Origin of the sequence: Haloarcula sp. CGMCC 1.2071 (genome assembly GCF_037078445.1) — an archaeon.
Taxonomy (GTDB): domain Archaea; phylum Halobacteriota; class Halobacteria; order Halobacteriales; family Haloarculaceae; genus Haloarcula; species Haloarcula amylolytica.
Map to the genome: position 1 here is coordinate 1 of NZ_JAYMGY010000010.1, position 109964 is coordinate 109964.

Annotated in this window: 109 protein-coding genes and 17 tRNA genes; 82 read left to right on the forward strand and 44 right to left on the reverse strand. The window is 63.0% G+C overall.

Going from position 1 to position 109964, the window contains the following annotated elements:
- Positions 1-263 precede the first annotated feature (263 nt).
- Positions 264-1538: an RNA-guided endonuclease InsQ/TnpB family protein gene (locus VI234_RS16060; protein ID WP_336330584.1), complete on the forward strand. Its 1275-nt coding sequence runs from the start codon at positions 264-266 to the stop codon at positions 1536-1538.
- 220 nt (positions 1539-1758) lie between these two features.
- Here the strand turns inward: VI234_RS16060 and VI234_RS16065 are convergent, their stop codons facing one another.
- Complete coding sequence (locus VI234_RS16065; protein WP_336330585.1) at positions 1759-2370, reverse strand: hypothetical protein; 612 nt, start codon at positions 2368-2370, stop codon at positions 1759-1761.
- Between the two features lie 2 nt (positions 2371-2372).
- On the reverse strand, positions 2373-2681 hold the full coding sequence (locus VI234_RS16070; protein WP_179921138.1) for a hypothetical protein: 309 nt from the start codon (positions 2679-2681) through the stop codon (positions 2373-2375).
- Between the two features lie 654 nt (positions 2682-3335).
- Between VI234_RS16070 and VI234_RS16075 the strand changes: the two genes are divergently transcribed.
- From VI234_RS16075 to VI234_RS16170, 20 genes are all read left to right on the forward strand, one after another.
- Positions 3336-3411, forward strand: a tRNA-Gln gene (locus VI234_RS16075).
- Between the two features lie 3 nt (positions 3412-3414).
- A tRNA-Asp gene (locus VI234_RS16080) sits at positions 3415-3488 on the forward strand.
- 248 nt (positions 3489-3736) lie between these two features.
- Positions 3737-3809: transfer RNA gene (locus VI234_RS16085), tRNA-Pro, on the forward strand.
- Between the two features lie 4 nt (positions 3810-3813).
- Positions 3814-3900: transfer RNA gene (locus tag VI234_RS16090), tRNA-Ser, on the forward strand.
- A 2-nt stretch (positions 3901-3902) separates the two neighbouring features.
- Complete coding sequence (locus VI234_RS16095; protein ID WP_336330586.1) at positions 3903-4043, forward strand: hypothetical protein; 141 nt, start codon at positions 3903-3905, stop codon at positions 4041-4043.
- A 226-nt stretch (positions 4044-4269) separates the two neighbouring features.
- A tRNA-Ser gene (locus VI234_RS16100) sits at positions 4270-4355 on the forward strand.
- 47 nt (positions 4356-4402) lie between these two features.
- Positions 4403-4484: transfer RNA gene (locus tag VI234_RS16105), tRNA-Leu, on the forward strand.
- 42 nt (positions 4485-4526) lie between these two features.
- Positions 4527-4609: transfer RNA gene (locus tag VI234_RS16110), tRNA-Leu, on the forward strand.
- A 3-nt stretch (positions 4610-4612) separates the two neighbouring features.
- Positions 4613-4684, forward strand: a tRNA-Tyr gene (locus VI234_RS16115).
- Positions 4685-4688: 4 nt separating this feature from the next.
- A tRNA-Thr gene (locus VI234_RS16120) sits at positions 4689-4813 on the forward strand.
- A 34-nt stretch (positions 4814-4847) separates the two neighbouring features.
- Positions 4848-4920: transfer RNA gene (locus tag VI234_RS16125), tRNA-Glu, on the forward strand.
- 104 nt (positions 4921-5024) lie between these two features.
- Positions 5025-5095, forward strand: a tRNA-Met gene (locus tag VI234_RS16130).
- 12 nt (positions 5096-5107) lie between these two features.
- Complete coding sequence (locus VI234_RS16135) at positions 5108-5512, forward strand: hypothetical protein (RefSeq protein WP_336330587.1); 405 nt, start codon at positions 5108-5110, stop codon at positions 5510-5512.
- Between the two features lie 48 nt (positions 5513-5560).
- A tRNA-Glu gene (locus VI234_RS16140) sits at positions 5561-5636 on the forward strand.
- Positions 5637-6058: 422 nt separating this feature from the next.
- Positions 6059-6135, forward strand: a tRNA-Arg gene (locus VI234_RS16145).
- A 67-nt stretch (positions 6136-6202) separates the two neighbouring features.
- Positions 6203-7732 carry a TROVE domain-containing protein gene (locus tag VI234_RS16150; RefSeq protein ID WP_336330588.1) on the forward strand — a complete coding sequence of 510 codons (1530 nt, stop codon included), beginning with the start codon at positions 6203-6205 and terminating at the stop codon, positions 7730-7732.
- A 26-nt stretch (positions 7733-7758) separates the two neighbouring features.
- A tRNA-Gly gene (locus VI234_RS16155) sits at positions 7759-7831 on the forward strand.
- A 60-nt stretch (positions 7832-7891) separates the two neighbouring features.
- On the forward strand, positions 7892-8185 hold the full coding sequence (locus VI234_RS16160) for a hypothetical protein (protein WP_336330589.1): 294 nt from the start codon (positions 7892-7894) through the stop codon (positions 8183-8185).
- Between the two features lie 49 nt (positions 8186-8234).
- Complete coding sequence (locus tag VI234_RS16165; RefSeq protein WP_336330590.1) at positions 8235-8576, forward strand: hypothetical protein; 342 nt, start codon at positions 8235-8237, stop codon at positions 8574-8576.
- A 452-nt stretch (positions 8577-9028) separates the two neighbouring features.
- The gene (locus VI234_RS16170) at positions 9029-9184 is read left to right on the forward strand and encodes a hypothetical protein (protein ID WP_336330591.1); all 156 of its coding nucleotides are present in this window, start codon (positions 9029-9031) and stop codon (positions 9182-9184) included.
- Here VI234_RS16170 and VI234_RS16175 read toward each other — a convergent pair.
- From VI234_RS16175 to VI234_RS16190, 4 genes are all read right to left on the reverse strand, one after another.
- Positions 9168-10589, reverse strand: coding sequence for a tyrosine-type recombinase/integrase (locus VI234_RS16175; protein ID WP_336330592.1), 1422 nt, complete (start codon positions 10587-10589; stop codon positions 9168-9170). The genes VI234_RS16170 and VI234_RS16175 overlap by 17 nt on opposite strands.
- A 540-nt stretch (positions 10590-11129) precedes the next feature.
- Positions 11130-11203 (reverse strand) — tRNA-Ile (locus VI234_RS16180).
- An 81-nt stretch (positions 11204-11284) separates the two neighbouring features.
- Entirely contained in the window at positions 11285-11851 is a 567-nt protein-coding gene (locus tag VI234_RS16185; RefSeq protein ID WP_008310874.1) for an FxsA family protein, read from the reverse strand.
- Between the two features lie 73 nt (positions 11852-11924).
- Positions 11925-13301: a cytochrome P450 gene (locus VI234_RS16190; RefSeq protein WP_336330593.1), complete on the reverse strand. Its 1377-nt coding sequence runs from the start codon at positions 13299-13301 to the stop codon at positions 11925-11927.
- An 81-nt stretch (positions 13302-13382) separates the two neighbouring features.
- Between VI234_RS16190 and VI234_RS16195 the strand changes: the two genes are divergently transcribed.
- Together VI234_RS16195 and VI234_RS16200 are read left to right on the forward strand one after the other, a co-directional pair.
- Entirely contained in the window at positions 13383-14996 is a 1614-nt protein-coding gene (locus VI234_RS16195) for a DUF255 domain-containing protein (protein WP_336330594.1), read from the forward strand.
- 76 nt (positions 14997-15072) lie between these two features.
- A complete protein-coding gene (locus tag VI234_RS16200; protein WP_008310877.1) occupies positions 15073-15879 on the forward strand; it encodes a TrmB family transcriptional regulator in 807 nt (268 codons plus the stop codon).
- Between the two features lie 218 nt (positions 15880-16097).
- Here VI234_RS16200 and mptA read toward each other — a convergent pair whose 3' ends face one another.
- The 3 genes from mptA to ahbB form a co-directional block, all read right to left on the reverse strand.
- A complete protein-coding gene (mptA, locus tag VI234_RS16205) occupies positions 16098-17024 on the reverse strand; it encodes a GTP cyclohydrolase MptA (protein ID WP_336330595.1) in 927 nt (308 codons plus the stop codon).
- Positions 17025-17121: 97 nt separating this feature from the next.
- On the reverse strand, positions 17122-17721 hold the full coding sequence (locus VI234_RS16210) for a response regulator (RefSeq protein WP_049942967.1): 600 nt from the start codon (positions 17719-17721) through the stop codon (positions 17122-17124).
- Positions 17722-17795: 74 nt separating this feature from the next.
- The gene (gene ahbB / locus VI234_RS16215; protein WP_008310881.1) at positions 17796-18833 is read right to left on the reverse strand and encodes a siroheme decarboxylase subunit beta; all 1038 of its coding nucleotides are present in this window, start codon (positions 18831-18833) and stop codon (positions 17796-17798) included.
- Positions 18834-18942: 109 nt separating this feature from the next.
- Here ahbB and VI234_RS16220 point away from each other — a divergent pair, with 109 nt between their 5' ends.
- The 14 genes from VI234_RS16220 (at position 18943) to VI234_RS16285 (ending at position 32317) form a co-directional block, all read left to right on the forward strand.
- Positions 18943-20028, forward strand: a complete 1086-nt coding sequence (locus VI234_RS16220) for an anthranilate phosphoribosyltransferase (protein ID WP_336330596.1) — start codon at positions 18943-18945, stop codon at positions 20026-20028.
- Positions 20029-20085: 57 nt separating this feature from the next.
- Positions 20086-21018, forward strand: a complete 933-nt coding sequence (locus tag VI234_RS16225) for an alpha/beta fold hydrolase (protein ID WP_336330597.1) — start codon at positions 20086-20088, stop codon at positions 21016-21018.
- A gap of 166 nt (positions 21019-21184) precedes the next feature.
- A complete protein-coding gene (locus VI234_RS16230) occupies positions 21185-21733 on the forward strand; it encodes a peptidylprolyl isomerase (RefSeq protein ID WP_008310888.1) in 549 nt (182 codons plus the stop codon).
- 39 nt (positions 21734-21772) lie between these two features.
- Positions 21773-22558 (forward strand): MOSC domain-containing protein, encoded by a 786-nt coding sequence (locus VI234_RS16235; RefSeq protein WP_336330598.1) that lies wholly within the window; start codon positions 21773-21775, stop codon positions 22556-22558.
- Between the two features lie 57 nt (positions 22559-22615).
- Entirely contained in the window at positions 22616-22957 is a 342-nt protein-coding gene (locus VI234_RS16240; protein WP_336330599.1) for a ferredoxin, read from the forward strand.
- 265 nt (positions 22958-23222) lie between these two features.
- Complete coding sequence (locus VI234_RS16245) at positions 23223-25073, forward strand: ABC transporter substrate-binding protein (protein ID WP_336330639.1); 1851 nt, start codon at positions 23223-23225, stop codon at positions 25071-25073.
- A gap of 110 nt (positions 25074-25183) precedes the next feature.
- A complete protein-coding gene (locus tag VI234_RS16250; RefSeq protein ID WP_336330600.1) occupies positions 25184-26224 on the forward strand; it encodes an ABC transporter permease in 1041 nt (346 codons plus the stop codon).
- Positions 26224-27681, forward strand: coding sequence for an ABC transporter permease (locus VI234_RS16255; protein WP_008310896.1), 1458 nt, complete (start codon positions 26224-26226; stop codon positions 27679-27681). Before VI234_RS16250 ends, VI234_RS16255 begins: the two co-directional genes overlap by 1 nt.
- Positions 27678-28898, forward strand: coding sequence for an ABC transporter ATP-binding protein (locus tag VI234_RS16260; protein ID WP_008310898.1), 1221 nt, complete (start codon positions 27678-27680; stop codon positions 28896-28898). The genes VI234_RS16255 and VI234_RS16260 overlap by 4 nt, the downstream gene beginning before the upstream one ends.
- Positions 28891-30228, forward strand: a complete 1338-nt coding sequence (locus VI234_RS16265) for an ABC transporter ATP-binding protein (protein ID WP_336330601.1) — start codon at positions 28891-28893, stop codon at positions 30226-30228. The genes VI234_RS16260 and VI234_RS16265 overlap by 8 nt, the downstream gene beginning before the upstream one ends.
- Positions 30221-30628, forward strand: coding sequence for a DUF7555 family protein (locus VI234_RS16270; protein ID WP_008310902.1), 408 nt, complete (start codon positions 30221-30223; stop codon positions 30626-30628). Before VI234_RS16265 ends, VI234_RS16270 begins: the two co-directional genes overlap by 8 nt.
- A 37-nt stretch (positions 30629-30665) precedes the next feature.
- Positions 30666-31190 carry a DUF7529 family protein gene (locus VI234_RS16275; protein ID WP_336330602.1) on the forward strand — a complete coding sequence of 175 codons (525 nt, stop codon included), beginning with the start codon at positions 30666-30668 and terminating at the stop codon, positions 31188-31190.
- A gap of 149 nt (positions 31191-31339) precedes the next feature.
- Positions 31340-31424, forward strand: a tRNA-Leu gene (locus tag VI234_RS16280).
- 380 nt (positions 31425-31804) lie between these two features.
- The gene (locus VI234_RS16285) at positions 31805-32317 is read left to right on the forward strand and encodes a DUF5813 family protein (protein ID WP_008310907.1); all 513 of its coding nucleotides are present in this window, start codon (positions 31805-31807) and stop codon (positions 32315-32317) included.
- Between the two features lie 39 nt (positions 32318-32356).
- Here VI234_RS16285 and VI234_RS16290 read toward each other — a convergent pair whose 3' ends face one another.
- Together VI234_RS16290 and VI234_RS16295 are read right to left on the reverse strand one after the other, a co-directional pair.
- Entirely contained in the window at positions 32357-32587 is a 231-nt protein-coding gene (locus tag VI234_RS16290) for an Lrp/AsnC family transcriptional regulator (RefSeq protein ID WP_008310909.1), read from the reverse strand.
- A gap of 2 nt (positions 32588-32589) precedes the next feature.
- Positions 32590-33276, reverse strand: a complete 687-nt coding sequence (locus VI234_RS16295) for a potassium channel family protein (protein ID WP_008310911.1) — start codon at positions 33274-33276, stop codon at positions 32590-32592.
- Between the two features lie 140 nt (positions 33277-33416).
- Here VI234_RS16295 and VI234_RS16300 point away from each other — a divergent pair, with 140 nt between their 5' ends.
- Together VI234_RS16300 and VI234_RS16305 are read left to right on the forward strand one after the other, a co-directional pair.
- Complete coding sequence (locus VI234_RS16300; protein ID WP_008310913.1) at positions 33417-33647, forward strand: Lrp/AsnC family transcriptional regulator; 231 nt, start codon at positions 33417-33419, stop codon at positions 33645-33647.
- 52 nt (positions 33648-33699) lie between these two features.
- Positions 33700-34020: a hypothetical protein gene (locus VI234_RS16305; RefSeq protein ID WP_008310915.1), complete on the forward strand. Its 321-nt coding sequence runs from the start codon at positions 33700-33702 to the stop codon at positions 34018-34020.
- Here the strand turns inward: VI234_RS16305 and tmk are convergent.
- A complete protein-coding gene (tmk, locus tag VI234_RS16310; protein WP_008310916.1) occupies positions 34017-34604 on the reverse strand; it encodes a dTMP kinase in 588 nt (195 codons plus the stop codon). The genes VI234_RS16305 and tmk overlap by 4 nt on opposite strands.
- A 139-nt stretch (positions 34605-34743) precedes the next feature.
- On the opposite strand from tmk, the gene VI234_RS16315 reads away from it, so the two are divergent.
- The 5 genes from VI234_RS16315 to cofG all read left to right on the forward strand — a co-directional run bounded on the left by VI234_RS16315 (position 34744) and on the right by cofG (position 39479).
- On the forward strand, positions 34744-35643 hold the full coding sequence (locus tag VI234_RS16315) for a complex I NDUFA9 subunit family protein (protein ID WP_008310917.1): 900 nt from the start codon (positions 34744-34746) through the stop codon (positions 35641-35643).
- A 137-nt stretch (positions 35644-35780) separates the two neighbouring features.
- Positions 35781-36962: a tubulin/FtsZ family protein gene (locus VI234_RS16320; protein WP_005536054.1), complete on the forward strand. Its 1182-nt coding sequence runs from the start codon at positions 35781-35783 to the stop codon at positions 36960-36962.
- Complete coding sequence (locus VI234_RS16325; RefSeq protein ID WP_008310918.1) at positions 36940-37716, forward strand: hypothetical protein; 777 nt, start codon at positions 36940-36942, stop codon at positions 37714-37716. Before VI234_RS16320 ends, VI234_RS16325 begins: the two co-directional genes overlap by 23 nt.
- Positions 37716-38339, forward strand: coding sequence for a 2-phospho-L-lactate guanylyltransferase (gene cofC, locus VI234_RS16330; RefSeq protein WP_008310919.1), 624 nt, complete (start codon positions 37716-37718; stop codon positions 38337-38339). The genes VI234_RS16325 and cofC overlap by 1 nt, the downstream gene beginning before the upstream one ends.
- A gap of 33 nt (positions 38340-38372) precedes the next feature.
- Positions 38373-39479, forward strand: coding sequence for a 7,8-didemethyl-8-hydroxy-5-deazariboflavin synthase subunit CofG (cofG, locus tag VI234_RS16335; RefSeq protein ID WP_336330603.1), 1107 nt, complete (start codon positions 38373-38375; stop codon positions 39477-39479).
- Positions 39480-39681: 202 nt separating this feature from the next.
- On the opposite strand, the gene cofH is transcribed toward cofG, so the two are convergent.
- Together cofH and VI234_RS16345 are read right to left on the reverse strand one after the other, a co-directional pair.
- Positions 39682-41034 (reverse strand): 7,8-didemethyl-8-hydroxy-5-deazariboflavin synthase subunit CofH, encoded by a 1353-nt coding sequence (cofH, locus tag VI234_RS16340; RefSeq protein WP_008310921.1) that lies wholly within the window; start codon positions 41032-41034, stop codon positions 39682-39684.
- A 114-nt stretch (positions 41035-41148) separates the two neighbouring features.
- On the reverse strand, positions 41149-42165 hold the full coding sequence (locus tag VI234_RS16345) for a sodium:calcium antiporter (protein ID WP_336330604.1): 1017 nt from the start codon (positions 42163-42165) through the stop codon (positions 41149-41151).
- 162 nt (positions 42166-42327) lie between these two features.
- Here VI234_RS16345 and VI234_RS16350 point away from each other — a divergent pair, with 162 nt between their 5' ends.
- Entirely contained in the window at positions 42328-43362 is a 1035-nt protein-coding gene (locus VI234_RS16350) for a phosphoribosylaminoimidazolesuccinocarboxamide synthase (protein ID WP_336330605.1), read from the forward strand.
- A 15-nt stretch (positions 43363-43377) separates the two neighbouring features.
- Here VI234_RS16350 and VI234_RS16355 read toward each other — a convergent pair whose 3' ends face one another.
- Positions 43378-44361, reverse strand: a complete 984-nt coding sequence (locus VI234_RS16355) for a formyltetrahydrofolate deformylase (protein ID WP_008310926.1) — start codon at positions 44359-44361, stop codon at positions 43378-43380.
- Between the two features lie 157 nt (positions 44362-44518).
- Here VI234_RS16355 and VI234_RS16360 point away from each other — a divergent pair, with 157 nt between their 5' ends.
- Genes VI234_RS16360 through purQ form a run of 3 tightly spaced genes read left to right on the forward strand, consistent with a single transcriptional unit; the run spans position 44519 to position 45938 of the window.
- Positions 44519-44899, forward strand: coding sequence for a GAF domain-containing protein (locus VI234_RS16360; RefSeq protein ID WP_008310929.1), 381 nt, complete (start codon positions 44519-44521; stop codon positions 44897-44899).
- A gap of 51 nt (positions 44900-44950) precedes the next feature.
- Positions 44951-45205, forward strand: coding sequence for a phosphoribosylformylglycinamidine synthase subunit PurS (gene purS / locus VI234_RS16365; RefSeq protein WP_008310930.1), 255 nt, complete (start codon positions 44951-44953; stop codon positions 45203-45205).
- Between the two features lie 55 nt (positions 45206-45260).
- Complete coding sequence (gene purQ / locus VI234_RS16370; RefSeq protein WP_336330606.1) at positions 45261-45938, forward strand: phosphoribosylformylglycinamidine synthase I; 678 nt, start codon at positions 45261-45263, stop codon at positions 45936-45938.
- 193 nt (positions 45939-46131) lie between these two features.
- On the opposite strand, the gene VI234_RS16375 is transcribed toward purQ, so the two are convergent.
- From VI234_RS16375 to VI234_RS16385, 3 genes are read right to left on the reverse strand one after another with little or no spacing between them, the layout of a single operon-like run.
- Positions 46132-46947: an ABC transporter ATP-binding protein gene (locus tag VI234_RS16375; protein ID WP_336330607.1), complete on the reverse strand. Its 816-nt coding sequence runs from the start codon at positions 46945-46947 to the stop codon at positions 46132-46134.
- Complete coding sequence (locus VI234_RS16380) at positions 46944-47648, reverse strand: ABC transporter permease (protein ID WP_008310949.1); 705 nt, start codon at positions 47646-47648, stop codon at positions 46944-46946. The genes VI234_RS16375 and VI234_RS16380 overlap by 4 nt, the downstream gene beginning before the upstream one ends.
- Positions 47649-47653: 5 nt before the next feature.
- The gene (locus tag VI234_RS16385) at positions 47654-48697 is read right to left on the reverse strand and encodes a substrate-binding domain-containing protein (protein WP_336330608.1); all 1044 of its coding nucleotides are present in this window, start codon (positions 48695-48697) and stop codon (positions 47654-47656) included.
- A 120-nt stretch (positions 48698-48817) separates the two neighbouring features.
- On the opposite strand from VI234_RS16385, the gene VI234_RS16390 reads away from it, so the two are divergent.
- The gene (locus tag VI234_RS16390) at positions 48818-49546 is read left to right on the forward strand and encodes a TOBE domain-containing protein (protein ID WP_008310953.1); all 729 of its coding nucleotides are present in this window, start codon (positions 48818-48820) and stop codon (positions 49544-49546) included.
- A 33-nt stretch (positions 49547-49579) separates the two neighbouring features.
- On the opposite strand, the gene VI234_RS16395 is transcribed toward VI234_RS16390, so the two are convergent.
- The 4 genes from VI234_RS16395 to arcS form a co-directional block, all read right to left on the reverse strand.
- Positions 49580-49741 (reverse strand): hypothetical protein, encoded by a 162-nt coding sequence (locus tag VI234_RS16395; RefSeq protein WP_167320675.1) that lies wholly within the window; start codon positions 49739-49741, stop codon positions 49580-49582.
- Positions 49742-49817: 76 nt separating this feature from the next.
- Positions 49818-50894 (reverse strand): archaeosine biosynthesis radical SAM protein RaSEA, encoded by a 1077-nt coding sequence (locus VI234_RS16400; RefSeq protein WP_008310955.1) that lies wholly within the window; start codon positions 50892-50894, stop codon positions 49818-49820.
- A 38-nt stretch (positions 50895-50932) separates the two neighbouring features.
- Positions 50933-51340, reverse strand: a complete 408-nt coding sequence (locus VI234_RS16405; RefSeq protein WP_336330609.1) for a VanZ family protein — start codon at positions 51338-51340, stop codon at positions 50933-50935.
- A gap of 80 nt (positions 51341-51420) precedes the next feature.
- Positions 51421-53208, reverse strand: coding sequence for an archaeosine synthase subunit alpha (arcS, locus tag VI234_RS16410; RefSeq protein WP_336330610.1), 1788 nt, complete (start codon positions 53206-53208; stop codon positions 51421-51423).
- Between the two features lie 372 nt (positions 53209-53580).
- Here arcS and VI234_RS16415 point away from each other — a divergent pair, with 372 nt between their 5' ends.
- Together VI234_RS16415 and VI234_RS16420 are read left to right on the forward strand one after the other, a co-directional pair.
- The gene (locus VI234_RS16415; protein ID WP_193363413.1) at positions 53581-54726 is read left to right on the forward strand and encodes an alginate lyase family protein; all 1146 of its coding nucleotides are present in this window, start codon (positions 53581-53583) and stop codon (positions 54724-54726) included.
- Positions 54727-54787: 61 nt separating this feature from the next.
- On the forward strand, positions 54788-55663 hold the full coding sequence (locus VI234_RS16420; protein ID WP_336330611.1) for an NAD-dependent epimerase/dehydratase family protein: 876 nt from the start codon (positions 54788-54790) through the stop codon (positions 55661-55663).
- Positions 55664-55690: 27 nt separating this feature from the next.
- Here VI234_RS16420 and tgtA read toward each other — a convergent pair whose 3' ends face one another.
- The 3 genes from tgtA to VI234_RS16435 form a co-directional block, all read right to left on the reverse strand.
- The gene (tgtA, locus tag VI234_RS16425) at positions 55691-57163 is read right to left on the reverse strand and encodes a tRNA guanosine(15) transglycosylase TgtA (protein ID WP_336330612.1); all 1473 of its coding nucleotides are present in this window, start codon (positions 57161-57163) and stop codon (positions 55691-55693) included.
- Between the two features lie 102 nt (positions 57164-57265).
- Positions 57266-57523 carry a hypothetical protein gene (locus tag VI234_RS16430; protein ID WP_008310967.1) on the reverse strand — a complete coding sequence of 86 codons (258 nt, stop codon included), beginning with the start codon at positions 57521-57523 and terminating at the stop codon, positions 57266-57268.
- A 44-nt stretch (positions 57524-57567) separates the two neighbouring features.
- Positions 57568-58113: an NUDIX hydrolase gene (locus VI234_RS16435; protein ID WP_008310969.1), complete on the reverse strand. Its 546-nt coding sequence runs from the start codon at positions 58111-58113 to the stop codon at positions 57568-57570.
- An 85-nt stretch (positions 58114-58198) separates the two neighbouring features.
- Here VI234_RS16435 and VI234_RS16440 point away from each other — a divergent pair, with 85 nt between their 5' ends.
- Positions 58199-58333: a hypothetical protein gene (locus tag VI234_RS16440; protein WP_275039411.1), complete on the forward strand. Its 135-nt coding sequence runs from the start codon at positions 58199-58201 to the stop codon at positions 58331-58333.
- Positions 58334-58348: 15 nt separating this feature from the next.
- Here the strand turns inward: VI234_RS16440 and VI234_RS16445 are convergent, their stop codons facing one another.
- On the reverse strand, positions 58349-60466 hold the full coding sequence (locus VI234_RS16445; RefSeq protein WP_336330613.1) for a hypothetical protein: 2118 nt from the start codon (positions 60464-60466) through the stop codon (positions 58349-58351).
- Positions 60467-60594: 128 nt separating this feature from the next.
- Positions 60595-61191, reverse strand: a complete 597-nt coding sequence (trmY, locus tag VI234_RS16450; RefSeq protein WP_008310974.1) for a tRNA (pseudouridine(54)-N(1))-methyltransferase TrmY — start codon at positions 61189-61191, stop codon at positions 60595-60597.
- 122 nt (positions 61192-61313) lie between these two features.
- Here trmY and VI234_RS16455 point away from each other — a divergent pair, with 122 nt between their 5' ends.
- Positions 61314-62834, forward strand: coding sequence for a hypothetical protein (locus tag VI234_RS16455; protein WP_336330614.1), 1521 nt, complete (start codon positions 61314-61316; stop codon positions 62832-62834).
- 192 nt (positions 62835-63026) lie between these two features.
- On the opposite strand, the gene VI234_RS16460 is transcribed toward VI234_RS16455, so the two are convergent.
- Positions 63027-63099: transfer RNA gene (locus VI234_RS16460), tRNA-Pro, on the reverse strand.
- A gap of 96 nt (positions 63100-63195) precedes the next feature.
- Between VI234_RS16460 and VI234_RS16465 the strand changes: the two genes are divergently transcribed.
- From VI234_RS16465 to VI234_RS16495, 7 genes are all read left to right on the forward strand, one after another.
- Entirely contained in the window at positions 63196-63657 is a 462-nt protein-coding gene (locus VI234_RS16465) for a GDP-mannose mannosyl hydrolase (protein ID WP_336330615.1), read from the forward strand.
- Positions 63658-63780: 123 nt separating this feature from the next.
- Positions 63781-64953, forward strand: a complete 1173-nt coding sequence (locus VI234_RS16470; RefSeq protein ID WP_008310983.1) for an NAD-dependent epimerase/dehydratase family protein — start codon at positions 63781-63783, stop codon at positions 64951-64953.
- A gap of 2 nt (positions 64954-64955) precedes the next feature.
- Positions 64956-65888, forward strand: a complete 933-nt coding sequence (locus VI234_RS16475) for an NAD-dependent epimerase/dehydratase family protein (RefSeq protein WP_336330616.1) — start codon at positions 64956-64958, stop codon at positions 65886-65888.
- Positions 65881-66876 carry an NAD-dependent epimerase/dehydratase family protein gene (locus tag VI234_RS16480; protein ID WP_336330617.1) on the forward strand — a complete coding sequence of 332 codons (996 nt, stop codon included), beginning with the start codon at positions 65881-65883 and terminating at the stop codon, positions 66874-66876. Before VI234_RS16475 ends, VI234_RS16480 begins: the two co-directional genes overlap by 8 nt.
- Positions 66877-66924: 48 nt before the next feature.
- Positions 66925-69258, forward strand: coding sequence for an STT3 domain-containing protein (locus tag VI234_RS16485; RefSeq protein WP_008310989.1), 2334 nt, complete (start codon positions 66925-66927; stop codon positions 69256-69258).
- Positions 69259-69327: 69 nt separating this feature from the next.
- A complete protein-coding gene (locus VI234_RS16490; protein ID WP_336330618.1) occupies positions 69328-69801 on the forward strand; it encodes a hypothetical protein in 474 nt (157 codons plus the stop codon).
- Positions 69794-70288, forward strand: a complete 495-nt coding sequence (locus tag VI234_RS16495; RefSeq protein WP_336330619.1) for a hypothetical protein — start codon at positions 69794-69796, stop codon at positions 70286-70288. Before VI234_RS16490 ends, VI234_RS16495 begins: the two co-directional genes overlap by 8 nt.
- A gap of 5 nt (positions 70289-70293) precedes the next feature.
- Here the strand turns inward: VI234_RS16495 and aglM are convergent, their stop codons facing one another.
- Positions 70294-71601, reverse strand: coding sequence for a UDP-glucose 6-dehydrogenase AglM (gene aglM, locus VI234_RS16500; RefSeq protein ID WP_336330620.1), 1308 nt, complete (start codon positions 71599-71601; stop codon positions 70294-70296).
- A gap of 88 nt (positions 71602-71689) precedes the next feature.
- Here aglM and aglF point away from each other — a divergent pair, with 88 nt between their 5' ends.
- Both aglF and VI234_RS16510 read left to right on the forward strand, forming a co-directional pair.
- Positions 71690-72445: a UTP--glucose-1-phosphate uridylyltransferase AglF gene (aglF, locus tag VI234_RS16505; RefSeq protein WP_008310994.1), complete on the forward strand. Its 756-nt coding sequence runs from the start codon at positions 71690-71692 to the stop codon at positions 72443-72445.
- Positions 72446-72694: 249 nt separating this feature from the next.
- The gene (locus VI234_RS16510) at positions 72695-74110 is read left to right on the forward strand and encodes a sugar transferase (RefSeq protein WP_336330621.1); all 1416 of its coding nucleotides are present in this window, start codon (positions 72695-72697) and stop codon (positions 74108-74110) included.
- A 313-nt stretch (positions 74111-74423) separates the two neighbouring features.
- Here the strand turns inward: VI234_RS16510 and glmS are convergent, their stop codons facing one another.
- From glmS to VI234_RS16525, 3 genes are all read right to left on the reverse strand, one after another.
- Positions 74424-76214 (reverse strand): glutamine--fructose-6-phosphate transaminase (isomerizing), encoded by a 1791-nt coding sequence (gene glmS / locus VI234_RS16515; protein WP_008310996.1) that lies wholly within the window; start codon positions 76212-76214, stop codon positions 74424-74426.
- A complete protein-coding gene (glmU, locus tag VI234_RS16520; protein WP_336330622.1) occupies positions 76214-77404 on the reverse strand; it encodes a bifunctional sugar-1-phosphate nucleotidylyltransferase/acetyltransferase in 1191 nt (396 codons plus the stop codon). Before glmU ends, glmS begins: the two co-directional genes overlap by 1 nt.
- Before the next feature lie 159 nt (positions 77405-77563).
- The gene (locus tag VI234_RS16525) at positions 77564-78424 is read right to left on the reverse strand and encodes a CheF family chemotaxis protein (protein ID WP_336330623.1); all 861 of its coding nucleotides are present in this window, start codon (positions 78422-78424) and stop codon (positions 77564-77566) included.
- 165 nt (positions 78425-78589) lie between these two features.
- Here VI234_RS16525 and acs (VI234_RS16530) point away from each other — a divergent pair, with 165 nt between their 5' ends.
- The 8 genes from acs (VI234_RS16530) (at position 78590) to VI234_RS16565 (ending at position 87764) form a co-directional block, all read left to right on the forward strand.
- Positions 78590-80533, forward strand: coding sequence for an acetate--CoA ligase (acs, locus tag VI234_RS16530; RefSeq protein WP_336330624.1), 1944 nt, complete (start codon positions 78590-78592; stop codon positions 80531-80533).
- A 140-nt stretch (positions 80534-80673) separates the two neighbouring features.
- Positions 80674-82365, forward strand: a complete 1692-nt coding sequence (locus VI234_RS16535) for a bacterio-opsin activator domain-containing protein (protein WP_336330625.1) — start codon at positions 80674-80676, stop codon at positions 82363-82365.
- 70 nt (positions 82366-82435) lie between these two features.
- Positions 82436-84430: an acetate--CoA ligase gene (gene acs, locus VI234_RS16540; protein ID WP_336330626.1), complete on the forward strand. Its 1995-nt coding sequence runs from the start codon at positions 82436-82438 to the stop codon at positions 84428-84430.
- 44 nt (positions 84431-84474) lie between these two features.
- The gene (locus tag VI234_RS16545; RefSeq protein WP_336330627.1) at positions 84475-84909 is read left to right on the forward strand and encodes a DUF4212 domain-containing protein; all 435 of its coding nucleotides are present in this window, start codon (positions 84475-84477) and stop codon (positions 84907-84909) included.
- A complete protein-coding gene (locus VI234_RS16550) occupies positions 84906-86576 on the forward strand; it encodes a sodium:solute symporter family transporter (RefSeq protein ID WP_008311007.1) in 1671 nt (556 codons plus the stop codon). Before VI234_RS16545 ends, VI234_RS16550 begins: the two co-directional genes overlap by 4 nt.
- Before the next feature lie 4 nt (positions 86577-86580).
- Entirely contained in the window at positions 86581-87054 is a 474-nt protein-coding gene (locus VI234_RS16555; RefSeq protein WP_008311009.1) for a universal stress protein, read from the forward strand.
- Between the two features lie 54 nt (positions 87055-87108).
- On the forward strand, positions 87109-87324 hold the full coding sequence (locus tag VI234_RS16560; protein WP_008311011.1) for a hypothetical protein: 216 nt from the start codon (positions 87109-87111) through the stop codon (positions 87322-87324).
- 215 nt (positions 87325-87539) lie between these two features.
- Positions 87540-87764, forward strand: a complete 225-nt coding sequence (locus VI234_RS16565) for a hypothetical protein (protein ID WP_008311012.1) — start codon at positions 87540-87542, stop codon at positions 87762-87764.
- 300 nt (positions 87765-88064) lie between these two features.
- On the opposite strand, the gene VI234_RS16570 is transcribed toward VI234_RS16565, so the two are convergent.
- The gene (locus VI234_RS16570; RefSeq protein ID WP_008311015.1) at positions 88065-88931 is read right to left on the reverse strand and encodes a CheF family chemotaxis protein; all 867 of its coding nucleotides are present in this window, start codon (positions 88929-88931) and stop codon (positions 88065-88067) included.
- A gap of 191 nt (positions 88932-89122) precedes the next feature.
- On the opposite strand from VI234_RS16570, the gene VI234_RS16575 reads away from it, so the two are divergent.
- Complete coding sequence (locus tag VI234_RS16575) at positions 89123-89728, forward strand: DUF4382 domain-containing protein (protein WP_336330628.1); 606 nt, start codon at positions 89123-89125, stop codon at positions 89726-89728.
- Between the two features lie 15 nt (positions 89729-89743).
- Here the strand turns inward: VI234_RS16575 and VI234_RS16580 are convergent, their stop codons facing one another.
- The gene (locus tag VI234_RS16580) at positions 89744-90556 is read right to left on the reverse strand and encodes an undecaprenyl-diphosphate phosphatase (protein ID WP_336330629.1); all 813 of its coding nucleotides are present in this window, start codon (positions 90554-90556) and stop codon (positions 89744-89746) included.
- An 89-nt stretch (positions 90557-90645) separates the two neighbouring features.
- Between VI234_RS16580 and VI234_RS16585 the strand changes: the two genes are divergently transcribed.
- The 3 genes from VI234_RS16585 (at position 90646) to rnhB (ending at position 93816) form a co-directional block, all read left to right on the forward strand.
- A complete protein-coding gene (locus VI234_RS16585) occupies positions 90646-91761 on the forward strand; it encodes a mechanosensitive ion channel family protein (protein WP_336330630.1) in 1116 nt (371 codons plus the stop codon).
- A gap of 83 nt (positions 91762-91844) precedes the next feature.
- Positions 91845-93122, forward strand: coding sequence for a tRNA pseudouridine(54/55) synthase Pus10 (locus tag VI234_RS16590; RefSeq protein ID WP_336330631.1), 1278 nt, complete (start codon positions 91845-91847; stop codon positions 93120-93122).
- Between the two features lie 58 nt (positions 93123-93180).
- Positions 93181-93816 carry a ribonuclease HII gene (gene rnhB, locus VI234_RS16595; protein WP_336330632.1) on the forward strand — a complete coding sequence of 212 codons (636 nt, stop codon included), beginning with the start codon at positions 93181-93183 and terminating at the stop codon, positions 93814-93816.
- 77 nt (positions 93817-93893) lie between these two features.
- Here the strand turns inward: rnhB and VI234_RS16600 are convergent, their stop codons facing one another.
- Both VI234_RS16600 and secF read right to left on the reverse strand, forming a co-directional pair.
- Positions 93894-95528, reverse strand: coding sequence for a preprotein translocase subunit SecD (locus VI234_RS16600; protein WP_049942971.1), 1635 nt, complete (start codon positions 95526-95528; stop codon positions 93894-93896).
- On the reverse strand, positions 95525-96412 hold the full coding sequence (secF, locus tag VI234_RS16605; protein ID WP_008311027.1) for a protein translocase subunit SecF: 888 nt from the start codon (positions 96410-96412) through the stop codon (positions 95525-95527). The genes VI234_RS16600 and secF overlap by 4 nt, the downstream gene beginning before the upstream one ends.
- Before the next feature lie 101 nt (positions 96413-96513).
- Between secF and VI234_RS16610 the strand changes: the two genes are divergently transcribed.
- The gene (locus VI234_RS16610) at positions 96514-96828 is read left to right on the forward strand and encodes a hypothetical protein (RefSeq protein WP_008311028.1); all 315 of its coding nucleotides are present in this window, start codon (positions 96514-96516) and stop codon (positions 96826-96828) included.
- Positions 96829-96854: 26 nt separating this feature from the next.
- On the opposite strand, the gene VI234_RS16615 is transcribed toward VI234_RS16610, so the two are convergent.
- Together VI234_RS16615 and VI234_RS16620 are read right to left on the reverse strand one after the other, a co-directional pair.
- On the reverse strand, positions 96855-97322 hold the full coding sequence (locus VI234_RS16615) for a DUF5812 family protein (RefSeq protein WP_008311030.1): 468 nt from the start codon (positions 97320-97322) through the stop codon (positions 96855-96857).
- Between the two features lie 94 nt (positions 97323-97416).
- Entirely contained in the window at positions 97417-97965 is a 549-nt protein-coding gene (locus VI234_RS16620) for a hypothetical protein (protein ID WP_336330633.1), read from the reverse strand.
- Between the two features lie 125 nt (positions 97966-98090).
- Between VI234_RS16620 and VI234_RS16625 the strand changes: the two genes are divergently transcribed.
- The 3 genes from VI234_RS16625 to VI234_RS16635 are packed head-to-tail and all read left to right on the forward strand — an operon-like array spanning position 98091 to position 100770.
- Positions 98091-99401 (forward strand): glucose-6-phosphate isomerase, encoded by a 1311-nt coding sequence (locus VI234_RS16625; protein ID WP_336330634.1) that lies wholly within the window; start codon positions 98091-98093, stop codon positions 99399-99401.
- A gap of 23 nt (positions 99402-99424) precedes the next feature.
- On the forward strand, positions 99425-100567 hold the full coding sequence (locus VI234_RS16630; RefSeq protein ID WP_336330635.1) for a CPBP family intramembrane glutamic endopeptidase: 1143 nt from the start codon (positions 99425-99427) through the stop codon (positions 100565-100567).
- Positions 100568-100623: 56 nt separating this feature from the next.
- Positions 100624-100770: a CopG family transcriptional regulator gene (locus VI234_RS16635; protein WP_008311035.1), complete on the forward strand. Its 147-nt coding sequence runs from the start codon at positions 100624-100626 to the stop codon at positions 100768-100770.
- Here the strand turns inward: VI234_RS16635 and VI234_RS16640 are convergent.
- Both VI234_RS16640 and VI234_RS16645 read right to left on the reverse strand, forming a co-directional pair.
- Positions 100767-101225, reverse strand: coding sequence for an NOB1 family endonuclease (locus VI234_RS16640; protein ID WP_004518436.1), 459 nt, complete (start codon positions 101223-101225; stop codon positions 100767-100769). The two genes, VI234_RS16635 and VI234_RS16640, sit on opposite strands and share 4 nt — an antisense overlap.
- A complete protein-coding gene (locus VI234_RS16645) occupies positions 101226-101465 on the reverse strand; it encodes a PRC-barrel domain-containing protein (protein WP_004518435.1) in 240 nt (79 codons plus the stop codon).
- A 178-nt stretch (positions 101466-101643) separates the two neighbouring features.
- Between VI234_RS16645 and VI234_RS16650 the strand changes: the two genes are divergently transcribed.
- Both VI234_RS16650 and infB read left to right on the forward strand, forming a co-directional pair.
- Positions 101644-102177: a plastocyanin/azurin family copper-binding protein gene (locus tag VI234_RS16650; protein ID WP_336330636.1), complete on the forward strand. Its 534-nt coding sequence runs from the start codon at positions 101644-101646 to the stop codon at positions 102175-102177.
- A gap of 94 nt (positions 102178-102271) precedes the next feature.
- Positions 102272-104077: a translation initiation factor IF-2 gene (gene infB, locus VI234_RS16655; protein WP_336330637.1), complete on the forward strand. Its 1806-nt coding sequence runs from the start codon at positions 102272-102274 to the stop codon at positions 104075-104077.
- A gap of 668 nt (positions 104078-104745) precedes the next feature.
- On the opposite strand, the gene VI234_RS16660 is transcribed toward infB, so the two are convergent.
- Entirely contained in the window at positions 104746-106005 is a 1260-nt protein-coding gene (locus VI234_RS16660) for a DNA cytosine methyltransferase (protein WP_336330638.1), read from the reverse strand.
- Between the two features lie 187 nt (positions 106006-106192).
- On the opposite strand from VI234_RS16660, the gene VI234_RS16665 reads away from it, so the two are divergent.
- Both VI234_RS16665 and VI234_RS16670 read left to right on the forward strand, forming a co-directional pair.
- Complete coding sequence (locus VI234_RS16665) at positions 106193-107074, forward strand: helix-turn-helix transcriptional regulator (protein ID WP_008311046.1); 882 nt, start codon at positions 106193-106195, stop codon at positions 107072-107074.
- A gap of 244 nt (positions 107075-107318) precedes the next feature.
- A complete protein-coding gene (locus VI234_RS16670; RefSeq protein ID WP_008311048.1) occupies positions 107319-107513 on the forward strand; it encodes a hypothetical protein in 195 nt (64 codons plus the stop codon).
- Positions 107514-107566: 53 nt separating this feature from the next.
- Here the strand turns inward: VI234_RS16670 and VI234_RS16675 are convergent, their stop codons facing one another.
- From VI234_RS16675 to VI234_RS16685, 3 genes are all read right to left on the reverse strand, one after another.
- Positions 107567-107920 (reverse strand): DUF5811 family protein, encoded by a 354-nt coding sequence (locus VI234_RS16675; protein WP_004518427.1) that lies wholly within the window; start codon positions 107918-107920, stop codon positions 107567-107569.
- Between the two features lie 84 nt (positions 107921-108004).
- Positions 108005-108475, reverse strand: coding sequence for a pyruvoyl-dependent arginine decarboxylase (locus tag VI234_RS16680; RefSeq protein ID WP_008311052.1), 471 nt, complete (start codon positions 108473-108475; stop codon positions 108005-108007).
- Positions 108476-108517: 42 nt separating this feature from the next.
- On the reverse strand, positions 108518-109732 hold the full coding sequence (locus VI234_RS16685) for an outer membrane protein assembly factor BamB family protein (protein WP_008311054.1): 1215 nt from the start codon (positions 109730-109732) through the stop codon (positions 108518-108520).
- Positions 109733-109964 lie beyond the last annotated feature (232 nt).

Below are 109964 nucleotides of genomic sequence, written 5' to 3' on the forward strand. Positions count from 1 at the left end.
CCGACCCAAACACATCTAGCGGAATCATTCGTGTCGGGCACCGCTGACGCGGTGCCCTTGTCCTCTTCGACTCCACAGCCACCGCTCTGCAGTATCAACAATCTCCTACGCAAGAGCGATCTCAATAAGTTAGTTTAGCCACTATAGGGTCAGGATGAATCCGATAGCGCCTCCACAACCCACCGCTGATGGCAAGGCCGGATATTCCACGCCAATCGACACTATTAACAGAATGACACCCATAACCAGTTATGAAGCCAGAAATGAGTCGAACCGTCCGAACCTTCGAGGCCACAATCACGAACCAGCAACAGGTTCGTGACGACCTCAACCAACTCGGATGGGCCGCCTCAAAACTCTGGAACGTCGGTCGCTACCACGCACAAGAACAGTGGGACGAAACGGGCGAGATTCCCGATGACGGGGAACTCAAAGCCGAACTCAAAAGCCACGAACGCTACACGGACTTGCATTCTCAATCCAGTCAGCGCGTTCTCGAAGAACTCGCTGAAGCGTTCAACGGCTGGTTCGGCAAGCGTCGAAACGGCGACGACCGTGCCCGACCGCCCGGCTACCGCAAAAACGGAGACGCCCACCCACGTTCAACCGTGTCGTTCAAAGCGGCTGGCTTCAAGCACGACGCACAGTTCACCCGTGTCCGCCTCTCGAAAGGCCGCAACCTCAAAGAACACCGCTCGGACTTCATTCTGTGTGAGTACCAGACTCGCCCGGATGTTGACCTGACCGAGTGGGATATTCAACAGGTTCGCGCCGTCTACAAACGCGACGAGTGGCGGCTTCAATTCGTCTGTCGCACCACTATCGACCCGGAACCGCCGGGCGATGGAGTGGCAGGTGTTGACCTCGGGATTTGCAACTTCGCCGCTGTCTCGTTCGGCGGTGAATCGGTGTTGTATCCCGGTGGCGCACTCAAAGAAGACGAATACTACTTCACGAAGAAGAAAGCCAAGTGCGACGATTCTTCGTCCCGTGAGGCTACACGTCTTGACCGGACGCGTACTGCTCGTCGGACGCACTTCTTGCACGCACTCTCGAAAGCAATCGTAGAAGAGTGTGTGGAACGCAGTGTCGGTAAACTCGTTGTGGGCGACCTTGGCGGTATCCGAGAAGATGACGAGGACGGAGAATCTCGGAATTGGGGCGACCACGGGAATCTCGACTTGCACGGGTGGGCGTTCGACCGGTTCACGACGCTTCTCGACTACAAGGCGGAAGCCGAGGGCATCGACGTGGAGTTGGTGTCGGAACGCGATACGTCGAAGTCGTGTTCGGCGTGCGGTCACACAGACGAGAATCAGCGCGTTGAACGTGGACTGTACATGTGTGAGAAGTGCGATACGGTGGCGAACGCGGACGTGAACGGGGCGGAGAACATTCGGCAAAAGGTACTCCCGAGTCTCGCCACGGATGGCGGTGATAGGGATAACGGCTGGTTGGCACAGCCAGCGGTTCACCTGTTCGACCGTAGTGAGGGTGTTTTCGCTCCACGAGAACAGGTTGTTAACCGCGAACCCTAATATCCCAATTCAGCGGTGCGGTGCCGTGGGATTCCCGCGTCTTCAGGCGCGGGAGGATGTCAAGACACGGGAAGAAGCCGAGGAAAGTAACGCGAACCCGTGCCCTCGGTGCTTCCCTAAATCAAAATATGGACAAAAGTTTAACGTGACTGGCCTGGGCGGGGGGACGACTAAGTACGTTCCGAAAAGCTTGGATGGGGCGATAGAGGAGGAAGAAGGTTCAGGAGAGTAGTCTGTCCGATAGATACTCCGAGCAATCGACCGGGATTGCTTCCCATGCTGCTTGAATCGCCTGGTACCCAGTCCACCCTTCTCCATGAAGCATCTCACCGCAGGCCTGACAGAACTCTTCGACAGTACACTTGTCGGCATCGAGTAACAGATACAGTAAAAACGTGGGAGCAACGGCCTTTCCAGTCGTTTCTTCAGCGTCATCGAAGACACGATTGATTGACCGACGGCCGTGCTTATCCATCAAAATCGCAAATCGATACAAGTCGATGTTCTGTTCAATCTCTGTGCGTATTGACTTCTCTCCCGCATCTTCTCCATGCGGACGAGGAACGCATGGAACTACAGCAAACGATTCGTTCTCGTCATTAGCGAACGGCTCAAGTGCCTTTTTGCTCCCGTGATGGACCCATTGCTCCCTCGTCCCTTCGGGCGCATACTCAGAGTTCTCTCGAACGTGTCGTTCGAGTTCTTGGTAACAGACGTTGGTTGTCGTCAGATTCAGGGTCTCCATGAGACGAGACCAGAGATTGGTGTTTGCGGCAGCGATCAGTGCGTCAGTATCGACGATAATTGGATAACGTACTTCATTGTCCGCCATCGCTATTCTTGGAATACCCCAGTCGTATCAAGTTCTGAAGCTTCCTCAAAGGCATTCCGCTCGCGCTCAATCTCCTCTAAGCCATCATCGAGAAGAATCTCTGCAACGTCTTTAGAGATATCTCCCTGCTTGTACTGCTGGTGAAGAGTGATTTTCTCTTCGTCCGAAAGGGCTTCTCGAAGTTTCTCTCGGAGTCCCTGTCGGGCAAGCTCACTAATGTTTATTCCCCCGAGACGCATCTGGTCGACGACCTGCGTTGCTTCCTTCTCAGCTTCCCCTCGGAACTGGATTTTGTCGTTGTTCGTCGCCATCTTATCTACTCGTTCGTTCCCTACAGCAATAGATGTTGTGGCGTGCCATCCGTGTCATCACAAATCTACCACTGGACTACAGCCTGAAAAAAGAGATTCGTTGCTTCAAGGATCGGACCACGAACTACACTCGCCAAAACAGTGCCTGTGGTTAGCACACCCTGACTAATTTTAATACAATTGCCACGATAACCCGTAACTGACGCTCGATACAAATCTCGCAAACGGAGAATCCCGCAACATGGTCGATACTCGCTTCAAACCGCGGCGTGCTCGTTCTCGTTTAGCCGCGGGTCGCGTGTTCGGCGAGTACCTACAAGACCAGCGTACGGAGGGACCGGTCGAGAATCGTCGGGCCTGCGTCGCCATCGAATACGAGAGTGCGACGCACTCCGGCGATCTCCGGACACCCTCACCCGCATAACCCGGCTCCCACGCGGACTACCCGTCAGGGGCTGGGGAACACGGGAGTGCCGCCTGCTTTCGCCTAGTACTCGCTTGGCTCACAGCCGTACGCGAGTACGGGGGACGAGGCTCGCGGCAGTTTGGTCTGCGTTCGTTCCTGATTGTAGGACGAACGAGCGATTCTGTGCGTGCTGAACGCACCAAGAGTCGCTGGTACGCTTTCCCGCAGCGTTAGCTGCGGCTACGTCGAGCCCCGGAGTCTCCGTTGGCGAGGGACGCCGGACTTTGAATCCGGAGGTCGCCGGTTCGATTCCGGCCGGGGCGACATGCCGACGTGGTGTAATCCGGCGAGCATACGGTCCTGTCACGGCCGTGATCCGGGTTCAAACCCCGGCGTCGGCGTGGACGCGTGGACAAACCACGCGGGGATACCCATCGAGGTAGGCAGCCCATTGGTGCGACCATCTGGTCGTTCCCGCGGTGCTGGGCCCGGCAGGGTCTGTAACCTACATGGGCCGGTGCGGTATTCCCGGGAGATCCCGAAGCACGCCCCCGCGATGAGACGCGCGATCACGACCACTCGGTCGCGGTTGCGCAGTTGGAAAGTCGTACAGATAGATAATCAACTGCCGAACGCTCGGCAGTCCCGTGAGCCGATGGTCCAGCGGACGACGATCTGTGCCTTGGGTGCACAGGACCGAGGTTCGAATCCTCGTCGGCTCAGTGTGCCGCGACTGGGTATTGGGGAACCCAGCGGCCTGCTACGCCGTAGCCGTCTGCTATCGGCCTCCCGGTTCGAATCCGGGTCGCGGCGTTATGACAACGAATGTCTGCCCCGCCTGTGAGGAGGAAGCGTTCCGTCATGTCCCGCTCGGTGAAACAACGTCTATCGACACGATTGGAAGCGTGAAAATCTGCGTCACCGGCGACGGCGCGTACTTCCACGGAACGAGGTAACCGTCATCCATCCCTGCCGTGACTGGGTGCTGATGAACGCATTCGCCGCGAAAGTGAGGGTCAGAAGATGAGCGATGTACGTCTTCCGGCGTCCCGGTGAGCAACGCGAGGCGTTCTCGTCGGAGCAAGCTCCAACGGTGATGGTGAGACATGCGGATCGGCGACCGTGCTCGGTTTGAAACCGAGAGCCGCGAGGCTTCGGAGTTCGACTCTCCGTCTCACCGTTGGCGGGATTTCCCTAGCCCGGCCAAGGGACCGCATTGGAACCGCGGCGTCCGCGAGGACACGAGTGTTCAAATCACTCTCCCGCCGCTGCGTGCCGAAGTGATTCGCAGAGTCGTTGGCGATTTTCGAGTTGCGCCGCCATGCCAGAGTGGTCAAACGGGCACGGTTGAGAGCCGTGTGGTTAGTCCTTCCCAGGTTCGAATCCTGGTGGCGGCATCCGGCCATCGTGCCGGTAGACAATTCCCGCTCAAACGTTACGTCGCCGTACCCAAGTGGTCAACGGGAAGCGGCTCAGATCCGCTGGCGTAGGTCCTTCCGAGGTTCAAATCCTCGCGGCGACATTTCTCCCTGTGGTCTAGCGGCTACGATGCCTCCCTGTAGAGGAGGAGACGTACGTTCGAGTCGTGCCGGGGAGACTGCGGGACGGTGGAAGAGCCTGGCATTCACGCTCTCGCCGAGTTTTCACCGGAGATCCGGTGCGACGGTGAGAGCTCCTTCATCTCACTTGTAACGAGAACACGCAGGTTCGAATCCTGCCCGTCCCACTGGCCGATGACCCCTTCCAGGAGAGGCCAACCCGCTCCAGTGGAGTAGCGGCCAAACTCACGGCTCTCTCACGGCTGAACCCCCGGTTCGAATCCGGGCTGGAGCACTCTCCAACAGTCCGAGACTCCTCACTTCCGGCCGACTAGACTGAGGGACGGACAGCTGTGGAGAAATGAGAGATGCCTATGAGTGAGTTCCGAGTTGTGGTGCTGCGGGATAGGGTAATGGCAGTCCACGGGGCTCATATCCCCGAGGCCCAGGTTCGACTCCTGGTCCCGCAATGGAGGACAACAATGGGGCTATTCGATACAGTCGAACTCTACGACGACAGCCACCTGCCGGAGTACCCCGAAGGGATTACTCCTGCCGGGGACGTCGACTGGCAGACGAAAGGCATCGACCGACCGAGCATGACGACATACCGGATTACGGCGGATGGTCATCTCTTAGAAGAGGAGTGGCACACCGAAGACGTCCCGCCCGAGGACCGGCCATACGCGAACCGCGACGACGTTGAAGAGGGCGACTTCCTCTACATGGCCGGCTGTCTCAACCGAGTGCACGACGGCTGGATCGAGCGGAACGACTACCATGGCCGCTTCGAGATCACACACTCCTTCGAGGAACTCGACTCACGGGTCACGTACCAGGTGACGTTCACGCACGGCCAACTCGAAGGCTTCGAACGGCTGCGTTGACCCGTGCTCGTCCGCCGCAACTCGGACCCAAATTCTGCTACTAACAGCGCTCCCGGAGTCTCCGTTGGCGAGAGACGCCAGCCTTTCAAGCTGGAGGTCAGGGGTTCGATTCCCCTCGGGAGCACTCGGGACTAGCGGTGAGAAGCACTTCCTTCCGTTGTACCATCGAGGTGCAGACGTGGATCTGCGATGCTGTCACCGTTAGTCCTTCCAGCGTGTGGTCGTCGAGGCGGTGCGTTCCTTCAGCCCGCAAGGCACACCGGGAGTCATAGCCCGTCGCGCCGTCGGTTTCCCGACCACACGTGGCGATCGTCGAGTCGGAGCGTTGCTTCGCCAGGAACTCGCAGGTTCAAATCCTGTCGGTGGCCCCGTCCATCGAGAACATCTCGGACAAAGAGAGCACGAGGATGCTCTCGACACCGGTCCCGCTCCGACAGTGTTCCGGTCGCCGTGTCGCCAGTGGTCGTCGAACCGGAGTGATACTTCAATGGCACTCTACGGGTTCGAATCCCGTCTTTCGCTCCGGCAGTTCCCCGGCCACTCACCCGTTCCCGTAGCTCAGGCAGGACAGAGCACCGGCCTTCGAAGCCGGGTGTCGCACGTTCGAATCGTGCCGGAGACGTTCGCTGCTCGCAGCACGTGTGAGCAGCACCGGTATCGGAGTCGCCTGTTGCGGCTCCGAGTGATAGTATGGAATTCAACAAGCCAAAGCAAACGGTCGCAGAGGCGACGCGAACCACCAACTACGAGGGTGGAGAAGCGTTCGAGCCTGCCGACCCTCGACTCGCACTGTACAAGCGCACGATCAACCAGCTGCTGGAGGACTCGTTCTACGAAACCGATGACGAGCAACTAGCTGCTGTCGTCCGACGGTTCGACGCCGCGGCAGACGAGGACCCGGAGTTCGTCCTGAAGCTCGCCGCGTACGCGCGCCAGGAACTCTACCTGCGGGACATCCCACAGGTCCTGCTCGTACTGGCAGCCAACGACGAGCGATTCAAGGACGACTCCCCCGAATCGCTCATCCGCGAGTGGGCACCGTCGATCATCCAGCGAATGGACGAAACGGCGACCGCACTTGCAATCCACGATCAGTTGGTCGGCGGGACTGCCCCGTGGCCGCTTCGACGTGGCATCGAAGACGCACTCGTCTCGATAGCCGACGCCTACACGCTGGGCAAGTACGAACTGTCGCGGCGTGAGGTGACGCTGCACGACGTGTTCAACCGCGTCCACCCCACGCCCATCGACACCGACCAAGAGGTGCTGTTCGAGCGATTCATGCGCGGCGACCTCGACGACTATCCGGACGTCGAACCGTTGCCGTCGCCCAACACCTGGGAGACGGTCATTTCCGAACGTGGCAACACCCGAGACGCGTGGGAGACGCTCATCGAGGGCGAGGAGTACTCGCTGCCGATCTTCGCGTCGATCCGGAACCTCCGGAACATGCTCGAAGCCGGCGTTGACGAGGACACCATCGTGGAACACCTCGACCTAGAGGCGGTGCGGCACGCGCCGCTGTACCCGTTCCGGTACTACCAGGCGTACACCGCGCTTCAGAATGCGGACGTCCAGGCACCGGCGGTCGAGCGGTGGCTGGAGAAAGCGATCGACGTCGCTGTCGAGACGGTGCCCGACGGACTCGGAGATACATTCGTCGCCGTGGACCTCTCAGGGTCGATGGACATGGCGCTGTCCAAGAACAGCACGCTCAGGCTGAAGGAGATCGGTGCGTTGTTCGGTGCGATCCTGGCCGACCAAGGTGCCGAAGTCGGCGGGTTCGGTGACGACTTCCAGACCGTTCCGATGCACGTCGACACACCAGTACTGCAGCGCCAAGATGCGGTGCTGGCCATCGACGAGGATGTCGGGAACTCGACGAACGGCTGGAAGGCACTGGAGTATCTCCGCGACCGGGGAGAGCCCGTTGAGCGAGTCGTCGTCTTCACCGACATGCAGATCTGGGACAGCACGCCATTCACGGCGTGCGATACCCAGACGGTCAAGGACGCGTTCGATGCGTATCGGGACGTGGTCTCCACGGACACCTCGCTGTATCTCGTCGATCTCGCATCCTACGGCGACCTCGTGACCCCCGAAGGCTACGAGAACGTCTACAACGTCTCCGGGTGGTCGGAGAACGTCCTCTCGTTCATCGAACACGCCGAGAATCCGAAGCAGGTCATCGATGAAATCGAGGCCTTCGAGCCTGCATAGTGCGGTCTTCTTATCTTCTTTGTTGAGCGCGAGTAGTGTAGTTCGGTATCACGCGGTCGTGCCGCGACCGAGACGGGCGTTCGAATCGTCCCCCGCGCATTCGGAGCGCAGCTCGTGGATCATACAGCCCGAGCGACGCTCATCAACAGAGGAGACACTATGGCAATCACCAGTGACAACGACCCCGAACCGACGACGACTGCTGTCGTCACGATTCGCATCCCATGTAGCGCAGACAGCGATATCGTCACCGACGCCGAAGAGCGCCTCTCGCGGGCCGAAGGTATCGATGCCGTCACGATTGACAAGCTGCGCAGTCTCGACCCGAAGCTTTCGGCCACGGTCGTCACCGTCGGTATCACGCTACGGTGGACCACGGCGATGACCGATGCAGAAGTGAGATGCCGGCTTGCCGATGTTCCCGGTCTTGAATCGATTGAGCGGATCAGATGAAACGTCATGAACACGCCACTCCCGACGATTTATGCGGATGTCTCTCTGTATGACCGACATGGAACACGCGGTTGACCGCGGGGAGAAGAAGAAACTCCGTAGGGAGTATCCCAGCGGGTGGCTCTACCTTACACAGCACGACGCCATCCCAATCCTCGTAGATGCGTTGCTCGACCTTCCACCAAACTTCGAGTTCAACAAAACTGAACTCGCAGAGCACGCCGGCGTCACACGCCAAACTGTTGGCAGCTACACCGATCTTCTACTGGAGGTCGAACTTATCGAAGAGGTTCCGAATACGTCTCCGCGTCGGTACCGGGTCGCAGATAGCGATGTCATCAGAGAACTCTTCGAGTTGAACGGCGCGCTCAACAACGTCGGCGACGAGTAGCAGTTGGAACGACATCGAAGACGAACATGAACGATTCAAACGCGCCTGAACACCTCAACGCGAAGGACGAAGGCGACCGTGAGCAGCGCATCAAGGGCATCAAGCGCTGGATCGAATACTTCGAGTTCGATGCTGATTCTGAGTAGCGGATTGCTCGCAGTACCCCCTGAATAGAGAGTTTTTGACGCGGGTCCTGAACGAACTGGGTTGGCAAACAATAACATACTCAGGACGGGGATAGATTTTAGAAGAGATGTCGCTTTGTCGACGGCATGTTTCGACGCTCCTTCCTCGGTGCTCTCTCGACAGCCTCGGCACTCCCCGTAATCCCCGACCGACTTGATCCAACCCATCCGCCGGGTCTCCCGCCAGAGGGCAGCCTTATGTTTTGGTATCATTTCTATTCCGCAATCGAACGCGACCGACCGATGAGTACTGATCGGGCACGACGTATGACAGTGGATGAACTTGCTCTCGACACTCTTGATGATGACGAGGCTGTTCAGTTGTTGGAGCTAGCAAACGACGGCGTGTATGGGAAACACGATATGCCTGAACAGTGGCAGGGAGTTTTCGACGAACTGAGACAGGTCACAACTCCACAATGAATTCCCACGCAACCGGATCGAAACCGATACCGACGAGACCGAAGTTCATCCCCGTCATCAGCACGAACGCAGCGTAACCCGCAATACCCCTCGTGAGACGCGGCCAGTGAGATGAACTACCAGATGCTTCAATATGACTTGACACGATCGTGTTCAGATCCGAAATTAATGGAATCTCACGTTCCACGAGTGACGGATCGCCGTGAGACTCTTGCGGTGCTCCCTTATAACCCTCCAGGTGCTTCTGTAATTCGGTTCGGCGCTGTTTCCGGGCTTCCTCTTTCGTCCTGAGATCGTAGTGCTTGTTCAGTACCTTCCGGGACACGTCCGCACGCTCACAGATCGTGTCTTTCGGCACGCCTTGCTTAAGCTGGTGACAGATCCCACCTCGACGCACCGGATGAGGAGACACGTTGGACGGACATTGGCTGAAGAGGTTGTTATCGTTCCTTGCTTCGCAGAGCTCGGGATCCATGTCGTGGGGACACGACGCTCCGTGCCGACACGGTTGCGTGATTCGGTACAAATCCCTCCGGAGCGTCGATTCCGACACGCGACCGTACTTGGTCGTAAACAAAGGTCGTCGTCCGTACTCGTCTTCGACCTCGATTCGGCTGGGATGATTCGGGTCATCAGTTCCGTCGATGTACGTGTCCAAGATATCACACACCCAGTCTGGGAGATTGATTTCCCGTTCTCCTCCTTCGCCTTCGACATCACTTTCGCCGTTCTTCAGTGGCGTCCCCTCTTCCGGACTGTGTTCGAGTTCGATATAGCCTTCCGTCCGGTGATAGTCATCGAGATCGAGCGAGCGAACACCGCCAAGTCGGGTGAGTACTGTCCACATTAGAATGAACTCGGCGAACTCGCGGGTGACGTACTCGACCTGGGAATGGTACTCGATAATCCGATCTGCGGTCTCTGGTTCGAGCCGCGTGTAAGAGACAATGTCCGACGGGTCGAGATCGGGCATCTCAATTTCATCGGCCAAGCCCGGCTCAACGATCTCGATCGTTGCGCACCAACGTATGAACACCCGGATGTTCGCTAACTGTCCGTGTAACGTGGCTAATCCGACGTTGTCATCCCTCTTTCTCCATTGCTTGAACCCTTCGAGATCCCGTGAAGAAAGTTCGGAGAGGTCGTCGAGTCCTGCGTACTCGCAGTATTCGAGGAATCTCGTCAGATCGTACGAGTAGTCCCTGTACGTCGATCTCGACCACTCGTCAGTGTGGACCGCCAGAAAATACTCCACCACACTAACCGGGTGCTCGCTCGTGAGTTCGAGCTCCCCGTTACCGACGATCGTATCGCCAGTTCTCAGATGGTCCGGTAGGTCGTCGATTCTCCCCGCCAACTTTTCGGGTACGTTGGGAAGGTGTTCGGTGTCTATGTCGTCACTCATATTCGAAGCACCGAACTGAAAGATTGTTGCTGTTTTAAAGGCTTGGCATAGAGGGAGTCTCCAACCGCATGCTATGTTGATGTCCGGGAGTATATGACGTGAGTTTCTCGTCGGTTATCGAGGTCGGAACCCCAGTTAGAGACGTACTGACGGTAGAATTTGGGAGAAGAAGTGATATCGGATTTCCCTGAATGAGATCTCATGAGGAAGTAATCCCCGGAGTTCGTCTGTTCAGATCTTCTTCGTGCCGCAACCGACTCCGGGATGGGATTTTCGAGGAATCGTTGCAAACGCTGATTCTGGCGCGCGCACGGCGCTACTCAGCTTCAATGGTTGATTGTCAACTTCTAGCACAATCTTTTTATCACTCCGAGTCGTTTCGGCTAATCAGAATCCCGTACGGAGGCGACCCCCGTGCAGAGCGTGCATGGGATAACACGTTGGTTCGACGGAGTTCGTTCCCCAATGGACGCCGAATCAGAAGCGTTCAGAGGATGAACGTGCCGTTCTGTGGCGGCTAAGATCCGTTCAGAAAGTAAGTGGGCCAACGCGGATTTGAACCGCGAACCTCCCGGTTATCAGCCGAGCGCTCAACCTGATTGAGCTATTGGCCCGACGCATTCATCTGTACCCGAGGGGTATTGAAAAGGGTAACGTTTCGCGGGCGGTTGGGGATGTGAAACCGCGTCAGGGCTTCAGTTTTCGTCGTTGTCTTCGAAGTCGACGTCGGTGGCGTCGTTTGGGTCGAAGGAGGTGCCGGAACCGGAACCAGAGCCCGGACCGGGGCCGCCCTCCGGACCGGTCGGACCGGGTCCAGCGGGGCCGCCTTCGTCGTCGGGGAAGCCACCGATGTACACCTGCCCGCTGGCGAAACCGCCGGTCTTGGCGTCGATGTAGGGCCGGACGACCCAGCGGCGTGTGGCGGCACGGACGGGGTAGCGGGTGAACGGCACCGCAAGCAGAAGGCCGACGAAGTCCGTAACCAGGCCGGGCGTGAGGAAGAACGCGCCGGCGGCGATGAGAAGGCCGCCGTCGATGAGTTCGTCGGTGGGGAGTTCGCCGACGGCGAGCCGCTGTTGGATCTTCCGAAGCGTCGCACGGCCTTCGGCGCGGACCAGCAGCATGCCGACGAGCGCCGTCAGGACGACGAGCGCGATGAGAACAAGCGGTGGAACAGGAAATAGAACTCCTGTTGCAAGTGCCACCAGCAACACGATGTCGAACAGCGGGATGAGCAGCAACAGCCCGATGACCCGGAGCATACTACTGCTTGCAGGCCCGCCCCCAAACGCCTTTCGAGAGCGGGACCCGGCTGTCGGCCACCGGGGTAGCGGGTCAGCGGTCCCGTAGTCGGACCTCGATGGGCTCTGTGGGGCTCAGCGTAATCTGCATCGCCAGCGACAGCGGCAGTTCGGTGACCGGTTCGACAGCGTACTGCTGGGCGATGGTCGCCAGCGCGAGTTTGGCCTCCATCCGGGCGAAGCGCATGCCGATGCAATGGCGCGGGCCACCGCCGAAGGGGTAATACGCGTAGTCCGGGAGAGACGCTTCGAGGTCGTCGTTCCATCGCTCGGGACGGAACGCGTCAGGTGCGTCGTACCATCGTTCGTCCCGGTGGACGAGCCACTGCGGGAGGGTGAGCTGTGCGTCCGTCGAGAGTTCGTACCCGCCGAGCGTCACCGGCTCCGTCGGCTGGCGAAACACCGTGAACGCGGGCGGGTACAGCCGCAGGACCTCGTTCAGCACGGCATCGAGATACGGCAGTTCGAACAGGTCATCGGGCGTCGGCCGGCTGTTCCCCAGCGTCGCGTCAAGTTCCTCGTGCAGGCGCTGCTGGCACTCGGGGTTGTTCGCCAGCAGGAACCAGGCGTACGTGAGCGTCAGCGCCGTCGTGTCGTGGCCGGCGACGAGGAAGGTCAAGAGCTGGTGACCCAGTCGCTCGCGGTCCATCGTCTCGTCGTCGAGCGAAAGCAGCAGGGAGAGCACGTCGTCGCGCGCCTCGCGGGCGCTCTCGTTCTCGCGCTGGCGGGCAGCGATAACGTCGTCGAGCGTCGACTGGAACTCGGCCAGCGAGCGATTGACGGCGCGGTTCGTTCCCGTCGGGACCCACAGCGGGACGTACGCCGACAGCGACCGCGGGTCCAGTCGCTTGCGAAGCGCGTCGAGTAGCGGCTCCAGCGCGTCAGCGGTGGTCTCGATGTCCACGTCTAACAGCGTCTTGCCGAGAATGTTCAGCGTCAGCGACTGCATGTGCGGGAGCACGTCGATGCGCTGGCCGTCGCTCCAGCCCGCCGCCGTCCGGTCAGCGAACTCAGTCATCGTGTCGCCGTAGGCGGCGATGCGCTCCCGGTAAAACGCCGGTTGGAGCGCCGTCCGCTGGCGCTGCCACTCCTCGCCCTCCAGCAAGAACAGTCCCTCGCCGATGAACTGTCCGAGGGTGTCCTGAAGGAGTCGCCCCTTCTCGTAGGCGTCAGCATCGGTTACCAGCACCTGCTCGACGAGGTCTGGATGGCAGACGAAACAGCCCGTCGTCCCGGCAACGTTGTACCCCACTACGTCGGCCTCGTGGCCACCAGCGCGGTCGTAGAACCCCAGCGGGTCACGCAACATCGCGGCGGTGTTGTCGACGAACGGGACACGGCCGAGACGGGGCGGCCGGTCGCCCGGCGTGACCGGCTCCGGTGGTTCGGGAATCGCCTGCTGGGTATCCATCGCCGACGTTTGGGCCGCCCCGCCAATCGGTCTTTCGCCGGGAGTGAGAGGGCCTTTGTACGCCCACCGCCCAGGCTTGGTATGGACGAATACGCACGCGACACCAAGGTCGAGTGGCGCGAGTGGGGCACAGCCCCGTTCGAGGACGCCGCCGAGTCGGGGAAGCCGGTGCTGCTGGCGCTGACGGTCCCGTGGAGCGCCGAGTGCCGAGCGATGGACCGGGGCACGTACGGCGAGCCGCGCATCGCGGCCAACATCAACGATGGATTCATTCCGGTTCGTGTCGACGCCGACCGCAATCCGCGCGTCCGCGAGCGGTACACGATGGGTGGGTTCCCGTCGACGGTGTTTCTGACTCCTGACGGCGAGGTTATCACCGGCGCGACGTTCCTCGGGCCGGACGGGTTCCGCGGCATTCTGGACTCCGTGCGAGAGTCGTGGGACGCACAGGGCGCGGCGGCGGGCTCGGTCCCCCGGCAGTTACAGGACGAATCGCCGCCGGCCGGTGAGCTCCGGCCGCGCATCGAGGAGCACATGGTCGAGCAACTGCTGGGCGCGTTCGACGACGAGTTCGGCGGCTGGGGAACCGACGTGAAGTTCCCGCTGCCACGGACCGTCGAGTTCGCTCTCGTCCGGGCGCGAGACCAGGCCACCCGAACACTCGAAGCGATTCGCACGCACCTGCTCGACACCTACGACGGCGGCTTCTTCCGATACTCGACGGAGCGCAACTGGGGGAACCCACGGCGCGAGAAACTGCTGGACGAGAACGCCGCCCTGGTCCGGGCGTTCGCGCACGGCTACCGGTACACCGGGACCGAGGCGTACCGGGACGCCGCCCAGCGGACCGTCGACTACCTCACGACGACGCTGTGGGCCGGCGACGCGTTCGCGGCGAGTCAGGCCGGTTCGGACGAGTACTACCGGCTGGAGCCGACTGAACGCGAAGGGACGGTGTCCCCCAACGTCGACGAGACGGTATTCGCCGACCGGAACGGGCTCGCCATCGATGCCCTGCTGTGGGTCGCTGCCTACACTGACGACGAGCGCGCCCAGCAGTACGCCAGTCGCGCCCGGGACGCTGTCTGTGAGTCACTCGTCGACGACGGCGAAGTCGCCCACTACGACGGCGCGGACAGCGATACCGGCCTGTTGCTGGACCAGGCCCAGCTCCTTCAGGGCCTGACGACGAGCTGGCAGGTCCTCGGTGAGCCGGGGCCGGCCAGAGCTGTCGCCGACTGGACCATCGAGAACCGCCAGCAGGACGGCGGCGCGTTCCGCGACGGACCCGCCAGCGGCGCGGGGCTCTGTAACCGCTCGCTCCATCCGCTCGACGCGACGGTAGAACTGGCCGACGCACTGGTCGACCTCGCGGCACTCACCGGCGAGGGCCGGTACCGTAACGCAGCGCTTTCCGCCGTCGAGTCTTTCGCCGGCGCGGCCGAACGGATGGGCGTCGAGGTCGCCGGCTACGCCGGCGTCGCGGCCCGCCTCCAGCAGCCCCAGACGCTCACGGTCGGCACCGAAGCGGGGACCGACCTCCACCGCGCGGCACTGCGACTGGCCGACCACGAGACCACCGTCGTTCCGGAGCCGGACGGCGACGGCACGGCGCGACTCCTCGACGGGGACGCTATCGTCGCCGAGGGAACGACGCCGACCGACCTCGAAGCCTCGATAACTGGCGAACGCTGACACGAACAACGGCAGCAAACGTGGACAAACGGTAAACCCCCGATAAGTTTTTGCACACGTACCCTGATGTATGGGTATGTCCAGTCTCAGAGATCTCGGCCTCTCCGAGTACGAAGCTAGAGCATACCGGTCGCTACTGGAAACGGGACCGACAACGGCCAAGGAACTGTCGCGGGCCAGCGACGTCCCGATGGGCCGCATCTACGACGTGCTCAACAGCCTCGAAACGTACAATCTCGTCCGCAGCCAGACCGCCAGCCGACCCAAGAAATACGTCGCCGTCGAGCCGGACACGGCCCTCGACCGCCTGCTCGAAGACAAGAAGCGCGAACTCCAGGAGAAGGTCGGCCAGTACGAGGAAATCGTCGACGACCTCTCGTCACAACTAGAGTCGGCAGACCCCGTCGAGGAGCCGTTCTGGACGGCCGCCGTCGGCCCCAACGACTCGCTTGACCTGTTGCTCGAACGGCTGGCTGCCGCCGACGACGAAATCATTATGGTCGGCTCGGCACCCGCCCGGCAAGTGGACATTCTGTCCGGCACCGAACGGATCGTCGATGAACTCGAAGCGGCGCTGGAACGGGGCGTCGAGGTGTCCCTGCTCGTCCGACCGGATCTGTTCGAGAGCCTTCCCGAGGAGGCCAACCGCGAGTACTACGAGCGCCTCTTCCACTACGACAACTACAGCGCCCGCGCCAGCCCGAACATCAGGACCACGTTCGAACTACTCGACGGTGTCGAGGTCTGTATCGAGGTCCCACACCCCCTCGGCCGCGAGGAAACCTTCGGCGTCATCGACATGAAAGACTCCGATTTCACTGCCGATATCAGCCAGGCCTTTGAAGAACACTGGGCCGAAGCGAAGCCGGTCGGCCCGCCGTAGCTGGGTCAGCAGAGGATTAGAACCAGCGTCACAGACGGCGACCGCAATCTCGCGGGTCGCTACGCTCACGGCTTCGCCGTTCGTAACCGAGACGCGGTGCGTCTCGCGCTCCCCGCTCGAATTTCCGAGGACTTCGCTGCGGTCAAAAGTACCGCAATCTCGCGGGTCGCTACGCTCCCCGCTCGAATTTCCGAGGGCTTCGCTGCGCTCAGCCCTCGCTACTCGCTAACTTCCTGCCGCAGAGCGCCCAGCTGCGCCACGCGCTCGGCGTGGGCATTGTGCTGGTGGATTGACTCGTCGTTGGACTGTTTCATCGTCACGACGGCATCGTCCGGCAGGTCCGGGAACGTCTCGACGACGCCCTCGGCGAGCGCACGAACGCAGTCCTCGACGAATTTGGCGTCCTTGTGGGCCTCGTAGGTCATGTGGTCCTCGTCGGGCCGCTTCGCGAGGTTGTAGATGCGGGCACTCATCGAGTCGCGGGCGACTTCGATGAGTTCGTTCAGGTCGACTTCGGGCGCGCCCTCGCTCTGGACTGTGAGCGTGGCGTGGCCGCGCTGTGAGTGGCCGGCCTGCGGGTTCGTTTCGAGGAACTCTTCGATGACATCGTCGTCGACATCTAGCTGCTGGAGCGTCTCGCGGGCACGGGAGGCTGACATCCCCTGGGAGCACGGGCAGACAGTCATCCCGGTGACGCGAGCGCCGATCTCCTCGCTCGTCCCGTCTTCGGTCGCCGTCGCCGAGGCGATGATATCGGCGGTCGACTGCGTCGGCATCCCGGAGGCCGGCGTGGACTCGTGTGTGACGTACTCCGCTTCCATCCGGACCTCCGCCTTCGTCGTGTAGTCGTGTTTCTCCAGCAGAAGTTCGGCGGCGTCGCCACAGACGTCCTCGACCCGATAGGCTTCCTCGGACACGGCGGTCTCCAGCGTCTCGTCGATGACCTCCATATTGCGGGACATATCGGCCCCCTTTCGCCAAGACGGCAGATCCACGAACACTTCGAACTCCGCCATGAGCACGATGGGGTCGCGGTCACGACGCCCCAGCTTGACGAGTTTCTCGACGCCCGTCACACCGACGCGATTGAGACCGACCGTTACGTCCGGACTCGACGCCTGCACGTCCGGGAGTTGCTGACTCATTGCCCTTCCTATGGAAGAGAATCGGTTAGTGCTTTCGAAAGGGTGGGAAGGTCGCCGTGAGCATCGCCACCGTAGAAACGACCCGCTCCGAACCGGGTCAGAGCTGTGTGTTGTCCGGCATCGATTCACCCGTCTCGAAGTCACGGAACAGCAACTCGAAGTCAGTGGCGTCGAAGGAATCGGTGATATCGTCAAGCTCCGCCCGGACCTCCGCGAGTTCGGCCTTCAGTTCAGCGAACTCCTCGCTCTCGTCGAGGACGGCCTGTGGTTTCGACGATTCCAGTGCAGCGTATTTCGCCGTGAGCGAGTAGCACTCACGCAGGCGTTCCTCGTAATCGGCGTACAGGAGCAACTGTTCGATTGTCCCGAAGAGGTCCTCCTTCGACACCGGTTTGAGGACGTAGTCATCGAAAGGCATCTCGATGATGTCGAAGTCGGGGTCCACCGCGGTCACCATGGCTACGCGCGTATCGTAGCGTTTCTCACGGATCGCCGACAGCACCTCATCGCCGGAGAGGTCCGGCATCCGCCGATCTAACAAGACAACGTCGACTGCGGAATCGAGCTTCGAAAGGGCGGCCTCACCACTGTATACCGTCTCGACTGTGTACCGGTCCCGCAACTGTTCCGCGTACACGTCGGCCACGGCTGGTTCGTCGTCAACGACGAGGATTGTCGCTTGCCGACCCATTGTCATTAGCTAGCATGTTTAGAACAGAATTGCAAAAGGATTCCGGCTGTCACAAGCCCGTCTGCCTTATTATCCAGGCCCTACTGGCCGACGATATCGTCGTACCGCGCTCCGGTCTGTTTGAGCGTCGCCGTCGAGTAGAGTCGGTCGTGTTCGTAGGGGAGGTGTTCGGTGGCGAGTTCGTCTATCTTCTGGTCGACCACACTCGCTTCGCGCCCGTGAATCATGGTAAAGAGATTGTACTGCCAGTCCTGCTCCGGGCGGCGTGGCCGGTGATAACAGAGCGTGACGTAGGGGAGTTCCCCGACTGCCTGTCCCCGCTCGTCGAGGGCGTCGTCCGGCACGTTCCAAACGACCATACAGTTGTTGTCGAACCCGGTGACGATGTGGTTCACGACACAGCCGATGCGCTTGATACAGCCGGTTCGCTGGAGTCGCTTGATAGCCGAGAGTACTTCGGACACGTCGGCATCGACAGCGTCCGCCACGTCCCGGTAGGGCGTCGCGACGAGCGGGAACCCACTCTGGATTTCGAGCAATAATCGCCGGTCCAGTTCCGAGAGGTCGACGGCGGCGTCCTCGCTTATCCGGGTTGCGCTGGCGTCAGTCGTCTCCAGGCTCTCCCGGGCGAACCGGTCGCCGTTGACGACCGGGAACTCCAGATCGATGTAGTAGTCTGTCAACATCGGTAAGACGAGCACCGAACAGCCGGTTCGCTCCTCAATCTCGGCCAGAATCTCGTCGCGTCGCTGTCGGGAGCCTGCAGTGACAACGAACCACATATTCCACTCGTGGTCGCGAGCGTAGTTGTGGTTCACCTGCCGGTACTCGTTGATGATCTCGGCCACCTCGTCGAACCGGTCCTCCGGGGCACTGACAGCGGCCAGCGTCGAAGAGCCGATGACCGGCGGATTCAGAACCGGGCCGAAGCGACGGAAGATGCCGTCGTCACGGAGCGTTTTGACCCGATCAAGTGCTGTCTCTGCCGAAACACCCAGTGCGTCACCGACAGCCTCGAAGGGGCGGTCCTGAATCGGGAAGTCGCTCTGGAACTCGTCGATGAGCGCGGCGTCCACCTCGTCGATGCGCTCGCGCCATTCGCCCGACTGGAGACTCATTGATCCTCGTTAGGAGTGTAATGGTGTATCCCTTTCGGGACCCCAGCCAGTTCCCGCAAATTGAGAACGAAACGCAGGGGCTTTTGAACTCTGGCCCGAACACGTTTCCATGGCGCAAGCGACCCGGGAGTACGGCGAATGGCCGCTCAAACGACTCATGACGGAAGTCGTCGGCTCCGGTCACAAATCGGCCGACGATATGTCCCGCACGCAGGCCCGGGAGGCGTTCCGACGCATCCTCGGCGACGAACCCGACCACACGACGCTCGGCGCGTTCTGGCTCGCCAACCGCTGGAAGCGCAACACCCCAGAGGAACTGGCTGCCTATGTCGACGTGATGTCCGAGGAATCGGTCGAGACAGCCACTCCGGACGCTGACCCGGTCGACTGCGGGGCCAACTACGACGGCAAAGGTCGGTCCGCGATTCTCGGCGTCGCCGCGGGCGTCGTCGCCGCCGCCGCGGGCACGCCCGTTGTCGTTCACTCCGGCGACCGCGTCCCCACGCAGAAACAGGACGCCTACAAGCACGTTCTGGACGAACTGGGCGTCCGAACGGAGATCGAACCGAGCGAAAGCGCCGATATGGTCGACGAGGTCGGCTTCGGCTTCTACTACCAGCCGGCGTTCAATCCCGGCATCGACACCCTGTTCGAGCGCCGCGACAACATGGGCGTCCGGACCTTCGTCAACACCGTCGAGACGCTCGCGAACCCGGCCAACGCCAGCGTACATCTCGGCAGCTTCTACCATCTGGCCTTCGCGAAGAAGATGGTCCGAACGCTCGCCCAGTCCGAGACCAGCAGCGTCGAGCGCGCCCTGTTCTTCCAGGGAATGGAAGGCTACGACGACGTTCGCCCCGGCGAGACGGTCGTGGCCGAATGGCCCGTTACCGACGAGGAGTCCGACGACGAGGACATCGCGGACTTCGAAATCCGTACCGGCGAGTACGGGATGGACATCGAAAGCGAGGACCTGCAGGTCGACGACATAGCCGGGGAGTCGGCGGCGATAACCGAGGCCGTGCTGGCCGGCGAGCGCGAGGACGGCTTCGCCGACGCTGTCGCGCTCAACGCCGCCCTCCGCATTTACGCCCGCGAGGACGCCGACAGTATTCGGGACGGCCTCGAACAGGCCCGTGAGGCGATTGCTGACGGCAGCGCAGCGGAGATACTCGACGACCTCCGGGCCTTCTAATCCGGCGACGGGGTACGGAGCGGAACCCACTTCTACCGAGCGGGCGAAGTGATTCTGATGGGACAACACGCCAGCGCTCGTGACAGCACTGCGTGGACAGTACCCGCATCGGAAACACCCGGCGTCCACGAGCTGGTCGACACCAACGGTATCAGGCTCCACACCGTGACCGCTGGGCCGCCGGACGGTGACCTCGTCGTCCTGTTGCACGGCTTTCCAGAGTTCTGGTACGCGTGGAAACACCAGATACCGGCGCTCGCCGACGCCGACTACCGTGTGGTCGCGCCGGACCTCCGGGGGTACAATCACTCCGACAAACCCGACGGCGTCGCGGCGTACCACATCGACGAACTGGTCGCCGACGTCGCGGGCCTCGTTTCGGCGTTCGACCACGAACAGGCCCACGTTGTTGGGCACGACTGGGGCGGCGTCATCGCCTGGCAGACCGCCATCGACCGTCCCGATATCGTCGACCAGCTAGCGGTCCTGAATGCACCCCACCCGTCAGCGTACGAGCGAGAGCTCCGCCGCTCGCTCGACCAGGTTCTGCGGTCCTGGTACGTGCTGTTCTTTCAGCTTCCCGTCCTTCCCGAGGCCAGCCTCCGCTGGAAGGATTGCACCGTGCTAGAGCGCATCCTCGCTGACGGACCGACCCGCCCCGACGCCTTCACCGATACCGACGTGACGCGGTACAAGCGGGCACTCGGACAGCCGGGTGCACTCACGGCCGCAGTCAACTACTACCGGGCACTCGGCCGGCGGAACGCAAAGCTGACGCTCACGGCGGGCGGCGTTGGCAACCGTCCGGTGACAGCGCCGACGCTGCTTATCTGGGGTGTTCAGGACGACGCGCTCTCGCTCGCCCTGACCCAGGACCTCGACGAGTGGGTGCCGGACTGTCGGGTCGAGCGGCTCCCGGCAGCGAGCCACTGGGTCCAGTTCGACGCGCCCGAGCAGGTGTCGGACCACCTGCTGACACACCTGTCGTAGCCCGGAATGGCGAACAGCCGACACTCCCGCTCGCGTGGCGACGTGTCGGGCTCCCGCGACCCGCCACGCGACGGCTACTCAGATCATGGCGGCGATGGCCTCGTTTCAGTACTTGAACGCTCGGTCAGTAAGCAGGCTTTTCTGCCGGGCTTCCCTCCGAGTGAGTATGAGCGACCTGACTGCGACCCTCCACACGACAGAGGGCGAAATCGAAGTCGAACTGTACGACGAGCGCGTACCGACCACCGTCGAGAACTTCGTCGGCCTGGCCGAGGGTGCCGACGACTACGACGGGACCGAAGTCGGTCCGGGGACCGGTGCGTGGGAAGACCCCGAATCCGGCGAGAAGCGCATCGACCCACTGTACACCGACATCGACATCCACCGCATCATCAAGGACTTCATGATCCAGATGGGCGACCCGACCGGCACCGGCCGCGGCGGCCCCGGCTACTCCTTCGACGACGAGTTCCACGACGAACTCAGCCACGACGGCCCGGGCGTCCTCAGCATGGCCAACAGCGGCCCGAACACCAACGGCTCGCAGTTCTTCATCACGCTCGACGCCCAGCCCCACCTCGACGGCAAACACGCCGTCTTCGGGAAGGTCATCGACGGGATGGAGGTCGTCGAGTCCATCGGCAGCGTCGACACCGACCGCAACGATGCACCGACCGAGGAGATGCTGCTCGAATCCGTCGAGATTCACCGGTAACCACACGACGTTTTCGTTGTTCCGAGCGAGCAACCGATAGTGGCACACGTCGAGCGACTCACCGTCTACCCCGTCAAGGCACTGGACGGCATGGACTGCGACTCTGTATCGATCCGCCCGGGCGGGACGCTGGCGCACGACCGCGAGTTCGCCATGTTCGATGCCGACGGCGACGTGGTCAACGGGAAGCGGACCGACCGCGTCCACGACACCGACACCAGCTACGACACTGGAACGGGAACGCTGTCGGTCACCACTGATGGCGATAGCGTGTCGTTCGAACTCCGGGATACGGATGACCGCGCCCGAGCAGCCGAGTGGCTCAGCGCGTTCTTCGACGTGGACCTGACCGTCGAGCGCGACGAAACGCTCGGATACGTCGACCGGCGGGAGATGGGACCGTCGGTCATCAGCACTGCGACGCTTGAGACCGTGGCATCGTGGTTCGACGACGTGACCGTCGAAGGGCTGCGACGGCGACTCCGCGCGAACGTCGAAATCGGCGGCGTTCCGGCGTTCTGGGAGGACCGCTTCGTCGGTACGGACGCTCCTGCCTTCCGGGCCGGCGGCGTCCGCTTCGAAGGGGTGACGCCCTGCGGTCGCTGTGTCGTCCCCCAGCGGGACCCTGACACCGGTAGGAAAACCCCGGAATTCCGGGAGCGGTTCATCGAACGCCGGCGAGAGACGTTTCCGGAGTGGGCCGACCGGGACGCCTTCGATCACTTCTACACCCTGATGCTCATCGCCCGCGTTCCCGAGGGCGACCGCGGTACGGACCTCGCCGTCGGGGACCTCGTCGAGGTCGTGTCGACGGACGAGACGTAGCGGGCGAACGCGGCCGAGACCGACAATCGAAAGGCGGTCCGCCTCGAACGAGGAGTAATGGCAGACGCGGACGACCCCGTCGACCCGAGCGAGTTCGGCGAACAGGACGGCCCCCCGGTCGAGGAGAAGCCCTACAAGATCATCTTCGAGGCCAACAAGTGCTTCGGCGCGGGCAAGTGCGCCGAGAAGTCACGCAACTGGACGCTCGACTTAGACACCGGCATCGCCAAGCCCGAGGCCTACTTCATCGACGAGGAGGACCTCGATCACAACATCGCGGCCGCGGAGGCCTGCCCGGCGAAGAAAGACCGGGGCATCATCCACGTCATCGACCGGCGAACGAACGAAGAGATCGCCCCGGACCCGAACGGCGACGGGTCACTCTCCGTCGACTGGTAGCGCAGTTTCTGATAGCGACAGCTTTACTGCCACCTATCAGTCCAGTAGTATCCCGTGCGCGCGGTCAGCGACACCGAGAACTCGGTTCTGCGGGGGTGAATCTCCGCCCCCAGAAATCAGCCACCACAGGATATATCATGTAAGATTACTATAGATAATAAACTGAATTTCTTGATGCAAGCAGTTTAATATTTCAAGCTACTGTATGACATAACTTCTATTTATGGGGGGCAATTTGGGTATCAATATGCCACGTTCAAGTAGCATGGAGCGTCGATCGTTTCTGAAAGCGACGGGCAGTGCTGCGGCGGCCGCAGCACTGGCAGGATGTTCAAGTGATAGTGACAGTGACGGAACTGAGGACGAGGCGGGGACCGGAGACGGTATGGACTCGACGGACAGCAGTGGGGGCGATGTCGGGACCGACCTGAAAGAGGACGGTGACCTCTGGCGAGTCAATACGGGGACGATGACGACGATGGACCCGATTGAGGCGACCGACACCCAGTCGGGGATCGTCATCCAGCAGATGTTCGATCCGCTGATGAACTATCCCAACAGCCAGCCCGCTGTAGAGGGGCTTATGGCTGCGGACTACGAAGTATCCGACGACTTCACGACCTATACGTTCCAGTTGAAGGACGCGACGTTCCACAACGGGGACACCGTAACCGCCAGTGACTTCGTCTACGCGTTCGAGCGGCTGACTGCATCTGACAACTCCAGTCGTGCCTACTTCGTTCTGGACTCGCTGGGCGTCACACACGAAACGACGACCGAGACGGTCGACGGCGAAGAACAGGAAGTGTACGAGCCCGGGACACTCGGCGTCACGGCCGTTGACGAAACAACGCTCGAGATCCAGCTAGACGCGCCGTTCGCCTCCACGCTGGAGATGCTCGCGTACTCCTCCTTCTCACCGGTTCCCGAGGGCATGGTCGGCGACATCGAAGGGTACGACGGCGAGGTGAGCCAGGGCGAGTTCTCCAGTTCGAACCCCATCGGGAACGGTCCCTTCGAGTTCGATACGTGGGACTCCGGAACTGAGGCCAGGGTCAGTGCGTACGACGACTACTACGGCGAGAGCCCGAACGTCGACGGCGTCCACTTTGCGGTCATCGAGAACGATTCGGCCAATTACAACTACGCGATGAACCGCAATGCCGACATCTTCGAGCTCCCCACGGCGCAGTACGACCCCGGGAAGGTATCCGTCGAGGAAGAAGACGACCAGGGTCGTCAGATCGGAACCTACGGCGAGTTGCGTAACGGTGCGACGGCCAACTACTCCGGTGTATCGAACATCGGTGTGTTCTATCTCGGCTTTAACATGGCCAGCGTGCCAAAGCCGGTCCGCCAGGCCGTCGCGTACGCCATGAACCAGCACACCGTTGTCGAGCAGGTCTTCAAACAGCGCGGCGAGCCCGCGTACAACTTCACGCCGAAATCTATCTTCCCCGGCGGTGCGCAAAACTACAACGACCGCGCCGAAAACGAGTACCCGTACGGCTACGACGACAGCCAGCTCGGCCAGGCCCGCTCGGTGATGGAAGAGGCCGGCTACGGCGAAAACGAGCGTGTCGCCATCGAGCTGACGATCTACGAGTCCGGAGTCTGGAGCGAAACGGCAAGCATCCTCCGGGACCAGCTTCAGAGCGTCTACATCGACCTCGAAGTCAATCAGGCGCCGTTCAACACGCTTCTGGAACGCGGCCGCAATGGCGAGCTAGAGATGTACTCGCTTGGCTGGGTCGCCGACTGGCCCGCCCCGGACAACTTCCTCCAGCTGCTGAACCCGCCACAGACCGATACGAGCCTCGACTTCCCGATTTCCTACGTCAACTGGCTACCGGAGAACGGCGACGCCGCACAGCAGGCAGAGGAGGCGTACCAGTCGCTCAGCGATAACCCGGCACCGACAGAAGAAGCCCAGGCTGCCCGGAACGAAGCGTATATCAAACTGGAGAACGCGAACTGGGAAGACGTCGCAATGCTGCCGGTGTATCACGAGCTGAGGGAGCTGTTCTGGTACGACCACGTCGACTTTACCCCGCCGGCCGGGATGGGGCCGAGCCGACAGAAGATGAACACTGTGTCTCTCGGAGAGAGAGAGTAGTCCCGTCCCGCTAGCGTTTCGTTTCCGTCACACCCGGTGACGGTACCAAGTTCGCAGCCCTCAAAGATTATGAACTCACAAACACCCGTACAACCGAGACAAGACAAGCCATGAGCCGCTTCACATACCTGTTCAAGCGCGTGGCTCTGTCAATCCCCGTTATCATTTTCGGAACGACAGTAACGTTTGCAATCATCCGGCTGGGGCCGCTCAGCCCCGCGGCGGCGATCCTCGGGCCGCAAGGCGATGCGCGCGCGATTCGACAGATCGAGCAGCGATTGGGATTGAACGACCCCCTCTGGGAGCAGTACTTCGATTTCATGAGTAATCTGTTCCTGTTTGATCTTGGCCAATCGTGGGTCATCAACTCTGGAACGCCGGCTATCGAACTCATCATCAGCTACGCACCACGGACCATCTGGCTCGGGTTCTGGGCGGTCCTGATCGCCATCGGTATCGGAATCCCGCTCGGCTTCTACGCCGGCCTGAATCCCAATACGTTCTCTGACTACTTCGCTTCCTTCGGTGGGATTGTCTGGCGAGCGATGCCGAACTTCTGGCTTGCGGTGATTCTGGTTACGGTGCTTTCACAGACGGAGCAGCTGTTCGGGTTCAGCTGGACCAGCTTCATCGTGGAGACCAACGTCGTGACCTCGCCGAACCTCGCGGTACTCAAGAACCCAACGAGATTGTTAACTGACCCGGGACAGGCATGGACTAACCTCGCGAAAGCGACAAAACAGATACTGCCGCCCGCACTGGTGCTCGGGTCCGCGTCGATGGGTACAGAGATGCGCATCGGCCGAACCGCCGTCCTTGAGACAATCAACTCGAAGTACGTCGAAACGGCCAAGGCCAAAGGCGTCTCACCGCGAGTGCTGGTGTGGAAGCACATCTTCCGGAACGCCCTGATTCCGCTCGTGCCGGTCATCACTGCGGAAGCGTTCATCCTGATCGGCGGGTCAGTGCTCGTCGAGACTGTCTTCTCTATCAACGGCATCGGCCTCCTGTTCTTCCGGGCGGCAGAACAGGGTGATCTGCCGCTTGTAGGCACACTGATGTACCTGTTCATCCTGCTTATTGTCGGCCTGAACATCGTACAGGACTTCGCGTACACGATTATCGACCCGCGTGTGGGGTACGACGGATGATGGAAACAGAACTCACCGACGACATCGATCAGCCGTTGAGAGACCGACTCAAAGCACACCCCAGACCGGCATTACTGTGGGCGGCAGGGCTCTGTGTCCTGTTACTGCTCGAAGGCCCGACGTACCTCGACGGGCTGCTCGGCGCGATAGGCGCCGGACTCGCGTTGCTCCCGGGAGCGCCCGGCGCCGAGGCGTTCGCCAGTGCGTCAGCCTTCTTCAGCGAACTGCCGCATCTGTTGAGCCGCGAACTGGTACCCAACCGAGGGTACTACGACGGGAGCGCCTGGCAGGGAACCTTCCTCGGCCTCGAGCCGAAGTACGCGTGGCTCATCCGCTTCCTGCTTGTGTATGCATACGTTGCAGCATTGCTGGGCTGGCTGTGGTACGGCTACGTGCTCTTCCGCCGACACTACCGCGCCGCTAACTGGACGCCGACTGACGACGTCATCGACCGACTCCGAAGCCACTACTGGGGACTGTTCGGACTCGCTGTCGTCGTCTTCTTCATTACGATGGCCGCGTTCGCGCCCGTTGTCGGCCCAACCACGGCCGAAGAGAATATCGAGGGACCGTACTCCCACGATATGAAGTACTACAACGAGGACACGGAGACGGTCGAAACGATTACCATCGGTGAAGCGAACCTCGGTTCCGCTTCCCGCGGTAGCGGGGACAGCAACGTCGGAATCTGGAGTTACGACGACTTCGGGCGGTTCCACCCTGTCGGAACGCTCGTCAGCGGCAAGGACCTGTTCACCTTCCTCGCGTTCGGCGCACGGGTGTCACTGTTCATCGGACTCGGGTCGATGGCGATTGCGGGCTTTATCGCAACGACGCTGGCATTAGTTACCGCCTACTACAAGGGGGTGACCGACCTCATCGTGGTGCTGACCAGTGACTCCGTCCAGGCAATGCCAGCATTGCTGCTGGTGATTCTTGCGACGGTGGTGTTCAGGAACCACTGGATAGCAGAGCTATACAGCGGGGCCATGCTGTTCATCCTCCTGTTCGCGTTGATACGCTGGCCGGGGCTGTGGCGAGCGGTCCGTGGCCCTGCGTTACAGGTCGGCGAACAGGAGTGGGTCGACGCGGCAAAGAGTTACGGCCAGCGACCCACTGTGATTATGCGGAAACATATGGCACCGTATATCCTCGGTTATCTCCTGGTTTACGCCTCCCTGACGCTCGGTGGCGTGATTATTTCCGTCTCTGCCCTGTCGTTCCTCGGACTCGGGATCACCGCCCCGACTCCCGAGTGGGGGCGGGCGATCAACATCGGACAGCAGTACATCGCCAGTCAGTCCTGGCACATCTCGCTCATCCCGGGCATCCTGATTACGCTGGTTGTCACCGGATTCAACGCATTCAGCGACGGGATTCGTGACGCTATCGACCCACAGAGTGAGGGTGCCGAAGGCGGTGCGACTGGCGCGGCCGCCGGAGGTGGTGGCGGATGAGCCACACCGACGACGGCGAACCGCTGCTGGCCGTTGACAACCTCCGAACCGTGTTCCACAGCGAGCGAGAGGAGATCCGCGCTGTCGACGGCGTTTCGTTCGACATCGAGCGCGGCGAGACGCTCGGTATCGTCGGCGAATCCGGCTCTGGCAAGAGTGTCACCGCACGCTCGATAATGGGACTGGTCGACAGTCCGGGCGAAATCCGCGAGGAGTCGTCTATCCGATTAGACGGGAGAGAGCTGACGACGCTTTCGGAAAAGCAGTATCGGTCAGTTCGTGGCGGGGACATCGCGATGGTGTTTCAGGACCCGCTGAGCTCGCTCAACCCGGTGTACACTGTCGGGAACCAGATCATCGAGGCGCTGGAGCTCCACCGTGGTATGGAAGGCACCGAAGCCAAGTCGGAAGCCATCGAACTGTTGCGTGCAGTCGGCATCCCCGACGCGGCACGGCGTGTGGACGAGTTCCCCCACGAGTTCTCCGGCGGGATGCGCCAGCGAGCCGTCATCGCGATGGCACTGGCCTGTGACCCCGACCTGCTCATCTGTGATGAGCCGACGACAGCGCTCGATGTCACCATTCAGGCCCAGATTCTGGACCTGCTACAGGAAATCCAGACGGAGCGTGACATCGGTATCATGTTCATTACGCACGACATGGGCGTCATCGCGGAGGTCGCCGACCGCGTCGCCGTGATGTACGCCGGGGAAGTCGTCGAGAAAGCACCCGTAGAGGAACTGTTCGCGAACCCACACCACCCATACACGCAGGGACTACTGCAGAGTATTCCCGGTCGGAACCCCAGTACGGATCGGCTGCCCACTATCGAAGGGGACGTGCCGACGCCACACGAATCGGCGTCGTACTGCCGGTTCGTCAGCCGGTGCCCGAAGGGCTTCGACGAGTGTGAGCGGGTCCATCCCGCCCATGTGGAGGTCGGCGAATCAGCAGACCACACCGCCGCCTGTCTCCTGTATCCCGAAGATATGCCTACCGACGACACTGTGACACACCACGAAGAGAACGCAGACCAGACGGGCGCCGAGGCAAGCGAAGCGCTGTCGGCGGACGACTGGCCGGCTGAGCGCCGAAAAGCCGGTGAGGATACCGGCCCGACCGGGTCCGAAGACAGCGATGCCAGGGCTGATGGTGGCCACAGCCACAGTGCCGGAGACACCGGCGGACAACTGGAGGGAGGTGACACAGATGAGTGAATCAATCGTCGATACTGTGTCACACCAGACCGGCGAGACGTTGCTCGATGTGCAGGACCTGAAGACGTACTACGAAGGCGGTGGACTGTTCGGTGGAGACCCGGTGAAAGCCGTCGACGGCGTGAACTTCGAGATCGCGCGCGGCGAGACGTTCGGGCTGGTCGGTGAATCCGGCTGTGGCAAGACGACTCTCGGTCGGACGCTCATCCAACTGGAGACCGCCACGTCCGGGACGGTCTCCTTCGATGGAACCGATATAACCGAACTCAGCGGCGGCGACCTCAAGCAGTGGCGCCGCAACGCCCAGATGGTGTTTCAGGACCCCGAATCGAGCCTCAACGACCGGATGACTGTCGGCGAGATCATCCGCGAGCCGCTGGACGTCCACGAACAGGGGACGGCCCGCGAGCGTCGGGAGAAGGTGCGGACACTGCTCGACGAGGTCGGGCTCATGCCGGAGCACTACTACCGGTATCCCCACCAGTTCTCCGGCGGGCAGCGACAGCGTATCGGCATCGCTCGGGCACTCGCGCTCGAACCGGAGTTCGTCGTCCTCGACGAACCCGTGTCGGCACTCGACGTGTCCGTCCAGGCCCAGATACTCAATCTGCTGGAGGAACTTCAGGAGGAGTTCGGTCTCACGTACCTCTTCATCGCGCACGACCTGAGCGTGGTCCGGCACATCTGTGACCGCGTCGGGGTGATGTATCTCGGGAACCTCATGGAGGTCGGGCCGACGGAACAGCTGTTCCAGAACCCGGAAAACCCCTACACGCGCGCACTGCTGTCCGCGATTCCGGAACCGGATCCGACGGCCCAGGCGGACCGGATTACCCTGCCTGGCTCACCGCCGAGTCCACGGGACCCGCCGGAGGGGTGCCCCTTCGCAACGCGGTGTCCCGTCCGGATTCGGCCCGAAGACATAGACGCTAGCGACGAAGTGTGGGACCGTATCCGGGAGTTCCGTGACGTCATTCGTGAGCGGTCCCGCGCGGAACAGTCGATCGGTGAGCGGCTCAAGGAACGGCTCGGGTTCGAGACCGCGTTGGCCGACGGCAATGAGATCGTCGACGAGGAGTTCAGCGACGTGGACCTCCCGCCGGACGTGCGAGAGCACGTCGAACAGGCTGTGACGTATCTCAGTGATGGAGACCCCGACGCTGCACGGGCCTACCTCAAGGAAGCGTTCGGCAGTCGGTGTGACACCGAAACGCCGCAGTACTACGATGTCGACGACAGACGGACGAGTTTCTGTCACCGGCACGCGACGGACCACGACGCTCCCGGCGAAGAACTGCGTCGCCGTGGCTACGACACGCACGATGGATAACCTGGCGGGGAAGGTACTCGATCTGCTGTGGTACGCCCTCGGCGTCACACTCACAGCAACGCTTATCGGTGGCGTGCTCTCGCCGCTCCGTGGCGGTGGCTGGGTGACGGTGAAGTTCGTGCTGTTTTTTATCGGCTTCGCGCTGTTCGGCTACGCATCGATCACCCTGTGGCGCGCGCCGTCCCTCGATTCCGACGAGTCTGATGAGTCCGGCGTGTCGTTCGGCGTGTCAGCGCGGGAGCGGACGCCGTTCGAGTCGGTGTTGGCCCGCGTCGTGCCGCCACTCGACATGCTCGCCCCGCCCGAAGACCGGCTCTCACCGCCGGTGAAGCTCTTCGTCGCGAGTCTGTTCGTCCTCGGGCTTTCACTGAGCATGGAGGTCGTCTTCGGCGTCCAGTGACACCACCATTTACCTCCCGCGGGCGTAACGACAGGATATGGTTAAGACAGGTGGCGAGGGGACAGACGACCTCGAACGGCTTGCCGCCGGTTCGGACGACCGCAAAGCATCGTGGAAACAGACGCTGGAAGAGACACAGGCGCTGGCTGACCAGCGGCGCGCTAACGGCCGCGAGGCCGTCGTCGTCCCGGCCGGGGACGCGGGCCTGCAGACAGTCGACGACGGTGACGGACTCGAACTCGTGTTCGTCATTCCGGGTAACAAGGCCGAGGAAGTGACGCAGCTGGTCGAATCGAACCCCCTCGAAGCGTACGACGTGTACCGGCGGACGGTCGGGCAGCAGGTGTTTCTGGCCGTCGAGTACTTCGATCCGGACGCCGCCTCGCTGTTCATCGCTGGCGCGTACAAACTCCAGGATGCCGGGAACGCGGTTACCGCCGCGAACGACGGTGCGACGTTCCAGACGTTGCTCAGGAAACTGGACGGGACGCCGGTCGCAACGTTCGACCACGCCGACCGGACGAAGTTCCTCCCGACCGACAGGCTCCCAGTCGAGGAGTAGGGCGGGTGTCTGAGGGGAAGTGACAGCTGAATCAGTGTGTCACGGTCGCTATCGAGTTCCGCCGACCTGACTGTGGTGGGACGCGATAGGACACCTCGCAGTCCGAGACCGAAAGGACCATTCACTAGCCCCCGCAGAGTTCAATCTGCGCGAGGGTAGCCGAGCTTGGCCAAAGGCGGTGGGCTTAAGACCCGCTCCCGTAGGGGTCCGTGGGTTCGAATCCCATCCCTCGCATTCTGCGACGAGTGGACACGAGGAGCGGTGCGAGTGGGATTCGAATTACGGAAATCCGAACGAAGTGAGGATTTGCATCGGGTTCGAATCCCATCCCTCGGATTCTGCGACGAGTGGACACGAGGAGCGATGCGAGTGGGGTGCAGATTGCCACCGGACGCTGTGCACCTGCGATAGTCGCTACAGTAGTCCACAAGAGACAACTTTGGCCGCTGATCTGTGACACACTTGACAGCCTGACTTGGCACAGATGTGGCACAGCTGCGTCGGTCACAGGTTCGGGTGTGGCGCTCAGACGGTAGCGTCGAGTGGCAGGCAATTCGAACGGAGACGGACCGGACACGACGCGTTTTTGCACGTCTGTGGCCTATACCGGCGTAATGACTGATGTGCCAGACGACGTTGCCGAAGCGTTCGACCGACACGATGCGCTCGTCCCGGCCGGGGATAGCTACGCTGTCGAGACGACGAACTTCGACGGTCGTGTGACCGCGACTGCGGGCGAGGAGTGGCGGACGAACTACGAGGTGACGGTTAGAGCGCCGTCGCTACAGGCCGCGACAAGCGACGAGGTCGGTGACGCCGTCATCGACGGCTGGTTCGAGACACTGGAGCGGCGGCTCGAGGACGCGCCGAAAGCGACCCGGACATCTGTCGAACTGGACGATTACAGCGTCGTCGAGGACGACGAACAGGTCGTCGTCACGTTCGGGTACACGATGGGCGGCGAACGGCAAGCCGCAGACGTTGCCAAGACCTTCGTCGAGTACGTCGAAGGGACGTACGTCGAGGGCGTCATTCCCGGCTACGACTACGTTGGCGTCGTGGCTGACCTGCTCGATTCGGCGAGTACCGGCGGGAGCGAAGGCACCCGCGGCGGGACGCCGCTGTAGCTATACGGTTCAGAGCGCCGAAAACCGTGGCCGCGTCGTTTAGTCCATCGCGATGTAGGTCTGTGTCGTTTCGACGCCCTGGATTTCCTGGATATGTGTCGCTGCGACGTCCTTGACTTCGGCGGGCGTCTCCACGTTCACTTTTGCGATGAAGTCGACGTCACCGGCGACGATGTGGGCCTCGGCAACGCCGTCGACGGCTTCGATATCACTTTTCAGACGGTCCGCATCACCGGTGTGGGCTTTAACCATCACGTACGCAATAACCATGTTCAGGCACCTCCAAGCGCGGTCGCGGGCTCTGATTCACCGACAACGATACTACGGACGTCGGAGAGCGTCTCGAAGTCGGCCAGTATCACGACCCGGTCGCCGGCCTCCAGTGTTTCGTCCGGGTCGGGAATGGCGAGCGGGGCTTCGCCTTTCCCGTGCGCCATCAGTCGGGAATTCGACGGAAGCTCCAACTCCGACAGTGAGTACCCCTCCATCGGCGATTGCTTCTGGATGGTGAACTCCACGAGCTGGAGGTTCTGTGCGATGTCGGCGACTGCGCGGATGTTCCCGCCCAGCAGCGCGTTCTTCGCGGCGATAGCGCCCAGCCGTTCGGGGTAGATGACCTCGTCGACGTCGGAGGCGTAGCGTCGGTAGATCTCCTCGCGGTAGTCCTCGTCGATGCGCATAACGGTTCGACAGCCGTGTTCCTTGGCGATCATACAGGCGACGAAGTTGTCGTTCAGGTCGCCGGTGAGCGCGCCGAGCGCGTCGGCAGCTTCGAGGTCGGCGCCACCGAGCGTCTCCTCGATAGCGCCGTCACCCGCGATCACCTCGAAGCCAGCCGTCCGCGCGCGCTCGACCGCGTTCTCATCGCGTTCGATGAGGACAACTTCGTGGCCACTCTCTTGCAGGACGCGAGCCGTCCGCAGTCCGACACGACCTGCACCCACGATAACGAATCGCATACACGCTCCTATGGGGCGGGGGTGAATAAAAGTACCCACCCGGTGGAACCACCGGACGCCTTGACCACGCTATCAAACAACAAAGCCGTTGTTGTCCCCTGACGGAAGCTTTTTCGTGCTATGATACGACACACCACAATATGGTTAGCGCGTTCATTATGATCAAGACCGCTGCCGGCAAATCAGAAGAACTTCTTGCGGCAGTTCGCGACGCCGAGGGCATCACCGAAGCACACATCGTCGCTGGGCAGTACGATATCATCGCCGAAGCGACGGGCACGGAGGTGTACGATATCATGCAGTCGGTCGCAGGTCACGTCCGTGATCTCAACGGTGTCGCTGACACGCGCACGTACATCTGTTTAGAGTGAGCGAGCCACGTTGTTCCGACACGGCAAAGGGACTTGCCGCCCTACGTCGAACATGGTCAGTGTCGCCGGTATTATCGGCCTGCTCGTCATCGTGCTGGTCAACAGTGCTGTGACGGCGCTCATGACGCGCTTTTTCCGCGTCCGTTTGCACACGCGGTGGGGAAGTATCGTCTACTCGCTGCTCCTCTGTCCGGTGGTCATGGTCGTCATCCTCCTCGTATTGAGCGGTGTGTTCAGACTCGGCGCGGATCTCGGGAGTCAGACGGCTGTCATCCTCATGACAGTCGTCATTCCGCTCGCTATCGGAATCACGTTCGATTACTTCTGGATGCCTGCCCCCGACGAGGTCGAACTGCCGGCGTCGATGGACTAATCGAGAATCGCCGCTCGAACGCGTTCGTACACGGTGTCCGGGTCGGCGGTCGCGTCAACGCGTACGAACCGCTCCGGGTCGGCGTCGATGAGTCGCTCGTAGTTGTCACGAACCGTCGAAAGATAGTCAGCAGTTTCGAACTTGTTCGTCGCGCCGCTTCGCCGTGCGGCGGTTTCGGGATCGAGGTCGAGATACACGGTCCGGTCCGGCGGACGGGTCCAGGGGGCGTGGACCTCCCGGACGTACGACAGTGGGTCGTCGAACGTCTCACTAGCTTCGAGTGTCGCACCCTGATAGGCGTACCGCGAGTCGCTGTAGCGGTCGGAGACGACGAGTCGATCCTCGCCGAGCGCAGGTCGGACCGTGTTCGAGAGGTGCGCGGCGTGGTCGGCAGTGTAGAGGAACAGTTCGGCCAGCGAGTCCGCGTCGTCGTCGTCGATGGAGCGCTGGACGGCGTCCCCGTACCAGGAGTCGGTCGGTTCGCGCGTGAACACGGTGTCATCGGGGACCGTGTCGTCGCTTCGGAGCCGTTCCCACACGGTCGTCTTGCCGCTCCCGTCCAATCCTTCGAGCGTGACGAGCATACCTCACAATCCGTGTGGGGGGACGTAAGCGCCCCGACCGGACAGTGCATCCGTAGGCTGACACAAGTGGCCGGACTGCGGGCCGGTTAGCCGAACAAACACGCCCACCTTTACGGTTCTACCGACCGTACTGGAGTCTATGAATGTACTTGTCGTCGGCGGGACTGGATTCATCGGGCAACACCTGTGCCGTGAACTCGACGACCAGGGACACACGGTCACTGCGCTGTCCCGGTCACCGGAGGATGCGACGCTTCCCAGCGGTGTCGAAACTGTTGCCGGGGATGTCACGGAGTACGACAGCATCGAGAGCGCGTTCGAGGGCCAGGACACGGTGTATTTCCTGGTCGCACTGTCGCCCCTGTTCAAGCCGGACGGCGGCGACGAGATGCACGAACGCATCCATCTCGGCGGGACCGAAAACAGCGTGGAAGCCGCCGAAGAGCACGACGTCGACCGGTTCGTCCAGTTGAGTGCGCTGGGTGCGGACCCCAATGGCGACACGCATTACATCCGGTCGAAGGGTCGGGCCGAGCAGGTCGTTACGGAGTCCTCGCTGGACTGGACCATCTTCCGGCCGTCGGTCGTCTTCGGTGAGGGCGGGGAGTTCGTCTCCTTCACGAAGCGCCTCAAGGGAATGTTCGCGCCGGGCGTCCCGCTGTATCCGCTCCCCGGCGGCGGTAGACAGACGAAGTTCCAGCCCATCTGGGTCGGTGACCTCGTGCCGATGCTCGTCGACAGTATCGAATCCGAAGAACACGTCGGCGAGACCTACGAGATCGGTGGGCCGGAAGTGCTGACGCTCAGAGACGTGACCAATCAGGTGTACGATGCCGAGGGATCGTCGGTAAGCATCGTCCCGCTCCCGATGCCGCTGGCGAAGGTCGGTCTCTCTGTGCTGGGGAGCGTCGGGTTCCCGATGGGTGCCGACCAGTACCGCTCACTCAAATTCGATAACACTCCGACAACGAACGAAATCGACGCGTTCGGAGCCAGTAGTGGCTCTTTAACGACACTCAGCGGATACCTCCACGGATAAGCGTCGACAGTAGCCACCTCCTAAAGAGAGTTGTGTTAGCTAGTATTGATTTTCAATCCTGGCTTTCAGGGCTGAGATCCGGGCAAAACACTTATACTCGCTATCGCTCTTTGACCCTTTAAGCGGAGAACTATATAATGAAACTGGCGATGATCGGCTTCGGGCAGGCCGGTGGCAAAATTGTGGACAAATTCCTCGAGTACGACAAGGAGACCGGCTCGGGAATCGTCCGCTCGGCTGTTGCGGTCAATACAGCGAAAGCAGACCTGCTTGGGCTAGAACACATTCCGGAAGAGAATCGAGTGCTCATCGGCCAGGCCCGCGTTAAGGGCCACGGCGTGGGCGCAGACAACGAACTCGGCGCGGAAATCGCCGAAGAGGACATCGACGAGGTTCAGGGCGCGATCGACAACATCCCTGTCCACGAAGTCGACGCCTTCCTCATCGTCGCCGGGCTCGGCGGCGGGACGGGGTCAGGCGGGTCGCCGGTCGTCGCGAAACACCTCAAACGCATCTACACCGAACCGGTGTACGGCCTGGGCGTCCTGCCGGGCAGCGACGAGGGTGGCATCTACACCCTCAACGCCGCTCGGTCGTTCCAGACGTTCGTGCGCGAGGTGGACAATCTGATGGTGTTCGACAACGACGCCTGGCGACAGACCGGCGAGTCCGTCGAGGGCGGCTACGATCACATCAACGAGGAGATCGTCCGACGCTTCGGCGTGCTGTTCGGGGCCGGCGAGATCGAGGCCGGCGACAACGTCGCCGAAAGCGTCGTCGACTCCTCCGAGATCATCAACACGCTCGACGGCGGCGGCGTGTCCACCGTCGGCTACGCCTCCGAAGACGTCGAGGTATCCTCCGGCGGCGGCGGCCTGCTCTCGCGGTTCAAGGGCGACGACTCGTCTGACGACGGGATGGACACGGCGAACACGACGAACCGTATCACGTCGCTCGTCAGGAAAGCCGCGCTCGGCAGGCTGACGCTCCCCTGTGAGATCGAAGGTGCGGAGCGTGCTCTGCTCGTGATGGCAGGGCCGCCAGAGCACCTGAATCGGAAGGGAATAGAGCGCGGCCGGAAGTGGCTCGAGGAGCAGACCGGTTCGATGGAGGTCCGCGGTGGCGACTATCCGACCAACGCCCCGAAAGTGGCCGCGTCCATTCTGCTGGCCGGCGTCCACAACGTTCCACGAATCAAGGAACTCCAGCAGGTCGCCATCGAGGCACAGGACAACATCGATGATATCCGTAACCAAAGCGAAGATAACTTAGAGGACTTAGTCGAAGACGACGAAGATGAACTTGATCCGCTGTTCTAACAAGACCGCCGCACTCCTCTGTGTTGTCGCGCTGCTCGCGACCGCCGGCACAGCGAGTGCGTTCTCTGTCTCTGCCGAGGGAGTCCCGAGCGAGACGGCCGTCGAGGAAGAGGTGTCGGTGACGTACACGATTGACGACCCGTTCACCGACGCACCGAACGAGTGGACGCTCGCCGGCTCGACCGAACTCCAGGACGTTAGCTGGACGGTCACTGTGTTGCGTGCGGGTAGCCAGGTGAGCCAAGAAACCTACGGCGACCAGTCCTTCGAGCAGGACCTGGAGATCGACAATAACGGAGACCAGGTTCGCATCGAACTCGTCGGCACGACGCCGGCCATCTCGAACTACACGTACGACCCGGCACAGAACTATCGGGTTGCCTCGCTCAGTCGGATCAGCGGGAGCAACGAGGACGAGTTCCGCAACGACACCGCCCACCACTACACTGAAGAGAGCCAAGCGGCCAGACAGGCAATCGACGACGCGCAGGCCGCAATCGACGAAGCCGGTGGGAACGAAGACGCCGAGGATCTAGTCAGTAGCGCTATCTCCTCCTACGAGAACGGGAACTTCCAGAACGCCCAGGACCTCGCCGAGGAGGCCGAAAGTCAGGCACAGCAGGCCCAGCAGAGCGCTCAGACCCAGCGAACGCTCCTGCTGGTCGGCGGCGGACTCGTCGTCCTCCTGTTGCTGGTCGGTGGCGGCTACTACGCGTACACTCAGATGAGTGAGGACGAGTACTCCAAGCTGTAATGCGTCTCGTCGTCCCCGTCTCGGGGTCTGACCCCAAAACGCGACTTGCGTCCGTTCTTTCTCCCGACGAGCGCCGTGATTTTACCGAAGCGATGCTTGCAGACGTCGTCGACGCAGTGACAGCGGCGGGCCACGAACCCGAAGTCATCTCGACAGCGCCGCTCGGCTGTGCCGCACCGCTCACTGTCGACGACCGCGGGCTCGACCCGCTCGTCAACGACCTGCTCGCGTCGACAGTGACTGACGGCGATGGCGCACTTGCCGTCGTGATGGCGGATTTGCCGCTCGTAACGCCGAAAAGCATCGAGCGACTGCTCGCCCCCGACGCCGACGTCGTGCTGGCCCCGGGTCTGGGCGGCGGGACGAACGCCTTCGTCAGTCGCCACCCCGGGTTCAGGGTCGACTACCACGGCGCGTCGATCCGTGACCACCGGCGGATTGCCCGGGACGAGGGAGCCGCCGTGACCGAAGTCGACTCCCGGCGGCTCGCGACCGACATCGACGAACCGGGCGACCTCGCTGAAGTGCTGCTACACAGCGACGGCGCGGCCGCGGACTGGCTCACTGACGCCGGTTTCAGTCTGTCGCTCACAGACGGTCGTGTCACCGCGAGCCGCGAGTGAAGGTTTTTGTTCGTGGGGTGCACACCCCGGGACGTGATACCCGGCACGGACGCGTACGACATCGACATCGAGATCTCGGACGCCGACATCGAGCGCCTGCTGTCGGTGATGCCCGGGGACATCGAGGCCGCGTCGGCGCTGTCCTATTGCCGGAACGTGTTCCTGCCGCTGACGACCGCGTGCCGATACACCTGTACCTACTGCACGTACTACGACCCGCCGGGGCAAGCAGAGCTGATGGACCGCGAGGAGATCCGCGAGACCTGCCGCCGCGGGGCCGACGCCGGCTGCACTGAGGCGCTGTTCACCTTCGGCGACGATCCGGACGACCGCTACACCGCCGTCCACGACCAGCTCGCCGAGTGGGGCCACGACTCTATTCACGAATACCTCCGGGAGGCCTGCGAGATCGCGCTGGAAGAGGGGTTGCTCCCGCACGCGAATCCGGGCGACCAGACGCGCGAGCAGATGGCCCACGTCGCCGACCTGAACGCCTCGATGGGCGTCATGCTTGAGACGACCACGGCTGTCCAGGCCCACGGCGGCCCGCGGGCGAAAAACCCCGGCCAGCGGCTCAACACCCTCCGCGTGGCCGGCGAACTCGGCGTTCCGTTCACGACCGGCATCCTCGTTGGTATCGGAGAGGACTGGCACCACCGCGCCGAGAGCCTGCTCGCCATCCGCGAGATGCACGAGCGCTACGACCACATCCAGGAGGTCATCGTCCAGCCCGTCGTCGAGAACGAGCGCTGGCAGGGCGGCTCTCCCGACCTGGCGACGATGCGCCGGGTAACGGCGATGGCTCGCGCAGCGCTTCCCGAGGAGGTGTCGGTACAGGTTCCGCCGAACCTCGCGCCCGCCCGGGACCTGACCGACTGCGGTATCGACGACCTGGGCGGCGTCTCCCCAGTGACTGTGGACCACATCAACCCCGAGTACGAGTGGCCCGCGCTGCAGGAACTGACGGCCGTCGCCGAGGCCGCCGCGGTGCCACTGAGCGAGCGGTTGCCGGTCTACGACCGCTTCGTCGACGACGGCTGGCTCTCGGAGCCCATCGAGGCGGCTATCGAGGCTGAGGACGACAACGGCGAACGGTTCCGGTCGATACTGGACCGCGGCGTGAATCCGGCGAGCGTGTGATCCCGCCCACTGGCCTCTGCGCATGAACAGCCGTCACAGTCAGAACGGATACTGGACATCACTCGCCTAGTCGACTAGGCCGTAGCTACACATATACTGGCATACCAATACATATCATGCCTGGACGTGCCTCTGACAGCAGTGCCAGGCAGAATACTCTACCACGTCGACCACGGCCAGTGCCCAGCCGTGGTCCACTACTTCAGTCGAGCAACGGCGTTCCGTCAGCCTGTGGCCCGAGTTGCGGGCCGAGCACGTCGGCGTCGGGGTCGATGGCGCGGCGCTGTTCGTAGTCCGTCGACCGCTCGACAGGCGTCCGCCCGATAGCGGTAATCATGTCGGCGTACTCCTGGAACGACCGGAACTCGCCGTAGTCGCCGCCGGCGCGTTTGGTAATTTCCTCGGAGAGGATGGTCCCCATGAAGTCGTCCGCGCCGCAGGTGAGCATCTTCAGTCCTTGCGTGTCGCCGTATTTGACCCACGAGGACTGGATGTGGTCGACGTTGTCGAGGAAGAGCCGCGAGACGGCGATCAGCAGTTCGTCCTCGTCGACAGTCGCACCCGATTCGACCATGCCACGCTCGTACAGCGGCGTCTCTTCGTGGACGAACGAGAGCGGGACGAACTCAGTGATCGCCCCGGTCCGGTCCTGCAGGTCGCGGATGCGCTGCAGATGCAGCGCGCGGTGGCGCTCGTTCTCGACGTGGCCGTACATCATCGTCGAGGTCATGTCGAGGCCGACCGACGCGGCCGCCTCCATCGCTTCGAGCCACTCGTCGGTCCCGATCTTGCCCGGACAGATGACGTCCCGGACCTCGTCAACGAGAATCTCGGCGGCGGTACCGGGCACGCTGTCGAGGCCAGCGTCTTGGAGGCGACCGTACACCTCCTCGTAGGACCAGTCGGTGCCGCGGCGGGCGTGATAGGCTTCCTCCGGCGTCATCGAGTGGAGGTGGACGTCGCCGACGTTCATCGCCCGAATCTGTTCACAGTAGGTGGCCGGGTCTTTCTCGTACTCGTCGGGGGAGCGGTAGTTCAGGTCCCCGCGGTCGCTCGTCTCCAGTATCTCCCGGTGCTCGTCGTCCAGCGCGAGCGCGGGATGGAGCCCCGATACCGAACAGACCTCGTAGATGCCGCGGTCGAGGGCGTCCCGCACGATTTCGCGGGATTCACTCGGCGTCTTCGTGAAGCCGCCGTGGTCCTCCTGGTAGTCGCTGCGGAACTGCTCGGAGCGGTCCTTGAAGTTACAGAACAGACAGCCGGTGTTACAGGCCGTCGTGACGTTGTTGTTGAGGTTCGCGACGAAGGTGACCTCGTCGCCGACGACCTCCGCCCGGCGTCGGTCAGCCGCTTCGAGTACCTGCTCTTTCCGGTAGTGGTCGATGCCGTCCCGGTCGGTGCCCGTCGTGAGGAGTTCGACTGCGTCGTCGACTGTCAGTCGCGTTCCGTTTCTCGCCTTGGCGAGCGCGTTCTCGAACGACTGGGCAGTCGTCGGACGGTGCTCGAACTCGACGGAGCCGTCCGGCGTACCGACGGTCTCTGGGACGTCCGGCATTGCTGGACAGGAGGGAAAGAACGGTCAAAAACGTATGGGTACGCACATGGTCCACAAGGTCGACAGGTCCCCGTGTTTCGGGACGCAAGCGGCTGCAGTTCCGGGAGCGATAGGTCAGGTCGGTAATACGCCGTCGACCCAGCCCGCGGTCTCGACGACGATCCAGGCGACGAAGGCCGCGTAGGCAACGAGTAGCACATACGATTCGGGTTCGCTCAACACGAGGTCGGTCCGGAGGGCGGTGAACAGGAGAATCGTCGCCCCGGTCAGGACACCGAACATCGGCACGGCCATCGCGAAGTCGACGGTCCACGCGCCGGCGATGAAGACGCCGAGCGGGATGGCGACGAGCAGGTCGAACGTGTTCGAGCCGAGGACGTTCGCGAGCGACGTGACCCCGCGGTCGTCGCGGGCCGCTCTGACACTGACGAGCGTGTCGGGGAGACTCGTCGCCGCCGCCAGAATCGTCACGCCGAGCAGAAACTCCTGGACGCTGGCGGCCCGGCCGATGACTTTGACGGAGTGGACCAGGCTCTCCACCGCCACGAGAATGACCGCGAGGCCGAGCAAGAGAAAGAGCCACTGCCGCCCGACAGAGATACCGGCGGTCCAGTCTTCCCCCGGGTCGTGGTCGGCCGTGTCCTGGTACTGGATGAAGACGTACAGTCCGTAGAGCGCGAGCGGAATCGCCGCCAGCGGCCGCGTGATGACGCCCGTAAGCGTCGCCTCGCCGGGGTAGTAGATGACCGCGAGCGCCATCGTGATGAGCAGGACTGAGACGGCGAGCATGTAGAACTGCGCCTCCTTGTAGACGAGCGTCCGACTCGATTCGAGTTCGTCGTCCGTGGCGATGCCCGCGACTGCGGGGATGATGAGAATATTGAAAATCGCCGAGCCGACGATTGCGCCCACACCGAGAGACATCGACCCGTCCAGCGCCGAGAGCACGACCGCTGCGACCTCCGGGAAGCTCGACCCGACGGCGACGATGATCGCGCCCTGAACGACTTCCGGGAGACCGTAGTACGTCGCGAGACGTTCGCTCGAGGATTCGAGCCAGTCGCTCCCTTTCCAGATCGCTGCCGTCGCGGCGACGATGATCGCGACTTCGACCAACAGACTGGAAGCCATCAGACGGTCAGTCGACAGCCCGACGGAAAACGTTGCCTTCCGAGCGCGAGTGATGCTGTCGGCTGTAACTATTTTAAGATATTCGCGGTGGCGAAATGCTCTACAGACTTACAGCCGACAGTATGAGAAACGTCTTTGTCCCCGGCCCGAAAGGCGGGCACAATGACGAGCGTCAAGGAATTCCGCGTGGACGAACCGGCGACGGCCGAGGACCTCGGCCGCGGCGCGTTCGTGTTCACGGACGACTACTCCGTGTTCGACTGGGGCAAGATGCCGGACCAGATCCCCGACAAGGGCGCGTCGCTGTGTACGATGGGCGCGTACAACTTCCAACTGCTGGAGGAGAACCACGTCCCGACACACTACGAGGGCGTCAGGCTCCCCGACAGCGACGAGGTGCTGGACCTCGGCGAGGCGCTGTCGGCCGACGCCGCCCCCGAGGAGATGGTCATCGAACTCACACAGGTCCCGGACCTCCCCTTCGAGGACGGGCGCTACGACTACGACGCCTACCACGGGGCGGCCGACGAGAACTACCTCATCCCCCTGGAGATCGTCTTCCGGAACCGCGTCGGCGTCGGGTCGTCGCTACGGTCCCGGACCGAGCCCGCCGACCACGGCCTCGACTACGACACCTGGCCCGAGGAGGTCGTGGACCTCGACGAACCAATCGTGGAGTTCTCGACGAAATACGAGGAGCAGGACCGGTATCTCGACCGCGAGGCGGCCGACCGGATCGCCGGGACGGCCAGCATCGACCGCCTGGAAGAACTGGCCCGCGCGGTCAACCACATCGTCACCCAGCAGGCTGCCGAGGCCGATCTGGTCCACGAGGACGGGAAAATCGAATGCCTGTACTACGACGGGGAGATCCGCGTGGCCGACGTGGTCGGCACGTTCGACGAGAACCGCTTCTCCTACGAAGGGCAGCAGGTCTCGAAGGAGGTCATCCGCCAGTACCACAAGCGCACCCAGTCCGAGTGGGTCGAGGCCGTCAGCGAGGCCAAACAGCAGGCCGACGCGGAGGGCGTCGCCGACTGGAAATCCCTCTGTGACGAATCGCCGCAGTCGCTCGACGAGAGCGTGATTCAGGTCGCGCGAGACCTCTACTGCGCCGGCACGAACGCCTACGTCGGTGGCGACGTGTTCGACGCGCCGTCACTCGACGAAGCCGTTAGCGCCGCTAGCGAACTCTGAATCGGGAGAAGAACTTCAGTCGTCAGCCTCGATCTCACCGTCGTCCTCGGCGACAAACTCGCCGAGGCCGTCGATGGGGCGGTCGGGGTTCAGTTGGTCGAGTTTCTCCGGTGCGCCGAGCTGGGCGGAGGTCTCCTCGGGGTCCCGAAGCTTCGTCCGGCCGCGGTGGACGTTCACCTCGTCGTTGAGGTGGAGTTTGATGGCCTCGATGAGCGCCTCGGCTTCCAGCGGCTGGCCGATCTGCTGGAGTTCCTCTTCGGTGGCGTCGTCGGGGACGTTGAACGCGCGCTGGGTGATGATCGGTCCCTGATCGAGGTCCGTCGTCACGTAGTGAGCGGTGACGCCGGCGATGCGGACGCCCTCCTCGATGGCCTGCATGTACGCCGACGCGCCGGGGAAGGCGGGCAGCAGGCTCGGGTGGACGTTGATGATGCGGCTCTCGTAGCGGAAGACGACGTCCGGCGAGAGGATGCGCATATACCGGGCCAGCGCGATGAGGTCGGCGTCGTACTGCGCGAGCAAGTCGAGCAGTTGTTGCTCGTCTGGCGTCCCCTTCTCGTCGCCGATGTCGTGGAACGGGACGTCGTACTTGGCCGCCAGCGGTTCGAGGTCGTCGTGGTTGCCGATGACCACTTCGATGTCGGCCCCGAGGTCGCCGTTGGCCCAGGCCTCGAACAGCGCCTCAAGACAGTGTGACTCCTTCGTGACGAGGACAGCGATGGTCTGTGTCTCGCGGTCAGACGGGAACCGGACCTGCACGTCGACGCCGAGTTCGTCGCCGAGTTCGGTGAGGTCCTCGCGGAGTTTCTCCTCCGTCGTCACCATCTCGGACGTGTCGACGCGCATGGTCATCCGGAAGACGCCCTCCCGGACAGCCTGGTCGAGGTCCTCGATGTTGATACTGCGCTCGAACAGGAGCGAGGTCACTTCGGCGATGAGACCCGTGTCGTCCTCACCGACGACCGTGATCTCAGTCAGACCGCGCGTCACGATACCCACCTCCGGACAGCGTCGTGATTCATTTGACCCAGAGTCGGCAGTCCCTCGGCAAAAGCCTTCGTTTTCCACCTAGCGTGGATACCGACGCTCTGTGTATCCGTCCGTGTATGTACGGCCGTGACGAGTGATTCGCCGACCGTTCTCTGTGCTCACCCGGATGCCGACGAGCGCGCGGAAACGGCGGACGCGCTCCCGCGAGGACTCCATCTGCACCCACACGATTCTCTCGGGCGAGGCGATGGTCGCCGAGGCCACCCACGAGGACCCTCGCTTCGCCGAAGTTGACGCACTGAAACGGCTCGACAGCAGGTCTTACGCCGGCGTGCGAATCACGGACAAGGAGGGGCGGGCTATCGGCGCAGTGTACTGTACCGACGGCGAGCCGCGGCGCTACACGCGGACCGATCTCGACGTACGCCAGCGGCTACACGCGAGTCCCCACCGGTATCTGCACGCTGACGCGGGCGACCTCGACATCCGGGTCAAAGGGCTGACCGACCAGCCGTCCGACTGGACGCCGGTCAGCGCCGGGACGTGACCTGCCGGGAGAACACAAGCGTTTTCTCCGCTGCCCGCTCGCTTGCCAGTAATGACTGCCTTTACCGCGACTGTCACCGTTCGACTCAAGCGGGGCGTCCTCGACCCCGAAGCCGAGACGACACAGCGCTCTCTGGAGCGCCTCGGCTTCGACCTGAACGACCTCCGTTCGGCGGACGTGTTCGAGCTGGACCTCGACGCCGACAGCGCCGAGGACGCGGCCGAACGCGCCGAAGAGATGGCCGAGCGGCTCCTGGCGAACCCCACCATCCACGACTACGACATCGAGGTGACCGAGACAGAATGACCATCGCCTCGAAGCTGACGGCGATGCCCTATTCTAGCACGCGGAGGTGGCTCGCGTGACCATCGCCGTCATCCAGTTCGGCGGCTCGAACTGCGACCGCGATTCCGTGCAGGCTCTGGCGTCGCTCGATTTCGACGCGGAACTCGTCTGGCACGAGGACGGCCTCCCCGAAGATGTCGACGGGGTCGTTCTCCCCGGCGGCTTCTCCTACGGCGATTACCTCCGTGCCGGCGCGATGGCCGCCCGCTCACCCATTATGGCTGAAGTCCGCGAAGCCGCGAGTGAGGGGACGTCGGTGCTTGGCATCTGCAACGGTGCACAGATCGGCTGCGAGTCGTCGCTGACTCCCGGCGCGTTCACGACCAACGAGAGCGCCCGCTTCCAGTGTGAACACGTCCACCTGCGCGTCGAAAATGCCGACACGCCCTGGACCAGCCAGTACGAGGAAGGCGAAGTCGTCGAACTCCCCATCGCCCACGGCGAGGGTCGCTACGAGATTCCAGACGACCGACTGGATGAACTCGAAGCCGAGGACCGCATCCTGTTCAAATACTGCGACGAGAACGGAACGGTCACGCCCGAGGCAAATCCGAACGGCTCGAAGCACAATGTGGCCGGCGTCACCGGCGAGGCAGAACACGTCGCCGTCATGATGCCCCATCCCGAGCGGGCGACGCTTTCGGACCTGGGCCGGACCGACGGCCAGGGCGTTCTCACGGGCTTCGCGGAGTAACGCCGGCAGTTCTCGGTATTTCAGTGATAGTACAGAGAGTCGAAACTGCGTAGACGAGTCGCACCGCTATGGAGTTCGTTTCAAAGGGGAAGGGACCAGCGGAGCGTGTGACATAGTCCGGCGGTCCCTAACCTGACTTTGTGGGTCAAGCCGTATAAGCACATGCCTACCGGAGTGTAAGTGAAATCGCCAGTTACGGGTCGACTGTCGGCGACTGTGGCACACGCGACCCTTTCCGGTCACCAACGAGAAGTTCGCCGTCGAGGAACCGTGCGGTGCGGGCGTCGGTGGGGTCCTCGAACAACTGCTCGGGCGGGCCGGTCTCGACCAGTTCGCCGTCGTGGAGGAAGGCCATGCGGTCGGATATCCGTTGTGCCTGGTGCATGTCGTGGGTAGCGACGACGACGCCGACGCCGCGGTCCCGCGCCCGCTCGATTGCGTTTTCGAGCAGTGCCGTGTTGTGCGGGTCGAGGTTCGACGTTGGCTCGTCCAGCAGCATGACCGCCGGGTCGACGGCGAGTGCCCGCGCGAACGCGACCCGTTGGGCCTCGCCGCCGGACAGCGAGAGCGCGTTCTGGTCGAGGTTGTCACCGAGACCGACCGTTTCGAGCGCGGGCGTGACGGTATCGTCGAGCCGTGACGAGCCGGCGAGTTCACCGAAGCTCCGACGGAGTCGGGCTTGCCAGGGTTCCCTGACTCGCAGGCCGTAGGAGACGTTCCGATGGACGGGTGCGTTGAACAGGCTCGGCTCCTGAAACACCATACTCACCTGCCGGCGGATACCCAGTCGCTCGTCGTCGGCCATCGCCCAGATATCGTCGCCGTCCCATGCGACCGTTCCATCGTCGGGTCGGCGGAAGGTCGCAAGCAGGCGCAACAGCGTCGTCTTGCCGGTGCCGGACGGGCCGACGACGGTGACGACTTTGCCCGGGTCGACCGCCAGCGAGACGTTCCGGAGGACGGTCGAGCCGCCGAACCCAGCGTTTACGTCGGTCACGGAGAGCGTCATACCGAGCGCTCACCCCGGCCCTGGTTCCGGAGCCACGACCCGAGCCCGTTGACGGCCAGCACGAGCGCGAGGAGTATCACACCGAGGACGAGACCGACCTCGTAGCGGCCCTGCCGAGCTTCGACCGTTATCGCCGTCGTCAGTGTCCGAGTGTAAGACTGGCCGTCGCTGTAGACGATGTTGCCGCCGACGATGAGTATCGACCCGACCTCGCTGATGGCCCGACCGAACCCGGCGAGAATCGCGGTGACGATGCCGAAACGGGCCTCCTTGATGACCGCCAGCCCCACGTCGACTCTGGTTCCGCCCATCGCATAGGCCGCGTCACGCACCGACTGGTCGACGCCCTCGACCGCCGAGAGGCTGACGCTCAGCAGGACCGGCGTCGCGAGGATGAACTGGGAGAGTATCATCGCCCGCGGCGTGAACGCGAGGTCGAGGCTCCCCAGCGGGCCGCTGTTGGACAGGAGGATGAGGACGACCAGCCCGACGACGACGCTCGGGAACCCCATGCCGGTGTTGACGACGGCCGTGACCAGCCGCTTCCCGCGGAAGTCGGTGAAACCGATACCGAGCGCGACGGGCAGGCTGAACAGCGTGCTAAGACCGACGGCGGTGAGGCTGACGTACAGCGAGACGGCCACGATGCTCACGACGTACGTCCAGCCGCCGTCCGGGAGCTGTGCTTGCAGTGGAATCATCGGGGTCAGTAGTCGGCCGGCACCTGCTCGTCGACCCAGTAGAGGTACTCTTTGTCCTGCGGTGAGAGGCTGCTGGCCTGCTGTGCCGTGTACCCCTGCGGGACGTACTGGCCGAAGTTCGGCTCCTCGGCGATGGCATTGGGGAAGAACAACTGCGAGCCGTTGGCAGTGTAGTCGGCGATCATCGACTGTCCGGTCGGACTCGTCAGGAAGCCGATGTAGGCCATCGCCGCCTCGTAGTTCACGTCGTCGTATTTCGCGGGGTTGACCGCCATCACGCCGTAGGGGTTCTTGAGGATGACCGGACCTCCTTGCAGCGGCCCCTGAACGTGAATCACGAGGTCGATCTCGGTTTGCATCGAGAGGTAGGTCCCGCGGTCGGCGAGCGTATATGCGCCGGTCTGGCTCGCCTGCACGAGCGTATCGCCCATCCCCTTGCCGACGGCGCGATACCACTCGCCGCTGGGGTCCGTGCCGGCCTCCTCCCAGATTATGAGTTCCTTCTTGTTCGTCCCGGAGTCGTCGCCCCGCGAGACGAACGTCGACTCGCTCTCGGCGATGGTGGTGAACGCCTCGGTGGCGCTTTCCATCCCGTTGATGCCTGCGGGGTCGTCTTCCGGGCCGACGATGACGAAGTCGTTGAACATCACGTCCCGGCGGTTGACGCCGAAGCCGTCCTGCATGAACTTGTCCTCGGCGTTGCGAGCGTGAACGAGGATCACGTCGGCGTCGCCGTCCCGCGCCGTCCGGAGGCTCGCGCCAGTCCCCTTCGGGATGGTCTTCATCGTCACGCCGTAGTTCTCCTCGAACACAGGATGGAGCGCGTCGAGAAGTCCCGTATCGTAGGTACTCGTCGTCGTGGCGAGGACTAATTCACCGTCGCCGATCTGGCCCGAACCGGTCTGTGCCCCACCGGACTGTCCGTCCGCCCCGCCACCGGTCTGTGTCGCCGTCGAATCGCTGGGGTCGCTCTCGCCAGCACAGCCAGCGAGCCCGACCACGGAGGCGGCCCCCAGTGATGCGAGGAAGCGTCGGCGTTGCATCGACATGGACATAACGACGGTGGCAGGGTTCTTAATTGTTGATGGTGATGTCTGTCACACTGGTCCTCAGCGGGGTCGCAGGTCCCGCGCGGCAACGCCTTTGTGATGGCGCGGTCATGTGGCGGTATGGACGCGACCGCGGACGTCGAAGTGCAGTTGGGGCAGGGCGACGTGGCGCTGACTGCCCGCGACCGGACGCTCCTGCAGGCGGTCGCAGCCCACGGGTCGCTGAACAGCGCCGCCGACGCGCTCGGCCGGTCCTACGCCCACGCCCAGCGCCGAGTCGTCGAATTAGAGGACGCCTTCGGCCCGCTAGTCGACCGCAGTCGCGGCGGCAGCGGTGGCGGCGGCAGCGAACTCACGGACACCGCCGAGCAACTGCTGGCCCGCTTTCAGCGCCTTCAGGCCGAGTTCGACGGCGTCGCCACGGCAGCGGAGACGGTCCTCCGGGGGACCGTCGTGGACCGCGACGGCGAACTGGCGACCGTCGAGACGCCGCCGGGGACAGTCCGGGCCATCGTCGACACCGAAGCGAGCCCCGGCGACACCGTAGAAGTCGGCATTCGCGCCGACACGGTGACACTGAACGCGCCGCCCGAGGCTCCGGAGCCGACGGGGACGAGCGCGCGGAACCAGTTTGCGGGTACCGTCGAGCGTATCGACGAAGGTACCTCTATCGCGCTGGTCGCACTGGCAGTCGACCCGGACACGACGCTGTCGGCGGTGGTGACCGACACGAGCCTCGACAAACTCGATATCACCACGGGCGCAGAACTCGTCGCCTCGTTCAAGGCAACCGCGACCGTCGGCGTCATTCCCGCTATCGAACAGTCGTGGCCGGATGAGTCATCGTAAGCGAGTGAAACACGGTGGCTTCGAAGGGTCGCCTCAGAGACCCCAGTTAGACGGCAGCAGGTCGGACTGGCAGGCACTACAGGCAACCATCCCATCGTCGTCGATACACTGTCGCCGTTCGCCACACAGGTCACATTCCGTGACCGTCCCGCGTGTATTGAAACTGCGCCTGTCCTGGTCACCGTTCGGGGTCATATCGAACAGTCTTAGGCGCGAAAGACGGATAAACGTTGGTCGGCAGGCCGTCACACGGGTTCTCCGGGTCGAAGGGCTATCGAGCGAGCGGAAGCGAGTAACTCTTCTCACGTTCGATGACGGCGTCCCACGTCGCCTCGCACTCGCAGCTCACCTGCTCAAACACCGACGGGTCCTGTCGGAGGTCGAAGTCCTTGATGGCGCGCTGGACCTTGTCGTCACACTCGCCGCAGTTGTGCGGGCCGCGGTCGCTGCCGTGGCCGACCGGGTCGGAGACGACGATGACATCCTCGTCGGCCGTCGATTCCAGCACGTCGGCGACCGACCAGAGCCACGGCGGCCGGTAGCCGCCGTCGTGGTACAGCTCCTCGACCATCGTGTAGCGCTGGACGTTACAGGGGTTCATCGACACAGTGTGACAGCCGTCGACGGCCGCACAGCGCCGTACCGACCGCTTCATATCCTCGACGGCCTCGGCTTCCGAGAGGAACGGCGGTTTCATCAGCAGATACGCCTTGACGCCGGCGCCGGCTGCCTGGGCCGCTTCGGAGGCTTCCTCGAAGTCCGCGAACTCGAAGTACTTGTTCACGCAGTCGTGGCGCACGCGGTCGGTCGCTGTCTCCAGACCCACTGCCACGTCCGTCTCCAGACCCACATCGACGAAGTCGCCGACCGTCTCCTCGTCGACGAAGTCCGGCAGCGACTCGACGACGATGCGCTCGCGGTCGGCGAAGGTTTCGGCGATGGCCTGCCGTGTCTCCGCCGGCACTTCGCGCTCGTCAAGGAAGCTCCCGGAGGTGTAGATCTTGATGAGGCCGCTCTTGTCGTCACTGTTCTCCGCCTCGTGGTCCAGGCAGTGCTGGATCTGGGCCATGAGGTCCTCGTGGGCGACGGTCCCCCCTTCGACGCTCTCGGCGACGTAGCCACACATCGTACAGCCGCCGGCGCGCGCCCACCGGCAGCCGCCGGTGTTCAGGATGATGGTCAGGCTCTGGTAGACGCCGTCCGGAGTGTTGTCCTCGTCGAGCCACACGCGAGTCGGCTCACGAGGGTCGTACGTCGAGTCGTTGCGCGACCGGATGTCACGCATCACGGAGTTGTGGGCGTCCATGCCCTTGCCCTCCTCGTAGACTTCAGGACTGGGCTTGCTCATTGGGGCGAGGTAGCCGATGAGCGCGTAAAGCCGCTTCGTTACTGCCGAGATTGTGGGTCGGTCTGGTCCGAAAGCGCACCAGTTCGGTGAGCCGCGAGCCACGACAGTCCGGCAAGGACGGCCCCGACCGCGTTAGCCACGAAGTCAGCGCCGCTCACACCGCGTGACGGGACGAGCCCCTGTAGCAGTTCGACACCCGTCCCGTAGCAGATAGAGACGGTCACGAGTGCTGCAACTGTGGTGACATCACGGGCCTGTCGGCCCCACGCGAGCAGTGCCGCCAGTATCCCGTAACTCGCCGCGTGAACCCACTTATCCAGCGTAAAACCGAGGAGCGCGGGGACTTGCTCTCCCGCCCCCTCGGGAACTGGGAGAAGCGAGGTGACGAGTAACAACAGCGAAAACCCGACAGCGGGCAGGTAGCGGCGGAATTCCGACCAAGCCATACTGACGGTTCTCCCGTTCGGCAGATAAGTCGCGTGGTCAGGCGCCGCACAGTCTAATCCGGTGACCGGCAAAGACGGCCCTACTGCTCGTCGACGTGACGCATCTGGACGGCGATGCCGCGAGTCGATGACTGCATCTCCGGGCCGCTCATCTGGGCGCGACCGACGCCGAAGGCCGCGTCGCCCCGAATCACCACGTCGTCGCCGACGCGGATGTCGTCGCTGGCGTCCGTGATTCCCGGTGCAAGCACCGAACCGTGGGGGACGAACGGCTCGATTTCGACCGTTTTGGTGTGAACGTCGCTCTCGACCCAGCGGCGCGCCCCAGCGGTGGTCAGCGAGAGGACCCCGTACTGCTGGGCCAGCGCCGCAAGCTGCTCGCCGTCGGCGTCGTCAGCCCGCAACTGCGGATACCGGCCCTGCGTCGACAGGTCGTCGAACAGTTCGTCGCCCGCGCCCGCGCCGAACTGGTAGTCAGCGACAGCACGGACGGTGTTGTGCTCGCGCTCCCGCTTCGGATAGCGGTCCCAGCCTTCCAGTTCGGCGGCGAGGTTCCCCAGCGAGTCCGCCGTCGTCGGGTGGTCGGTGACCGTGTAGGTGAACTCCCGGCCCAGCGAGTCGGCCACGCGCTCGCAGATGTCGCGGTAGCCTTCGCCGGGAATGTGGGCGATAATCTCCGGGTAGTCGGTGCCTTCTAAATAGCGTTCGAGCACGCGGCTGACGAACTCGATTTCGGTGGCGGTCCAGTTGCCCGTGACCACGGAGTCGTAGTGCTGTGCGGGGTAGGTGAGTTCGAGTTCCTGAGGCACGACGCCGATGGGCGAGGTCATCGAGACGACGTGGGCGCGCCACTTGATCGCGTCGTGGTACTGCTTGTGGCTCTGGGAATCGCTGTAGGGTTTCCGTGCCGAACACGGCACCAGCACGAGCGGGCGGTCGTCGAAGCGCGGCACGTAGCGGTCGGTGACGCGCTCGGCGAAGCGCTGGATCTCGACGCGGCGCAACGAGTCGTCGCTGGCCGCCGAGAGGTCGGCCCGCCGGATGAGCGGCGTGCGCTCCTCCAGATAGCTGTACTGCTGGTCCAGTCGCCGGAAGGTCGCGGTGAGCCAGTTGTCCTGTCTGGCCTGTCCCTCGATGTAGTCCCGAAGCCTGCCGTCACGGATGCGGCGGCGGACGCGGCGGAGTTCCGCAGCGAGGGCGTTGACGTTGTGTTCGACGCAGTCCTCGCGGTCGAACTCATCGCGTGGCTGCTGGCAGGCCGGGCACGCACACGGCAGTTCGTCGAGGTCTTCGAGGAAATACGCCTCGTCGGTCGTGAGATACCGGCCCTCAGTCCCGCGGACGACGGCGCGGTCGGGGTCCACGAGGTCGACGCCGGCGTAGACGAGCGTCGCGACGTTTCGCGGCGTGGCGACGCCAGGCAGGTAGAGCGCGGTGTCGGCGGGGATAGCCTCCCGGACGGTCGAGACGGCATCGACGAACGCCGACGCGTGCCCGACGTAGCCGGGCGCACCAGCGAGCACGTAGGCGTCGCTGCCGTGGTCGGTCGCGGTATCGGACGAGACGACGGCCGCGCTCGGGAACGACACGTCGGGATAGTCGACGGCGAAGGCCTCGGCGACTTCGTCCGGCGTGCCGGCGGGGAGTCCGCGGTGGGGCAGGACAGTGAGCAGCGAGTCGTCGCCATCGGGGGCGTCTTGCTCGGTGGGCCAGCGGCTTCCGGCGTCGTCGAGGACGTGCCGGCAGTCGCCCGGCGTTTCTGTGTCCACGTCGTCGACCAGCGCCGGCGTCGTCACGGAGTCGGCGAGGCGTAGCTCACCCACTCGCGCGGCGCTGTCGCGCTCGTGGATCTCGAAGTAGTCGGTCATGCAATGGCGTCAGCCACGCGCGACCAACTATCTTGCCTTTGTACCAGCACCGGCCTCGGTGGCGACCGAAGGTGCGTTCAAACTCAGCATACTTCGTTCCGGTCGACAGTTATGTGGCCATGATTATCGCGGACAGGTCGCTATCCGCTGATTAGCTGGGCCCTAACTAAATCTATAGGAGACGACTGACCGTTCGTGCAGCGACAGACACGACGAGACGTGTTGCTCGCCCTCTCGGGGACAGCCGTAGCGCTGGCGGGCTGTTCGACCGGCCTCTCCTCAGGGGACTCGGACGCGAGGGCCGCGTCACACGAGACGGAGCCGACACCGACGGAACAAGTAGCCGAGTCAACAGTGGAAAGCGGGCCCGCAATGTTCGTCCATCTCGATACACTGGCTGCGATACAGTCCCGTGTCGAGAATGGAGACAGCCCGTGGACAGGGGCCCACGAAGCCTTCATCGACGATGTCCGCGACGCGATGGCAGCGGATCCCGAGAGCGTCACGGACAACGGCGACGGCCACGAGTTCAAAACGAAGGGCCCCGAGGACCCCGAAGCGCGCAAGGACTACGTTGCCGCCATCAGAACAGGAGACAGAATACGGGATCTGGGCCTCGCCTACCAGTACACCGGCGCGGACCAGTACGCCGAGAAAGCCGTCGAACTGCTAGACCACTGGTTCCTGAACTCGGAGACCTATATGGCACCAGTAAAAACGAACAGCATCGAGCAGTTCATCACGCTCCCCAAAATGTGGTGGGGTGCGGAACTCGTTCGCGGCCACGAGGCGTGGAACGACGACAGCGTCGGCACGGAGGCCGACCTGCAGGAGTGGGTCCGGACGTTTCTGGACGACGTGGGCCACGGTATTCCGACCGAGATGGGACAACAGAACATCTTCAACTGGCAGGAGATGACCCACGCCGCCGGTTCCGTGTATCTCCGGGACTGGGACCGGTTCCGGAAGGCCATGCAACGGAACCGCGAGACCGGCTTCAACCAACTCCGCGAGGACGGCCTGCTGGAAAACGAGATTATTCGTGCGTCGAGTCTGGCGTACTCGCTGTACGCGGCGAAGGCACTGGTCACCGCCGCGGAACTCAGCCGACTCTACGCCGACAAACTCGACGGCCCCACACTGTACGAGTACCAGAAGTTCGACGGTGACAGGGGTGCCATCGAACGTATTCTCGACGCCCACGCGCCGTACGTGGCTGACCCGGAGGCCTGGGAAGCGATGGGTGAGGGCGACCCCGACCGGTTCGTCAACAACGACGGCTTCCCCGCCAGAAAGCAGGAGGCTGCGTCCTCACTGTACGAGGTGGCCTACTCGTACTACGAGAAAGACACCTATCTGGAAACACTCAAACAGAGTGGACAGCCGGTGAAGAACGTCCCGACGTACGTCTCGGCCCAGCAGGCGGCAATCGACAACCCCGACCGACCGCATCGCGACGAGCGCATCCTCGGCTGGACGACGTTCACGCACGGCGAGCGGTTCCGGCTCGACACATAAAGTAGCTGGCACCAACGACGCACACCGCCACGCTTTGGATGCCAGCGGCCACAGAGCAGCTATGGATGTTGTCGTGACCGGCGGCCGGGGCAGTTCCGGACGCTGGATCGTCGACCGATTCGCCGGACCGCACGACGTGACAGTGCTCGACCGCCGCCTCCCCGACGATGGGGGGCATCCGGCTGTCGGGTACCGAGCGCTCGACCTGACGGACGCTGGGAGCGTGTTCGACGCGCTCACCGCCATCGACCCAGATGCAGTGGTCCACTGGGCGGCGATTCCGGTCGCTGGGAACCACCCTGGGGTAGACCTGTTCCAGAACAACACCCTCGCGGCACACAACGTGCTCTCGGCGGCCGGCCGCGTCGGCGCTGACGTGGTGCAGGGCTCCTCGGACGGTGCGTACGGCTTCTTCTTCGCCGAAGAGACGCCGGTACCTGACGAACTCCCGATTACGGAACAGCACGCGCTTAGGCCGGAGGACGACTACGGGCTCTCGAAGGTCGTCACCGAGGAAATCGGGAAAACGATTGCTCGCCGGGATGACGTCTCGGTGGCGTCGATTCGTCCCTCATGGATACAGATCCCCGGGGAGTACCCCTGCCGGGCCGAGGAGTACGTCGACGACCTCGCGGCCGGGGCGGGCAACTACTGGTCGTACGTCGACGTGCGGGACGTGGTCGACCTCGTGGAGGCCGCGCTCACGGGCGAGGTTTCGGGCCACGAAGCGTTCAACTGCGTCGGCCCGGACAACGCGCTGGGCCGGCCGCTGGTCGAACTCATGCGTGAGCAGTACGGTACTGTCCCGGACGACTGCACGGTCGAAGGGGACGACGCGGCGTACTCGACGGCCAAAGCCACGGAACTGCTGGGCTGGGAGCCGACCCATTCTTGGCGCGAGGCGGCCGACGAGAACGTGGCCGTGCCGACGGTCTGACCGGCAGCGGTCGAGACAACTGTGCCGTCAGTCGCGAGCGTGCAGGTCGCGCAGACGGACGCCGTCCGGCACGCGGTCCAGCGCCGTCGCCGGCCAGTCGTCGTGGACCAGCGTGAAGGACACGTCGGGATGGAGTTCGACGAGTCGCCGGACCCCTGTGGCCGCGGCCTCGTAGGCCGCTCGGTCGGTCCGGTCCGGAGTTTCGGCGGTCAACGGATAGGTGTCGGCCAGTTCGCGCGGATACGGGCCAAACGGCGGCAGGATACCCCAGGTTTCGTCGTACTGTGCGCTGGAACTCCCCTCAGTCAGCAGCACCTCGTCGCCCTCGACCGGGAGGCGCTCCAGTCGGTTCTGATGGCGGCGGACTTCGGGCCGGCGAGCGCTTTCATTTGAAGTGTAAAAGAAGGCGTCCTTCGAGACCGGGTCGGTCCGTTCGAGTTGCTCGGCGTGGTCAAGCAACGCTCGATAGCCGTCGAGCATCGCCGGGTGGCCGCGGGCGCGACTGTCGACCAGTTCCATGAGGTTACCCGAGCGAATCGCCTGTTTCACTGTCCGGATTTCGCCGTAGGTGACGTGGAGGTTGTGCCGGGCGAGCAGCTCTTCGCGCTGGTCGGCGTCCATCGCGTCGAGTTCTGCCGGCGTGTGGTCGGTACAGACCGGGCAGTGACACGGGAAGTATGTCAGTTCGGACAGCAGTTCGGTCCCCTGGACCGTGAGATAGCGGTCGTCGCGAGCGTACAGCGCATACGCCGCCGAGTCGAACAGGTCACAGCCCAGCGCCGCTGCCATCGCGAACATCATCGGGTGGCCCGCACCGAACAGGTGGACCGGGCCGACCTCCCCCAGCCCACGCTTGCAGGCCGCAACAACGTCGGCGAGGTCGGCATAGCGGTACTCGTTCATCAGCGGGACGACGGCTCCCAGCGGGAACACGTCCAGTCCGGTAGAGACGGCGTCCGCGGCGGCGCGCTCCCGCAGGTCCGGGTAGGTCGACCCCTGGACTGGCGCGCTGACGAGCATCTCGCCAGTGTCGACGGTAGTGGCGTGTTCGAGCCGCTCCTGGGTCGTTTTGAGTTCCTCTGTCGCTCGCTCGCGGTCCACGTCCGGCGGCGTCGGGATGTCCACCGGCGTGCCGATGTCAGAGCCGATTTCGTGCTGGAACTCCAGAATCTCCTCGGTAGTCACGTCGATGTCGCCGTATTCGGCGAGCTGGAAGGACCCCGAGTCGGTCATGATAGCCCCATCGAACCCGAGCAAGTCGTGGAGGCCCTGCTCCAGCACCGGCTCGCGGAGGTCGTCGGAGCCGTGCAGGATGTAGCTGTTCGTGATGAGTATCTCCGCGCCGAACTCCGACGCCAGCGTCGCCGGTGCGACCGTCTGGACGTGCGGATTGACCACCGGCAGGATAGTCGGCGTCTCGACGGTGACGCCGGCCCGCGGCACCGTTAGCTCGCCCAGCCGGCCCGCTGCGTCGTACTGGCGGACCTCGAAATTCGTCATTACACGTCGTCGTCGGTCGGCGTGCCTAAGGGTTGTGTTCCCACAATCGTCGCCCGAGAAGTGTCTGAGAGCGGAACAGACGACCCGACCGGCGACCCGCCGCTATTCGTCGGACCGCTCAGGCCCGCCGGGCACCAGTTTGCGCTCGGGACGGTGGACGGTCCCGGAGTCCTCGTCGGCGACGTACGCCTGTGACGTCCGGAACATATCGACCACCTCGTCACGGGACCCGTAGGCGTCCTCGACAAGCCGTTCGAGCAACTCCGCCCGCGAAACCGGCCGGCCGGTCCGACGGCGGACGGCCGCGCGCAGTTTATCCAGCCGGCGTTCCGTCTGTTCGTCGAGTGCAATCGAGGCCATATGCGTAATGGTACCATTCCTCAGGGTTTCAAACTGTCGTCAGTTCAGCGCTCGAACAGGGCATAGTACATGATACCGACGGCAGACCGACTGTCACGGAGCGTCCCGTCGCGCACCGACTGGACCAGCGAGTCGAAGTCGGCGGTGTCGACCCGAATCGATTCGTTGTGGTCCAGATCCTGGTCGGCCGTGGCCACACACCCGCGTGCGACGTAGTAGTGGAACACGTAGTCGGTGTTGCCGTTGGCCGGTTCGCCCGTGTAGAGGTGGTCGAAAGCGTCGGCCTCGTAGCCCGTCTCCTCGCGGAGTTCGCGGGCGGCGGCGACGGTCGGGTCGTCGTCCTCGCCCTCCATCGTCCCGGCCGGCAGGCCGCGGTTGACTCGGCGAACCGGCTGTCGCCACTCCTCGATGACGACCACGTCGCCATCAGCGGTAAACGGGAGCACGATGACGCTCTCGCCGTGTTGCACATAGTCGAACTCTCCCTCGGTTCCGTCGGGGAGGCGAACGGCCTCGCGAATGATATCGAACCCCGGACAGGCGTAGGCGGTTTCGGCACCGAGCGTCTCCCAGGTGAGTTCCTCGTCCATATCAGCAGTGTGGCCCGCACTGGCAAAACCGGCACGGGTCCACGAATATGCAGGCACCAGACCGATACGACGTGGTGCGCTACGTGTGGCTGGAATGAGAATATCGACGCTCGGCCTCCTGCTCGGTGCCGTGTTGTTCGTCCTCCCGGTCCCCGGAACGTTCATCGCCGGGGGACTGGTGCTCGTCGCCGGCGCGCTAGCCCGCTGGGGCGGGCTCTAAGCGCAGAGGAAGAACTTATAGTTTGTCGGCGGCCTGGGCCTGCTCGGTCCGCCGCTCGGCCTGATCGAGGCGCTTCCGGGCTGCGTTCGACAGCGGGTCGGACAGGTCGTCGCTGGCGTCCTCGATTCTGGTCGCGACGCGCTGGAGCCGGTCGGCGACGGCCTGGAGTTGTTTGTCAGCGTTCCCGCGGTCGCCGGCTTCGGCGCGTTCTGTCGCCCGCCTGGCAGCCTCCACGACAGCTGCGAGCGCCCGTTCGAGGCCTCGAATCGCGTTCTCGGAGCCACCGCTGCTCCCGGGGTTGTCGTCATCGTCGTCATCGGTGTCACCGTCGTCGCCGCCATCGTCCATCTCGTCAAGCACCGATTGCCGCGTTTCCTCGGCGATGTCGACGAGGAACGATGCCAGCGACGCCTTGCCAGTTCGGGGCTCGTCGATTGTTGCGGCAGTCTCGGCTTCGGGGTCCGGGTTGACGCGGAACGCGCCGATCTCGTCGTCGCGGTCCCGGACCTCCGTCGTGTACGCACCGCCGCTGTGGACGTACACGGCGTCGGGTTCCGAGAGGGGAGCGTCGTACAGCCGGCCGGCGAAGTCGTCCTCCACGGCGAGGTCGGTGAGGTCGCTGTCGGCTCCCGACGGATCGACTTCGAGGCGGGTCGCGTTCTCCCGGGCGACCAGGGGGAGTTTTCCGTCGACACCGGCTCTGGTCGGCCCGTCAGCCGACTCCGCGTCGGGGACCGACACCGTCTCGCTGTGTGGTGCGACACCGGCCCCGTTGACCGTGAATCGGTGGTCGCCCGCGGGCACGTCCTGAACGACGGCTAGCCCAGAAAAGGTCGGGACGGCCTCGGGGTCACTCTCCAGCAAGGCGACGGACTCGACGGACGTGTCCTCGGTCGTGAGCCCATCGTCCTCGGGCGCGTCGTCGTTCGAGACGGCTTCCGAGAGGCTGGCAACGACGGTGCGTATCTCCGCCGGTGCCCCGATGGCGTCGTAGCGCTCGGCCAGCGCCGCCCGGTGGTTGGGCTCGGAGATGTCCGCGGCGGGGTTCTCGTATCGCGGCTGGTTCCAGGGCGCGCCCGTTGTCGTGATGTGCCCCGAGACGGCGTCCTCGACGAACTCGGGCACGGCGAACTCGAAGCTCAACTGCGGGCCGGTGAAATCGGCGATGTGCTCCAGTTCGCTGCTCGGCACGAGATCGTACTCGATGTCCGGGTCGGCCTCGCCGCGGTCGGTGTGCTGGAAGACGAGCCCCGTCTCCCGCGTCGGCAGGTCCGTCGGTGGTTGGGTGAGACTGTCGAACGAACGGATCGTGAGCGACTCCGAAATGAGGTCCTCGCGGCTGACCGACGGGAGCCGCTCGTGTTCGTACAGCGGCGCGCCCTCGTACTCCGGAACGAGGTAGGGGAGCCGGGACCCCTCGTCGCGCGGGAGCCCGTAAGCGACGGGGATCTCCGCGAGGTCTTCGATGGTTTCGACGGCGCTGTTCGTGATGTCCGCGAACCGGTCGCCCTCCGGCAGCCGGGTGAACCGGTCGCGAGCGTCGTTGACCGACAGCGCGCTAGAGTGTGACCCCAGTTCCGAGAGGATGCGTGGGACCATCTCCGGGTCGGGGTCGAGGAACTCGTTGTTGGGTACCTTCCGGGAGTGCGAGCTGGCGACGTACAGTTGCGGGTCGCCCGTCCCCGTGTCGACGAACACATGCAGGACCTCCCAGTCGTGCCAGTGGAAGTTCGTCGTGAACTGGTCGAACGCCGAGTAGAACCAGAACTGGACGACGGCGAGCGGCGAGTTCTCGTACTCGACAACGTTGTAGAACGCCGTCGGGTCCGGCGGCTCCCCTTCGGTCATCCGCTCGTGATACCCGTCGAAGGCGTCGAACCCGTCGACGACGGTTTCCCCGTCCTGTTCGCTGGTGTACGGACGCGGGTCCGTCGGGAACCACGGCTCCGCCTGATCGAAGTACAGCGTCGGCGCGAACCGGCGCGCGAGTTCTTCGGCCCGTTCGCCCTCGACTGTCGAGGCCGCGTCGTCGCTCCCGCCTTCGAACGCCGAACAGCCGGCGACGGACGCGAGGCCGGCTCCGGCGACCGTCTGCAGAACCGCACGGCGGGACAGCGCGTCCCGGTCAGTCATCGATCCCTCGTCGCTTCCATACGTCGTCCGACAGCGCGACCCGTCGCTGTCTCCGAGCCCAATAATCCCATACACTATTCAGCGAACCGCGGAGGAAAACCCTTCTGGCAGTCGCCCAGCGTGCCCCGTCAGTACTGCTCGAACCCGTCCGTATCGAGGTAGTTGTGCGCGACCGTGATCGAGTGGTCAGCGTGGAGGGCCTTCGGCCCGAGCGAGACACACTCGTCCGCGTGGTCGGCCAGCAGCGTCGCTTCCTCGTCCCGGAAGTCGTGATGGTCCGAGAGGACGAACACCGGGTCCGACGGCGGTGCAACGTCGACGATGGGATCGCCGTCCTCGTGCAGTTGGACGACAGTTCCGCGGCTCGCCGCGTCGTCGAGCGTCCCCTCGAACCCCCGTCGCGTGAGCGACACCCCGGGCGACGTTTCGACCGGGATGTGGCCGATAGCTTCCTCGCGCTCTTCCAGCGCCTTGCGGATCAGCGCCGCCGTGGACCGTTCGTCCGGGTTCAGTCGGCGGAGGTCACTCCCATCGAACGTGACGGTGTACTCATCCGCCAGGATGAGGTGGACCCGCACGTCTTCCCGGATGGCGTGGCTCAGGAAGAACGCGCTGGTGACACACCGACAGAGCACGTCGAGCCGGCCGGCCGCGCCGGCCAGGTCGTCGAGCGAGAACTCCGGCGTCGTCGGGGCGTCGTGGCCGATGATGACGAACTGGCGCATACTGACTCGTCACCCCACGGCGATTTACGTCCGTCGACTGCTGTCAGTACCGATACGAAAGACGCTACAAACGCCGTCTGAGCGTCCAGAAAGGGTTTACCGGGTGCGACGAATCGCGGACTATGCGCAGACGTGCCCTCCTCGCGTCGATCCCGGGTGCGCTGGCCGGACTCGCCGGCTGTTCGTTCGGCACCCTCGGCTCAGACGAGACCGCAGACGTAACGCCCGCACCACGCCCGACACAGTCACCGACTGATCCAGATGACAGCGGGACAGGGACGCCGACAGGCACTGGCGACCCGCCCCGACCCGAGAATCCGACGACCGTCATCGAACTGGAAACCGGGCCGCGAACCTACGCCCTCAGTTCGCCAGGACTCCACACCGCCGACAGGGCGCGAATCGGGCTCTGGTTCGACCAGACGGCGACCGACGACCATCCGGCCACGCTTCGGGGCTGGCTCCAGAACAGCAACGAGTTCGAGAACACGTTCAGGGTCAAGTGGATTCCAGGAGTCGGACAGACACACAGCCGCCAACCCAGCGGCTACGACCACGAAGCGCGCCTCCATCTCGCACCCACAGACAACAACGACCTTGCCGACGAAGTGCCCTCACTCGGCCGAACAGACGAGGGGTACTGGCGCGTCGACGATGTCGGTCCGTGGATGCCAGAGACGTACCGGTTAAATCCCGGTGAATGGGTCAAACTGGAGTACGCCCTCGTCGGCGAACCGGGCCAGTCCGGGCGGCCGACCGGCACCTACGAGTTCCGCGGTCAGGCCGGGTCACTCTCGGTCTCCGTCTGGGACACGCGAAGTCCCGGTCCGGAAACCGACTCCCGGTTCGCCGGCCGGTCGCTCCCGCCGTTTCCCGGCGACGGCGGCGTCCAGTGGTACCACGAAGCAGACAGGGCGACTCCAGCCTTTGTTCGACCCAGTACCGAGCGCGCAAAGCTTGATACGCAAGTCGGCTTCGAGATGGTCAACAACAGCCACGAGCGACTGCAATGCGGCCACTGGGACCTCTACAAGCTCGTCGACGGCGAGTGGTTCCACGTCGCACCAGCAGCCCACACCGCCGACTGTCGGCTCCTAAAACCGGGCAGTCAGGAGCAGTGGGGCCTCCGGGCGTTTAACGGACCAGCTGTCGGTTGTGGTACCGGTAACTGCCATTGTGATGGTCTCACACAGAGCTATCTCGGCGGCGGCGAGTACGCCATCGTTGCTGGCTACGGCCACGCGACGAACGAGAGTGCTGCTCTGGTTGCGCTAGTCGGTGACCGTGCTGCAGTGACCCCGACTGACGGCGTGCCGACAGCGCGCGACGGCGACACCGTCAGGGTGACGACCGACCGCCACGGCGACGGCGAACGGCCGACCGACGCGACGTTCACACTGACTCGCACTGACAACGCGAGCGAGCGAGTCATCGCCGAACAGGTGATGGCACACGGTCAGTTCGCTATGTCCGACGGCGGGCTTCGCAACGCCATCCCGTTCCTGATCGACGATGTGAGCCGCGTCGTCGTCGAAACCGACGAGCATGCTGTGGACGGCGTACTCGGGTACGATACGAGTCGTCGGCGATTCCAGTTCCGCGGGCAGGCGTACGAAGTCACCCGGGGCCGGAGCGACGGGTGACAGTCGATGCGGAGAGACGGTTCTGTTGCTCCTCAGTAGGAAGTGGGAAAAATGGGCCGGTGCGAATGTCGAACACGGGAAGAGGTCGCTCACTTCGTTCGCGCTGTGACTCCCCTGCTCGAATTCTCGGAGCCATTTCCTCACAACGGACACTCGTCGCCGTCGCTCCTCGTGATTGCGTTGCGATAGAAATGGGCCGGCGCGAATTCGAATCGCGGTTACGGCCACCCGAAGGCCGAAGGATACCAGGCTACCCCACCGGCCCGTGCGATAGCAATCGGCTAGAAGACAGGGTCAGTTTTAACGGTTGCGAAACGGCGGGAAGCGGAGCGGTTTCACCGGCGGCCCGCAAGCGGGAGGTATGGACCGCCACGACGAACGCATTCCGACGGAGACGTTCGCGACCTGTCTCGACAATATGCCCCAGTCCTGTGTCGACCTCGTCGTCGAGTACGAGGGTGGTATCTTGCTGACACGGCGGCAGAACGAGCCAGCCAAAGGCGAGTGGTTCTGGCCGGGGAGTCGCCTCTACAAGGGCGAGCGGCTGGACGACGCGGCAGAACGCATCGCCCGGGAGGAACTCGGCCTCACATCGGTTGCGACGGAACGGCTTGGCGTCAGCGAACACTTCTGGGACACGTCGTCAGTCGACGGTGTCGACTCCAGACACACGATACCGATTGTCTACCGAGTCGTGCCCGACGGCGGAGCGGAGATTACACTCGACGACCAGCACGACTCGTATCGCACCGTCACGGAGCCACCGGCAGATGCAAACCAGTACGTCACGGAATACTTCGAGCGATTCGATATCGGCCAGTAGCGGGTGAACAGTGCTGTTTTGCGGACGAATACGTGTCTCATGAGCAGTCAGGCTGGACGAGACTAGCAGGCAACTGAACAGAAGATTGATTACGCATCACAGTTACTCACTAACTGAGTAACTATGACCATCCTCATCACTGGCGGCGACGGCTACGTCGGGTGGCCGGCCGCACTGCGAATCGCGGACCGAACGGACGACCGAGTGCTGCTCGTAGACAACTTCGCCCGACGGGAGTGGGTCGAGGACGTCGGCGCGACGAGCGCGACACCGGTTGCCAGCATCGACGAGCGCCTCGATGCGGCTCGCGAGGTCCACGGGCTGACGAACCTCTCCTTCGTCGAGGGCGACCTCGCCGAGAAGGCCTTCGTCGACGAACTGCTGACGGTCCACGAGCCGGAGGTCGTCGTCCACACCGCCGCCCAGCCCTCCGCGCCGTACTCCCAGATCAACGGCGAGCGAGCGAACTACACTCAGCACAACAACCTTCAGGCGACGCGGAACCTCCTGTGGGGCCTCGAAGAACACGACCTCACGGACACCCATTTCGTCGAGACGACGACGACGGGCGTCTACGGCGCGCCGGAGTTCCCGATTCCGGAAGGCGGCGCGGCGATGGAGAACCAGGGCGAGCGCGACGACGTGCCGTTCCCCAACATGGGCGGGAGCTGGTACCACGCGACCAAGGGCTTCGACGCACAGAACATGCGCCTGGCCCACACGCAGTTCGACATCCCGATTTCGGACGTGCGAACGGCCATTGTCTACGGTACCGAGACCGAGGAGACCCGCGAGGACGACCGGCTGAAGACCCGCTTCGACTTCGACTACTACTTCGGGACGGTCACGCACCGCTTCTGTGCGCAGGCCGTCGCGGGCTACCCCGTCACCGTCTACGGCAAGGGCGAACAGCGCAAGCCGTTCATTTCGCTGGAGGACGCCGTCGAAGGGCTGGCCGAAGTGGCCCTGACTGATCCCGACGAGCGCCCCGAGGGGCTGACGGTGTACAACCAGGTCACGCGCGCCATCAGCATCGTCGAAATCGCCGAGACCATCGCCGACGTGGGTAGCGAGTACGACCTCGATGTGGACGTCGAGCACTTCGAGAACCCCCGCGACGAGGACGAGACGCACAAGATGGAGATCGAAAACGACCGCTACGCCGACCTCATCGGCGGCCAGTCCCAGTCCTTCGAGGACGGCGTCGGCGACATCTTCGGGACGCTGACGCGGTACGCCGACACCATCGAAGCCCACGAGGACCGGTTCCTGCCGGGCGTCCTGAGCGAGGACTGACGATGGACGTGCTGGTCACCGGAGCCTGTGGCTACATCGGCAGCGCGCTGGTCCCGCTGCTGCGCGCGGACGACCGGGTAGATAGCGTCGTCGTCTTCGACGACCTCTCCTCGGGGTCGCCGAGAGCGTTGCTCGGGACGCTCGGGGACGGCCTCGAATTCCGCCGCGGCGACGTCCGCGAGTACGGCGACGTGGAGAGCGCTATGCGCGGCGTCGACCGCGTCATCCACCTCGCGGCTATCACTGGCGCGTCGAGCACCCACGAGCGCCGCGAAGAGACGTTCGCCATCAACTACGACGGCACCGAGAACGTCCTGACCGCGGCCGGCAAACTCGGCGTCGACCACGTCGTCTTCGCCTCCTCGTGTAACGTCTACGGCCGCGCGACCAGCACCGACATCGACGAGACAATCGATCCGGACCCGATAAACCCCTACGCGGAGACGAAACTCCAGTCCGAGACGCTGCTACGGGAGTACTGCGAGGAGTTCGACATGACCGGCACCGCCTTGCGGATGGCCACCAACTTCGGCCACTCGCCGGGCATCCGGTTCAACCTCGTCGTGAACTACTTCGTGTTCCGCGCGCTCACCGACCGCCCGCTCACCGTCTACGGCGACGGGTCGAACTGGCGGCCGTTCATCCACGTTCAGGACGCTGCCCGCGCCTACGCGGAGGCGGCGTGCGATCCCGAGTCCTGGGACGAGTCGGTGTACAACGTCGGGTCGATGGAATCGAACTACCAGATCTCGGAAATCGCCGATATCGTCGCCGACGAGGTCGCCCCGGTCGACGTGACCTATCTCGAAGACGAGCATCCCGGCCCGTCGTATCACGTCAACTTCGACCGACTGAGTCAGACCGGCTTCGAACCATCGTGGACGCTCCGTGAGGGCGTCCGCGACCTCGCAGAGAAATTTACCACCAATGCCTGAGACAGAACCCACAGACAACACGCCCCACATCGCCGTCACCGGCGGTGCGGGCTACATCGGCAGTCGCGTCATCTACGAGCTACAGCAGGCCCACCCCGACTGGGAGATCACCGCTATCGACAACTTCTATCGCGGTACCGTGCGGTCAGTCGGCGATGTCGACATCGAACACGTTGATATCCGGAACCGGGACCGACTGGAAGCGGTGCTAGACGGGGCCGACGTCGTGATGCACCTCGCCGCGGTTTCCGGCGTCGACGACTGCGAAGAGAAGCAGGACTTGGCCTACGAGGTCAACGTTCAGGGGACCGACAACGTCGCCTGGTTCTGCCGCAAGACCGGCGCGGCGCTGATCTTCCCGTTCTCGATGGCCGTTATCGGCGACCCACAGGAGTTCCCCATTACGGTCGACCACCCCCGAGACCCGCTGAACTGGTACGGGCGGACGAAACTGCTCAACGAGCGCGACATCGAGACGTACGCCGAGGGCGCGTTCCCCGCCCACCAGTTCATGATCTCGAACCTCTACGGCAGTCACGAGATAGACGGTCAAACCGTCTCAAAGGGGACTGTCATCAACTTCTTCGTGAACCGCGCGCTCGCCGGCGAGACGCTGACCGTCTACGAGCCCGGGACGCAGTCCCGGAACTTCATCCACGTCAAGGACGTGGCCCGGGCGTACGTCGACAGTTGCGAACGGCTGTTGGAGCAACTGGACCGCGGCGATACCGGCGTCGAGAAGTACGAAATCGCCAGCGACGAAGACCCGGGTGTTCACACCGTCGCCAAACTCGTCAAGGATATCGCGGCCTCGGCCGCCGACATCGATGCCGACGTGGAACTGGTCGAGAACCCGCGGGGCGACGACGAGACGCTCGTCGATTCGTTCCCGGTCGACACCGGCCGAACGACCGACGTACTGGGCTGGACGCCGGAACACGACGTGGAATCGGCGGTTCGAGCGGCGCTAGAGTCGGCAAACACGTAGACGGCGAGTCCCGATGGATTTATTCGCCAGACCGGAAAGAGAGGATACATGAGCGATACGCCCGGGGCGGGAGCGGTACTCGATGACCGACCCGAGCTACGAGACGCGACAGCGGCGGTTCTGGCCGTCGACGACGAACAGGACGGCTGGACGTTCGACGACATTCCCATCGATTCGGGCCAGTTCGGTGAACTCGTCTCAGCGGGCATCGTCGAGAAAGACGGTGACGAGTACCGCGTCGCTGATCCCGACACTGTGCGGGCCGCGCTCAACGATGACTCCGCGGTTGGTAGCGACAGCGAGAGCGGGACGGCTCTCGGTGACGCGCTACGGTTTGATTTCGACGCACGAGCAACTGGCCTGCTCGTCGCTGCTCTAGCGGTCGTGTTTGTCGCCCGAACGTACGTCATCGGGTCGATCTACCGCGGCGACGACATCGTCCTGTCGAGTAACGATCCGTATTACTACAGATATCACGTCGAGCAGGTCGCGGCAAGCGCTGGCGGCCCGGCCGATTTCGGAGCGCTCTCCGTGATTCCGGATGTAGTAACTAACGGGGAACCACTCACGGTCGCGACGCTCTGGTGGGTCGCCAGCCTCTTCGGCGGGAGCAAAGCAGTTATTGGCCACGTTCTCGCTTGGTATCCGGTCGTGTCGGCACTCGTCACGGGCGTCCTGCTCTATCTACTCGCGGTTCGGGTGTCCGGCGATCGGCGTGTCGGTCTCGCATCGGTCCTCTTCCTGGCGTTCATTCCCGGCCACGCCTTCCGGACGAGCCTGGGTTTCGCAGATCACCACGCCTTCGACTATCCCTGGCTGGGACTCACCGCGCTTGCACTCGTGGTCGCACTAACGACGGCCACGAACCGAACGTCGCTTCGGCGACCCCAGCCGTGGATCGCCGCGGTCGGTATCGGTGTCGGGATTGCCGGACAGGTACTTGCGTGGGAAGCCGGGCCATTGCTTGTCCTGCCGGTCTGTCTGGTGGTGCTGGGACAGACACTGCTGGATGGCTCAAACGACCGGTCGGCACTGGTCAGGAACGCGCCGGTCCTTGCCGGCGTTAGCCTCGGCGCGATACTGGCCTGGAGTGTTCATACTGTCACCGGCTGGCAGACTGCGCTCGTCGCTAGCACGCCAGCACTGCTGACGCTGGGCACTGTCGTCGTCATCGCGACAGCAGAAGCGGCCAGACGATTCGGTGGCACTGCCAGACAACTGGCTGTGGTCGATGTCGGACTTGGCGTCGTCAGCCTCCTCGTCTTTCGTTTCGGCTTCACAGAACAGTGGGGCACGTTCGACAGGCGGCTCGATACGCTGTTTCGGTCCGACGCGATCGCCGAGACGTACGGACTGTTCAGCGCAGACGCCTTCGGCTTCCTGTTCCTGCTCGGCCTGACGCTGTTCCTGGCGCTTCCAGCAATGGCGTGGGGAATCGACCTCGCTCGGAACGACCGAAGCGGCTGGCTCGTCGCCAGTAGCTACGCCTGGGTGCTGTTCGCTCTCGCCGTGATTCAGGTCCGTTTCGTCGGCGAACTGGCCCCGTTTCTCGCACTGTTCGCCGGCCTCGCGTTCGTCTGGGCCGCCTCGTGGGTCGATCTCGCCCGACCGGTGCTGACGACTGGCGACAGCGACCTTCGAGACGTACTCGTTCCCGACAGCCGGGCAGTTGCATCGCTGGTCGTGTTGTTTCTGTTGTTCGGGGCCCTCGGAATGGTGCAGGTTCCAGTCAAAACGAGCCAGGTGCTCGTCGAGGACGGGACCTACAGTGCGGCGACTGCAATCGAGGCAGACGCCGCCGATCGCGGGCTCGATTACCCCGAAAACTACGTCCTCAGCCGCTGGGGACAGAACCGCGTGTACAACTACTTCGTCAACGGTGAGTCACGGAGCTACAGCTACGCCCGCCAGACGTACGGGCCGTTTGTCGCAGCAACGGACCCTGATGAGGCCCACAATCGGATTTCCGGTCGAGTCGGATACGTCGTAACGACAGAGATGGAACTGGAGGAACCCAGCACGATGTACACTCGGTTACACCAGCACTTCGGAAGCCAGAACGGAGATGTGGACGGACTGGCCCGCTACCGGCCGCTCTTCACGAGCGAAGACGGGAGCCACAAGGCGTTCGCGGTCGTTCCCGGTGGAGAGATCCGGGGGACTGCAGCCCCGAATTCGACCGTCTCGGTCGCAACGACAGTCGCCGTCTCAGACAGGGAGGTCGACTACGAGCGCCAGACGACAGCCGACCGGAACGGTGCGTTCACTGTTACCGTCGCAAACCCCGGGATATACACCGTGACGACCGATAGCGGAAGTGAAACGACCGTCGAAGTCACAGAACAGACAGTGTACGACGGCGGCAACGTCACTGTCGAGTGATTTTCGGAGACAGACACGCTGTGGTTCTGAAGCGAAACGACCATTGTACCCACCGAAAGAACAGAGAGTGTGCGCGTCTGGGTTCGTGCCGTCATCGTACTTGTGCTGTGTCTGATACTCGGTGGACTGTTCGTCCACGCGGCAGTTACAGAAGAGCAGCGGTCCCCGTATCCAGATGCTGCGGACCTTTCGACCGGGTACGAGTCGTACGTCGGACAGCACCTCATGGTGTTTGGAACAGTGACAGAGACCGGCGATGGCGGAATGGCAATCAGGGCCGAAAGCGACGGGACGGCAATAACGCTCAGGGTCACTGGGACGGAAGCGGCCGTCGAACCCGGTGGCGTCGTTCAGGTGTACGGAACGCTTGAGCCAGATCGGGCGATAGCGGCCGAGCGCGTCGAAGTCGTCAACAGCAGTCGGTGGGCGGAGTTCTACAAGTACGGTGCCTCGGCTGTCGGCGCGCTTGGATTCCTACTCCTGTTCTTCCGGTATTGGTGGATTGACCGAGATACGTGGACACTGGAGGCCCGCGATGGCTGACCTGCTGACTCACCTGCTCGTACCATACATCCTTTTGACGGTCGCGAGCTGGCGCGTCGACTGGCTCGATAAGCGCTGGGTCGTCGTTGGGATGGGTGGTGCGGCAATTCCCGATCTGGTGAAAGTCGGAATCGTAGTTGATGAGAGCACGGTCGAAGCACTTCTCGGTATTCCGTTTACCTATGCTCCCCTCTCCACACTCGGTGGAGTTCTGCTACTGGCCGGTGTCATCACCGTCGCATTCGAGAGACGCCACTGGCGGCGCGTGTTCGGCCTCGTAACCTTCGGCGGCCTCACGTCGCTGCTGCTCGATGGGATGCGAGTGTACGCCGACGGGCGAGCGAGTGCCTGGCTGTATCCGTTCACGAACTGGCGGCCGCCGACGCCGAGCCTGTACGTGTCTTCGGACCCGACCGTGCTCGTTGTGGCGCTACTCGCTGCCGGCACGGTAGCCGTCATCGACAGGCGAATACAGGCAGGTAACTGACTGCGCTACCAGGTCAATCCTTCGTAGGTGATACCGTCGCGCCGCTCGATGATGCGTCGACCGTCAACGACGACGGAGTCTGCCATCTCGTCGAACGCAGCGTCGAGCGCTGCGAACTCGTCCCAGTCAGTGACGACAACAGCGCCTGACGCACCCGCAAGGGCGGCCGCCGCCGAGTCGGCGTACTCGATGTCGGGATAGCGCTCGCGCATATTTTCGGTGGCAACGGGGTCGTAGGCGACGATTTCCGCGCCACGTTCTTTGAGTCCCTCGATGACCGGAACCGCCCGCGTGTTCCGGATGTCGTCCGTTCCGGGTTTGAACGCCAGGCCGAGAACGGCGATGCGTTTGCCGGACACGTCGACGTGGTCGTCAAGTAGGGAGAGGAGGCGCTCGGGCTGGGCGTCGTTCAGTTCCACGGCCGCCGAAAGGACGGCGGGGTCGTAGCCCTGTTCCCGCGCAGCGGCGATGATGGCATCCGTGTCCTTCGGGAAGCAACTGCCGCCCCAGCCGACGCCGCTCCGGAGGAACTGCTCGCCGATGCGGTCGTCGAGTCCGATGGCATCGGCGACCTCGTAGGCGTCGACGCCGAACTCCTTGCAGATGTTCCCGATGTCGTTGATGAGGCTGACTTTCGTCGCCAGAAACGTGTTGTTGGCGTACTTTATCATCTCGGCCTCGGCGATACCGGTCTCGACGACCGGCACGTCGCCGTCAGCGGCCTCACGCAGTGGTGCGTAGAGGTCATGGAGAAGGTCCGTCGCGCGGTCGTCGTCCGTCCCGAAGACGAGTTTGTCGGGGTTCAGGAAGTCCGCGACGGCCGTCCCCTCGCGCTGGAACTCGGGATTGGACGCGACGAGGAAGTCCGTCCCGCGTTCGAGACCGGCGTCGGCGATACGGGGGGCGAGCCGGTCCTCGATCGTGTTTGGGACGACAGTCGACTTCGTGACGACGAGGTGTGGATCCGTTGCCGCGTTCTCGGCGCCGGCCAGCGCCTCGCCGACGGATGCCGCACCGGCTTCCATGAACTGGAGGTCGATGCTCCCGTCGTCGTTCGAGGGCGTCGGGAGCGCCAGCATCGTCAGTTCAGTATCGAGGATCTCGTCGTAGTCGGTACTTGCCCGAAGTCGACCGCCGCCGTGTTCGGCGACGAGTTCGTCGAGGCCAGGTTCGTGTATCGGCGGCCGGCCGTCGTTGACCGTGTCGACGATGTCCTCGTCGATGTCTATCGTTACCACTTCGTGTCCGAGATCCGCAAGACACGCCGCGACCGTCGTCCCGACGTATCCGCTCCCGACAATACTGACGTTCATCGGGCGGCAGTAGTCGAGGGGCGGATATTATAATTCGGATCTTATAATTCGACAAGAGTTTTATCGGACGGCCAACGAATTGAGATATATGAAAGCTGTCGTACTCGCCGCTGGTGAGGGGACCCGTCTCCGCCCGCTGACCGAAGACAAGCCGAAGGGAATGGTAGAGGTCGCGGGGAAACCGATTCTGACCCACTGCTTCGAGCAGTTGATCGAACTAGGCGCTGACGAACTGCTGGTAGTTGTCGGCTACAAGAAGCAGGCCATCATTAATCACTACGAGGACGAGTTCGAAGGCGTCCCGATCACCTACACCCACCAGCGCGAGCAGAACGGCCTCGCACACGCGCTTCTGACCGTCGAGGAGCACGTCGACGACGACTTCATGCTGATGCTCGGCGACAACATCTTCGAAGCGAACCTCCGAGATGTCGTCAACCGTCAGGCGGAGGAACGTGCCGACGCCGCTTTCCTCGTTGAGGAAGTCCCATGGGATGAGGCCGGGCGGTACGGTGTCTGTGACACCAACAAGTACGGCGAGATCACCGAAGTCGTCGAAAAACCGGAGGAGCCGCCGTCGAACCTAGTGATGACCGGGTTCTATACGTTCACGCCGGCCATCTTCCACGCCTGCCATCTGGTACAGCCCTCCAACCGCGGCGAGTACGAGATCAGTGACGCGATTGACCTCCTGTTGCACTCCGGGCGGACGATCGACGCGATCCGCATGGACGGCTGGCGGAACGATATCGGCTATCCAGCTGACCGCGATCAGGCCGAGGAACGGCTACAGGGCGAGATTGACCCGGAAATGGCTGCCGAGAATATCGCTGCAAGCGAGTGAGGGGCCACACAGGATAGCCTGGTCAGTAACCAGTGAGGACCACACAGTCACGTAGTTGGATCGACGTTGTGATAGCCGATACGACTGCGCTGGTACGTTCGTCGTGGGTGCGTCAGTACGCAAACAGCTCTCGTGCAAGACTGGCTCTCAGTAGCACACCGTCTATTCAGGGCGGTTTGACTACAGTAGCTTCAGTATTTGAGTCCCGGGACGCAGGACTTATCCCGGAACTCGGCAATCACACTGATAATGGATAGTGGCTGGCGGTACCGGGTCGCAAGTGTAGCCGGCGTCGTCGTGCTGACAGCGGCCGCCGTCGCACTTGTTAACAACGCTACCATCCAGTCGATAGCGACAACCATCCCGGTGTTCAATCGGCTACCGACTGACCCCCCAACTGGGTCGGAGTTCACGTTTGAACTGTTGGTCACAATCGCAGTCGTCGTTAGTGTGTTCCTCCCACTGTACAAACCCCGCCCGCGAAGAATTCTCGACGCTATAGCACTGGCCCAGAAGCGGGTGCTCGTAGCAGTTCTTGTTCTGGCGACAATCGGCTACTTCGACTACACGTACCGATTGCCGCGCTTGACGGTCGTGTTAGTAACTCCCTTATTACTGGTCGCACTGCCCGCATGGTTCGTGTGGATTCGCAAGCGGCCGTCGTCGAACGGCGAACGAACCATCGTCGTTGGGGACGACCTCAAGGTGATAGAAGAAGTGGCAAGTGAAGTCGACGGGACGCTCCTGGGCTATCTCTGTCCAACGAGTGTCATTACGACAATCGAACGGACCGAAGCCATCGCTGACGGCGGCACTAACCCGAGTGGGTTGGAACGGTTAGGTGGCCTCTCGCGAATCGAGGACGTGCTCGTCGAGTATGATATCGATACGGTCGTGCTGGCGTTTGAACATGCCGACCGGGCGGAGTTCTTCGGCGCTCTCGACGCCTGTTACGAGTACGGTGTCAACGCGAAAGTCCATCGCGACCATACAGACTCTGTGTTGACCGCCAGCGGTGGCGTCGGAACCCTGATCGACGTGGAGATCGAGCCATGGGACATACAGGACTATATTCTCAAGCGCGCGTTCGATATCGCGTTTGCATCGGCTGGGCTGGTCGCGCTATCGCCCGTGATTGTTGGGATCATAGTCGCGATAAAGCTGGACGATGGCGGCTCAATACTGTACCAGCAAGACCGGACAGCAGTTTTCGGTGAAACCTTCTCCATCTACAAGTTCCGGTCGATGATCGAGAACGCCGAAGACGAGACCGGCGTGAAAATCAGTGACGAGGATGCGGGTGGGATCGATCCACGCGTGACATCGGTTGGCCGAGTGCTGCGACAGACGCACTTGGATGAGATACCACAGCTCTGGTCGATACTGAGGGGCGACATGAGCGTCGTCGGCCCGCGGCCCGAACGGCCGGAACTGGACTCGGATATCCAGACCGGTGTCATTGACTGGCAGAAACGATGGTTCGTCAAGCCAGGCCTGACCGGACCTGCCCAGGTTAATCATGTGACTGGAAAAGAGCCGAGCGAAAAGCTGCGATACGACCTCGAATACGTGCGTGACCAGTCGTTTAGCTATGATATGAAGCTTGTTTCAAGGCAGGTCTGGAGCGTTCTTATTGACCTCGTGATGGCATACAGGAATCGGTGAGAACTGGCAGGCCATTGTACGACCCACTTGCTCCAGTATCGGCCGGAGTACACCGTTCGTAGTGAACTCACGTATCTCGGAAAAACGCTCCAGCAGATGGTATCGCGGCACAAACCCTGGGAAGCATACGAGTTATACACTCTATGCTCGGTGCTGTCACATCTTGAGTTGCGAGACCCTAGAGAAATTCTGCCCCCACCTCTGTAGCCTGCTCTGGAAAAGCGAGCCGCTCCGGTTCAACAACAGCTAAATTAGTGGCAACCCCGATCCGATAGAGCTCCCAGAGAGCCGCAAATAGCCAGCTACGCGCTGCTCACTCGACTGTCACGCTTTTCGCCAGGTTTCGCGGCTTGTCGATGTTCCGCCCCAGCAACGCGGCCGTGTGATACGACACCAGTTGCAGATGCGTGTTCGCCAGCACCGCAGCGGCTCGCGGATGGGTTTCCGGAATCTGGAGCACATGGTCGGCGTACCGTTCAACGTCGCTCTGTCCGTCCGTAATCGCGACCACCGGCGCGTCCCGTGCTTCGACCTCTTTGACGTTCCCGATCGTCTTGCGGGTGCGCTCGTCGTCACCAGTCACGATAGCGAACACGGGCGTGTTCTCGGTCACCAGCGCCAACGGGCCGTGTTTCAGCTCACCCGCAGCGAAGCCCTCGGCGTGCTTGTACGTAATCTCCTTCATTTTCAGCGCGCCTTCGAGCGCCACGGGATTCTGATACCCGCGGCCGATGAAGAAGTAGGCGTTGGCGTCTTGATACAACTCAGCGACCTCCTGAGCGGCAGATTCGTCGAGAACCTCCTGAACGTGACCGGGGAGGTCACGGAGTGCGCTGATGACCTGCCGGGCGTCGCCGGTTGTGGACGTTCCGAGTGCGAGCAGGTTCAGCGCGGCCAGTTGTGAGGCGAAAGTCTTGGTCGCGGCGACGCCGATTTCCGGCCCAGCACGGATGTACAGCGCGTGATCGCACTCGCGGGCCGCGGTAGAGCCGACGACGTTGGTCACAGCCAGCGTTCGCGCGCCGCGGCGGCGAGCCGCCCGAAGTGCCGATAGCGTGTCCGCAGTCTCGCCGCTCTGTGTGACGCCGACGACGAGCGCGTCACCGATGGGTGGCGTGGCAGTGGCGTACTCGCTTGCGAGGAACGCCTGGGCGGGGATACCGGCTTCGCGGAACAGTTGCGCGCCATGCAGGGCGGCGTGGTAGGAGGTCCCGCAGGCGACGAACTGGACGCCGGTCGGGGAGAGATCTCCGAGGTCACCGATGTCGACCGTCCCGGCGAGTTCGTCGACGCGGCCGCGGAGACACTGCCGGAGCGCACGAGGTTGCTCGTGAATCTCTTTGAGCATGAAATGGTCGTAGCCGCTCTTGCCGGTCTCTTCGGGGTCCCACTGGATAGTGTCGATGTCTTTCTCGACGACATTGCCGTCGGTGTCAGTCACAGCCCACCCATCACCGTTGAGTCGGGCGAACTCGCCGTCAGCGAGATAGACGACCTTGTCGGTGAAGTCCCGGAAGGCGGGTACGTCACTGGCCAGATAAGTCGCATCGTCGTCGATGCCTAACACGAGCGGCGAATCGTTCCGCGCAGCGAACACCGAGTCACAGCCGGCGATGACGACGGCGACGGCGTAGCTGCCTTCAAGTCGGCTGACCGTCTCTCTGACAGCGTCTTCGGGGTCGGCTCCGGCGTCCAGCGCGTCCTCGATGAGATGGGGGACGACCTCCGTATCGGTGTCAGATGTGAAGGTGTGGCCGGCGCTCACGAGTTCGTCTCTCAGGGACTGGTAGTTCTCGATGATACCGTTGTGGACGACCGCGACCTCACCGGTGCAGTCCTGATGGGGGTGGGCGTTCTCGTCGGTCGGCGGGCCGTGCGTGCTCCAGCGGGTGTGGCCGATGCCGACCGAGCCCGAGAGCGTCCGTTCCGACAGCGCGTCGCGCAAGTCGGCGATTTTGCCGGAGTGTTTGCACAGGTCGATGTGGCTGTTCGCCAGTGCGACGCCGGCGGAATCGTACCCGCGGTACTCCAGTTTCGAGAGGCCGTGGACGAGCGTGTCGAGCGTCTCGTCGCCGCGGCCGACACAGCCGATGATACCACACATCAGCGGACCACCTCCGCGCCCTCGGGGACGGTTCCATCGACTGTCACGCCAGTGGCGAGCCGAGCGTTGGGGCCCACGAGCGATCCGGAGACGAAGCTCACGTCACCGAGTGCAACAGCACGGTCGGCGATAACGGCACCGAGCCGCTGGTCCTCGAACACTTCCGTGCCGACCTGGACATCGGCCGGGCCGCCGGGGACGACCGTATTGACACCCAGGTTCACGTCCTGACCGGTGACAGTATCGACGAGGGTCGAACTCGGGTCGACGCGCGTATCGGCGTCGAGGACGGTGTGCTGGACGACGCTGTTGGCCCCGATAGTGGTGTTACGGCCAAGCGCGACGTTCGGACCGATGACAGCGTCCGGTCCGACCTCGCAGTCCGGGCCAATGACGACCGGCGACTGGAGGGTCGCCTCGTCGTGGACGCGTGCGGAGTTGTCGACCCATACCTGCTCGTCGCGGGCCGATTCGACGACCCGACCCCGGGCCAGTACCTCGCGCGCGACGGTCAACAGGTCCCACGGGTATGTCGCGTCGACCCACATGCCGTCGACCTCGACTGCCTGAATGCGGTCAGATTCGAGCAGGAGTTCGATAGTGTCGGTCAGTGCCAGCTCGCCGGCGTGCCGCGTCGTTTCGTCGATAGCCTCGAAGATGTCGCCGTCGAAGGCGTACACGCCGCCGTTGATGAGCCTGAACTCGTCGTGTTGGGGCTTTTCGACGATGTCGACAATATCGCCGTCCTGTACCTCGACGGCACCGTACCGACTGGTGTCCTGTCGTTCGAGCACGGCGATGCTCGTGTGGCCGGTCTCCGCGTAGGAGGTATCTACCGACTCGATAGTGGCCGCGTCGACGAGACGATCACCGTTCATCACCAGAACCGGGCCATCGACGACGCTCCGCGCCTGGAGGAGCGCGTGCCCGCTACCGAGCTGTTTCGTCTGGCTCACGTAGGAAATAGGAATGCCACGGTACGTCGGCCCGAAGTGGTCCTGAACGCGGTCGCGCTTGTAGCCGACGACGGCGACCAGCTTCTCGATGCCTGCCTCGACTAGTGCGTCGAAGACGTGTTCGAGGATCGGACGGTTCGCGGCCGGAAGCATTGGTTTTGGCCGGTTTCGCGTCAACGGCCGGAGGCGAGTCCCTTCACCCGCAGCGAGGACCACAGCCGTATCGATGTGCATACCTGTTGCAGACGGAGGAGGGGCTTCAATATGGCGGCCTTACCGAGATTGGTCGGCGTCTACTCGCCACGCATGTCCAGTTTGTGGCGTCGAAACCGAACGGGAGGGAGCGTCCGAGACAGGCGGTCCTCGCGACGCTTCACTGGTTCCGGGTACGGACTACTGCTCGCCCATCCGCTCGCCGGCGACCCGACGGCCCTTCGTCGTCAGATTCACTTCCGTCCGCTCCCGGAGCACGCTTATCACGTCGAGTTCGATCAGTCGGTCGAAGATTTCCTCGGTTTTCTCAACGTCAATGCCGACGAAGTTGGGAATGTCGAACGGCGACACGCCGGAGTGTAGCGCCATGATTACCCGCTTCTCAGTCGAGCTCAGGTCCAGATCGGCCTGGTTCTGTTCGGCGCTCTCTTCGAGCATCGTCCGGAGGACGGTTGCGTGGAACTCCTCGCCCGCGAGATGTGTTTCGACGCTGATGTCGTCCTCGCTGTGCTCGACCTGAATGACCGTCCGTTCCTCGCCGCTGACCTGCTTCTCTTCGACAGCGAGGTCACCGATGTCGGCGCGGTCGATGACAACGGCTTGCCCGTCAGCCATCGCGAGTTTCAGCGCCTCGTCGGTCACTTTGAGGCGGCCCTTCGTCCACTCGGCGGACTGGACGACGCCGCCTTTCAGTGCAGGGTGTTGAACCAGCACGATTGCGCCGTCGAGACTCGCCCGGTAGAAGTCGGTCTCGAACGTCCTGTGGTCCGATGCCGACACGAGGATAACGTCCTCGCCAACGTAGAGCGCGACGTAGTCGGAGACGCCGGCGCTCTGCTGGTTCACGTCGAACCGGTCGGCGATACGGTCGATGTCGGTCAGTGAAATCTGTCGCTTGTCGTCACCCAGCAGGGCGACCCGCTCGGTGGTAAGGATAATGCGACAGTTTCGCCACTCGGCGTCGGTGAGGCGCTGGCCCTGTGAGACCGCCTGAAGGAACTGCCCCTTCGTATCGGCGATCTTCTTTTCGGTGTCGCTCATACCCCGTACCGGCCTCTCGTACACTCGTTGACCGCAGGACTCAATATAAGTTCCGTCGCCAGTGTCGAAAGTGAGAACGGCCGACTGCACTGGTGAGCCACTCACAGCGGAATCGTGCACAATTAGATAGGATATTTTTTGAGTACGGCGGTGTACTGTCAACTGATGACACGGGGTGACGAACCGGATCGGGACCAGTCCCAGACGGGGCGAGAGACAGTCGAACCACCGGACTGGTTCGTCGAACAGGCGAACGTGACGGACCCGGCCGTCTACGACCGCTTCGAACGGGAGTGGCCCGATTGCTGGCGCGAGGCCGCCGCGTTGCTCGACTGGGAGGAGCCGTTCGAGACGGTGCTCCGTGGAACAGACGGGCCACCGTTCGAATGGTTCCCCGGCGGCCGATTAAACGCCGCATACAACTGTCTCGACCGGCACCTCCCCGAGCGGAAGAACCAGCTCGCACTGGTCTGGGAGGGGCACCTCGGCGAGTCCCGCACCTACACCTACCTCGAACTGTACCGGGAAGTCAACGCCTTCGCCGCGGCGTTGCGCGAGCGCGGCGTCGGACCGGACGACGTGGTGACACTGTACCTGCCGATGGTGCCCGAACTCCCGGTCGCAATGCTGGCCTGTGCGCGCCTGGGCGTGCCACACAACGTCGTCTTCGCCGGGTTCTCCGCGGACGCACTGGCGACGCGAATGGAGCGAGCCGACTCGGAGTACCTCATCACCTGCGATGGCTACTACCGCCGCGGTAGCGCCGTCGCACAAAAGAACAAGGCGGATAACGCGCGCATCGCCGTCGACCACGACGTGTCGGTCGTGGTGCTCGACCGGCTGGGCCGTGATGTGCACTTAGGCGACGACTACGACGACTATCACGACCTGCTGGCGGCCCACGAGGGCGAGGAAGTCGAGCCGGTTTCGCGGGCGGCGGACGACCCGCTCTTTCGCATCTACACCTCGGGAACGACCGGGCAGCCGAAGGCCGTCACCCACACGACCGGCGGATATCTCGCACACGTCGCCTGGACCGCTCGGTCAGTTCTCGACATCAAGCCCGAGGACACGTACTGGTGCTCGGCCGATATCGGCTGGATTACCGGTCACTCCTACATCGTCTACGGCCCGCTCACGCTCGGCACGACAACAGTACTGTACAACGGTACGGCGGACCACCCGAAAAAAGACCAGCTGTGGGAACTCATCGAGAAGTACGCTGTCGACGTGTTCTACACCGCGCCGACAGCCGTTCGGGCGTTCATGAAGTGGGGCGAGGAGTACCCCGACCGACACGACCTCTCCAGCCTTCGCCTGCTGGGTACGGTCGGCGAACCGATGGATGCTCGCGCATGGGAGTGGTATCGCGAGCACATCGGCGGCGGCGAGTGCCCCATTGTCGACACATGGTGGCAGACCGAAACCGGAGCGGTGCTCGTATCGACGTTGCCCGGCGTCGACGAGATGAAACCCGGGGCCGCGGGAACGCCGCTGCCGGGAATCGAGGCGTCCGTCGTCGACCGCTCAGGCGCGGCGGTCGAGCCGAACACGGCCGGCGAACTCGTCGTGACGCGCCCCTGGCCGGGGATGCCGCGCGCGTTACTCGACGGAACGGACTGGGGCAGCGTCCCGGACAGCGCCGGGGAGTGGCGGTACTACCCCGAAGACAGCGTCTCGGTCGACGACGACGGTTACATCACCTTTCTCGGTCGGATCGACGACGCGATCAACGTCGCCGGCCGGCGGTTCAGCACCAAGGAACTGGAGTCGACGGTCGCCGGCGTCACCGGCGTCGCCGAAGCCGCCGTCGTCGGTGCCGACGACGAGACGACCGGAACAGCGGTGTACGCGTTCGCCTCCCCGGAGGACGGCTACACCGAGAGCGAACTCCGAGCAGCCATCGAAGACGCTATCGTCAACGCTATCGGCGGTATCGCCCGCCCCAAGGAGATCGTGTTCACGCCCGACCTTCCGAAGACGCGCTCGGGCAAAGTTATGCGCCGCCTGCTGACCGCAGTGGCGAACGACGAGGAACTGGGCGACACCAGCGCGCTACGTAACCCCGAAATCCTCGGGGAGATCCAGTCGACGACGAGAAGGGAGTGAGATATTTCGTATTTTTCTATATCACCGAAATGTTTTGTCGACAATAATGTCTTTAGTGACTGTTTTATTGGTCTCTTCCCAGCCATCCCCACGATATGACCGCAATACTTATTTCGGCATTATCTGAATTTTCGAAACATATGGACGGAGCAGCGGACCGCATCGGTGAACGAGGGTACGAACAGCTCCGGCGTGCGGCCGAGACACACCGGTCCGACCTCGTGCTGCGGCTCGGCGCGGAGGTCGGACTCCGTCCGGCGGAGATGACGGCTGTTCGGCTGGCCGATATCACCGAGTTCGAGGGACATCGCCTGCTTGCCGTTCGGGACGGCAACGAGGTTGTCCGTGAGACGTACCTTCCGGACTCGGTCGAACACGACATACGGAAGTACGCGAACGCGGCCGGAACAGACGACGACGAGCCGCTGGTTTCCGTCTCCCCGCGTCGGCTCCAAATGCTCGTCAGTGAGGTGGCCGACCGTGCCGCCGACGCGGCACCGCACCTGCAGGAGGTTTCCACGCGGGACCTCCGGTGGCGGTTCGCTGCGAGTCTGCTGGACGACGGCGTCCCGCCGGACGTGGTCTGCGCGCTCGGCGGCTGGGACCGGCTCACCCGGCTGGAGCCGCTGCTTGACGAACCGGACCGCGAAACCATCGTCGCGGCCGTTGACGGGTCCGACGAGCGGGCGGCCCCGAGCGAGTCTCGGCGAGCCCTCGACTGGATCACGACGGTCAGCGAGGCGCTTGCGGCCGCCGCGACCGGCGAAGCAATTGCGACGGCAGTCTGTGACCACCTGACCGAGACGGCGGGCTTCGAGTTCGCCTGGCTCGCCGAGCGTACCGGCGACGGGCTGACACTGCGCACGACGACAGAGATCTCGGAGTCGGCCGTCGAGCACCAGATTCACGAGCATATCGAGTCGGTCACCGCGCCGCTAGACGTGGGCGAGGTTCGTGTCGTCGACGACAGCGCCGGACCGGTTGCGCTGGTCCCGCTCGTCAGGGAAAACACCGTCTCCGGTGTCATCGGGGTCGGTTCCAGGGAGGGGCTTACCGACGCGGAACGCGCCGTACTGTCCGCGCTCGGGGTTCAGGTCGGCCACGCACAGGTCGCCGCCGAACGCAAGCGACTCCTGCTTGCCGACACGGTGACCGAGTTGGAGTTCCACTGTGCGGACGAGCGGACCTTCACCGCCGGGGTGTCCGGGGCGTTGCAGTGTACGGTCGAACTGTCCGGCGTCGTCCCCGTTGCGGGCCAGTCGCTGCTGTACTACCTGATGGTCGACGGTGCGTCGGCCGAGTCGGTACTGTCGTACGCGGACGCCGACGACGGTGTGACAGACGCCAGACTCCTCGAAGAACACAGCGACGGCCTGCTACTGGAGGTCGTAGTCACCGACACGCCAGCGCTCCAGTTGGTCGAGAGCGGTGGCCGCGTTCGCTCTGTGACGGCCACCGACGGCGTCGCGACTATCGCAGTCGAACTCCCCAGTGAGGCCGACATCAGACCGACGGTCAACGCCGTCACCGACGCCTACCCGGAGACGTCGTTAGCGGCGAAGCGAGAGACGGAACGGCCGGCCGAGATGGAGACAGGGTTCCGCGACCGACTGACAGACACGCTCTCCGACCGGCAGGAGACCGTCCTCCAGGCGGCCTACCACAGCGGCTACTTCGAGTGGCCCCGCGGGTCGACCGCCGAAGAGCTGGCGGACTCGCTGGACGTCTCGTCGCCGACGTTGCACAATCACCTCAGGAAAGCCCAGCAGAAGGTTCTGACCGCGTTTTTCGACGACCGGCCGACCGAACCGCGACAGCCGACCGACAACTGAAACCCTGTTTCATGTTATCGTAGTTAGACCCCCCGTTTATATGGCCGCTGTGAAATATCGATGATAGACCATGTCAGATGAAGATGTCCAACTCGAAGCACGGCTCGAAGAACAGGAGGTTTTCGAGCCCCCGGAGTCGTTCGTCGAGCAGGCGAACGTCACGGACGAGGGTATCTACGAGGAGTTTACCGAGAACTGGCCGGAGTGCTGGGAGGGGGCCGCCGACCTGCTCGACTGGGAGGAGGATTACGATCAGGTACTCGACGACTCGAACCCGCCGTTCTACGAGTGGTTCACGGACGGGAAACTAAACGCCTCGGCGAACTGTCTGGACCGCCATTTGGAGGAGCGCGGCGACGAAGCCGCTATCGAGTGGGTGGGTGAGCCGGTCGAGGAAGACAACATCACCTACACCTACGAAGAACTTCACCAGAAGGTCAACGAGTTCGCGGCCGGCCTGCGCGAGATGGGCGTCGGCGAGGACGACGTCGTGACGATGTACATGCCGATGATCCCGCAGCTGCCGATCGCCATGCTGGCCTGTGCCCGCATCGGCGCGCCACACTCCGTCGTGTTCGCCGGCTTCTCCGCGGACGCGCTCGCGACCCGGATGAACTCCGCCGACTCGGAGTATCTGGTCACCTGCGACGGCTACTACCGCCGCGGCGACCCGCTCGACCACCTCGACAAAGCCAACGAAGGACTCAGCGGCGTCGACCACGAAGTCGAACGCGCCATCGTCGCCGAGCGGCTGATGGACGGCGACAGCTTCGACCACGACTACGCGGACAATCAGGTCGCCTTCGAAGACGTCGTCGCCGACAACGAGGGCGAGACAGTCGAGCCGGTCGACCGCGACGCCGAGGACATGCTGTTCCTCATGTACACCTCCGGGACCACCGGGAAGCCGAAGGGCGTCAAACACTCCACCGGCGGCTACCTCGCGTGGGCGGCCTGGACCTCCCAAGCGGTGCTCGACATCAAACCCGAGGACACGTACTTCTGTTCGGCCGACATCGGCTGGATTACCGGCCACTCCTACATCGTCTACGGCCCGCTCGCGCTCGGGACGACGACGATGATGTACGAGGGGACGCCGGACTACCCCGACAAGGACCGCCTCTGGGACATCGTCGAGGAGTACGAGGCCGACCAGCTCTACACCGCGCCGACGGCCATCCGCGCGTTCATGAAGTGGGGCAAGCAGTACCCCGAGCAGCACGACCTCTCCAGCCTGCGCCTGCTGGGCACGGTCGGCGAGCCGATCAACCCCCGCGCCTGGAAGTGGTACTACAAGCACATCGGCAACGAGGAGTGTCCCGTCGTCGACACCTGGTGGCAGACCGAGACCGGCGGCATGATGATAACGACGCTGCCCGGAATCAAGGACATGAAACCCGGGTCGGCCGGGCCGCCGCTGCCGGGCAACGACGTCCGGATCGTCGACACCGAGGGCGAGGAGGTACAGCCCGGCCGCGCCGGCTACCTGACCGTCGACAAGCCGTGGCCCGGCATGCTCCGGACGCTGTACAAGAACGACGAACGGTTCATCGACGAGTACTGGGCCGAGTACTCAGACACCGACAGCGACGACTCCGACGACTGGGTGTACTTCCCCGAGGACGGGGCGAAAATCGACGACGACGGGTACATCACCGTGCTGGGACGGGTCGACGACGTGATCAACGTCTCCGGCCACCGCCTCGGGACGATGGAGATCGAGAGCGCTATCGTCGGCGTTGAGGGTGTCGCGGAGGCTGCCGTCGTCGGTGGCGACCACGACATCAAGGGCGAAGCGGTGTACGCCTACGTCATCACCGAGGACGGCTACGAAGAGGACGAAGAACTCCGCAGTGCGATCATCGACGGCGTCGAGGACGCTATCGGGCCGATTGCCCGACCGGAAGCCGTCATCTTCACGCCCGAACTGCCGAAGACCCGCTCCGGGAAGATCATGCGCCGCCTGCTAGAAGACATCGCCAACGGCGAGGAACTGGGCGATACGAGCACGCTGCGAAACCCTGACGTCGTCAGTGATATCGAGACAAAAGTCCAGGGTGACTGAGCCGTAGCGGCGAACAGCACCACGAATTTTCAACCTATCAACCCATGTCAAGAGACACGCCTTCGGACCGAGAAGAGTCAACTATCCAACCAGATGGCGGCACGGAGGCCGCCCACGAAGACATCGACTACCTCGACAGGGAGGTGAACCTGTTACGGCCGAGCACGCCGTTTATGCGCGACCACCTGAAGATCATCTGGAGCAGTTTCGTGCTCTGGGCGCTGGTCGTGTTCGGGCCGGTGACGATGACCGCTATCGCGCCGGAGATGATGACCGTGGGGACGCCCATATTCGGCTTCCCGCTGCACTACTTCCTCGTCTCCCTTGGCGCGCCGACGGGTGCGCTCATCCTTGCAGTAGTGTACACGCGCTACCGGGACCGACTCGACCAGAAGTACGGGATCGGCCCCGACTCCGTCGAGAGCGCGGCGACCGAGGCTGGCGAAGCGACAGCCGCTGACGGGGGTGTCGAGCAGTGACGGTCCCGCTACAGGCGGAAGCGCTGGATATCTCATTCAAACTCGTCCCGGCGATCATCGTCTTCCTGATGATGGCCTCGTTCCTCGTTATCGGCTACGTGTTCAAGGTGGCCGACACCGAGGGGATGTGGGTGGCCGGCCGCGGCATCGGGAACATCGAGAACGGGATGGCCATCGGCGCGAACTGGATGTCCGCCGCCTCGTACCTCGGACTGGCCGGGCTGGTCGCGCTCTCGGGCTTCTACGGCCTGGCGTTCATCGTCGGCTGGACGACCGGCTACTTCATCCTGCTCATCTTCCTGGCCGCGCAGATGCGGCGGTTCGGGAAGTACACCGCGCCGGACTTCGTCGGCGACCGGTTCAACTCGCCGACTGCCCGGGCGCTGGCCGCGTTCACCACGCTGCTCATCGCGTACGTCTACTCCGTCGGCCAGGCCCGCGGCATGGGGCTGGTCGGTCAGTACGTCTTCGGCCTCGACATCATCCCGATGATCGTCGTGATGATGACCATTACCGTCGGCTACCTCGCGCTCTCGGGGATGCTGGGCGCGACGAAGAACATGGCCGTTCAGTACACGATCCTCATCGTCGCGTTCCTCGCGGGCGTGTACGTGGTCGGCTTCTCGCAGGGCTATTCTACGGTGCTCCCGCAGATCGAGTACGGCGCGCTGATCGCCGACCTCGGCCGCGAGTTCTCCGCACCGTTCGTGAACCAGCCGTTCTACCTCTGGATCGCGACGGCGTTCTCGCTCATCGTCGGGACCTGCGGCCTCCCGCACGTCCTCGTCCGGTTCTACACGGTCAGAAGCGAGCGCGTCGCCCGCTGGTCCTGCGTGTGGGGGCTGTTCTTCATCCTCCTGCTGTACTGGGCGTCGCCCGCGATGGCGGCCTTCGGCGTCGACCTCTTCCAGGCGACGACCGGCGCGAGCGCCTACGCCGCAGAAGGCGGCATGTCCGGCGCTGAGGGTGACGTGATCGTCGTCCTCGCCGCGCAGTTCGCGAACCTCCCGACGTGGTTCGTCGGCCTCGTCGCGGCCGGTGCGATGGCCGCCGCTATCGCGACGACTGCCGGGCTGTTCATCACGGCCTCCTCAGCGGTCGCACACGACATCTACACCGAACTGATCAACCCCGACGCGACCCAGCGCCAGCAGGTGCTCATCGGTCGCGGGACGATCATCGGCATGGGCGCGCTGGTGACGGTGACCGCGTTCAACCCACCGGCGCTCATCGGCGAACTGGTCGCCTACGCGTTCTCGCTGGCCGGCGTCGTGCTGTTCCCGATGTTCTTCCTCGGCCTCTGGTGGGAGAACACGAACCGTCAGGGCGCACTGGCCGGGATGGTGCTCGGCCTGCTCATCTGGATCACCTCGATCATCAACAGCGTCCTGCCGAACTACATCGGCGCGCTCGGAGCGGCCGCCGGAGAGAGCGGCGCGATCGTCCCGATATACGCCCAGTACGTCCCGCCCATCGGCGCTGCGCTGATCGGGACGCCGGTCGTGTTCATCGTCACCATCGCCGTCTCGCTGGCGACGCCCGAGCCGCCCCTGGAGACGAAGCAGATGGTTCGACAGTGTCACAGCCCCGAACCGATGGGGCAACAGGAGACCGCCGCAGACGTCGTCGGCGACAAGACCAGCGGCGGCACCCCCGCAGACGACTAAACCCATGTACGACAACATTCTCGTTCCGACTGACGGCAGCGAAACCGCGGAAAACGCGGTCGACCAGGCAGTCGACATCGCCTCGAAGTACGGCGCAACGGTCCACGCGCTGTACGTCGTCGACGTCGACGCCACCAGCTACTCGCTGGGGACAGAGCAGGTCGACCGCATCCGCCAGGGGAACCTGGAGGAGATGACCGACATAAAGGAAGACGCCGACGAAGCCACCGGCTACGTCCGCGACCGCGCCGCCGAACACGGCGTCGAAGTGGAAGAGCACATCACCGCCGGCGAGCCCGCGCGCGCGATCCGGAAGTTCGTCGAGGACAACGACATCGACCTCGTCGTGATGGGGTCCCACGGCCGCTCGGGGCTGAAACGCGTCATCCTCGGCAGCGTCACGGAGAAAGTGCTCCGCCGGACGCGACTGCCAGTGCTCGTCGTCGACGTCCACGGCGAGACGGACGTTGAAGACTGACAGTACCATGGCACTGAATCGACTCCAATCGCTGCGGACCACGCGAGGCCGCCGATGAGCGTCGTCGACACCCTCCGCAACCACGTCCGCGACCACAAGCGAGGGATGTTCGTCGACCTCGTGTTCGCTATCGCCTGGGTGACTGCCGTGAGCGTCATCTTCGACCTGCTGTCGGCTCCGCAGTGGGTCTACTACCTGACGCTCGCCGGCGGCGTCGTCGCGTACTACGGTTTCTTCTGGTCGCTTGAGCTGGCGATGGAACAGCAGTAGGTCGGGCTCCGTTTGTCACGGTGGCGACGGATTCAGAGCCAGTTCACGAGGCCTTTGTGAAATATACACATATAGTGGCTGAATCACCGCCGTACCCGGGTCATCCAAGCACCCCTCTATTCTCAAGGCCGTCGAATTTCGCTCTCGCCGGTACTAATAAGACCATGTAGATGCATTGACTCTTTCGACGGCAGCAGACGCTGTGGAGTTCAGCAATGATATACGAAAGTTCGACGGGAGAGTACTACAGTGGTCTCGACATCTGGATGCGCTTCGAGTCGGGGTTCTGGGAACCACACGATTGGAGTCAAGCGACTGGACAGGAGTGGGTACAGACCGAGGCGGGTGACGTCCTCACCCTGACGCCGGTCCCGGAGTCCGACCTTCCGGATGGAGTATCGGTGACAGAGGCTGAAGACGTCGAATACCTGGGTGAGTGAAAACGGCAAGACCGGGGCAGGCCACGGGTCCGTCTGGACTGCCTGTGCCACAGCAAGACCGGCAGGGAAACCGCCACTGCGGGTCACATTACCGTACCGCTCGTTCAGAGGGGCGTAGCGCCTCTCTACTGCTCACGGGTCGCTAACGCTCCCCGTTCGCTATTCGAGACCCCTCGCTTCGCTCGGGCTCTCGCTACTCACGGCATCGCCGTTCGTTCGTGGCGCGTAGCGCCACGCCGCTCACGAGTCACTGCGTTCCTCGTTCGCTATCCGAGGGCCCTCCCTCCGGTCGGCCCCTCGCTATTTCTCACTCATTGCCTCACTCGCCATATTCCGCCCCTGCGCGTTCAACGCGACCTCGGTCCGAACCCGGACCTCGTCAACCGCCCCAATATCAAGCAGTTTCTGATAGATTTCCTCGACTTCGTCGGGCGTCGTTCCGACGAAATCGGACATCTCGAACGGTGAGACACCGGAGTACAGCGCCATCAACACCTGGCTCTCCATCTCCGAGAGTTCGTAATCGTCCTCGCGGTCCTCGATAACGCGGGTGAACAGCGTCTTCAGTGCCCGCGTGTGGTGGTCCATCCCCGAGATGTGGGTCTCGACGCTACGGTCCTGGTCGTCAGTGTGTTCGACCTCGATGACCTCCCGCTCCTGGCCCATCACGGTACTGGTCCCGGTTTCGATGGTTCCGACGTCCTCGATTTCGAATGACATGCTCTTGCCGCCGGGAAACTGGAGGCGGATGATGTCATCGTCCAGTTGAAACCGTGCCTTGCTCCACTCGGCGTCCTCCTGAACGACGCCGCCGACGACCGCCTGCTGTCGAGCGAGGATGACCTCGCCCTGTAGCGTGGCGCGGACGTACTCCGTCTCGAAGTCGTCCAGGTTCGGCGTGTCGACGAGCAGAACGTTGTTGCCGACCTCCAGCGCGGTTGCGCCGCCGGTCCCGCCGTCGGGGACCAGATCGTCGGGGTTCGACGGGAGGGTGATGTTGGAGTGGGGAATGGGCTGTTTCGAGCCGTTCGTCGCCAGAATGAGTCGCTTGTTGGTGACGATGAGTCGACAGGAGCGCCACTTCGGGTCGGTCACCGTGTCGCCATCGCGGACGACGTACTGGAAGTCCCCCGATGTGTCGACTAGTTTGCGTTCGTCACCACTCATGGCCGCTGGTACTACAGATTTGATGCCAAGGGATAAATAACTTCCATCGTCGCCAGCACGGCACTGGTCGATACCACCCGGTCTGTGTCGGCCCGGAAACCGTTCACTGCCGGCAAATCGGGCGAAACTCGGCTGAACTCGGCCTGACTATCTGCCGGCTCCTTTACCCTGGGGCGGCTGTCGAACAGTGTATGCACGATCCACAGCAGTCAGGAACGACGTCTCGGCGCGACTATCTGAAAGCCGCCGGTGGCCTCGCGGCAGCGAGCACGGTCGGTCTCGCCGGCTGTTCCGGGAGCGGCACCGAAACAGGCACGCTCGCGACACAGGTGACCGACCAGCCGGGCGACATCGCTGATTTCGAATCGTGTCTCATCACGATGGCCGGTATCTGGGTAAAGCTAGTCTCAGAGGAGGACACAGCGACCGAGGAATCGACGACAGCGGACACGAGCGACGCCCGCGAGTACCACGAGTTCGACGAGGCCCAGGAAGCCGACCTGGTCCAGCTCCAGGACGGCAACACCTCGCTCATCGACGAGACCGAACTCGACGTTGACACCTACGAGTTCCTCCAGCTCGACGTGACCGGCGTCGATGGGACGCTCGCAGAAGGCGGTGACGCGACAGTTGACACGCCCGGCGACGCGCCGCTGCAGTTCACCCAGGAGTACGAGATCCGCGCGGACACCCGTACCGTGTTCACGGCCGATTTCACGCCGGTCAAGCGCGGCCGGACCGACCAGTACATTCTCCAACCGGTCGCCAGCGGCACCGAAGTCGAGTACGAGGAGTAGGCCGCCCTCTGGTCGCTACAGCGCGACGAGCAGCCCGCCGACGACGCCCAGCCCGCCGAACACCGTACAGACCGCCCAGAACGGGACCTGCCGCACGAGGCGGACCAGCGCGTCGACGGTGAGGTAGCCGACGACGGCGCTCACGACGAGCGCGACGACGGCCGGCAGCGGGTCGATTGCGGGGACGCCGTCGTCGACGAGGACCAGCGCGTTCGCGGCGAGCGCAGCTGGAATCGACAGCAGAAACGAAAGTCGAAGCGACGACTCGCCCTCGTGGCCCCGGAGCAGCAGGGCACTCACCGTCGTCCCGGATCGGGAGACACCGGGAAGGATAGCCAGGCCCTGCAACACCCCGACGAGGACGGCGTCGATCCAGTCCGGAACCTCGCGCTCGCCCAGCGACAGCGCCGCGGCGAACCGCTGGAGCAGGCCAGTGATGACGAGCAGGCCGCCGACCAGCGCCAGAAAGAGTCCACCCTCAAGATTTGAGACAGCCGCGTCGAGCACCAGATACGCGGGAAGACCAGTGACGGCGGTCGCCGCCGTCGCGATGACGATAAACGAGAGGTCCGCCGTCTCGTCGGCGAACGGACGGCGGGAGAGTTCCCGGATCGAATGCAGGATGGTTCGAACTTCAGTGCGGTAGTAGGCCGTCGCCGCGACTGCCGTCCCGGCGTGGAGAAAGAGCGCGAGGCGGGTCGCGGCGGCCGGGGAGACGCCAGTGGCCACCGTCGAGGCGAGCGCGACGCCGCCCTCGCTGGAAACCGGAATCCACTCCAGCACCCCTTGCAGCAAGCCCAGCAGAATAGCGACGAGAATCGGGTTCATACCCACGGAGCGGACGCCGCGGGACAAAGGCCGTTCGGTTCGGGCCGTCGACGTGGCAGTATATATAGCGCTGGTGTCCAAACGGGGGTATGCAACTGGGAAGCGGGGTGGTAGACCTGCTGTCGGGGCTGCCGGCCTGGCAAGGGTTTGTGGTGCTCGTCGGCAGCGGAGTCGCGCTCGCGCTGGTCATCCGCGTCCTCGGAGACCGACTTCTCAGGCGGGTCACACCCCACATCGAGGGCGACGTCGACGACATCGTCTTCCGTGGAATCCACACCGCCGTGTACGTCACAGTCGGCCTCGGCGGCGCGTACGCGGGTGCACAGATTTACGACGTTCGCCCAGCCGTCGCTGTCTCGCTAGAAGCCGGGACGCTCTCGCTGGTCGTCATCGTCTGGATGGTGATTCTGCTGCGTATCGGCCGCCAGGCGTCAGCCCTCGCGACGGATTCGGCGTACATCGACCGCCAGATGGTTCCCATCCTCCAGAACGTCTGGAGCGCGCTCATCTCCGGCGGCGGCGTCCTCCTCCTACTGGTCCTCTGGGACATCGACGTGACGCCACTGCTTGCCTCGGCGGGGATTATGGGCATCATTGTCGGGCTGGCGGCCCGAGACACGCTGGCGAACTTCTTCGGCTCGCTGTCGCTGTATCTCGACGGGACGTACGCGGTCGGCGATTTCGTCGTGCTGGAAACCGGCGAACGCGGCCGCGTCGAGGACATCTCCGTGCGCTCGACGGTCATCCGCACCCGCGACGACATCCTCGTTACTGTGCCGAACTCGAAGCTCAACAACGCCGCCATCGTCAACGAGTCGACGCCGAGACGGAAGCGCCGGATCCGCGTCCCCGTCGGTGTCGCCTACGGGACAGATATCGACCACGTCGAGGAGATTCTCCTTGAACTGGCTGAAGCCGAGGATCTCGTCCAAGACCGCCCGAATCCGCGGGTCCGCTTCCGGGAGTTCGGCGACTCCGCGCTGAACTTCGAACTGCTGTGCTGGGTCAGCAACCCGGCTCTGACAGCCCGCGCGACACACGAACTCAACAGCGCGATTTACAAGCGATTCCGGGCTGAGGACATCGAGATCCCGTTTCCCCAGCGGTCCATCTCCATCTCGGCCGAGGAGGTTCCGGGCGAACTGTTCGACCAAGCGCAGCCGAAGGGCAAAGACACAGACGACGGTGGCGTAACCGGGGAGTGAGCGCGAACACGGTCGCAGCCTGACTGATGCGGGTAACCGAGAGGTCGAAACGCAGTTACGGTGGCGACGCGTCGGCTCAGGCAATGAGCATACTGGAGGACGCCCGTGCGGCGCTTGCGACCGGGCCGCTGTGTGATTCCTGTCTCGGCCGACTCTTCGCCGACCGGAGTTTCGGGCTGGCCAACGCCGAACGGGGCCACGCCCTGCGGGTGACGGTTGCGCTCGCAGACGACGACCCCTTCGAGGCGGGCGAGGACTGCTGGGTCTGTGAAAACGAATGCGACCGCTTCGACTGGTGGGCCGAACAGGCCGCGAGCGCCGTCCGCGGCTACGACTTTGACACATACCAGGTCGGAACGAAAGTGCCGCCGCTACTCGAAGAGAACGACGAACTGCTCCGGGAAGACATCGGGCTAGACCCCGACGCCGGCGAAGCGCTGAAGACCGAACTCAACCGCGAGGTCGGCAAACGGATCGGCGACCTGACCGGCGCGGAGGTCGAGTTCGGCCGTCCGGCGGTCCAGCTTACGCTCGACCTCGCAACGGACGAGGTAGAAACGCACGTCAACTCGGCGTTCGTCTACGGCCGCTACCGCAAGCTCGAGCGCGATATTCCACAGACGAAGTGGCCCTGCAACGACTGCAACGGGACCGGGCTGTGGCAGGGCGAGCCCTGCGACGGCTGTGGCGGTAGCGGCTACCGCTACGACGAGAGCGTCGAGCAACTGTCCGCGCCTGTCGTCCGCGAGGCGATGGACGGCGAGGAGGCCGTGTTCCACGGTGCCGGCCGCGAGGACGTCGACGCCCGAATGCTCGATTCGGGCCGCCCGTTCGTCATCGAGGTAATGGAACCACGCAAGCGTGACGTGGACGCCGACGAACTCGAAGCCGACATCAACGCCTTCGCCGACGGGAAGGTCGAAGTGACGGACCTCCACCTGGCGACCCACGAGATGGTCGAGCGCGTCAAGGAACTGGACGCCTCCAAGACCTACCGGATGGACGTGGAGTTCGGGGCACCGGTCGACGCCGACGCACTGCAGGACGCACTGGCGGAACTAGACGGGACGACCATCCAGCAGGAGACGCCCCAGCGGGTCACCCACCGACGCGCCGATATCACCCGGACGCGGACGGTGTACGACGCCGAGGGCGAGCTGACCGACGACCGTCACGCCGAACTCCGCATCCACGGCGAGGGCGGCCTGTACGTGAAGGAACTCGTCTCCAGCGACGAGGGCCGCACGGAGCCGAGCCTGGCTGGCCTGCTCGACACCGACGCCGTGGTGACGGCGCTCGACGTAATCGACGTGCAGGGCGAGGACGAGCCGTTCGCGAAAGACGAGTTCCTCAAGGAGTAGCGCGCCGGGCCGCCGTCCAACCGGAAGCTGTTTTTGCGGTGGCATCCAGGGGACAGCCATGCGATTCGGCGTCGACGAGGCCGGGAAGGGACCGGTCCTAGGGTCGATGTTCGCCGCCGCCATCCGGGCCGACCCGGCGGCCCTGCCCGATGGTGTCGGCGACTCGAAGGACATCAGGCCGGAGCGCCGCGAGCGACTAGCTGGCGAGATACGCGAGTCGGCCGACGCCGTCGGTGTCGCCGAGATTCCGGTCGAACGCATCGACGCCGACGGGACAGACATGAACACGCTGACCGTCGACGCGCAGGCAGAGGCTCTATCGGTAGTAGCCCGTGACGGCCTGCCGGGCACGGTCGACGCCGGCGACACCGACGCGGCGCGGTTCGGTCGCCGGGTCGCGGACGCGGTCAACGCCGACGTGACGGTGACTGCGGAACACGGCGCAGACGAGACGGACCCACTGGTCGGTGCCGCCTCGATTGTCGCGAAGGTCGCCCGCGACGCACACGTCGCGGACCTGGCCGAGGAGTACGGCGACGTGGGGTCGGGCTACCCCAGCGACCCGACGACGCGGGCGTTCCTGGCGGACTACGTCGACCGCCACGGCGAGCTACCGGCGTGTGCTCGCCGCTCGTGGTCGACGTGTGACGACGTGCTGGCGGCGGCAGAACAGGCGTCGCTGGGCGACTTTTGAACGGGAACAGTTCGACAGCGAACTTGGAGTGCGTGAACCCGGCCAGTACTGCGTAACAGGCAGAAAGCGGGAGCCGCTCAGTCCTCGTCCAGCACGAGGTGGCGGAGGATGTCACCGTATGCCGGCCGCGTCACGAGCACGCCGATGAGGACGCCCACGATGGTAATGATGGCGAACCCGGAGAGGTCGCCGAGTGGCAGGACCATCAGCGGACTCATCGCCATGATAGTCGTCGCCGCGGCCGCGCCGATGACCCAGAACGCCTTGCGGAAGCGGCTCTGGAACACGCGTCCGGTCTCGACTTCCCCTTGCTGGAGGATCTCGTCGGCGATGATGATGAGGTCGTCCACCCCCGTACCGATGACTGCGATGAAGCCGGCCAGATGCGAGAGGTTCAGCGGATACTGGACGAAGGCGACGAACCCGAGGAGGATGAACACCTCCGACAGCGCCGTGACGACCATCGGGACGACAACCTCAACCCGTTTGTATCGCACGTAGACCACGAGACTGACTGCGAGGACAGCCAGCAAACCGGTCAACAGCGAATTCTGCTTGAACCGCTCGGCAAGCGCCGGGTCGAGTGACGAGCCGGAGTCTTCAGAGAGGTCGAGCGGTGCCGGAAGCTGTCCGGCCCGGAGGTTCAGTTCGATTTCACTGGCCGTTTCAGCGGGGTTGTCCGAGCTTCCAGTTTGCATTACGTACACAGGGTCGTTAGCGAACTCGCCACTGGCGAAGCTCTCGCCGAGGCCCGGCGTCACGCCCCGGGCTGTGACAACCTCTCCGTTTAACGTATGGACCAAGCAGCCAGGTTCATCGTTTGCAAGTGCAGGGTCGGCCGACCCACCGGCGGTCGTTTGCTGAATATCCGAATGGTTGTAGTTTCCACACGGGGCCCCGTCACCGAACCCGGCATCGACCATTCGCTGTGAGAACTCGTCGGCGGCATCCGAGCTGACTGTGATGTACACAGCCCAACCGACGCCTTCCCTGTCCGCAGCCGAGATATCACTCATCTGGGAGCGCTTGAGCACTTCCTCGCGGACGAAGGACCCGTTTTCACCGCCGGGATACACGGCGTATATTTTGACGGTCCCGCGCTCGTTCAGCAGGTCGACGAGCTCTTCTCGGTCCCGATCTGGGGCGGTAATACTGACGAAGTGTTGGCCACCGGGAACGTTGACAACCTGGACTGACGCACCGCTGAGCGCTGAGGTCCGGAGTTTCTCGTCAACGGCTTCGACCATCTCTTGGCGCGTTTCCGGCGTCACGCCGTCACGTACGGTGGTCGGCTGATACCCGTTGTTCTCGAGTGCCGTTCGGAGTTCTTGATGCGTGACGTCTTTTGTAACGACCTCGACAGCCCCCGCGCTTCGCTCAGAGGTGACAGGTCGGACCCGGACGTCTATTGTGTCGAGGTCGAGTTCGTCGGCCACTGTTTGCTCAAGTTGAGATGAATCCGCCTGCGTCACGTTGACGTTCTCGGCAGTGATGCCGACGATAGGGGCGCGAAGGCGGGTTCCACCGCTGAGCTGAATACCGTAGTTAAGATTTGTCAACTGTTCGGATTCACTCGCTGCAGGACCGGACTCGTCGGCCGGTCCATCAGCACTCGTTCCCGGCGGAACTCCGGGAACGAACAGTGCGATGGCACTGGTCAGGAGAAGCACGACCAGTAAAACGACTCGCCAATTGTCTCGAAGGGTACTCATCGGTTTACCCCCTCGTACTTGTACCAGCGAAGTAGCGTAACGTTGAGCAAGTACGTATTCATCAGGTCAGCCGTCAGTCCAAGTACCAGTATCAAGCCGATGTCGGCCATCAGGCCAATCCCGAATAGTGTCGCTGCGACCGCCATCACTGTCATCGCTGCAATAGAGGTCAGCGTCATCGTCACACCGGTTCGCATCGCACGGTACGTCGATTCGTAAAACCCGCCTGAACGTCTGAGAACATGGTTATTCAACAGAATATCCGAGTCGACAGAGTACCCGATCAGCATGAGAAGCGCTGCGACGATTCCCAGTGAAAGCTTGATTCCAAGGAGGTTCATTATCGCGAGCGGAATCATGATATCGGAAAACGCCGAGATAACAATGGCGATACTCGGGACGAATGTGCGGAAGAAGGCGAACGCGAGCAGGCTCATTCCAACGAACGCAACTCCGACACCGATGACTGCGAGACGCTGGTTTTGCCCGCCAAACAGCGGCGATGTCGTTCCGCTCCCCAACAGTGTCAGTTCCTCCGCCGACTGGGCAGCGGACCGAACCGAAGACACGTTGGCCGAATTGTCGAACGTGACGACGTATTGATTCTCGTAGGTGGATTCCGAAGTCGTCGTGATACCCTGCACCGAAACAACCGGCTCGTCGAATGTGGCTTCGATTTCTTCGTTTGTGAGCGTCGCGTTTGTCCCTATCGTTAATTCCGTCCCGCCAGTAAAGTCGATGCCCCGGTCGACTGGTGCCCCGGTGACAGCCCACCAACCACCGATGACCGCGAGCGAGAGCGCAAGCACCACCAGCGGAACCGCCACCAGCTGGCGGTTCGAATACTGGGTGTAATCGACTTCCGGGACCTCGAACTCGAACATGACGGAACGGTGTGAGACGGGGGCGAATAAGCCTTCTCAATCACTGGCGCTGACATCCGCCGTGCCGTACATCTATGGCAGTTTATCACGTATATCCGGGTATGCCCGAAAGCGCAACCAGGGTCGAACTCTCCTACCCGGCGGACCTCAGCGGCTGGGGTCGCGACAAGATCGACGGCTCGCCGTTCCGCGCGTACCTCCGGAAGACACACGACACCGCCGCGCCGGGCGACGTGTGGACGGAGTTCGTCGGCGTCGGCTGCTGTGGCGACACGCTGGATTTCCCGCTTCAGATCGAATCCGTCGAGGGTGGGTCCGCGGTGACCGAAGACACCGCGTTCGTCTACACCGAGCGGGAGGCCTGCGGAATCGCCGGCGGCTGGCAGGTTCAGAGCGCCGCCGGACCGACCGAATAGGAAACTGGAGCAGACGAGAGAACGCGTCAGTCCGGCAGGTAGCGCACGCTGACGACGCCCTCTGCCGTCCGAACCTCGACGCGGTCGACGCCGAGCCTGGCCGCCCGCGAGAGGGTGGTTTCGTCCTCGACGACATCCGCCGCAGCCTCGTCCGTCTCGTCGTCCGGGACCGTCAGGACGTGAACCTCACCCTCGCCGGCGCGTTCGACCGTCGTTAGCTCGCCGGGGGCCTGTTCCGCCGCGATTTCGGTCGTCTGTGCCGTCGGCGCGAGGTCGACCCTCTCGACGGGAATGCGTCGCCGCTCGGCGACTTCGGTGACGGTGTACGTGACCTCCATGGGCGGCTCCGGTTCGACTGTCCCCTCCACTACCTCGCCGGCCTCGACACCGGGATTGTCCGACAGTGTCAGTACCTGCGAGTCCGCGACGTTCCGAAGCGTCGCCGACGCGTCGTCGGCGTTCGTGACCAGAAATGTCCCTTCAATCGCTGTCATAGACACAGATTCGTGTCGGGCGTTCTTGCCCGTTTCGACCCGGGGACGGTGTGTCGTATCGCTTCGGAGGAGTGGGTGCTGTGGGCCGGCGGCGCTACTTCAGCAGCCGGTGGGTCAGATAGATCACCAGCGTCGCGAGCAGCGGCGGGGCCAGGCCCGCAAGCGGCGGCAGCGAGTAGAAGAAGCCGACGACGGCGCTCTGTGTCGGCTCGCGGAGCTCCGCCGGGGCGGAGGTCAAGAGCGCGAGGTATATCGACCCGATGAACAGGAACGCCGAGAGCGCGAGGGCGCGGTCGTAGGCGACCGAGGACGCGGTCCGTCGGTGACGGCGCGCGACGGAGAGCACTGGGGCCAGCAGCGGCGCGACCAGCAACAGTCCGATGAACAGGAAGAAGCTCCGCGAGAAGGTGAACGTGCCGCCGCGGACGCTCCCGGTCTCGGCGAGTTGCGTAATCAGGCCGAACGAGAACACGAGGGCGATTGCCACGGACAGCAACAACGCGACCGGAACGTAGGCTTTGAACAGCAGCGAGTCGCTGGCCCGGAACGCGTAGGGAAACGCCCCGGGGAGCCCGTTGTACGGTTCGGGCCGGTCATCGTCGGCGTCGGCTGTGACGGACTGCTCTGCCGTCGCGTCTGTCATACCTGTGGGTTAGGCGAGCGCGTGGTTAAGCGCGGTGTTGTCCGACCAGCGGTGACACCGGAGCCACGTCTGCGGCCTGCCATGCGTCCGGGAGTTGTTTGTACCCGCCCGCCGACACCCCCAATATGCACGTCGATATCGGAGCCGCGCTTGCCAGTGCCGCTGACCCGGGAGTCGAGCGAGCGACGCTTGACGGCCTGGACGAGCGAGTGGCCGCGGCCCACGACCGGATCGAGCAGGGACGGGACGACGACGAGTTCGGCTACGCGTCGCTGAACCTCCCAGAGACAACCGACGCCGCGGCCATCCGCGACGCCGTCGCGCCCGTCGCCGACGCCGAATCGGTCATCACCGTCGGGATCGGTGGCTCCGCGCTGGGGGCAAAAACCATCACAGAGGCGCTGGCAGAGGACCCGGGCAGCCACGTCGTACTGGACAACGTCGACCCGGAGCACGTCCGGCGGACGCTCGACGACCTTGCGCTCGCCGACGCAGCCATCAACGTCGTCTCCCGTTCGGGGACGACGGCGGAGACGCTGGCGAACTTCCTCGTCGTCCGCAAGGCCTACGAGGACCGCGGCGTCGACTGGACCGAGCGCATCGTCGTGACCACGGGCGAGTCCGGCCCGCTCCGGGCGCTCGCCGACCAGCACGACCTGCCGACGCTGCCGGTGCCCGAGGGCGTCCCCGGGCGTTTCAGTGCCCTCTCGGCGGTCGGGCTCGTCCCGCCGGCGATTCTCGGTATCGACATCGAGGGGCTGATTGCCGGCGGCCAGACAGCGGCCAACGACCTCGCGCCGTCGCTGTACGACTCGCCGGCCTATGCCTACGGCGCGATGGCCTACGCACTCGAAGAAGAGGGCGCGACGGTCAACGCCGTCATGCCCTACGCCGAGCGCCTGGAGTCCTTCGGCGAGTGGTTCGCACAGCTCTGGGCCGAGAGCTTGGGCAAGGACGGGCGGGGCCAGACACCGGCGCGTGCACTGGGCGCGACCGACCAGCACTCCCAGCTCCAGCTGTACCGCGCCGGCCACCGCGACAAGGTCGTCACGTTCGTCCGGCCGCGCGAACGCGCCGACGTGGCGATTCCCGATCCGGACCACGAGGACCTGTCGTATCTCGCCGGCACCGACCTCGGCGGCCTCATCGACGCCGAGTACGAGGCGACGGTGGCGAGCCTGCCGGCGGCCGACCGGCCGGCGCTGGAAGTGGAGATCGACCGTCTCGACGCCGAGAGCGTCGGCGAACTGCTGTACGCGATGGAGGCGGCCTGCGTCCTCGTCGGCGAACTCGCGGAGGTTGAGACGTTCACCCAGCCTGCCGTCGAGTGGGGCAAGAACGCCACGCGAGCGCTCATCCGCGGCGAAGCGACGGAGGAGACGGCGGTCATCGACGAGCGCGAGCGGCTGCGGATCGGTGAAACGGAGTCCCTTTAGGCCGGCGCAACGGACTGCCGATAATGGACGACACTGCCGCGAACTGGGGTGTTCTCGCCGCTGGCCTCGGTCTCGTCGTACTCGTCGCCACGGAAACCGGCGTCGTTGGCTGGATGACACCGGCGACGACGGTCGGCCCGGTCACCGCCCGCCAGGTCGCCGCCGCTGGGTTCGTCATCGCCGCGCTCGCTTTCTCACTTGTCCGTCACGGCGCACTCGACCGCCGACAGGCGGGCCTGGGCGCGACAGGCGCGAGCACCGTCGCAACGCTCGCGACGCTCGTCGCCTTCTTCGGGCCGGAGTTCCGTCCCGGCGTCGAGGCGACTGTCGGAATCGCCGTGTATCTCACGGTGCTGGCCGGCGGCGTGACGGTTGCGCTGGGCTGGGCGCTGGCGACCGGCGTATCGAACGACCGATTGTACACGGTCGCCAGAGCGCTCTCGGTCGCGACGGGGATCGGACTGGCCGGCTTCCTCGTGGGCACGCTGTTCGCCCAGTTCGTCGTCCTCGGGGCCGCGGCCGCAGGGCTTGTCAGCGCCGCAGCGCTCAACGGCGGGACTGTCACCGGCCCAGTGTACATCACGCTCACTATCGGTATCGGCGTCGGCTTCGTCGGTTTCGGGGCAGCCGTCGCCAACCGGTTAGACCGGACCTGGGCCGACCTCGACCTGCGTCGACCCGGACTCCGCGACGTTGGCTATGGCGTCGGCGGCGTCGTCGTCCTCATGGTCGCGCTCTTCAGTTTCAGCTACCTCATCCAGGCGCTCGGGCTCGAAGCGGCCCGGAGCAGCGTCGAGGAACTGGCCCGCGAGGACCCCTCGTTCCTGCTCGTGATGGTCCCATTGGCGTTTCTCACTATCGCGCCGAGCGAGGAGTTCATCTACCGAAACATCATCCAGAAGTACCTCTACGACGATTTCAGTGATCTGCAGGCGATTATACTCACGAGCGCCGTCTTCGGCGTCGTCCACTTCGGGCAGTACAGTACTGGGACGCCGACACAGACCGTCCTCTCGCTGTTACTGGTGTTCGTCCTGTCGACGCTGCTGGGCCTGAGCTATCTCAAGACCGAGAACCTGCTCGTCCCCATCTTTATTCACGGGGCGTTCAATGCCATCCAGTTTCTCACATTGTACATCGAGATTACAGGAAATCCGGCAGTTTGAGGCGTCTGACTGCTGTCTGACGGGTGTTTATGCGAACTACCGTTGTAGGCGATGGCATGACTCGGCGGTTCACCATCGTCTGTGATGACGACCAAGCGCGGATCATCGAAACGCTTGCGCGGCGCTACGGCATCACAGAGGAGGAAGTGCTTTCGCAGTTGGTCGAGCTCGGACTCGAAGCCCGGGACGAACAAACCGTCTAAGCCGGGTTCTTCCGCGATAGCGAGCTGCCACAGATGGGACAGCGGTCGCGGTTCTCGTCGAACTCACGGCCGCAGCCGGCACACTGGAACAGCCACTCCCGCTGTTCGGAAATCCCTTCACGGGCGATGACTTCGACCGCCACGTCGAGTTTCTCCGCGACGTTCTGCATCGCGTAGTCGTCGGTGACGAGTCGGCTGTCGAGTTCGAACGCGGCCGCGATCAGCCGGATGTCGGTTTCCGAGAGTTCCGCGAGGTCACCGGTCTCGCTGGCGGCGCGTTCGATGCGCTCGACCGTGTTGTCCTCGGGGATGTGAAGGTGCATTCCCGAGCCTTCGAGGGCGTCGAAGCGATAGGCGGCCTCGTCCTCCAGTTCCTCTCTGACAAGCGGAATCGTCGCTATCTGCTCGTCAGTATGATACTCGTTGATAAATGCCGAGGAGTCAAGAACGTACATCTAGCGTTTGACGATCATATGGTCTTTCACCGCCTTGACCCGCTCAACTGGGACAAGCAGGCGGCCCTGGTCACTGTACTCGAAGTTCGTGTTGCGGAGCGACTCCGCAGGGTCGATGACGAGATTGTGCAGCGCGCCCGAGGAAAAGTCCATCGTGATGTTGTAGAGACTGCCGATCTCCGCGCCGTCAGTCCCCATCACGTCTTTCCCCGACAGGTTTTCTGCGAGTATTGCAGCCATACCCCCTTGTTCCGAACGAGGTTACATAAACGCCACGGGGATGTCCGACAGGTGAGCTGCGATGTGGACCGATGGATACCGGTATCGGCGGCCATGGTGCCGTCTTCGACCTTCCGACGCGCCCCGGAACATCTACAGCGAGCCACAACCCTATGCGAGAGGCGGCCGACGGGTACGCATGGACAGTAACAGGCGTCAGTTTCTCGGGGGCCTCGCGGCCGCCGTCATCGGGGCCGTGGCAGGCTGTAGTAGCGGCGGCGACGGAACACCGTCACCGACAGCCACCGCCACACAAGCGCCGACTCGAACCGCGACGGCAACTGAAACGGCGACACCGACGCCGACTGAGTCGCCGACACCGACTGCCACGGCCGCCCCGACCGAGACAGCGACGCCCACGCCGACCGGAACGCCGGTGGACGCCGACCAGGAGGTCGCCGTCGCGCCGGGAAGCTTCAGTTTCGACCCGGAAACCTTCGAGGTCCCCGTCGGTAGCACCGTGCTGTGGGTCTGGAAGGCCGGCGGCCACAACGTCAAGCCGACCGCGACGCCGGAAGACAGCGACTGGTCGGGGACGCCCGGCGACGATGGGACGACGTACAGTTCGGGCTACGAGTACGCCTACACGTTCGAGGTCTCCGGCGAGTACGAGTACCACTGCGTCCCCCACCAGAGCGTCGGCATGACAGGATCGTTCACTGTAACCGAGTGACGCCCGCTTAGCCCCACGTTCGGTCGCGCGCGTCTGATGACGACGAACTTAACTGCCACCGACGACTCGGTTCTGACAACTTCTGGAGCCATCTATGTCTGACACGGACCCCACCACAGCCACCGACGACACCCTGCGGACGCCCATCGTCGCCGTTCTGGGCCACGTCGACCACGGGAAGACGAGCCTGCTCGACAAGATCCGCGGCTCGGCCGTCACCGCCGGCGAATCGGGCGCGATTACCCAGCACATCGGCGCGACGGCAGTCCCACTGGACGTGATTTCCGAGATCGCCGGCGACCTCGTCGACCCGACTGACTTCGACCTGCCCGGCCTGCTGTTCATCGACACACCGGGGCACCACTCCTTCTCGACGCTTCGCTCTCGGGGCGGCGCGCTCGCCGACATCGCCATCCTTGTCGTCGATGTCAACGACGGCTTCCAGCCCCAGACGCTGGAGGCCATCGACATCCTCAAGCGCACACAGACGCCGTTCATCGTCGCCGCGAACAAGATCGACACTGTCCCCGGTTGGAATCCCAACGAGGGACAGCCGGTCCAGCAGACGATGGACGCCCAGTCCGACCGCGTCCAGTCCGACCTGAACGAGAAGCTCTACGAGATCATCGGCGAACTCTCGGACAACGGCTTCTCGGCGGACATGTACTGGCGCGTCCAGAACTTCCAGGCTAACATCGGCGTCGTGCCGGTCTCGGCCGAAACGAGCGAGGGCATCCCTGACCTGCTGACGGTGATGATGGGACTGTCCCAGCGGTACATGAAAGAGGAGATGGAGATCGACACCAGCGGTCCCGGTGTCGGGACCGTCCTCGAAGTGAAAGACACCCAGGGCTTTGGAACGACGCTCGACGCCATCATCTACGACGGGACCATCCGCAACGACGACACCATCGTCGTCGGCGGTCTGCAGGGCCCCATCGTCACTGATGTCCGCGCGCTGCTTCGGCCGCGCCCGCTCGAAGAGATCCGGACAGAGCAGGAGTTCGAGCAGGTCGAGCAGGTCGCCGCCGCCGACGGTGTCAAGATCGCCGCGCCGGACCTCGGCGACGCGATGGCCGGCGCGCCGATCCGCGTCATCCGCGACCGCGACCGCAGCGAGGTCATCGCCGAGGTGGAGGAGGAACTCGCCGAGATCGAGGTGACCACGAAAGAGGAAGGGGTCGTCATCAAGGCTGACACGCTCGGCTCGCTGGAAGCCCTCTCCAGCACGCTCGAAGAGGAAGAGATCCCGGTCATGCGCGCCGAGGTCGGTGCCGTCGCGCCGCGGGATATCCGCGTCGCCGAAACGGCCGGCGAGCCGACCAACCAGGCGATTCTCGCCTTCAGCGTCGAGGTGCTCGACGACGCGCGCGACCTCGCCGAGCAGGAGGACGTGGAGCTGTTCGAGGACGACGTCATCTACCAGCTCGTCGAGTCCTACGACGACCACGTCACCGCCATCGAGGAGGCCCAGCAGGAGCAGATTCTGGAGAACATCACCCGACCCGCGAAGTTCCGGATTCTGCAGGACCACACGTTCCGCCAGTCAGACCCCGCCGTCGTCGGCGTCGAAATCCTCTCCGGTGAACTCCGCCGGAACGTCAACGTCGTCAGATGGGAGAACGGCGAGGCAAACCGCGTCGGGACCCTCAAGACGATCCAGGACGAGGGCGAGGACGTGGACTCCGCCCGCGCCGGCGAGCGCATGGCCGTCTCTATCCAGGGGCCGACCGTCGGTCGCCAGATAGAGGAAGGCGACGACCTCTGGGTCGAAATCCCCGAAAAGCACGCGAAAATACTGGAACAGGAACTCAAGGAGGACATCTCCGTCGACGAGCGCGAGGCGCTGTCGATGTATCTGGAGAAACACCGGAACCGGGACCCCTTCTGGGGGAAATAAAGCTAAGCGTAACGCAAATTGCGTTACAGGCCGTACATCTCTCGTCTCTCTTCGTCTTCCAAGATACGGTTGATTGTAGCTCGTGACGTATCCATTCGCTTTGCTCCTCTTTGCTTCGACAACTCTCCTTCGTCAATCAGCCGCAACATCTCACACGCCTAGATATTCAGGCTCTGGAACAAGTTCACCATCTTCCTCGACCTCGTAACCGAGAGACGGTCGTCCTACGTGCCTGCCATTATCTATAGCGTTTTAAACACCAAGCCGAACCGCTCTTTCGTCATCTCTCGCTCGACCTCTGCGAACATCGCAGTCATCTGAATGAACATCTCTGCCATCTTGCCATTCTCTGGTCTGTAGTCGAGTGGGTCGTTTAGTAAGATAAGGGCAGTGTCTGTCGGTCTGAAGTCGTCTACACCGTAATCGTTTAGCTGGTTCACTTGTCTGTTAATCGATTGTTTTTCGGTACTGATTCGAGCGTATCCCATGGTTTCCATAGTATCAAATACATCATATTTGGGGAGATGATAGTCTGCCCCCTTTCGTACACCCCTCTATAGTGCGCTCTGTAAGGGTGTTAAGAAACGGGTGTTTCCGTACACACCAATTCGATCTTCTAATCAATTTCGACCCGAAATGTAGGGTTGTACCCAGATAAACAGATTCAGTTAGATACTAACTGTTCGTTGGTCCTTCTTCTCAGTAACACAGGCAACATAGTCGGTCTCATACGAATCATCATACATTCCGAGAGTATGCTCGGCCAACACACGACCGAGTAGCGGAGGTACGGCGTTACCGATCTGCTCCACAATATCACTTCGACTACCAACAAATTCGAAGTCATCAGGGAAACTCTGTACCCGAGCACCTTCTCGTGGAGTTAGAGCTCGGTCTTGGTACGGATGGATACATTTGTTCGAAGCAGGATGGATGAAGTTCATCGTAATCGTAACCGATGGAAGGTCTGGGTCCAGACGAGAATAGCTTGAGCTATAGCCACTACTTATGTAATCCTCAACATCGTCTACCTCATCAGACGCTTGAAGATTCTCTATTGTAGCTTCTTTATTTGGACCGCTATGCCTAATGATGGTCATCATTTTCGACTGGTGCTTCGTCGCCTTATGTAGAGAGAGCTCGTTCGAATTCTTCCGCATAGTCTCTTGATATTCGTTCTGCGCTGGCTTGGTGTACTCTGTTACTTCCTCTCCAGCCTCTAATTCAGGTAAATCATCGATAGCATCCATAATAGTACGGCCTTCTGGTAGGGAAGTCCCAGCACGGAAATTATCAAGAGTCGGCTGAGCTGTGATTACCTTAGACTCGTCCTTGTAGCCAATAGTTCGCCCATTAGCTTGATGAGTAGGTCGTGGGAATTCGATAACTCGGTCATCTCCCGAACCAATCATAATCAGGCGTTCACGCCTCTGGGGAAGTCCGAAGTTAGCGCCGTTAACAATTCGCCAGTCAGCACTATATCCGATATCCCGTACACTATCGATAATCTTCTGAATCGTTATTCCGTCGTTGTGAGTGGCAAGACCCACTACATTCTCCATAATGAAGAAGTCAGGTTCAAAGAAATCGACATAATTCACGAAGTCTGTATAGAGGCCGTTCCTCTCGTCTTCAGCCTCAGTTCCGCGGTCTGGGCGGATTGAAGAGAAGCCTTTGCAGGGTGGGCCGCCTACAATCACATCCACATCATCAGGAGAAATGTCCTTCTCTGTAGCAGTTTTCTCAGCAGGCCACTCTCGGATATCTTCATTAACGACGCTAGCTGAAGGATGGTTTTCTTTAAAGGTCTCTGTAGCTGCTCCTTTTTTGTCGAGTCCAAGGAGAACCTCAAACTCATTTGATGGGTGAGTCTTGAACCCGTATGTGAATCCTCCCGTTCCACAAAACAGATCGATTACACCTACCATAGGTTGTATGAGACAATTGTCTCATTTCTTTTTAAATATTCTTGGTTGGAACTCTCGCTCATTAAGATACTGTGTCGCTATACGCACTTAATAATCTTCACGACCCACGTTCAGAAGAAACAGTCAATACGGTAATGAGACAATTGTCTCGACCATTCTTAAATCGGTCGGTCTCTCTCAATATATTATGGACGATGAGTTCAAGTCGGAGCTTGGTAATCGAATAAAGGAACTTCGTGAACTACACGAAAGCTCGCTTGAAGAAGTTGCCGAGGCTGCTGATATACATCGGACTACTCTGGGAAAAATCGAGAGAGGTGAGAGAGAGCCGAGTTTGTCGATTGCTATGCGGATTGCGGAAGCATTAGATATCACAATAACGGAACTCACAAATCCCGAATCATTCAGGACAGCAAACAGGGAATACGTTATAGAAGATGCAGACATTCTCGAAGAAGTTCCGTTTGATAGCTCTGCGATTCTCAATGGTGTCGAAGAGATTTATGAGAACCTGGACACGATTGATTTCGCACTACGCCGTCGAGGTCTCGACCCGCTCGCAGAACAGTTCGATGAGTATGCGGCTCTATCAACAGTTATTGGAGAATTCTTCGCATCTGGTGTAGCTGGAGCATCTGATGGATTGTATCGGGTGAACGCAGGGAACTTCCCCGATTTAATCAGTAGCGGGAAGCAGAGCGGTGTTCCCGGTATTGAGGTCAAGATGGCTATGGAAGATAACCAACCAAAAGGCCATATCGCTAAGCCCGGTATGTACGTCGTCGTACGATATGTCCTCGGCGGGAGAGACAGAAGCTACGAACGAGGTGAGAGAAAGGATACACCTTGGGTTTGGGAAGTTCGTATGGGTGAAATGGAAAAAGAACAATTCAACGAAAGCGATACTGAAGGTGACTCTGGAAAAACTGCAACATTTACTGCTGATGCTCTATGGGACTTTGATTGTCTATATCTTGACCCAGAACTAATTCCCTATACCCGGAGTTATTACAAAAAGAAGAATGGGGATGTTCTGAGGTCAGTTATGAACCAACAGCAATTATCCTGATTCTGCGTACGTGCGTGTAAGGAGCAATTCCCCGATTCAACTGCTGTGTAGAGCGTTTCGTTGAGTTCTCTGCGTACGATCTCCACGGACTTGCGAGAGTTGTAGTAGTAATACGCAGTTCCGTCACCCCCGTAGTGCGGTTCAGAATTCGGTTCGTAGTTCTGGTGGAAGTAGGCGGTGGGCAGCGCACCGTTTGCACGAGTAATAATATTTAATTAGCAGGCGTGTCTCTGTAGAGACACGAATGTCCGGCCGCCCGTCGATGCCTGACCTCGTGCTCGCCAGCATCGCCCTCTCGATGCTGCTGGCGTCGCTCGGCGCAGTCGTCACCTCCATCAGCCTCGTGACTGCGCTGAGTGCCGGCAGTCTCCCGGCCAGCGGCTCTATCGGCTACGCGCTGTTCTATAATCCGCCAGTCGCCAGTGATGGCCACGCCTGATTTCGGCGTCTCCGCTCCGCGACTGTCCCGGCGAAAACTGAAAACGACAATCGTTACTGCGCCGTCGGCGAGGTGTCGTCGCCCATCACCTGCTTGACCTGCAGGGCCGCAGAGGCAGCGATGCCCTGCGCGAGGTCGTCGCGCTCGGCGTCGGAGATGCTCGCGCTTTCCGGGTCCTCGGGCGTGTAGTCGGCGCTGACGACCGATCCGACGGGTGGCTGGACCGCGATTGTGGCCCGCGGTCCAGTCGTGCTGTTGCTGATTTCCGAACCGACGACGAACTCGCCGGGCAGGAGTTCGCGGGTCCGGGCGGCGACGCTTGAGAGGTCCCGTCGGAGCTCCTCACGCTGTTCCGCGGTCAGCGTCACTTCTTCCGTCTCCCCACCAAACGACGTATTACCGTACATGAACGTTCTCTGTCTCTATGGGGGGGAGGACTAAAAACCCAGGGTCGAACACAGTTCTGACCGGAACCGTCGGTGCAACGCCGCTTACACGACGGGGTGGCTCTCGCCGTAGGTGGCGAGCACGACGGCGCTGGCGTACTCGGCGTCGTCGGACGCCGACTCGACGTACACGTTCTCCTCGACGAACTCCCAATCCCGGAGGTCCCGGCCGGCGGCCAGCCCTTCGCGGATTTCCATCCGGACCGCGTCCTCGCTGCCCCCGTCGACCTCGTAGAAGATGCCCGGCCCGTCCTCGCTGCGGGCCCAGCCGATACCAGCGGCCACGCTCTCACCAGGCTCGGCTGTCGCCGAGGACTGGACGACCTCTAGCGCTTCGCCGGGCGGCCCCAGGTCCGGTGCCGTCTCCGTCACCTCGATAGCCGGCTCGGTAGGAATGACAGAGGAAAGCGAAATGAGGTTGTAGTTGTGGACGCCCGCCTCGGCGAGTGCCGCGTCGTACGCGGCCAGTGCGGTCGGGCCGGTCGCAGTCCCCCACACGACCCGGATAGTACTCATAGGCGACAGTCGACGGTCCGCGGGGTAAGGGGTTTCGCTTCGTTATGCCGGAACGAGTCTGTAGCACATTCCCGGTCGGTTCGGGTCGCCCTCGACCGCGCGCTCCGTGTAGTAGATGGCGTCGGTGGTCACCAGCGGAGCACTCGTCACATGGCCGCGGTTGTCGGTGGTCCAGACCCTCGCTCCCGAGTCCCGCTCCAGCGCGTACAGTCGCCCGTCGTAGGACCCGACGAGGACGTGGCCTCGGGTGGCGACGACGCTCCCGATAATCCACCCGCCAGTGTCGTAGCGCCACTGCTCCTCGCCGCTTTCGAGGTCGAGTGCGTACACCCGGTCGTCGTGGCTGCCGACGTAGACGGTGCCATCGTGGACCGCCGGCGCACACATCACGTCGGCGTCGGCCTCGAAGGTCCACTGCTCCGAGCCGTCGGTCACGTCGACGGCAGTGACCGTCTCGGCCCACGACGGCACGATAGCGGTCCCGTCGGCGACGGCGATGGGGGCTTTCACGTCGCCGCCGGTGTCGTACCGCCACACCTGTTCCAGACCCGGGAACGACCACGCGTAGCAGTAGCCGTCGTTCGAGCCAAACAGCAGACGATTGTGCTCGCGGTCCAGCGCCACCGTCGAGTGCGGATGGTCGGTCGGTCGACTGTCGCGCCACTGCACGTCGCCGGTGGCAGCGTTCACGGCGACGACGCTCCCGCTCGGAGCCGCGTGCTCGACAGCGACGTACAGCGACCCGTTGTAGTAGGTCGGACTCGCGCCGATGGCATCACCGAGTTCCGTCCGCCAGCGCCGCTTTCCGGTTTCGAGGTCCAGCGCCGACAGCGCGCCGTCGTAGGCCCCGATGTAGACGGTGTCGTTGGCGATAGCCGGCGTGCCGTGGCTCCCCCGGGTGGCCTGCGTGATGGTCGTCGCCCACTGGACCTCGCCGTCAGGTGCGATGGCCCGCACGCGGCCGGTATCGTCGGCCAGAATCAGGTCACCGGTCGGTGCCAGCACGGGACTCCCCTTCGCCGCGGTGTGGTCCCCACGATTGGCCGGCAGTTCCCAGGCCCGCTCAACAGCGTCCGGTATCGACGCGTCCTGATATCCCTGGTTCAGGAGCCCCTGTCGGAACTGTGTGGCGGCGTGTTCGTCAAGCGCCGTCGATGCGAGCGGATCGAACTGTGATTGGCACCCCGCAACTGACCCGACCGTCGTCGCCGCGAGCGTCCCCAGAAACGCCCGCCGCGTCCGTCCGCGCTCTGTCACGGGCACTGATACCGGGCGGTGTGGCTTAAATCGCGTGGGGACGGGCCGCGTGGTCAGATTAGACCATACACCGCTCAGCGTTCGTGTCGACTATCAAGCGGCGAGGCTAAGGATCAGTACTTCACAAAGCCGGTTAGTTGAGAGGTCTGCTTGCTGAAGGTGTGTCCAATACCAAGCAAGCAGACGGTGAAATCCACGAGGACCAGCTTCTTAACTTCCTCGTCAACACGTT

Bases quoted from the DNA above. Each gene is read 5' to 3' on its own strand.
- VI234_RS16680 (WP_008311052.1), bottom strand. From the start codon at position 108,475: ATGAGTACTATCCGGGTCGTGTGGGGGACTGCGACCGGCCCGACCGCA.
- secF (WP_008311027.1), bottom strand. From the start codon at position 96,412: ATGTTCGAGTTCGAGGTCCCGGAAGTCGATTACACCCAGTATTCGAAC.
- arcS (WP_336330610.1), bottom strand. From the start codon at position 53,208: ATGACCGACTACTTCGAGATCCACGAGCGCGACAGCGCCGCGCGAGTG.
- VI234_RS16325 (WP_008310918.1), top strand. From the start codon at position 36,940: ATGAACTTGATCCGCTGTTCTAACAAGACCGCCGCACTCCTCTGTGTT.
- VI234_RS16160 (WP_336330589.1), top strand. From the start codon at position 7,892: ATGGCAATCACCAGTGACAACGACCCCGAACCGACGACGACTGCTGTC.
- VI234_RS16135 (WP_336330587.1), top strand. From the start codon at position 5,108: ATGGGGCTATTCGATACAGTCGAACTCTACGACGACAGCCACCTGCCG.
- VI234_RS16420 (WP_336330611.1), top strand. From the start codon at position 54,788: ATGGATGTTGTCGTGACCGGCGGCCGGGGCAGTTCCGGACGCTGGATC.
- trmY (WP_008310974.1), bottom strand. From the start codon at position 61,191: ATGCGCCAGTTCGTCATCATCGGCCACGACGCCCCGACGACGCCGGAG.
- VI234_RS16575 (WP_336330628.1), top strand. From the start codon at position 89,123: ATGCACGATCCACAGCAGTCAGGAACGACGTCTCGGCGCGACTATCTG.
- VI234_RS16405 (WP_336330609.1), bottom strand. From the start codon at position 51,340: ATGGCTTGGTCGGAATTCCGCCGCTACCTGCCCGCTGTCGGGTTTTCG.
- VI234_RS16255 (WP_008310896.1), top strand. From the start codon at position 26,224: ATGGAAACAGAACTCACCGACGACATCGATCAGCCGTTGAGAGACCGA.
- VI234_RS16300 (WP_008310913.1), top strand. From the start codon at position 33,417: ATGGTTAGCGCGTTCATTATGATCAAGACCGCTGCCGGCAAATCAGAA.
- VI234_RS16660 (WP_336330638.1), bottom strand. From the start codon at position 106,005: ATGGTAGGTGTAATCGATCTGTTTTGTGGAACGGGAGGATTCACATAC.
- VI234_RS16640 (WP_004518436.1), bottom strand. From the start codon at position 101,225: ATGTACGTTCTTGACTCCTCGGCATTTATCAACGAGTATCATACTGAC.
- VI234_RS16395 (WP_167320675.1), bottom strand. From the start codon at position 49,741: ATGACCCCGAACGGTGACCAGGACAGGCGCAGTTTCAATACACGCGGG.
- VI234_RS16175 (WP_336330592.1), bottom strand. From the start codon at position 10,589: ATGAGTGACGACATAGACACCGAACACCTTCCCAACGTACCCGAAAAG.
- VI234_RS16065 (WP_336330585.1), bottom strand. From the start codon at position 2,370: ATGGCGGACAATGAAGTACGTTATCCAATTATCGTCGATACTGACGCA.
- VI234_RS16360 (WP_008310929.1), top strand. From the start codon at position 44,519: ATGCCGACGAGCGCGCGGAAACGGCGGACGCGCTCCCGCGAGGACTCC.
- glmS (WP_008310996.1), bottom strand. From the start codon at position 76,214: ATGTGTGGTATCATCGGCTGTGTCGGCCGCGGCGACGAGACGCTCGAC.
- VI234_RS16170 (WP_336330591.1), top strand. From the start codon at position 9,029: ATGACAGTGGATGAACTTGCTCTCGACACTCTTGATGATGACGAGGCT.
- VI234_RS16375 (WP_336330607.1), bottom strand. From the start codon at position 46,947: ATGACGCTCTCCGTGACCGACGTAAACGCTGGGTTCGGCGGCTCGACC.
- VI234_RS16225 (WP_336330597.1), top strand. From the start codon at position 20,086: ATGGGACAACACGCCAGCGCTCGTGACAGCACTGCGTGGACAGTACCC.
- VI234_RS16560 (WP_008311011.1), top strand. From the start codon at position 87,109: ATGAGCGTCGTCGACACCCTCCGCAACCACGTCCGCGACCACAAGCGA.
- glmU (WP_336330622.1), bottom strand. From the start codon at position 77,404: ATGCACATCGATACGGCTGTGGTCCTCGCTGCGGGTGAAGGGACTCGC.
- VI234_RS16200 (WP_008310877.1), top strand. From the start codon at position 15,073: ATGTCCAGTCTCAGAGATCTCGGCCTCTCCGAGTACGAAGCTAGAGCA.
- VI234_RS16525 (WP_336330623.1), bottom strand. From the start codon at position 78,424: ATGAGCGACACCGAAAAGAAGATCGCCGATACGAAGGGGCAGTTCCTT.
- acs (WP_336330624.1), top strand. From the start codon at position 78,590: ATGACACGGGGTGACGAACCGGATCGGGACCAGTCCCAGACGGGGCGA.
- tmk (WP_008310916.1), bottom strand. From the start codon at position 34,604: ATGCTCGTCACGCTCGAAGGATTGGACGGGAGCGGCAAGACGACCGTG.
- VI234_RS16260 (WP_008310898.1), top strand. From the start codon at position 27,678: ATGAGCCACACCGACGACGGCGAACCGCTGCTGGCCGTTGACAACCTC.
- VI234_RS16580 (WP_336330629.1), bottom strand. From the start codon at position 90,556: ATGAACCCGATTCTCGTCGCTATTCTGCTGGGCTTGCTGCAAGGGGTG.
- VI234_RS16430 (WP_008310967.1), bottom strand. From the start codon at position 57,523: ATGGCCTCGATTGCACTCGACGAACAGACGGAACGCCGGCTGGATAAA.
- VI234_RS16220 (WP_336330596.1), top strand. From the start codon at position 18,943: ATGGCGCAAGCGACCCGGGAGTACGGCGAATGGCCGCTCAAACGACTC.
- VI234_RS16305 (WP_008310915.1), top strand. From the start codon at position 33,700: ATGGTCAGTGTCGCCGGTATTATCGGCCTGCTCGTCATCGTGCTGGTC.
- VI234_RS16390 (WP_008310953.1), top strand. From the start codon at position 48,818: ATGGACGCGACCGCGGACGTCGAAGTGCAGTTGGGGCAGGGCGACGTG.
- VI234_RS16535 (WP_336330625.1), top strand. From the start codon at position 80,674: ATGGACGGAGCAGCGGACCGCATCGGTGAACGAGGGTACGAACAGCTC.
- VI234_RS16095 (WP_336330586.1), top strand. From the start codon at position 3,903: ATGACAACGAATGTCTGCCCCGCCTGTGAGGAGGAAGCGTTCCGTCAT.
- purS (WP_008310930.1), top strand. From the start codon at position 44,951: ATGACTGCCTTTACCGCGACTGTCACCGTTCGACTCAAGCGGGGCGTC.
- VI234_RS16290 (WP_008310909.1), bottom strand. From the start codon at position 32,587: ATGGTTATTGCGTACGTGATGGTTAAAGCCCACACCGGTGATGCGGAC.
- VI234_RS16230 (WP_008310888.1), top strand. From the start codon at position 21,185: ATGAGCGACCTGACTGCGACCCTCCACACGACAGAGGGCGAAATCGAA.
- VI234_RS16380 (WP_008310949.1), bottom strand. From the start codon at position 47,648: ATGATTCCACTGCAAGCACAGCTCCCGGACGGCGGCTGGACGTACGTC.
- aglM (WP_336330620.1), bottom strand. From the start codon at position 71,601: ATGAACGTCAGTATTGTCGGGAGCGGATACGTCGGGACGACGGTCGCG.
- VI234_RS16240 (WP_336330599.1), top strand. From the start codon at position 22,616: ATGGCAGACGCGGACGACCCCGTCGACCCGAGCGAGTTCGGCGAACAG.
- VI234_RS16485 (WP_008310989.1), top strand. From the start codon at position 66,925: ATGAGCGATACGCCCGGGGCGGGAGCGGTACTCGATGACCGACCCGAG.
- VI234_RS16345 (WP_336330604.1), bottom strand. From the start codon at position 42,165: ATGGCTTCCAGTCTGTTGGTCGAAGTCGCGATCATCGTCGCCGCGACG.
- rnhB (WP_336330632.1), top strand. From the start codon at position 93,181: ATGCGATTCGGCGTCGACGAGGCCGGGAAGGGACCGGTCCTAGGGTCG.
- VI234_RS16620 (WP_336330633.1), bottom strand. From the start codon at position 97,965: ATGACAGACGCGACGGCAGAGCAGTCCGTCACAGCCGACGCCGACGAT.
- VI234_RS16245 (WP_336330639.1), top strand. From the start codon at position 23,223: ATGGAGCGTCGATCGTTTCTGAAAGCGACGGGCAGTGCTGCGGCGGCC.
- VI234_RS16470 (WP_008310983.1), top strand. From the start codon at position 63,781: ATGACCATCCTCATCACTGGCGGCGACGGCTACGTCGGGTGGCCGGCC.
- VI234_RS16250 (WP_336330600.1), top strand. From the start codon at position 25,184: ATGAGCCGCTTCACATACCTGTTCAAGCGCGTGGCTCTGTCAATCCCC.
- cofC (WP_008310919.1), top strand. From the start codon at position 37,716: ATGCGTCTCGTCGTCCCCGTCTCGGGGTCTGACCCCAAAACGCGACTT.
- VI234_RS16555 (WP_008311009.1), top strand. From the start codon at position 86,581: ATGTACGACAACATTCTCGTTCCGACTGACGGCAGCGAAACCGCGGAA.
- VI234_RS16455 (WP_336330614.1), top strand. From the start codon at position 61,314: ATGCGCAGACGTGCCCTCCTCGCGTCGATCCCGGGTGCGCTGGCCGGA.
- VI234_RS16545 (WP_336330627.1), top strand. From the start codon at position 84,475: ATGTCAAGAGACACGCCTTCGGACCGAGAAGAGTCAACTATCCAACCA.
- infB (WP_336330637.1), top strand. From the start codon at position 102,272: ATGTCTGACACGGACCCCACCACAGCCACCGACGACACCCTGCGGACG.
- VI234_RS16320 (WP_005536054.1), top strand. From the start codon at position 35,781: ATGAAACTGGCGATGATCGGCTTCGGGCAGGCCGGTGGCAAAATTGTG.
- VI234_RS16385 (WP_336330608.1), bottom strand. From the start codon at position 48,697: ATGTCGATGCAACGCCGACGCTTCCTCGCATCACTGGGGGCCGCCTCC.
- VI234_RS16570 (WP_008311015.1), bottom strand. From the start codon at position 88,931: ATGAGTGGTGACGAACGCAAACTAGTCGACACATCGGGGGACTTCCAG.
- VI234_RS16475 (WP_336330616.1), top strand. From the start codon at position 64,956: ATGGACGTGCTGGTCACCGGAGCCTGTGGCTACATCGGCAGCGCGCTG.
- VI234_RS16630 (WP_336330635.1), top strand. From the start codon at position 99,425: ATGGACGACACTGCCGCGAACTGGGGTGTTCTCGCCGCTGGCCTCGGT.
- VI234_RS16195 (WP_336330594.1), top strand. From the start codon at position 13,383: ATGGACGAATACGCACGCGACACCAAGGTCGAGTGGCGCGAGTGGGGC.
- cofH (WP_008310921.1), bottom strand. From the start codon at position 41,034: ATGCCGGACGTCCCAGAGACCGTCGGTACGCCGGACGGCTCCGTCGAG.
- VI234_RS16510 (WP_336330621.1), top strand. From the start codon at position 72,695: ATGGATAGTGGCTGGCGGTACCGGGTCGCAAGTGTAGCCGGCGTCGTC.
- VI234_RS16190 (WP_336330593.1), bottom strand. From the start codon at position 13,301: ATGGATACCCAGCAGGCGATTCCCGAACCACCGGAGCCGGTCACGCCG.
- VI234_RS16165 (WP_336330590.1), top strand. From the start codon at position 8,235: ATGACCGACATGGAACACGCGGTTGACCGCGGGGAGAAGAAGAAACTC.
- VI234_RS16295 (WP_008310911.1), bottom strand. From the start codon at position 33,276: ATGCGATTCGTTATCGTGGGTGCAGGTCGTGTCGGACTGCGGACGGCT.
- VI234_RS16315 (WP_008310917.1), top strand. From the start codon at position 34,744: ATGAATGTACTTGTCGTCGGCGGGACTGGATTCATCGGGCAACACCTG.
- VI234_RS16185 (WP_008310874.1), bottom strand. From the start codon at position 11,851: ATGCTCCGGGTCATCGGGCTGTTGCTGCTCATCCCGCTGTTCGACATC.
- VI234_RS16495 (WP_336330619.1), top strand. From the start codon at position 69,794: ATGGCTGACCTGCTGACTCACCTGCTCGTACCATACATCCTTTTGACG.
- VI234_RS16650 (WP_336330636.1), top strand. From the start codon at position 101,644: ATGGACAGTAACAGGCGTCAGTTTCTCGGGGGCCTCGCGGCCGCCGTC.
- VI234_RS16150 (WP_336330588.1), top strand. From the start codon at position 6,203: ATGGAATTCAACAAGCCAAAGCAAACGGTCGCAGAGGCGACGCGAACC.
- VI234_RS16585 (WP_336330630.1), top strand. From the start codon at position 90,646: ATGCAACTGGGAAGCGGGGTGGTAGACCTGCTGTCGGGGCTGCCGGCC.
- VI234_RS16210 (WP_049942967.1), bottom strand. From the start codon at position 17,721: ATGACAATGGGTCGGCAAGCGACAATCCTCGTCGTTGACGACGAACCA.
- VI234_RS16265 (WP_336330601.1), top strand. From the start codon at position 28,891: ATGAGTGAATCAATCGTCGATACTGTGTCACACCAGACCGGCGAGACG.
- VI234_RS16275 (WP_336330602.1), top strand. From the start codon at position 30,666: ATGGTTAAGACAGGTGGCGAGGGGACAGACGACCTCGAACGGCTTGCC.
- VI234_RS16675 (WP_004518427.1), bottom strand. From the start codon at position 107,920: ATGTACGGTAATACGTCGTTTGGTGGGGAGACGGAAGAAGTGACGCTG.
- VI234_RS16350 (WP_336330605.1), top strand. From the start codon at position 42,328: ATGACGAGCGTCAAGGAATTCCGCGTGGACGAACCGGCGACGGCCGAG.
- VI234_RS16590 (WP_336330631.1), top strand. From the start codon at position 91,845: ATGAGCATACTGGAGGACGCCCGTGCGGCGCTTGCGACCGGGCCGCTG.
- VI234_RS16665 (WP_008311046.1), top strand. From the start codon at position 106,193: ATGGACGATGAGTTCAAGTCGGAGCTTGGTAATCGAATAAAGGAACTT.
- aglF (WP_008310994.1), top strand. From the start codon at position 71,690: ATGAAAGCTGTCGTACTCGCCGCTGGTGAGGGGACCCGTCTCCGCCCG.
- VI234_RS16465 (WP_336330615.1), top strand. From the start codon at position 63,196: ATGGACCGCCACGACGAACGCATTCCGACGGAGACGTTCGCGACCTGT.
- VI234_RS16645 (WP_004518435.1), bottom strand. From the start codon at position 101,465: ATGGCTGCAATACTCGCAGAAAACCTGTCGGGGAAAGACGTGATGGGG.
- VI234_RS16610 (WP_008311028.1), top strand. From the start codon at position 96,514: ATGCCCGAAAGCGCAACCAGGGTCGAACTCTCCTACCCGGCGGACCTC.
- ahbB (WP_008310881.1), bottom strand. From the start codon at position 18,833: ATGAGTCTCCAGTCGGGCGAATGGCGCGAGCGCATCGACGAGGTGGAC.
- VI234_RS16625 (WP_336330634.1), top strand. From the start codon at position 98,091: ATGCACGTCGATATCGGAGCCGCGCTTGCCAGTGCCGCTGACCCGGGA.
- VI234_RS16435 (WP_008310969.1), bottom strand. From the start codon at position 58,113: ATGGACGAGGAACTCACCTGGGAGACGCTCGGTGCCGAAACCGCCTAC.
- VI234_RS16480 (WP_336330617.1), top strand. From the start codon at position 65,881: ATGCCTGAGACAGAACCCACAGACAACACGCCCCACATCGCCGTCACC.
- VI234_RS16635 (WP_008311035.1), top strand. From the start codon at position 100,624: ATGACTCGGCGGTTCACCATCGTCTGTGATGACGACCAAGCGCGGATC.
- tgtA (WP_336330612.1), bottom strand. From the start codon at position 57,163: ATGACGAATTTCGAGGTCCGCCAGTACGACGCAGCGGGCCGGCTGGGC.
- VI234_RS16670 (WP_008311048.1), top strand. From the start codon at position 107,319: ATGTCCGGCCGCCCGTCGATGCCTGACCTCGTGCTCGCCAGCATCGCC.
- VI234_RS16070 (WP_179921138.1), bottom strand. From the start codon at position 2,681: ATGGCGACGAACAACGACAAAATCCAGTTCCGAGGGGAAGCTGAGAAG.
- VI234_RS16285 (WP_008310907.1), top strand. From the start codon at position 31,805: ATGACTGATGTGCCAGACGACGTTGCCGAAGCGTTCGACCGACACGAT.
- VI234_RS16445 (WP_336330613.1), bottom strand. From the start codon at position 60,466: ATGACTGACCGGGACGCGCTGTCCCGCCGTGCGGTTCTGCAGACGGTC.
- VI234_RS16060 (WP_336330584.1), top strand. From the start codon at position 264: ATGAGTCGAACCGTCCGAACCTTCGAGGCCACAATCACGAACCAGCAA.
- VI234_RS16600 (WP_049942971.1), bottom strand. From the start codon at position 95,528: ATGAGTACCCTTCGAGACAATTGGCGAGTCGTTTTACTGGTCGTGCTT.
- VI234_RS16615 (WP_008311030.1), bottom strand. From the start codon at position 97,322: ATGACAGCGATTGAAGGGACATTTCTGGTCACGAACGCCGACGACGCG.
- VI234_RS16415 (WP_193363413.1), top strand. From the start codon at position 53,581: ATGTTCGTCCATCTCGATACACTGGCTGCGATACAGTCCCGTGTCGAG.
- mptA (WP_336330595.1), bottom strand. From the start codon at position 17,024: ATGAGTCAGCAACTCCCGGACGTGCAGGCGTCGAGTCCGGACGTAACG.
- VI234_RS16270 (WP_008310902.1), top strand. From the start codon at position 30,221: ATGGATAACCTGGCGGGGAAGGTACTCGATCTGCTGTGGTACGCCCTC.
- acs (WP_336330626.1), top strand. From the start codon at position 82,436: ATGTCAGATGAAGATGTCCAACTCGAAGCACGGCTCGAAGAACAGGAG.
- VI234_RS16400 (WP_008310955.1), bottom strand. From the start codon at position 50,894: ATGAGCAAGCCCAGTCCTGAAGTCTACGAGGAGGGCAAGGGCATGGAC.
- VI234_RS16565 (WP_008311012.1), top strand. From the start codon at position 87,540: ATGATATACGAAAGTTCGACGGGAGAGTACTACAGTGGTCTCGACATC.